The 115,343-nt window shown below is 32.5% G+C and carries 85 protein-coding genes, 2 tRNA genes and 1 pseudogene (1 of these 88 running past the window's edge); 50 read left to right on the forward strand and 38 right to left on the reverse strand.

The window, feature by feature from the left end; translation table 11 throughout:
- The 4 genes and pseudogenes from TD18_RS17185 to rlmF all read left to right on the forward strand — a co-directional run.
- A pseudogene (locus TD18_RS17185) lies at positions 1–563 on the forward strand (hypothetical protein); the annotation flags it as partial.
- A gap of 476 nt (positions 564–1,039) precedes the next feature.
- A complete protein-coding gene (locus TD18_RS06225) occupies positions 1,040–5,689 on the forward strand; it encodes a LamG-like jellyroll fold domain-containing protein (protein WP_040250075.1) in 4,650 nt (1,549 codons plus the stop codon).
- A gap of 90 nt (positions 5,690–5,779) precedes the next feature.
- Positions 5,780–6,946 (forward strand): trans-sulfuration enzyme family protein, encoded by a 1,167-nt coding sequence (locus tag TD18_RS06230; RefSeq protein WP_040250078.1) that lies wholly within the window; start codon positions 5,780–5,782, stop codon positions 6,944–6,946.
- The gene (gene rlmF / locus TD18_RS06235; protein ID WP_084205862.1) at positions 6,939–7,829 is read left to right on the forward strand and encodes a 23S rRNA (adenine(1618)-N(6))-methyltransferase RlmF; all 891 of its coding nucleotides are present in this window, start codon (positions 6,939–6,941) and stop codon (positions 7,827–7,829) included. Before TD18_RS06230 ends, rlmF begins: the two co-directional genes overlap by 8 nt.
- Here rlmF and TD18_RS06240 read toward each other — a convergent pair.
- The 3 genes from TD18_RS06240 to TD18_RS06250 all read right to left on the reverse strand — a co-directional run bounded on the left by TD18_RS06240 (position 7,826) and on the right by TD18_RS06250 (position 12,109).
- Entirely contained in the window at positions 7,826–8,506 is a 681-nt protein-coding gene (locus tag TD18_RS06240) for a DUF2490 domain-containing protein (protein ID WP_084205863.1), read from the reverse strand. The two genes, rlmF and TD18_RS06240, sit on opposite strands and share 4 nt — an antisense overlap.
- 116 nt (positions 8,507–8,622) lie before the next feature.
- A complete protein-coding gene (gene pckA, locus TD18_RS06245; protein WP_040250082.1) occupies positions 8,623–10,233 on the reverse strand; it encodes a phosphoenolpyruvate carboxykinase (ATP) in 1,611 nt (536 codons plus the stop codon).
- A 37-nt stretch (positions 10,234–10,270) separates the two neighbouring features.
- Complete coding sequence (locus tag TD18_RS06250) at positions 10,271–12,109, reverse strand: SLC13 family permease (protein WP_241480650.1); 1,839 nt, start codon at positions 12,107–12,109, stop codon at positions 10,271–10,273.
- A gap of 289 nt (positions 12,110–12,398) precedes the next feature.
- Here TD18_RS06250 and bshB1 point away from each other — a divergent pair, with 289 nt between their 5' ends.
- Positions 12,399–13,115 (forward strand): bacillithiol biosynthesis deacetylase BshB1, encoded by a 717-nt coding sequence (gene bshB1, locus TD18_RS06255; protein ID WP_174435320.1) that lies wholly within the window; start codon positions 12,399–12,401, stop codon positions 13,113–13,115.
- Between the two features lie 204 nt (positions 13,116–13,319).
- A tRNA-His gene (locus TD18_RS06260) sits at positions 13,320–13,395 on the forward strand.
- A 227-nt stretch (positions 13,396–13,622) separates the two neighbouring features.
- Here the strand turns inward: TD18_RS06260 and TD18_RS06265 are convergent.
- From TD18_RS06265 to TD18_RS06280, 4 genes are all read right to left on the reverse strand, one after another.
- On the reverse strand, positions 13,623–15,164 hold the full coding sequence (locus TD18_RS06265) for a M28 family peptidase (RefSeq protein WP_040250086.1): 1,542 nt from the start codon (positions 15,162–15,164) through the stop codon (positions 13,623–13,625).
- A gap of 90 nt (positions 15,165–15,254) precedes the next feature.
- A complete protein-coding gene (locus TD18_RS06270; protein ID WP_040250089.1) occupies positions 15,255–16,292 on the reverse strand; it encodes a M28 family peptidase in 1,038 nt (345 codons plus the stop codon).
- Positions 16,293–16,412: 120 nt separating this feature from the next.
- A complete protein-coding gene (locus tag TD18_RS06275) occupies positions 16,413–16,754 on the reverse strand; it encodes a hypothetical protein (protein WP_040250092.1) in 342 nt (113 codons plus the stop codon).
- Between the two features lie 6 nt (positions 16,755–16,760).
- On the reverse strand, positions 16,761–17,540 hold the full coding sequence (locus tag TD18_RS06280; protein ID WP_040250575.1) for a DUF3108 domain-containing protein: 780 nt from the start codon (positions 17,538–17,540) through the stop codon (positions 16,761–16,763).
- A 182-nt stretch (positions 17,541–17,722) separates the two neighbouring features.
- On the opposite strand from TD18_RS06280, the gene TD18_RS06285 reads away from it, so the two are divergent.
- Entirely contained in the window at positions 17,723–17,908 is a 186-nt protein-coding gene (locus TD18_RS06285) for a hypothetical protein (protein WP_040250094.1), read from the forward strand.
- Positions 17,909–18,015: 107 nt separating this feature from the next.
- Here the strand turns inward: TD18_RS06285 and TD18_RS06290 are convergent, their stop codons facing one another.
- The 15 genes from TD18_RS06290 to TD18_RS06360 form a co-directional block, all read right to left on the reverse strand.
- Entirely contained in the window at positions 18,016–18,438 is a 423-nt protein-coding gene (locus TD18_RS06290; RefSeq protein WP_040250095.1) for a hypothetical protein, read from the reverse strand.
- A 3-nt stretch (positions 18,439–18,441) separates the two neighbouring features.
- Positions 18,442–18,849, reverse strand: a complete 408-nt coding sequence (locus tag TD18_RS06295) for a DUF2452 domain-containing protein (RefSeq protein ID WP_040250097.1) — start codon at positions 18,847–18,849, stop codon at positions 18,442–18,444.
- 96 nt (positions 18,850–18,945) lie between these two features.
- Entirely contained in the window at positions 18,946–19,608 is a 663-nt protein-coding gene (locus tag TD18_RS06300; RefSeq protein ID WP_040250100.1) for a hypothetical protein, read from the reverse strand.
- A gap of 15 nt (positions 19,609–19,623) precedes the next feature.
- Entirely contained in the window at positions 19,624–20,073 is a 450-nt protein-coding gene (locus TD18_RS06305) for a hypothetical protein (RefSeq protein ID WP_040250103.1), read from the reverse strand.
- Between the two features lie 65 nt (positions 20,074–20,138).
- Positions 20,139–20,591, reverse strand: coding sequence for an Hsp20/alpha crystallin family protein (locus TD18_RS06310; RefSeq protein WP_040250106.1), 453 nt, complete (start codon positions 20,589–20,591; stop codon positions 20,139–20,141).
- Between the two features lie 103 nt (positions 20,592–20,694).
- Complete coding sequence (locus TD18_RS06315) at positions 20,695–22,068, reverse strand: MBL fold metallo-hydrolase RNA specificity domain-containing protein (protein ID WP_040250576.1); 1,374 nt, start codon at positions 22,066–22,068, stop codon at positions 20,695–20,697.
- A 13-nt stretch (positions 22,069–22,081) separates the two neighbouring features.
- On the reverse strand, positions 22,082–22,921 hold the full coding sequence (locus TD18_RS06320) for an ATP cone domain-containing protein (protein WP_040250109.1): 840 nt from the start codon (positions 22,919–22,921) through the stop codon (positions 22,082–22,084).
- A gap of 166 nt (positions 22,922–23,087) precedes the next feature.
- A complete protein-coding gene (locus TD18_RS06325) occupies positions 23,088–23,942 on the reverse strand; it encodes a universal stress protein (protein ID WP_040250112.1) in 855 nt (284 codons plus the stop codon).
- A gap of 65 nt (positions 23,943–24,007) precedes the next feature.
- The gene (locus tag TD18_RS06330) at positions 24,008–24,841 is read right to left on the reverse strand and encodes a universal stress protein (protein WP_040250114.1); all 834 of its coding nucleotides are present in this window, start codon (positions 24,839–24,841) and stop codon (positions 24,008–24,010) included.
- 60 nt (positions 24,842–24,901) lie between these two features.
- Entirely contained in the window at positions 24,902–25,759 is an 858-nt protein-coding gene (locus tag TD18_RS06335) for a universal stress protein (RefSeq protein WP_040250116.1), read from the reverse strand.
- A 27-nt stretch (positions 25,760–25,786) separates the two neighbouring features.
- Complete coding sequence (locus tag TD18_RS06340) at positions 25,787–26,632, reverse strand: universal stress protein (RefSeq protein ID WP_040250118.1); 846 nt, start codon at positions 26,630–26,632, stop codon at positions 25,787–25,789.
- Between the two features lie 330 nt (positions 26,633–26,962).
- Positions 26,963–27,349 carry a hypothetical protein gene (locus tag TD18_RS06345; RefSeq protein ID WP_040250120.1) on the reverse strand — a complete coding sequence of 129 codons (387 nt, stop codon included), beginning with the start codon at positions 27,347–27,349 and terminating at the stop codon, positions 26,963–26,965.
- Entirely contained in the window at positions 27,342–28,202 is an 861-nt protein-coding gene (locus tag TD18_RS06350; RefSeq protein ID WP_040250122.1) for a universal stress protein, read from the reverse strand. Before TD18_RS06350 ends, TD18_RS06345 begins: the two co-directional genes overlap by 8 nt.
- A gap of 67 nt (positions 28,203–28,269) precedes the next feature.
- Positions 28,270–29,325 (reverse strand): response regulator, encoded by a 1,056-nt coding sequence (locus tag TD18_RS06355; protein ID WP_040250125.1) that lies wholly within the window; start codon positions 29,323–29,325, stop codon positions 28,270–28,272.
- Positions 29,322–31,202 (reverse strand): sensor histidine kinase, encoded by a 1,881-nt coding sequence (locus TD18_RS06360; protein WP_040250577.1) that lies wholly within the window; start codon positions 31,200–31,202, stop codon positions 29,322–29,324. The genes TD18_RS06355 and TD18_RS06360 overlap by 4 nt, the downstream gene beginning before the upstream one ends.
- Positions 31,203–31,367: 165 nt before the next feature.
- On the opposite strand from TD18_RS06360, the gene TD18_RS06365 reads away from it, so the two are divergent.
- The 11 genes from TD18_RS06365 (at position 31,368) to TD18_RS06415 (ending at position 42,691) form a co-directional block, all read left to right on the forward strand.
- A complete protein-coding gene (locus tag TD18_RS06365) occupies positions 31,368–31,778 on the forward strand; it encodes a hypothetical protein (RefSeq protein WP_241480651.1) in 411 nt (136 codons plus the stop codon).
- A 189-nt stretch (positions 31,779–31,967) separates the two neighbouring features.
- Positions 31,968–33,053, forward strand: coding sequence for a site-2 protease family protein (locus TD18_RS06370; protein WP_040250128.1), 1,086 nt, complete (start codon positions 31,968–31,970; stop codon positions 33,051–33,053).
- A gap of 2 nt (positions 33,054–33,055) precedes the next feature.
- Complete coding sequence (locus tag TD18_RS06375; RefSeq protein WP_040250132.1) at positions 33,056–34,135, forward strand: efflux RND transporter periplasmic adaptor subunit; 1,080 nt, start codon at positions 33,056–33,058, stop codon at positions 34,133–34,135.
- Entirely contained in the window at positions 34,135–35,397 is a 1,263-nt protein-coding gene (locus TD18_RS06380) for an ABC transporter permease (RefSeq protein ID WP_040250135.1), read from the forward strand. The genes TD18_RS06375 and TD18_RS06380 overlap by 1 nt, the downstream gene beginning before the upstream one ends.
- Before the next feature lies 1 nt (position 35,398).
- Positions 35,399–36,073 carry an ABC transporter ATP-binding protein gene (locus tag TD18_RS06385; protein WP_040250138.1) on the forward strand — a complete coding sequence of 225 codons (675 nt, stop codon included), beginning with the start codon at positions 35,399–35,401 and terminating at the stop codon, positions 36,071–36,073.
- Between the two features lie 80 nt (positions 36,074–36,153).
- The gene (locus TD18_RS06390) at positions 36,154–37,038 is read left to right on the forward strand and encodes a DnaJ C-terminal domain-containing protein (protein WP_040250141.1); all 885 of its coding nucleotides are present in this window, start codon (positions 36,154–36,156) and stop codon (positions 37,036–37,038) included.
- 1 nt (position 37,039) lies between these two features.
- On the forward strand, positions 37,040–37,336 hold the full coding sequence (locus tag TD18_RS06395) for a chaperone modulator CbpM (RefSeq protein ID WP_040250144.1): 297 nt from the start codon (positions 37,040–37,042) through the stop codon (positions 37,334–37,336).
- 125 nt (positions 37,337–37,461) lie between these two features.
- Positions 37,462–39,429, forward strand: a complete 1,968-nt coding sequence (locus tag TD18_RS06400; RefSeq protein ID WP_040250147.1) for a heavy metal translocating P-type ATPase — start codon at positions 37,462–37,464, stop codon at positions 39,427–39,429.
- Positions 39,430–39,697: 268 nt separating this feature from the next.
- Complete coding sequence (locus TD18_RS06405) at positions 39,698–40,576, forward strand: DUF3298 domain-containing protein (RefSeq protein ID WP_152611320.1); 879 nt, start codon at positions 39,698–39,700, stop codon at positions 40,574–40,576.
- An 80-nt stretch (positions 40,577–40,656) separates the two neighbouring features.
- Positions 40,657–41,424 (forward strand): GNAT family N-acetyltransferase, encoded by a 768-nt coding sequence (locus TD18_RS06410; protein ID WP_160289455.1) that lies wholly within the window; start codon positions 40,657–40,659, stop codon positions 41,422–41,424.
- Between the two features lie 166 nt (positions 41,425–41,590).
- Positions 41,591–42,691, forward strand: a complete 1,101-nt coding sequence (locus tag TD18_RS06415) for a DUF6920 family protein (RefSeq protein WP_040250156.1) — start codon at positions 41,591–41,593, stop codon at positions 42,689–42,691.
- Here TD18_RS06415 and TD18_RS06420 read toward each other — a convergent pair.
- From TD18_RS06420 to TD18_RS06435, 4 genes are read right to left on the reverse strand one after another with little or no spacing between them, the layout of a single operon-like run.
- Positions 42,685–43,173, reverse strand: coding sequence for a hypothetical protein (locus tag TD18_RS06420; RefSeq protein ID WP_040250159.1), 489 nt, complete (start codon positions 43,171–43,173; stop codon positions 42,685–42,687). The genes TD18_RS06415 and TD18_RS06420 overlap by 7 nt on opposite strands.
- The gene (locus TD18_RS06425; protein ID WP_040250578.1) at positions 43,170–44,159 is read right to left on the reverse strand and encodes an MlaD family protein; all 990 of its coding nucleotides are present in this window, start codon (positions 44,157–44,159) and stop codon (positions 43,170–43,172) included. The genes TD18_RS06420 and TD18_RS06425 overlap by 4 nt, the downstream gene beginning before the upstream one ends.
- Positions 44,160–44,163: 4 nt before the next feature.
- Complete coding sequence (locus TD18_RS06430; protein WP_040250162.1) at positions 44,164–44,925, reverse strand: ABC transporter ATP-binding protein; 762 nt, start codon at positions 44,923–44,925, stop codon at positions 44,164–44,166.
- On the reverse strand, positions 44,922–45,704 hold the full coding sequence (locus TD18_RS06435; protein ID WP_040250165.1) for an MlaE family ABC transporter permease: 783 nt from the start codon (positions 45,702–45,704) through the stop codon (positions 44,922–44,924). Before TD18_RS06435 ends, TD18_RS06430 begins: the two co-directional genes overlap by 4 nt.
- A gap of 216 nt (positions 45,705–45,920) precedes the next feature.
- On the opposite strand from TD18_RS06435, the gene TD18_RS06440 reads away from it, so the two are divergent.
- Positions 45,921–46,526 carry a hypothetical protein gene (locus TD18_RS06440; protein WP_040250168.1) on the forward strand — a complete coding sequence of 202 codons (606 nt, stop codon included), beginning with the start codon at positions 45,921–45,923 and terminating at the stop codon, positions 46,524–46,526.
- Positions 46,527–46,593: 67 nt separating this feature from the next.
- Here the strand turns inward: TD18_RS06440 and TD18_RS06445 are convergent, their stop codons facing one another.
- Together TD18_RS06445 and TD18_RS06450 are read right to left on the reverse strand one after the other, a co-directional pair.
- Positions 46,594–48,297, reverse strand: coding sequence for an ABC1 kinase family protein (locus tag TD18_RS06445; protein ID WP_040250171.1), 1,704 nt, complete (start codon positions 48,295–48,297; stop codon positions 46,594–46,596).
- 4 nt (positions 48,298–48,301) lie between these two features.
- The gene (locus TD18_RS06450; protein ID WP_040250174.1) at positions 48,302–48,670 is read right to left on the reverse strand and encodes a hypothetical protein; all 369 of its coding nucleotides are present in this window, start codon (positions 48,668–48,670) and stop codon (positions 48,302–48,304) included.
- Positions 48,671–48,800: 130 nt separating this feature from the next.
- Between TD18_RS06450 and TD18_RS06455 the strand changes: the two genes are divergently transcribed.
- Both TD18_RS06455 and TD18_RS06460 read left to right on the forward strand, forming a co-directional pair.
- Positions 48,801–49,205: a CBS domain-containing protein gene (locus tag TD18_RS06455; RefSeq protein ID WP_040250178.1), complete on the forward strand. Its 405-nt coding sequence runs from the start codon at positions 48,801–48,803 to the stop codon at positions 49,203–49,205.
- Positions 49,205–50,128 carry a L,D-transpeptidase gene (locus tag TD18_RS06460; protein WP_040250181.1) on the forward strand — a complete coding sequence of 308 codons (924 nt, stop codon included), beginning with the start codon at positions 49,205–49,207 and terminating at the stop codon, positions 50,126–50,128. The genes TD18_RS06455 and TD18_RS06460 overlap by 1 nt, the downstream gene beginning before the upstream one ends.
- 8 nt (positions 50,129–50,136) lie before the next feature.
- On the opposite strand, the gene TD18_RS06465 is transcribed toward TD18_RS06460, so the two are convergent.
- Positions 50,137–51,135, reverse strand: coding sequence for a 2-hydroxyacid dehydrogenase (locus TD18_RS06465; RefSeq protein WP_040250183.1), 999 nt, complete (start codon positions 51,133–51,135; stop codon positions 50,137–50,139).
- Positions 51,136–51,898: 763 nt separating this feature from the next.
- On the opposite strand from TD18_RS06465, the gene TD18_RS06470 reads away from it, so the two are divergent.
- From TD18_RS06470 to TD18_RS06525, 12 genes are all read left to right on the forward strand, one after another.
- On the forward strand, positions 51,899–54,286 hold the full coding sequence (locus TD18_RS06470; protein WP_040250185.1) for a type I restriction-modification system subunit M: 2,388 nt from the start codon (positions 51,899–51,901) through the stop codon (positions 54,284–54,286).
- Positions 54,286–55,536 (forward strand): restriction endonuclease subunit S, encoded by a 1,251-nt coding sequence (locus tag TD18_RS17450; RefSeq protein ID WP_052461066.1) that lies wholly within the window; start codon positions 54,286–54,288, stop codon positions 55,534–55,536. The genes TD18_RS06470 and TD18_RS17450 overlap by 1 nt, the downstream gene beginning before the upstream one ends.
- Positions 55,537–55,539: 3 nt before the next feature.
- Positions 55,540–56,874: a RelA/SpoT domain-containing protein gene (locus TD18_RS06480; protein WP_040250188.1), complete on the forward strand. Its 1,335-nt coding sequence runs from the start codon at positions 55,540–55,542 to the stop codon at positions 56,872–56,874.
- Positions 56,875–57,006: 132 nt separating this feature from the next.
- Positions 57,007–57,879 (forward strand): hypothetical protein, encoded by an 873-nt coding sequence (locus TD18_RS06485; protein ID WP_040250191.1) that lies wholly within the window; start codon positions 57,007–57,009, stop codon positions 57,877–57,879.
- A gap of 5 nt (positions 57,880–57,884) precedes the next feature.
- Positions 57,885–58,913 (forward strand): toll/interleukin-1 receptor domain-containing protein, encoded by a 1,029-nt coding sequence (locus TD18_RS16630; RefSeq protein WP_052461067.1) that lies wholly within the window; start codon positions 57,885–57,887, stop codon positions 58,911–58,913.
- Entirely contained in the window at positions 58,913–60,130 is a 1,218-nt protein-coding gene (locus tag TD18_RS06495) for a phospholipase D-like domain-containing protein (protein ID WP_040250194.1), read from the forward strand. The genes TD18_RS16630 and TD18_RS06495 overlap by 1 nt, the downstream gene beginning before the upstream one ends.
- A gap of 5 nt (positions 60,131–60,135) precedes the next feature.
- Positions 60,136–63,219, forward strand: a complete 3,084-nt coding sequence (locus tag TD18_RS06500; protein ID WP_040250197.1) for a sacsin N-terminal ATP-binding-like domain-containing protein — start codon at positions 60,136–60,138, stop codon at positions 63,217–63,219.
- Complete coding sequence (locus tag TD18_RS06505) at positions 63,212–66,274, forward strand: type I restriction endonuclease subunit R (protein WP_040250200.1); 3,063 nt, start codon at positions 63,212–63,214, stop codon at positions 66,272–66,274. Before TD18_RS06500 ends, TD18_RS06505 begins: the two co-directional genes overlap by 8 nt.
- Positions 66,275–66,543: 269 nt before the next feature.
- Positions 66,544–67,245, forward strand: coding sequence for a ribonuclease HI (rnhA, locus tag TD18_RS16965; RefSeq protein WP_206540210.1), 702 nt, complete (start codon positions 66,544–66,546; stop codon positions 67,243–67,245).
- 22 nt (positions 67,246–67,267) lie between these two features.
- Entirely contained in the window at positions 67,268–69,664 is a 2,397-nt protein-coding gene (locus tag TD18_RS06515) for a UvrD-helicase domain-containing protein (RefSeq protein WP_052461068.1), read from the forward strand.
- A gap of 5 nt (positions 69,665–69,669) precedes the next feature.
- On the forward strand, positions 69,670–72,753 hold the full coding sequence (locus TD18_RS16635) for an EVE domain-containing protein (RefSeq protein WP_052461069.1): 3,084 nt from the start codon (positions 69,670–69,672) through the stop codon (positions 72,751–72,753).
- A complete protein-coding gene (locus tag TD18_RS06525) occupies positions 72,754–74,007 on the forward strand; it encodes an McrC family protein (RefSeq protein WP_040250202.1) in 1,254 nt (417 codons plus the stop codon). It abuts the gene before it with no gap.
- Between the two features lie 494 nt (positions 74,008–74,501).
- Here TD18_RS06525 and TD18_RS06530 read toward each other — a convergent pair whose 3' ends face one another.
- The gene (locus tag TD18_RS06530; protein ID WP_040250205.1) at positions 74,502–75,833 is read right to left on the reverse strand and encodes an exonuclease domain-containing protein; all 1,332 of its coding nucleotides are present in this window, start codon (positions 75,831–75,833) and stop codon (positions 74,502–74,504) included.
- On the reverse strand, positions 75,830–76,603 hold the full coding sequence (locus TD18_RS06535; protein WP_040250597.1) for an XRE family transcriptional regulator: 774 nt from the start codon (positions 76,601–76,603) through the stop codon (positions 75,830–75,832). Before TD18_RS06535 ends, TD18_RS06530 begins: the two co-directional genes overlap by 4 nt.
- A gap of 52 nt (positions 76,604–76,655) precedes the next feature.
- Here TD18_RS06535 and TD18_RS06540 point away from each other — a divergent pair, with 52 nt between their 5' ends.
- The 4 genes from TD18_RS06540 to TD18_RS06555 all read left to right on the forward strand — a co-directional run bounded on the left by TD18_RS06540 (position 76,656) and on the right by TD18_RS06555 (position 85,500).
- Complete coding sequence (locus tag TD18_RS06540) at positions 76,656–77,870, forward strand: DNA polymerase Y family protein (RefSeq protein WP_040250208.1); 1,215 nt, start codon at positions 76,656–76,658, stop codon at positions 77,868–77,870.
- Entirely contained in the window at positions 77,870–80,827 is a 2,958-nt protein-coding gene (locus tag TD18_RS06545; protein ID WP_040250211.1) for a DNA polymerase III subunit alpha, read from the forward strand. Before TD18_RS06540 ends, TD18_RS06545 begins: the two co-directional genes overlap by 1 nt.
- Positions 80,828–80,860: 33 nt before the next feature.
- Positions 80,861–81,598 carry an SOS response-associated peptidase gene (locus TD18_RS06550; RefSeq protein ID WP_040250214.1) on the forward strand — a complete coding sequence of 246 codons (738 nt, stop codon included), beginning with the start codon at positions 80,861–80,863 and terminating at the stop codon, positions 81,596–81,598.
- A 242-nt stretch (positions 81,599–81,840) separates the two neighbouring features.
- Entirely contained in the window at positions 81,841–85,500 is a 3,660-nt protein-coding gene (locus tag TD18_RS06555) for a T9SS type B sorting domain-containing protein (RefSeq protein WP_084205864.1), read from the forward strand.
- A 190-nt stretch (positions 85,501–85,690) separates the two neighbouring features.
- Here TD18_RS06555 and TD18_RS06560 read toward each other — a convergent pair.
- A tRNA-Ser gene (locus TD18_RS06560) sits at positions 85,691–85,775 on the reverse strand.
- A 178-nt stretch (positions 85,776–85,953) separates the two neighbouring features.
- Between TD18_RS06560 and TD18_RS06565 the strand changes: the two genes are divergently transcribed.
- The 4 genes from TD18_RS06565 (at position 85,954) to TD18_RS06580 (ending at position 89,937) form a co-directional block, all read left to right on the forward strand.
- Positions 85,954–86,583: an NAD(P)H-dependent oxidoreductase gene (locus TD18_RS06565; protein WP_040250221.1), complete on the forward strand. Its 630-nt coding sequence runs from the start codon at positions 85,954–85,956 to the stop codon at positions 86,581–86,583.
- A 71-nt stretch (positions 86,584–86,654) separates the two neighbouring features.
- A complete protein-coding gene (locus TD18_RS06570) occupies positions 86,655–87,077 on the forward strand; it encodes a thioredoxin family protein (protein WP_152611321.1) in 423 nt (140 codons plus the stop codon).
- Position 87,078: 1 nt separating this feature from the next.
- Positions 87,079–88,278 carry a DegT/DnrJ/EryC1/StrS family aminotransferase gene (locus TD18_RS06575; RefSeq protein ID WP_040250227.1) on the forward strand — a complete coding sequence of 400 codons (1,200 nt, stop codon included), beginning with the start codon at positions 87,079–87,081 and terminating at the stop codon, positions 88,276–88,278.
- A 99-nt stretch (positions 88,279–88,377) separates the two neighbouring features.
- Complete coding sequence (locus TD18_RS06580; RefSeq protein ID WP_040250230.1) at positions 88,378–89,937, forward strand: family 16 glycosylhydrolase; 1,560 nt, start codon at positions 88,378–88,380, stop codon at positions 89,935–89,937.
- A gap of 7 nt (positions 89,938–89,944) precedes the next feature.
- On the opposite strand, the gene TD18_RS17480 is transcribed toward TD18_RS06580, so the two are convergent.
- Entirely contained in the window at positions 89,945–91,441 is a 1,497-nt protein-coding gene (locus tag TD18_RS17480) for a 7TM diverse intracellular signaling domain-containing protein (protein WP_084205865.1), read from the reverse strand.
- 6 nt (positions 91,442–91,447) lie between these two features.
- A complete protein-coding gene (locus TD18_RS06590; protein ID WP_040250233.1) occupies positions 91,448–92,188 on the reverse strand; it encodes a LytR/AlgR family response regulator transcription factor in 741 nt (246 codons plus the stop codon).
- A 379-nt stretch (positions 92,189–92,567) separates the two neighbouring features.
- Between TD18_RS06590 and TD18_RS06595 the strand changes: the two genes are divergently transcribed.
- The 9 genes from TD18_RS06595 to TD18_RS06645 all read left to right on the forward strand — a co-directional run bounded on the left by TD18_RS06595 (position 92,568) and on the right by TD18_RS06645 (position 108,811).
- The gene (locus TD18_RS06595) at positions 92,568–94,259 is read left to right on the forward strand and encodes a DUF4412 domain-containing protein (protein ID WP_040250237.1); all 1,692 of its coding nucleotides are present in this window, start codon (positions 92,568–92,570) and stop codon (positions 94,257–94,259) included.
- A gap of 14 nt (positions 94,260–94,273) precedes the next feature.
- The gene (locus TD18_RS06605) at positions 94,274–94,975 is read left to right on the forward strand and encodes a hypothetical protein (protein ID WP_152611322.1); all 702 of its coding nucleotides are present in this window, start codon (positions 94,274–94,276) and stop codon (positions 94,973–94,975) included.
- Positions 94,976–95,062: 87 nt separating this feature from the next.
- Positions 95,063–97,669: a choice-of-anchor tandem repeat GloVer-containing protein gene (locus tag TD18_RS06610; protein ID WP_040250247.1), complete on the forward strand. Its 2,607-nt coding sequence runs from the start codon at positions 95,063–95,065 to the stop codon at positions 97,667–97,669.
- Between the two features lie 29 nt (positions 97,670–97,698).
- Positions 97,699–98,667, forward strand: a complete 969-nt coding sequence (locus TD18_RS06615) for a hypothetical protein (protein ID WP_040250250.1) — start codon at positions 97,699–97,701, stop codon at positions 98,665–98,667.
- Between the two features lie 320 nt (positions 98,668–98,987).
- Positions 98,988–101,933, forward strand: coding sequence for a response regulator (locus TD18_RS16640; protein WP_084205866.1), 2,946 nt, complete (start codon positions 98,988–98,990; stop codon positions 101,931–101,933).
- A 511-nt stretch (positions 101,934–102,444) separates the two neighbouring features.
- Positions 102,445–102,867: a lipocalin-like domain-containing protein gene (locus TD18_RS06625; RefSeq protein WP_040250252.1), complete on the forward strand. Its 423-nt coding sequence runs from the start codon at positions 102,445–102,447 to the stop codon at positions 102,865–102,867.
- Positions 102,868–102,878: 11 nt separating this feature from the next.
- Positions 102,879–105,944, forward strand: coding sequence for a tail fiber domain-containing protein (locus TD18_RS16645; RefSeq protein WP_052461072.1), 3,066 nt, complete (start codon positions 102,879–102,881; stop codon positions 105,942–105,944).
- Between the two features lie 3 nt (positions 105,945–105,947).
- Positions 105,948–108,248 (forward strand): TolB family protein, encoded by a 2,301-nt coding sequence (locus TD18_RS06640; protein WP_084205867.1) that lies wholly within the window; start codon positions 105,948–105,950, stop codon positions 108,246–108,248.
- Between the two features lie 20 nt (positions 108,249–108,268).
- Entirely contained in the window at positions 108,269–108,811 is a 543-nt protein-coding gene (locus TD18_RS06645; RefSeq protein WP_152611323.1) for a hypothetical protein, read from the forward strand.
- Between the two features lie 40 nt (positions 108,812–108,851).
- Here TD18_RS06645 and ribB read toward each other — a convergent pair whose 3' ends face one another.
- The 4 genes in view from ribB to TD18_RS06665 are tightly spaced (at most 42 nt apart) and all read right to left on the reverse strand, a layout consistent with a single transcriptional unit that may run on beyond the window.
- The gene (gene ribB / locus TD18_RS06650; RefSeq protein WP_040250611.1) at positions 108,852–110,000 is read right to left on the reverse strand and encodes a 3,4-dihydroxy-2-butanone-4-phosphate synthase; all 1,149 of its coding nucleotides are present in this window, start codon (positions 109,998–110,000) and stop codon (positions 108,852–108,854) included.
- A gap of 42 nt (positions 110,001–110,042) precedes the next feature.
- On the reverse strand, positions 110,043–112,415 hold the full coding sequence (locus tag TD18_RS16975) for an LptF/LptG family permease (RefSeq protein WP_084205868.1): 2,373 nt from the start codon (positions 112,413–112,415) through the stop codon (positions 110,043–110,045).
- A 12-nt stretch (positions 112,416–112,427) separates the two neighbouring features.
- Positions 112,428–113,060 (reverse strand): LolA family protein, encoded by a 633-nt coding sequence (locus TD18_RS06660; protein WP_040250259.1) that lies wholly within the window; start codon positions 113,058–113,060, stop codon positions 112,428–112,430.
- A gap of 38 nt (positions 113,061–113,098) precedes the next feature.
- Positions 113,099–115,343, reverse strand: partial view of an FtsK/SpoIIIE family DNA translocase gene (locus TD18_RS06665; protein ID WP_040250261.1) — the 3' portion only. It continues 170 nt past the right edge of the window; 2,245 of the gene's 2,415 nt are visible here — the last part of the coding sequence; its start codon lies off the right edge, out of view; the stop codon is at positions 113,099–113,101.

The following is a 115,343-nucleotide window of genomic DNA, read 5'->3' on the forward strand; positions in this document are numbered from 1 at the left end:
TTACAGATAATAACGGAAACGTTTCCACATGCACAGCAACATTAGATGTTCAGGATAATACAAATCCAACAGCGATTTGTCAGAATACAACCGTTGTATTAGATGCATCAGGACATGGAAGTATCACCACAGCAGATATCGATAATGGTTCAAATGATGCCTGCGGAATTCAATCGTTAACATTAGATCAGACGAGCTTCGATTGTAACGATATCGGAAACAACACAGTGACTTTAACGGTTACAGATAATAACGGAAACGTATCCACATGCACAGCAATTGTAGATGTTCAGGATAATACAAATCCGACAGCGATTTGTCAGAATACAACCGTAGTACTAGACGCTTCAGGACATGGAAGTATCACCACAGCAGATATCGATAATGGTTCAAATGATGCCTGCGGAATTCAATCGTTATCCTTAGATCAGACGAGCTTCGATTGTAACGATATCGGAAACAACACAGTGACTTTAACGGTTACCGATAATAACGGAAACGTATCCACATGCACAGCAATTGTAGATGTTCAGGATAATACGATATTGGAAACAACACTGTAACGTTAACGGTTACAGACAACAACGGAAATTCTTCAACTTGCACAGCAACAGTAGATGTTCAGGATAATACGAATCCGACAGCGATTTGTCAGAATACAACCGTTGTACTAGACGCTTCAGGACATGGAAGTATCACCACAGCAGATATCGATAATGGTTCAAATGATGCCTGCGGAATTCAATCGTTATCCTTAGATCAGACGAGCTTCGATTGTAACGATATTGGAAACAACACAGTAACGTTAACGGTTACAGATAATAACGGAAACGTATCCACATGCACAGCAATTGTAGATGTTCAGGATAATACAAATCCAACAGCGATTTGTCAGAATACAACCCTTGTACTAGACGCTTCAGGACATGGAAGTATCACCACAGCAGATATCGATAATGGTTCAAATGATGCCTGCGGAATTCAATCGTTATCCTTAGACCAAACGAGCTTCGATTGTAACGATATCGGAAACAACACAGTGACTTTAACGGTTACAGACAACAACGGAAATTCTTCAACTTGTACAGCAACTGTAGATGTTCAGGATAATACGAATCCGACAGTTCCTTCATTGCCAATTATTACAGGACAATGTTCTGCAACAGTTTCTGTACCAACAATTTCAGATACATGTTCAGGAACAATCACAGGAACAACATCAGATCCTTTAGTGTATAATACTCAAGGTTCTTATGCAATCACTTGGAATTTTGATGATGGTAATGGAAACTCAGTCAATGCTGTACAAAATGTTGTTATCAATGATACAGTAAATCCTATTGCATTGTGTCAGGATATTACAATTCAATTAGATGATACTACAGGAACAGCGACAATTACAGGTGCTCAAATTGACAATGGTTCTACGGATAACTGTGGAACTGTAAATTTCACTTTATCTCAAAGCACCTTCGATTGTACAAATATTGGAGCAAATGTAGTAGCACTAACCGTTGATGATGGTAATGGTAATAGTGTTTTATGTACTTCAACAGTTACAGTGACAAGTCCAAATATTTCTGGAGGAACAGCACTTGGTTTCTTAAACAATAATCAAACTATTACAGATGAGGATAATTTGGTAGAGGTAACTGCTTGTCCGGATGAACCTCAAAATGCAACAATTAACTTAACTGGACATTCTGGAAATGTATCGCATTGGGAATATTCATTAAATGGTGGTTTAACATGGACAACCGTTGCAAATACGACAACAACATATTATTATCCGAACGTTCTACAAACTACGTTGGTAAGAGCAGTTGTTCAAATAGGATCTTGTCAGGCAAATTCTACATTAGTGCAGGTCGTAGTTATCCCACCAGACGTACCACCGACGATTATTGGTCCAGATCAATTTACAACATGTATTGGTGAAGATATTACTGTTGAAGCTCAAAGTTCATTTGGTGTTAATCCTGATTTTAATAATGGAGGTATGTTTAATGAAGCAAATCTTAATAATTTAGGATGGACAGTTGATGGTGCTGCTGAAATGTCTGCAGGAGGAAATAATACAAATAACACTTATTGGAAATTAACTAATGGACCGAAAAAGTTTAATGGGAGATGTTTTGATTCTCCAGATGGAAACAAATTTGCTGTTGTCAGTGGAATACCTCCATTTATTAATCCTGATCATACAATATCACCATTATCAACTCTTGAAACGTCTATATTCAATACCTTAGGCTTATCTACAGCAACATTAGAGTTTGACCAAGCTTACTTTTTAGAAGCTGGAGCGTGGCTTTCTATTGAATTGTCTTTAGATGGAGGTGCGACTTATCCAATAGTATTAGATCCAGGTGCAGCTTATGATTATACTGGTCCGAGTGATACTGGATTTGTCAATGGACAGAGCATAGGATTTACTGGACAGTGTAGAAATTCTCAAGGTTCACTTGTTGATAATCATGTTATTATTGATTTACAGAACTATATTGGTTTAGTTGGACTGAGAGTCAAGTTCACATACTCTGGTACTGCTAATAGTGTTTGGGCACTTGAAAATATAACCATTCCTCAAGCACCTGTAGATGAAATTATTGAATGGGAAGATGAAACAGGAACAGTTGTAACTACAGGATCAACTACGACCATAAGTCCACAGACACCTGGAGTACAAACCTATGGCGTGACATCGTTAATTAATGGCTGTAGAGCTGATGGAAATGAAGGTACGGTATTTATTTCTGTAGATGCCAGTTTAGCTTATGCAGGAGAAGATATAACTCAGGTTATTGGAGAATGTGGAGAAGAAATAAGTTTAAATGCTTATGATAACGATTTAACAGCTGCTCAAAACATTAGTAATGGAGTAAGTAATTCATCGGTATTTATTACTGGAACCTATCCTGGAACTCGTGAAGCTGGAGTTTGGTCTGCGCAAGTTATTTCAGGCTGCGGAAGTAATTATAGATTTTCAGATATTTCAAGTCCTAGGTCTAAATTTTCAGCAGAACCTGGAACATACGAATTGACTTGGACTATACCTTCAGTAGGTTGTTCAGATACTATTGAGGTAACTATTGAAAGTTGCCCAACTATTAATTTTGATGGAACTAACGATTATATCACTTTTGAGGATAACTATAACCTTTCTAATCAGTTTAGTCTTGAAGCTTGGATTAAGCCGGAATCCGTTTCAGGACATCAAAGTATTTTTTCTAAAAGGAATACAAATGATTTATCTACTGGATATGATTTAAGTTTACAAGGAAGTACACTTCAGTTTAGATGGAATTCTAATGGAATTATTCAATCTTCTTATCCACTAACTACAAACAGATGGTATCATATAGCTGTAACAAATTCAAACGGTACGTATAGATTGTATATTGATGGTATAGAAGTAAGTAATCCTATAGGTGGAACTGCGCCTTCAACCAATACAATGAAAAGTTTAATTGGTGCTGCGGATCAATTAGGTAATGCTTCTGAAAGACCAGTAAATTATTTTAATGGCTGGATTGATGAACTCAGAATTTGGAATATTGGCTTAACAAATGATCAGATTCGTCAAATGATGAATCAACAAATTATGAATAATACAACAGTTAGAGGAGAGGTCGTACCACTAGATATTGCTGGTTTGGTTTGGTCAAATTTAGATGGTTATTATCAGATGGATGTTAATTGTGGCTACCTCATACCAAATGCAGGAAGTGTTAGAGGGCAATTAAGAAATATGAATTCTAGTCAACCTGATACCGCACCTTTGCCATATACATCAAGAATTGACGGACAAGATTGGGCTGATGATAATACATGGACACACTTTAATGTTTGGGATGCGCCTAATAGCTTAGGAATTGATGGTAACACGTATATAGACTGGAATATTGTTCAAATTTCTCACAACATAAGTTCTGGAGATAAAAATATTACAGTTCTTGGATTAATATCTGATTCAGGCAATAAGATATTGCAAATGTCTGATCCATCTACAAATCAGGATGAAACAAATAATGGACAATCACTACGAGTGACCCACTATTTAAAGTTAGATGGTATTATTGATTTAGTTGGAGAATCTCAATTGCTTCAGAATGAAGGAAGTGTCCTTGATACGTCTAGTTCAGGTAAGCTAGAACGTGATCAACAAGGTACTTCTAACTTATATAATTATAATTACTGGAGTTCTCCAGTTAGTGCGATTAACATAAATTCAAATAATACACCATATAGTATTGATGATGTATTAAAAGATGGAACAAATTCTTCAAGTCCTCAAGACTTGCAGTGGACTAATGCACATAATGCAATTGGCACTACTGTGCCGATAACGATGTCGAATCGTTGGCTATATGCTTATGAAAATTACCCTGAAGATTCCTATGCATCATGGAGAGCTTTAACTGAAGAAGACAATTTAAGTACAGGTCTAGGATTTACAATGAAGGGAAGCGGAGCAGGAGATCCTGTCGATGATGTTCAAAATTACGTATTTGTTGGAAAACCTAACAATGGAACAATTATAACACCAGTAACCATTGGGAATCAAGCTTTAGTAGGTAACCCTTATGCTTCTGCAATAGATGCTGAGCAATTTATTAAAGATAATCTTCCAGGTGTAGCAGCAAATTCTGGTTCAACTCAAAGTATTGATGGTACTTTATATTTTTGGGAACATTATACTTCAAACTTTACACATGTATTAGAAGATTATGAAGGTGGTTATGCTACTTATAATTTATCAGGTGGTAATCCTGCAGTTTCTCCTCCTTTAGTGAGTGAAAATGGGGTGCCTACTAAATTACCAGGTCAATATATTCCAGTTGGACAAGGTTTCTTTGTGACTTCGAGTAATACTGGAGGTTCAATTCAATTTAAGAATAGTCAGCGTCAATTTGTTAGAGAAAATGTATCAAATTCTCAGTTTATCAGATCTGCAGGAACTACTACTTATCAAGAAAATTCTATCTCCGAAATTCAGCGTGTTCGTATAGATTTTAAAACCCCAGAAGGTGCGAAACGTCCGTTGTTACTTGCGTTTACAGCTGATAATCAAGCTAGTGATGGTTTTGATTTTGGATATGATGCTGAAAATGCAGACGCTAGTTTTGCAAATGATATGTTCTGGGAAATTGAAAACAAAGATTTCTCAACTCAAGGCGTTGGTGAATTTAATGAAAGCAGTCAATATCCGTTGAACGTATATATTTCGACAACTGGAACATATGAAATAGCACTTAACTCTATTGAAAACTTTGAAAATCAAATAGACGTATTTGTATTCGATAGTATTACTAATAACTATTTTAATATCAGTAATGACGTATTCCAAATTACTCTTGATGCAAACAATTACCTGAATCGATTTTATGTTACCTTTTCAGAAGAAAACACCTTGTCAAATACTGATTTTACCCAAAATCAATTTATTATAAATTTCTTGGAAACTTCTCAGGAAATTTACGTTAAGTCAATGAATATTTCGAATGTAAAACGTGTTCGTTTAATTAATTTATTAGGTCAAGAAATCCATAGTTGGAAAAACATTAAGGATTTTTTCTTTGATTCTGCAATTAAAATTCCGGTTAAAAATCTTTCATCGGGAACTTATATTGTTAAAGTAGAGACACTTAATTTCACACATAATAAAAAAATCATAATAAAGAATTGATTGGTATATATGGATGATTCATTTTGATCTTTGTATTTAAAGTTCATCATATTCTTTTTTGTAATTTTAGTTTCTATAAACATTACTATTATGTCCAAAAAAAAATTAGGTGTAAATACCATATGTACACATGTTGGTGAAATTAAAGATAAGCAGTTTAAAGGTGCTATTTCACCCATTTATTTATCAACATCATATGAGTTTGATGGTGTAGATATTAAACGATATCCACGCTATTTTAATACGCCTAATCAGGAGTATTTAGTAAAAAAAATTGCTGCCTTAGAACATTCAGAAGATGCGCTTATTTTCGGTAGTGGAATGGCTGCTATTAGCCACATGTTTTTGGCGTTTCTTCAAAAGGGAGATCATCTTGTGGTTCAAAACACATTATATGGTGGTACAAGTAATTTTATCAAGGAAGAATTTCCTAAGTACGGAATTGAATATACGTTTACTAAAGGGTATCAGGTTTCAGATTTTGAAGCTGCTATTCAACCGAACACTAAATTGATTCACATCGAAACACCTTCAAATCCCTTATTAACTATAACAGATATTAAAGCTGTTGCGCATTTGGCTAAGGCAAAAGGAATTGTATCCTCAATAGATAACACATTCGCTAGTCCAATCAACCAAAATCCAATAGACTTCGGAATTGATTTAGTCATGCATTCAGCAACAAAATATCTTGGTGGTCACAGTGATATTCTGGCTGGAGCAGTAGCAGGCTCAAAAGAACATATTGAACGTATTTGGAATGTCGGAAAAAATCTAGGTGGAAGCTTAAGCGATTTTACGGTTTGGATGTTAGAGCGTAGTATGAAAACGCTTGCTCTACGAGTCAAAGCACAAACAAACAACGCAAAAAAAATGGCTAAATTTTTAGATAGACATACAGCAATTGCCAAAGTAAATTATCCTGGTTTAAAAAACCATCCTCAATATAAATTAGCCAAATCTCAAATGCATGATTTTGGAGCAATGTTGTCGTTTGAATTAGTTGAAGGGATTGATGCTATGGCATTTCAAATGCAACTTAAGTTAATAAAATCTTCAATGAGTTTAGCAGGTGTTGAAAGTACCATGTTATTGCCTTCTGAAACATCTCATGCACTCTTAACTCAAGATGAACGCGACGCCGTAGGAATCAGTAATCAATTGATTCGGTTTTCAATTGGTATTGAGACATTTAGAGATTTAAAACACGATATTGAACAAGCCTTAATTGCAACTAAAACCAAGACATTTGCATAAACATAATAAACATTCTAAAGACTATAATTTTAAAGTTCTTATTAAAGATTCACCGCAATTAGCTGAGTTTGTTTTTGAAAGTCAATATGGAAAAGATACCATTGACTTTGCTAATCCCAAAGCTGTTAAAAGTTTGAATTCGGCTTTACTAAAAACCCATTACGGAATTCAATATTGGGATTTTCCTGATGATAATTTATGTCCGCCAATTCCAGGACGCGTGGAGTATATTCACATATTGAATGATTTATTGAAAACTTCAGGTCTAAAAAATGAAATTACAGTTTTTGATATTGGTACTGGAGCCACATGTGTATATCCACTTCTCGGTCATACAGAGTATAATTGGAACTTTATAGCTTCTGAAGTTGATGCATCTGCTTATAATAACGCAAAGCAAATTGTAGAAAAGAACAATTTAAGCAATCATATTGAATGTCGATTTCAAGACAATCCACAATCTATTTTGAATGGTGTTTTGCATTCTTCGGAAAAAATCACAGCATCACTTTGTAATCCGCCTTTCTATAAAAATGAAGTTGAAGCTAATGAAAATTCAAAACGTAAACTTAAAGGGCTCGGAAACTCAACCAATGACCTAAAAAGAAACTTTAGTGGAAAAGCTAACGAACTATGGTATCCAGGTGGAGAGAAAGCATTTTTACATAATTATTTATATCAAAGCTCTTTGTTTAAAACCAATTGTTTTTGGTACACAAGTTTAGTTTCAAAAAAGGAACTTGTAAAATCAATGCAATCCTCACTAAAAAAATTGGGAGCAGCAGATGTTAAAGTCCTACAAATGTCTCTTGGAAATAAAATTAGTAGAATAGTAGCTTGGACTTTTTTAACAAAAGAAGAACAGAAGGATTGGAAGGTTTAATCCGGTTTTTTAATTCTAAAATCGGTTGTAATATATAATCCAAACTGTAAACGATCTAAGTCTAAATTGTTGATATGCTGATTCATATAGCCTATTTCAAGCTTTATGTTTTTGTTTATTATTATTCCAAAAGCTGTATATAATCTATTTTCTCTGAAAGTTTCACCTTCAAGGTTTAAAAAGAACTCGTTGTTTGCGGTGATATAAAATTGTGTATTCAATTTAACCGATGTTCCCAAGCGATAGCGTATCCGATTCTGATTTTCATTTTCAAAGACATCGTGTAAAAATCGATGTTCAAGTCTAAATCTGTGTCGTATAGGTAACTTTAAAAGATCATGCTTGTACGTGATTTGTTCATAAAAACGATGCTCTATAGTATTCGTAACGTCGGTAAATTCGATGCTGCGATCAATATCCAGATAGCCATAATTAAAGGTTAAATTTACTTTTGGATTAATTGCATAGCTAAGACCAGTATAGAAGAAGTCCAGGTTGTAATTTGATATTAATTCGTAGTATCTCAATTGCATGCCAGCATTAATACTTAATTTATCTGAAACCTGATGGGTTGTGAAAAGCATATACCATGTACCAGTTCTTTTTTCCGGATTTATCTGACCAAAGGACAAAAGTGATGCAATACAAAACACTATACTAAGGAAATAGCATTTCATTTATTAGAATTAAAGTGAATACAAATAGAAAAACAGAAAGTGAGGTTGGCTAATTTAAGAGTTATGCATTACCCTTGTGTTAGGTAGCTGCCAACCTCATTTTCTTTATAAATTGATTAGACGTGGTCATTTAGATGATGATGTTCATCAATTAACGGACCACCTTCAATAATTTGAGTTGAAGCCTGATTAACAAACTTTTCAAAGTTTAAATGGAAGGAGTGTGCTAACTGTATCGCTTTACTTACATAAGCCCCTTTCTGTAGCCACGTATTCATTGGATCTAATAACTCTGTTGGAACTCCATCACAAGCTTTAGGCATGAACAATCCGAAAATTGGATGTTGTTCAAAATCGGCATTTTCAAGTTTTCCTTCTAAAATAGACGTAATCATAGCTCTAGTATATTTTAGTTTAATTCGAGAACCAACACCATAAGGTCCGCCGCTCCAACCTGTGTTGATTAGCCAAACATTTACACCAGCATCTTGCATTTTTTTACTAAGCATTTCAGCGTACACAGTTGGATGTAGTGGCATAAATGGTTCTCCAAAACAAGCAGAGAATGAAGGCACAGGTTCAGTAATACCTGCTTCTGTACCTGCAACTTTAGCTGTATATCCTGAAATGAAATGATAAGCCGCTTGTCCAGGTGTTAACTTTGACACAGGAGGAAGTACACCAAAGGCATCACATGTTAAAAAGAAAATATTAGTAGGATTACCAGCAAATGAAGGTTCTTGAATATTATCAATGTGGTAAATAGGATAACTCACACGTGTATTTTGAGTAATGCTACTATCCATATAATCTACCTCACCATTATCTTTAAAAATCACATTTTCTAAAATTGCACCAGGTTTAATCGCTCTGTAGATATCCGGTTCTTTTTCTTCAGTTAAATCAATCACTTTAGCGTAACAACCACCTTCAAAATTGAAGATATTATTATCAGCAGTCCAACCATGTTCATCATCTCCAATAAGTTTTCGATCAGGATCAGCTGAAAGTGTTGTCTTACCTGTTCCAGATAACCCAAAGAAAATTGCAGTATCTCCATCTTCACCTACATTAGCAGAGCAGTGCATTGGTAAAACATTTTTTTCTATAGGTAAGATGAAATTAAGAGCAGAAAATATCCCTTTTTTCATTTCGCCTGTATATGCAGAGCCTCCTACCAGAGCAATTTTTTTTGTGAAATTTAGAATTGAAAAATTGCCTTGTCTTAAGCCATGTTTTGCTGGTTCAGGACAAACATATCCAGGTGCACAAAGAACTAACCATTCTTCTTTAAAGTCTTCAAGTTCTGAAGGCTCAGGTCTCAAAAACATATTGTAGATAAACATATTAGACCAAGGGTATTCTGTAATGGTTCTTACATTCATTCGGTAATCTGGATCAGCACATACATAACCATCTCTAACATAGATTTCTTTGCCGCTTAGATACGTTTCAATCTCACTTTGAAGGGTATCAAAGTTTTCAGGTGAAATAGGTTTGTTGGTTTTTCCCCACCATACTTTATCTGCTGTATAACTATCTTTAACTAGAAAGCGATCTTGAGGTGAACGCCCTGTGAATTTGCCAGTGTTTATAGCTAATGTTCCGTTTTTAGTTTCTTTTCCCATGCCTTTTTCAACAGTTATTCGCTGAAGTTTTTCAGGAGAAAGATTCCAATGTGCATTAGCGTCTTGTATTCCGTATTTACTAAGATCTCGAGTTTTCATAATGTTTGGTTTTATTAGTGTTTCTATATATAATTATTTAAATGTTATAAAAAGGCCAGATTAATGGCACTAAGATTAATGTGGTTGTTAAAAAGAGTAATAATAAAGGAAAGCCAACCTTAAGATAATCTGAAAATTTATAGCCTCCTGCTGTCATCACCATAGCGTTAGTTGTTGTGCCTACGGGAGTTAAAAAAGCAGTAGAAGCACTTATCGCTACAGCTATCATAAAAGGTGCTGCAGAGATTTGAAGTGTACTGGCAGAAATGATGACAATTGGTGCCATAAGTACAGCAGTAGCCGAATTATTAATCACCTGACTAAAACTTGTAGTTAGCAGAAAAACTCCACCAAGTAAAACGATTGGGTGATAACTTCCCAGTAAATTTACTAAGCCATTAGCTATTACATCTGCTGTACCTGTTTTTTGAAGAGCTATTCCCATGGGAATCATAGCAGCAATCATAATAACACTTATCCAACTAATTCCTTTATAAGCTTTTGAAATTGGAACACATCCAAATAGTATTACGATACCTGCAGAGATTAGTGCTGCGATTGCTCCGGGAACTAGTTTAAAGACTAGCAATACTATCATAAGTATTAGTGCAAATAAAGCGACATATGATTTGAAGGTTATGTTTGTGATTGTTTTCGCAATACCTTCAGGGCTGCCAATGATGACTAAATTTTCATGATGTTCTTTTAATTGTTCAATATCACTCCAAATACCTCTAATTAAAAAAGCATCACCTGCTTTTATAGTGATTTCCCGTTCGGTAAACGGAATGTTATTACGTGAGGCTGCCATAAGCTGTACTCCGAATCTTTTAAAGAAATTACCTAAACGGATTTTTCTTCCCACTAAGACTGATTTCGGAGTTACAATAACTTCAGACATACCAACCTCTTGATTAATAAGATTATTACGTAATTCATCGGCAATAGGTTCTAAGGGTAATAATCCCAATCTGAATTTAATCATTAAAGCATTTATAGCTTCGGTATCACCTTTAACGGTAATAATATCATGATATTTGAATTCTGTGCTATTCGTAGGAAATTCAATAAATGGATCATTTCCTTTCAATAGATTTGGGTGCCTTCTCTTAATTCTTATTATCGATACATGGTGTTCGGTTTCAAAATTCCAATCGCCTAATTTTGTATTTAGTAGAGGAGACACAGACCTTACTCTGAGTCTGTAGTAATCATCATCAACTTGATATGCTTCAATCCATTTGTGCAATGTTGTGCTGATATCTACAGGTTTATTATTGGTTTTGTTATTTGGCAAAAGTTTATATCCAATAAATTTAAAATAGAGTAGCGTGATTATTAGTAAAGGCAAGCCAATAAGTGCAAATTCAAAAAACGAGAATCCTTCTAATCCTTTTTCAATCATTGTATTATTTACAATAATATTTGGAGGAGTACCAGTAAGTGTGAGTAAACCACCAGTGTTAGAACCGAATGCAACAGGCATCAATAGCTTAGAAGGCATAGTTCCAATACTCCAGGCTGAAGCGATAGTTACAGGCATTAAGGTTGCAACTGTGCCAGTGTTACTTACCACGCCTGACAATACTCCAGATCCAAGAGTGGTAATTAATAACAACCTCGTAGAACTTCTACCTGCAAGTTTCATTATTTTTTCTCCAGCAATGGCAGTCCAACCTGTCTGAGACAATCCTTCACCTATAATGAATAATGCAGCAATCATAATAACTGTCGGATTACTAAAACCACTTAGTGTTTCATTGAGATCGAGAATTCCAAACAAGAATAAACTAATCATAGATAATAATGCTATGATATCTGGTGTGAATTTTCCCCAAACAAAAAGAGCAATAGTGATTGTTAAAATGATGAACATAAGATACATAAAGGAGTGTCTTGATTTTAAAGTATAAAGTTATTGGTATTATGGTCGAATTAATATGACATATATCATGGATTAGGGATGTGTTCTACTTTTATCAAATTGATTGATTTTAGTGAGATTTATTGAGGAAAAATTTTACGAAAACGAGTGAGTAGTATTGACTTATAAATAGTAGCTTTGTTTCATAAGTTTATTTTGAATGCTCTGCAATGCTCAGTTGCTTTTTAAATATTCTTATATTAAAAAATAACCAGTATTGTAGTTTTAAATGTTTTTGAAAATGAAATTAGATATACTAGCTTTTGGAGCACATCCAGATGACGTTGAATTAGGTTGTGGTGCAACAATAGCCAAAGAAGTTAACAATGGTAAAAATATTGGAATAGTTGATTTAACTCGCGGCGAATTAGGAACACGTGGAACAGCTGACACTCGAGATCAAGAAGCAAGTGATGCCGCTAAAATTTTAGGTGTTACTGTAAGAGAAAATCTGGCATTTGCTGATGGATTTTTTATAAATGATAAAGCGCATCAGATTGAGGTTATCAAAATGATTCGTAAGTATCAACCGGAGATTGTATTATGTAATGCTATTGATGACAGACATATCGATCATGCAAAGGGAAGTAAGTTAGTTAGTGACGCATGTTTTTTGAGTGGCTTACTGAAAATAGAGACAGAACTTGATGGGAAACGGCAACAGCAATGGCGACCAAAACATGTATATCATTATATTCAATGGAAACACATAGAACCTGAAATAACAGTAGATGTTACAGATTTCATAGATATCAAAATGAATTCGGTCTTAGCTTATAAAACGCAGTTTTATAATCCTGATAGCAAAGAACCACAAACACCTATTTCAAGCAAAAACTTTACAGATAGCATAAAATATAGAGCGAGAGATTTAGGACGTATAATTGGAGTAGAGTATGCTGAAGGCTTTACAGTGGAACGATATGTGGCTGTTGAAAGTTTGTTTGATTTGAAGTAATAATTTTTAAAAAACGCTTTGTTGTATCTATGAAATAATTTACATTTGCAATCCAATTTAAACGGTGGCTCTATTTTCAGCTGATTAGAGCATTCCTATTGGAAAGCTTTTCGAAGTTTAAATAAAATGCATATGGTGGTTCTTTCATTTGGTTAGAGCGTTCCTTTTATAAAGTTTTTCAAAAACTTGATAATAAATTTATATGGTGGTTGTAGCTCAGCTGGTTAGAGCGTCGGTTTGTGGTACCGAAAGTCGCCGGTTCGAACCCGGTCTTCCACCCAAAAGCAGAAGTCTTCAATGAATATTGAAGACTTTTTTTGTGTCTTTAATTAAGCTAAATCTACTTTGGGTGAGAGGTTTATGCAAAGCGTAGTCGGAGTGAATCCGGTCTTTCATCCAAAATCCAAAAGCTTCTCCAAAATGGAGGAGTTTTTTTGTGCGATAAATTGAAATAAAAAACGTTACTCATATAAGTAACGTTTTATAAGATTATTTATAAATGCCATTTTAGTTTGTTTGATCAGCTTTGTCAACTACTATTCTATGATCTCTATTAACGAGTTCCCAAGCTGTATAGAATACAAGACGTGTTCTTTTCTCAAGTAAGTCATATTCAATTTTATCTGGTGTATCGGTTACTTTGTGATAATCATCATGTGTGCCGTTAAAATAAAACGCCACCGGAATATTATTTTTAGCAAAGTTATAATGATCAGATCTGTAATAGTAACGATTAGGATCTGTTTCATTGTTATATCGGTAATCGAGATTAATATTGGTGTACTTTTTGTTTACAGTTTCATTGATGTTATATAATTCTGTGCTTAGCATATCTGCTCCAATGACATAAATATAGTTTCTATCGTTTTCATGAAATTTATCAATACGGCCAATCATATCAATATTGAGATTTGCTACAGTATTTTCTAATGGAAAAATCGGATTAATATCTGTATAATATTTAGATCCTTGTAGTCCTTTTTCTTCAGCAGTTAAATGTAAAAATAAAATAGATCGTTTGGGTCTAAAACCATCTTTGATGGCAGTTTTGAATGCTTGAGCAATTTCTAGCATAGCTACTGTTCCCGAACCATCATCATCTGCTCCATTACTTACTTCTCCATCCTCAATTCCTATGTGATCAAGGTGAGCAGAAATGACAACAATTTCATCAGGGTTTTTCTCTCCTTCTATAAATGCTACAACATTATGAGAATTAAAGCTACTAACATTTTTTTTAAGTGATAACTCGATGTTGACATCCACAATCTTAGGTGCGTCATTGGTATCAATATCATTAACCAATTGCTTAGCGAACGCTTGATTGATAATAAAACTAAATGTTTCATCATCACTGCTAACGGATGAAATACGACCTTCATAATCAGATTCTAGTAACCTATTATAATAATTTGAATAATACTTTTGAGCAGAATCATCCATTATAAGTACAGCTCTTGCACCAAGATTGGAAGCAGTCTCAATCTTTAAATTTCTAGCTCTTCTACCTGAAGTCCATTGTGTTTTTTCTTTTGTACCTGAGGTGACATAAGTGCTATCGGCATTTTGTGGTTCGCCAGATTTAATAAGAACAACTTTACCTTTAACATCTAAGTTGTTATAATCTGAATAAATATCAGTGTGAATGCCATATCCAGCATAGACGATTTGATTAATATTAAGTGAAGGAACATTTACATTTCGTGGAGGAATGAAGTCATCTAAAACGGTTGCTTTTTTACCGTTGACAATTAAAGATACTTCTGGCAATTTTTGGCGTTCTAGTGGAACTTCTTGTAAATAATCATCTTTAAGGAGTGGTGATGCAATACCCATACTGATGTATTTCTCTTGAAGATATTTTGTCGCCATGTCGTGGCCTGGTTCGCCTGTTTCACGACCTTCAAATTCATCTGAAGCATATGTGTAAAGCAAGTCTTTAAGATCATCTGAAGTAATTGTGTTTCCATAAACGGTAGGGTCAGCAGGTTCTTTGGCACAAGTCATTGCCAAGATGCCCAGAGCACCTAGGAGTAGATTCTTTTTCATAGTTGTTTTAGTGTTTTAAAATACGATATTACAAAAATCTCAGATGTTAGAATTTCATATTAATCTATCTTTAACAAACTTTAACAGCAGTTAAGAATCCTGATCTACTTCAATACGTTTTTCGTTATTTGCAATATACCATGCAGTTGCGAAAATTAGTACTGTTCGTTTACGTAAAAGGGGGTAATTTATTTTTTCGGCAGTATCAGTAGGTTCATGATAATCATCATGTGTACCACTAAAATAAAAAATGACAGGAATACCCTGTTGTGCAAAATTATAGTGGTCTGATCGACTGTAATATTGGTTGGGATCGCTGTCACTATTTAAACGATAATCTAATTCAAGTTTTGCGAAATTTTTGTTAGCAGATTCTGAAATATAATGCAGTTCAGTGCTCAACCGCTCCGAACCAATCAGATAAATATAATTAGGATTATCTTCATGGGTATCATCAACACGACCAATCATATCGATGTTAAGATTTGCAATGGTATTGTGCAATGGAAATATAGGGTATTTTGTGTAATATCTTGAACCAGTTAAATCAACTTCTTCTCCTGTAAAATGAAGAAAAACGATACTGCGTTTAGGAGGGAATCCATCGTTTTCAGCCTTTTTAAATGCCTGAGCCATTTCGAGCATTGCTGCTGTACCAGAACCATTGTCGTCGGCTCCATTATAAATGTCATTCTCGGTAAAACCTTCATGGTCCGAATGTCCAGAAATAATTAAAACTTCATCAGGATATACAGATCCCTCAATGTAAGCAATAACGTTTGGCGAACTTTTTATATCATCTGAAAAAAAGGATTCAGGTACTATTTGATAATAGTTATTACTACCTAAAGGCGAGGTAATGCCTTCTTTTACATAGTAATCTTTAATGTAATTGGCAGCTTTATGATGTCCTGGTTCACCAGCTCTTCGACCTTGAAATTCATCGGAAGAAAATTTATATACATGTGTGTTTAGTTCAGCCGAGGTAATGGTTTGAGCATAGTTGTTAATGATGTTTGCATCTGTGAAAACTATATTATCTTTAATTTTTTGTAGTTTTTCGGTATGACTTAAGGTAGCGCAAGATCCAACGAGAGTTAATGCTGATGCGACTATGAGGGCTTTCATGTATTGAATTTCAGTTATTAGAGAGCAATATCCTTTTGATATAGCTCTAATTTTCAGTCAAATAAAATAAAAAAAAAGATAATATTGAAGTTTTAAACGGCTTTAATTTTGAAACATATTTTATTCTAAATCTGCCTCATCTATTTCAAGTTCTTCAAGTTCTTCTATGGCATTTTCTTCAGATTCATTTTCTTTTTCTAATAATTCTTCAGTGTTACCTACTTCAACTGTATTATATACTGATTTGTACGTTGTAACTACCAATGCTATAATTGTCATTAAAAAAATGAGTTGAATGGATTTTTTTGAGTCTTGTTTTCCTTTAAATAAGTAAGTGGCGATACTTCCAAAAACTAAAGCTGCTACTGCTGGAAGATAAGCAATTTTAGAAAGAGGTGTGACCGAAAGAACAACAGCTAAAATAGCAGCAATAAATCCTAAAATAACAAGGAACTTTTTCATAGATAATTAATTTTTTAAACCTGTTGCAGACACAATTTTAAGCTCACCATTACCAACCGGTATTTTAAATTTAGCTAATACTGGAATTTTATTAGCATCAGCTGTTAGCCATAGCAGATTGTCATTATTACCCTTGAGAACAGAGCTGTTTTTGATTGAAATAGCCAATTTATAACATTCTTTTTTTCCAATACTGGTGTTGATGGTTTCTTTGCTAAGGTATTTAACGTTAATTAAAAACTCTTCATTATCAAAAACTACTTTGAAAACTTGATTATCACCAGGAGTGGCTTTGTGAATATCGAGATTTCTAATATTATATATTGTAGATACTAAATCTTTGGTGGTTGCACTAATATTGAATTTCTTTTTCTCTTCCCAAGTGCTGCCATCACCTCGTTTCTTTCTTTTTATGCTTTCTATACTGTTTGTTTTATGCTTGAATTTGTATTGCATAAATTTTTCATAACCACCTTCACTAATGTCTCTTTTATACAGATAAGGTGTTAACGTTTTCGGACTTACGTAACTCTCATACAAATCTCTTATCTTAAAAAAGCTATCCCATTTACTGTACGTGGCAGCAGTACATTTCAATTTTAATAACGTGGATGTTGAGGTTTTTACTTCACTAGTTTCCATAGTGACTTGAGCAAGCTCTGTAAGTAACCCAGACATGTTATACGAAGCACTGAATGTGAGCTTTTCATTAGTGCCAATAGCCGTATTTTGTGCATTAATAATTACAGAAACAAAAAGCAATAGAAGAAGCAGATAATATCTCATGGGTTTGGTTTTATTTGACATCACATTGTCAAACATTAATTGTGCCAAATGTAATACTGAAATTTTAGATATGGAAATTTGAAACTGATAGTAATTTCAATTTTTTTTTACATTAATATTTAGGATAGCAATTGTTATCGATTAATTTTTATTAACTTAGTTTTTAAACTAACCCTCACGTAATGAATATTTTTAAAAAAATAGGAGCTTCAAATGCATTTATGCTGTTCCTTTGTGCCTTGATTATTATAGTTGCAGAATATTTATTTCTTACAGGTGATCAAATTCATGCAATTTTTATCGGTCTTTGGGCTCCAACACTGTTGGCTGTGGTCATTTTTATAAAGCAAATTACGAATGGACGCTAACGATATTGTTTTATGGTTTTCGGTCGCTATATCACTTTGTGTTGTGATTTGGGCAATTTTTGTGATTCGTGCATATAATAAAACGGATCAAGATAGGTAGATTCTTGCTAGTAAGTATTGTAAATAAACTCAAGCAAACTTAAGATAAATAACACGGTCCAAAGCCCAGTTCTGTCCCAATTTTTGCGTACAAGATTCTCTAAAGTTTTATTCGAATATGTAGTATTCAGTATCGCATTATGTAGTGGTACAAACGTCGAAAATGTGATTAACCATAGCGCTACCACTATGATAAGTCCGAGTATATGATAAGCTGTTTGGATTTTAACTACCTGGAACCCATAAATAACTAATTGTAAGACCATTAAAGGAATAACAATACAAGCTATGCGAAAGGTGTATTTTTTGTGCCATTTCAGAAGTTCTTCTTTAGGAAGGTACTTAAAACTAGGATACACTATAAGTTGAATCATCCAGATTAGAATAACTAAACCAAAATCTATGAGTAGTCTTGCAATTGTTAAACCCATAAGTTAATTCTGAGTTTTCTTCCAGAGTTGTTCACTATTTAAATAAAAACTACCAACATAATTAAAATTACAATCTTTAGGTGCAATTATAGATAAGAATGGTTCATCATTTTTGTCTTTATATAAATGATAGGTTTCACCAATAATAGGTTCAAAATTAAAACGCGCATTATAAACCAAATTATTATACGCTAACTCATCCATCATTTTATCATACTCAGCTTTTAGTTCAAGATATTTGGCTTGAATTTGTTTGTTAGCTTTATAGATGTTTTTGTTTTTCCAAGTTGTCGCATCTGTTACTTCAATAGCCGGAGCGCCTACATTAGTTGCATAGGGTTTTAAAGCAGCATCATAATTTTGAGTAGCTTCATTAAATACAACTTGGTCGGGTTTTTTTTGTTTAGACATAGCTAGTCTTTTTTTCAAAGATACTAGAACTAAGTTTTAGTTAAAAAACTAGGTTGTTTATTTAAGGAAATTTTATGTAAATAACGATGTATTTTCTTAATTGATAAGGTTCGTTGATTCCTGATTGTTTATCGGCAACGATTTAATTAATTGCTCTTCTTCTAAGACCAAAATAGCTAATTTTACATAGTCATTAACTGTCTTTTCTATAGATTGAGCTTGAGGATCTGTAATATTGATATAGCCTTTCCAAATAAGTTCTCTATCTTTAGTTGGACAAATGCAATAAACTGAGGTCTCTGCTTTATATATTTGGTAGGCATTATAATAATTCGGACTGTAATATATATCTTGATGTTTCAGAAATTCATCTTTGAATTTGCGATAGGTTTCATTATAGCTTTTATAACTTTCACTATATGTAATTTTTTCTTCAACACCAATAATTTTAGTAAGTAAGATGGTATCAAAGCCAGACTTTATAAGTTGACTTTCTAAACTATCTAATTCTGCTGTATTCATTTTTTCTGTTTTAAAAAGATCAAAACTCATTACAACTTCATAACCTCTTAATTCTAATTCCTGTTTAAGTTTTTCTTCAAATTGGAGTCTTGCAGTTTCATCTGAAGTCAGACCTACAACAAGTACTTTGTAAGGCTCATAACTATCAATATCTGGGTTTTTCCAACTTTCAACTAATTGAGTAGAAGAACAACTTAAAAGTAAAAGCATCAGTAGAATTGAGATCCGTGATTTCATAGCAGAATATAGGTGTTATTTTTTATCAATTAAGTGTCTTTGTTTTTCTTCTTTTTTGATGGTTTTTATGATATCGAAGAGTTGTGATTTCAAAGATTTGTAGTGTTTTAAGAAGTCAGAAATTGTATGGATTAAATCTCTATGTTCTTTAGCGTATGCCTTTTCTCTATCTAATTGATTGATGCCATCAACCATAATTTGAAGTTCATTTTCATGTGTTTTCACAGCTTCAATGAGCGTGTTATTTTGTTTATGAGATCGATTGATAGCGTCGATAATTTCTTTATTGTCTGAAAATGTGTCCAATGCGATTAATTGCGATGTGAACGTTGTGATAAGATCTTCGAAAAAGCGATGTTCATCTCTTACAAACTGTAATTCAGACAGCCATTCTTTTGATGCTTCATGCATCTGGTCTACACTTAACCATTCGGTATAGTGTGCGTATGTTTTTCCTGTTTTCATGATTTCATAGTTTATAGTTGAAAGCAGAAAGTAAACCCTCAAATTACCTTCTGCTTTCTCAACTCTTAAAGAACTTCGATTACTTTTTTAGGCACTTCTTTTTTACCTTCTTTCTTTTGAAGATTTAATTTTAAAATACCATTTTTATAGGTGGCTTTGATATCTTGATCAATATTCACCGATTTAGGTAGATTTAGTGATCGTTTGAAAGAATTGTAACTAAATTCTTTTCGAGTATAGTCGTCATTTTTACTTTCTTTTTCTTGTTTTTTCTCACCACAAACATTTAAAATATTATCATTTATGGTTACTTCAAAATCCATTTTAGAGAATCCTGGTGCAGCAAATTCGATTTCAAAATCCTGATCATGTTCTTTAATGTTCATAGCAGGCATTAAGCTATCTTCTTCAAAGAAGTCGTTGTTAAAAAAATCATCTGTACTCAAAAATGATTTTAAGCTTTCATTGTTCCAAGATGGGAACAATCTATTTCTGTTATTAAATTTGATAAGTGACATAATGTTATATTTTTAAAATTAAACTTATTTAATGCTGTTAAGTTACTGATGAAGATGAAGTTATGAAATGATATTAATCAGTTTGATCAATCTATTTAAGGTTTTAAATGAGTAGTTTATCAACATCTGTTAATTTAGGAACACAAACATTCCAACCATAAGTGTCTTTTATTTTTACTCTAAAGACATCTAAAGCTGCTGGTTCGCCGTGAATTAAATATACTTTTTCAGGAACATTTTTAATGCTTTTCATCCAGTTGAGCAAGCCTTCTTGGTCAGCATGAGCAGATAAACTCTCTATATTTTTAATAGTTGCATTGACAGGATAATATTTTCCGAAAAACTTAATCTCATGAGCACCATCTTGCAGTTGTCTGCCTCGCGTTCCTTCAGCTTGATATCCAACAAGTAATACGGTTGTTGAAGGTTCGTCTATGAGCTGCTGTAAGTAAGTGAGCACACGACCACCTGTAACCATACCACTTCCAGCGATAACAATTTTAGAGCGTTTATCATCAATAGTTTCCCAGGTTTCCTTATAAGACTCTACGATATTTACATGATTACACATAGCGTTGTAATCTTGTCTAGATAATTTATGCCATTGCGGAAAGCGATTAAAAACCTCCAAGACATTATTTCCCATAGGGCTATCAATAAATATGGGAATATTCGGAATTTTATTGTTTTTATATAATTTCCATAAAACATACATTAATGTTTGTAGTCGTTCTACTGCAAAACTTGGAATGATAAGATTTCCTTTTTTGTGAATCGTATCAGTAATAATTGAAGTTAAAATAGTTTCTACATGCTCTTGTGGATGCAATTTATTGCCATAAGTGCTTTCAATGAATAAATAGTCTGCCCATTCAGGTGTTTTTGGATCCTTCAACAGATAATCATTGTTTCTCCCAATGTCTCCCGAAAAAACAAAACGTTTCCCATTGATATCTATTTCTATAAATGTGGCACCAATAATATGACCATTATATTGAAAGCGGCAGGCAATGTGTTCAGATAATGTCATCCATTTATCAGCCTCCTCAGGCTTAAATAATACGATTGTGTTTTCAGCATCTTTAATAGTGTAAAAGGGTAGGGCAGGTGTATGTTTGGTGTAGTGTTCCTTGTTTGCTTTTTCGGCTTCCTCCTCATGTATTTTAGCACTGTCTTTAAGAATAATTTCAGCAATTGCTAGCGTAGGAGCAGTTCCGATTATGCTTCCTCTAAACCCTTGTTTGTATAATCGAGGAAGATATCCAACATGATCTAAATGCCCATGAGTAAGTAAAACTACATCAATTTCACTAACATCTAGTGGAAGGTCATTCCAGTTCAATTCTCGAAGTTCTTTTAGACCTTGGAACATACCACAATCAATAAGAATATTTTTTTCTGAAGTTTCTATGAGAAACTTTGAACCTGTGACAACTCCTGATGCGCCTAAAAAATTAATTTTTACAAATTTTTCCATTTTAATGAGATGTTTAATGACACAATTGAGAAATTTCATTTAAAATTTTCTCTTTTCTGACTTCAGAAATTCCAAGATGATCCAAATAGAAAACATCTCCTATTAATTCTCTACACAACACGATATCTCTACTTAATAAAAATTGTTTTTCTCTATTCGTGAGCAATGTAGAAACAGTTATGGGATATAATCCTAACCTATCGATTCGGTCTTTCAATCCGTCATCTTTTGGGTAATCCCAACTCAACAAGTACAGTCCGCAGCATTTACCATATTGCAATGCATCTTCCGTAAATCTGGTATTGGTTGCCAGCCAACCTTTAGTAAGTTTAGAATCGTTTTTAGGATTAGTATCCCAATAGGTTTTTATATCTAGATATCTCGAGTTGATATAAAGAGGAATTTTCACATTGCAGTTGAGACCTTGTTCGCCATGAAACTTACACTCTATAATAGTTGTTTCATGGTTTTTGTTAGCAATTACATCGACTTCATGGGCTACGCATTTGCCTTGTAAAATTTTGCCAACTTCAGTTTTGTAACCAGAGAATTTTAAAACAGCACTCACAAAACGTTCAAAGGGAAAACCAGTTGGTCCTAATTCGTAGATGGCTTTTTTTAGTTTGTATTTAGAGGCTAAATAACTTTTCTTTTTTTTAAGAAGCGCAAAGGCTCTATTATAAATTTCTTTGGTTGAGATGCCTTGGTAGAGCTCATCACGAACATGATCTATTATTTGATCTATAGTGTCTTTTTCAGCTCCAGTACGTTTTAGAGATGATCGTAACTTATCTATTGAAAACCTTACTTTTTCTCCAGATGATTTTGTGATTTCAAAGTCTGTATTATTCATGTTTAAATTTTTAAAAAACTGCCAAAATTAAAAGCAATAATGGCAGTTTCGCTTCACTAACTACGTAAATTGTTGAAATTTAATTCAACTTAAAGAAGTCTCTTTCCAAAGGTTTTACATAGATTTTTCATGACACTATGAGCTTTATTTTTATCGATTTTAGCTTTCAATTTCTTAAATCGTGCATTGTTAAAATGGGTACATTTAAATGAAAGGAAATGTTTTTTACCAATGCATTTGTTAGAACACTTCCAAAAAAAGCATGTTTTTTATTTATAAAAGCGACCATGTCACTCGAGCGGCTCTCAACAAACAGGTTTACGGCGACCATTACAGAATGGTGTGACATATTATGAAACTTATAATTAGTGCCTTCTAAAATATCTTCTAGCAATTGTTTGTTGTCGATTTGAGTTTGATTCAATGCATCATCTTCCTTTACGTGAAGAATGGCTATGGTTGCATCACTTTTTTTTGCAATAGATGTAAGATAGTTCAGTTCTCTTCTTTTGTAATGGGTTTTAAAGCTTGTTGGGAATACGATTTCATTAGGTAATTCTATTTTTGAATTTTCAGGAACGACAATAACTGGGCAATTGCGTACTTTTTCCATTACATAAATGGCAGTACTACCAAAGGCTGTTGCTTTTGAATGGGTTTGTCCTTTAGTACCCATAACTATCATTTCAATATCTTTTTGTTCAACGATTTGTTTAATAGCATCGATAACATTATTAAACCTTGAGATTACCTCAAAATGATGTTTTGGATTCTCATCATTACTAAATGTAATCATATCATAAACCCTTGCTAAACCTTCTTCAGAGTTGTACTTTGCTTGTTCGTACAATTTGCTGCCAGGTTCCAAATTGAGTAAGCTATCTAAAATATTACTAGTAGCTGAAAAGACATTAAGAATGTAAAAATCACAGGTATCATTTTTATGTAATTCCCTAGCATAACTCAAAGCCTTCAATGAGTTTTTTGAAAAATCGGTAGGAATTAAAATGTTGTGTTTCATGACTGTAATCGTTAATGTCTAAGTCTAAAATTAGCACATTCATAGTGTAATAGGAATGATATTCATCAGTTTGAACAAGGGACAACCAGAAAAGGTATTGTGGGATGGAATCCGATTTTCTTTATAATAGGCTCCTTAATAATACTCTCAATAAAACTGTGTTTGTAATTAATCATTACTAGCATATTGATGTCCAGTTCTTCAATAAATTCGTTGATCTGTTTTGACTTTTTTGTGTAGTCAAGCATCCAGTGAAAAGTATGTGGATGGTCTTCCAGATAGGCTTTGAGCATGGCGAGATTGTAATCTTGAGCACTCGTTAGATGATCTTCGTTACTTATGTGAACAATTCTAATTTTAGAGTTATGCAAATCTGTCAGCCGTTTCAGAGGACGCAATTCTTCACCGTAAAACCGATTAAAATCTGTAGGAAAAGCAAATTGTTTGGGTTCAACATAATCAAATTCATCAGGAACAACAAGAATAGGGCACAGTTTCATTTTTTTAATGATGTTCACGGTGTTACTTCCGAAGAAAATTTCTTTTGCTTTTGTCGTTCCTTTTGTACCCATGATAACGAAATCAATAGCGTACTTTTTTACGACAATTTCAATGGCTTCATGAAGATCTTCTGAACTTAAAATAACTTCAAAATCATGATTTGCATTGGCATTGGTATGTGTTGCCATTTCTTTGAGATCTGCTAGTTCTTTCATGTCATTTTCTTTCATCATATTTAATAATTTATTAGATAGATTAGACATTACTGAAACTTTCATTTTAGTCGCATGTAAAAAGTAAAACGTGCACTCTTCTTCAGCAAATAATTTTAAACCATATACAGCTGCACTCCACGCATTATCAGAAAAATCTGTGGGTAAAAGGATATTGAATTTCATAGCTATTAGTCTTAAATTAAAACTGTAATTTAATGCTTATACTCACCTTTTGAAATGATATTAATCAGTAGATCCTTGTTTCGTTGGAATTACTAAAAACGGAACATTTAAATGGAACCCAATTTGATTAATGGTGTTTTTGAAAAACAAATTTTCAAAAAATGAATGTTTATTGTTGACCATGACCAAGAGGTTGATTTTATGCTTAATCTGAAATGTATTTATGGCTTCAACTAAATTCATGGTCTTGACATCATGAAATAAATAGGCTGTGTTTTCAAATACGGATTCCAGTTCTAATTTATTTTGCTTCTGAAGATCTGTCAATTCATTACCAGTTCTAACGTACATGGCATTAATTCTGGAATGATTGTGCTCTGCTAATTCTTTTACGATCTGAATTTCAATTGTATTATAATTTACTTCAAGATCAGTTGGGAATAAGATTTCATGAGGATGTTCAAACTCAAAATCGGATGGAATGGCTACAATAGGGCATTTAATATCATTAAACACATGTACTGTATTTGACCCAAATAACACTTCTTTTGCGCCTGTGGCTCCTTTAGTTCCCATGACGATTAAATCAATAGGATGCTTGATAATAAATTCTTTTATACCTGAAACCAGAGTGTTAAAACGAGCTGAAGTTTCAAAACAATGATTTGGATTACTACCAAATTTTGATGTAATTTTTGAAACTAAATCTGCTAGGTTTTTTTGCGATGTATCTCTTACGGCATCGCCTAATCCAAATTGAGCAGGATAGCCAAGAACATATTCAACGTGATAAATAACAGGTGTGTATGTGTTTAGTAAATAGAATGTACATATTTCTTTTTTGAAAAGCTTGATAGCATATGTAATAGCATTCCATGAATTTTCGGAAAAATCTGTTGGTAAAAGGATATGTTTCATTGCTTAAAATTTAATAGGTTTGAATCATTAACGGGCTGTATTTTGCATCGCTAGTAATGGTATTTCCAATCCAAGACTAACTTTGTCTATAGTTGACGGAAAAAGTAAATCTTCTAAAAATGAATGCTGTGTATTAATCATCGTTATGAGATCTATTTTTTTGTCTTCAATACAGCTTTTAATCGTGTCTGCTATTTTTTTACTTTCTTCATGACAAAAATGGACTGTATTGTTTGACAGTGTTTCTTTAATGAATGTTTTATTGTCTTCTTGTCTGATGGATAACTTATTGCTTGTTGATACGTACAACACATGAATATTGCTTCTGTATGATTTTGCTAAAACAGATAGCAGTTTTAATTCGCGACGTTTATATGGTATTAAGTAATTGGTTGGAAATAAAATATCCTTGGGTTGAGTGTTTTTATAATTTGATGGTATAGCAAGTACAGGACACTTTACATATTTTAATACCTGAAAGGTGTGACTTCCAAACACAATGTGACGTTCGTTAGATTTACCCTTAGTTCCCATAACAATTAAGTCGATGTTATGTTTATCTGCAATAGCGTTAGCCTCTTCTACAAGCGTGTTGTTGGCAGATATAATATGATATGTGAATCTGGGATTTGGAGCTAATTCATGAACTGTATCCAGAAGATTTTTAAGGTTGTTTTGAGATTCATTTTTGACCTTATTCAAGACCTCATCAAAAACATCCCGTGAAACCAATTCTTCATGATCATAAAACTCATTTCTATAAGCATGCATAAAATAGAATTCTGTTTTTTGGTATTTGAAAAACTCTAATGCGTATTTAATAGCATTCATAGAATTTTCAGAAAAATCAGTCGGTAAAAGTATAGACAGCATAATTGTGAATTTTAATGGTGTTTAACAAAATTATGATGTAGTCATGAAATAGGCTATGATATATATCAGATTAGTAATTTTATCTCGTTTATCTCGTTTACCTCTGTTAAAGTAATCGCGAGTTTATGTAAGCAACCGAAGTTTAGAGCGTGCTTAATACATCAAAATTTGAGGTGATAAAAAGAAGTCAGACTAATGTCTGACTTCTTTCGAACTTAATTGCAAGTCTTATGAAAATCCCCATTTTCAATAACCAAAATTATTTGGTACTGTAAATATAATCTGATTCGGTTAGACTAACAATGATATAAATCAGTTCACCATTTTATTTTAAATTAGGACGATGTTGTAAGATATGTTTAGCAAATATAGGCCTACAAAGAAAAGTAATAGATAAATAATTTGCACCAATTTAATATTGATTAATATTAAACTATTTACCGTTGGTTTAGGGAATATGAACAGTGCTAATCCAATGATTATAGACAACCAGCCAATACCAGTAATAATGAGCTTATAGCTCAATTCCCAAATATTGTGAAGTAGAATATTAATTAGTCCAAAAATTATAGCCATAAAGGCGAAGAGAATAAGAAATTTTTCATCTTTGAGGTCGTTAAATATTTGTTTAATTCTTTTAGGATTAAGACTTAATACAAAAAAGAATATCAGGAGATACCATCCCCAAAACTTAGCTAATACTAATGAATTATCCATAATACGTGTTTTTTTCGTGTAATACCAAAAATGGAATATCGGTGTGATAGCTTAATTTTTCCACTTTTGAATGAAATAAAATTTGTTGAAAGTAATTGAGATTTTTAGCTACCATGCAAATCATGTTTATATCTCTACTTTCAACAAAACATTGAACGGCATCTTCTACTTTTTTATTTGTTAGATAATGAAAACTAAATTGCTGATTATTAAAAAAATCTTCCAGAAGATCTTTGTTTTTTTCTTCATCTTTAGTTAATTCGACTTTATTTTTATTGATGTGAACAATTCGTAATGATGATTTAAAACGTGTAATGATATCTGAAATAGGTTGCAATACCTGAAGGTCGTGAGATAGTGAGAAGTCGGTAGGAAATGCAATTTCTTTCGGTATGTGAAAATTTGAATTTTCAGGAATTGCTAAGGTGTTACATTTGACTTTAGTGATGACATCTGCAGTATTGGTGCCTAATATAATTTTTTCTAATCCAGATGCGCCTTTTGTGCCCATTACTATATAATCTATGCGTTTTTCTTCAACAGTTTTACGAATAGATTCTATAAAAAAACCATAATCGGTAAGCGTATAAAATTTATGATGTTCCTGATTAGGTGATAGTTTGGAAATACGCTTTAAGATTGAAATTAATTTTTGCTTAGTTGGCTTTGTATAAAGGTCATCTATTACCTTATGGTCTAGCAAATATGGTGTGTCATTTGCAACAATTGAATTTAATCTTATCACATGAAATAAATAAAAGTTGCATTTTATATGTTCAAAAAATTGAATAGCATATTGAATAGCATTCCATGAATTTTCTGAAAAGTCAGTGGGTAATAATACATTTTTCATCGAACAATATCTTTACGATAACAAATGTATTGTCAAGGTGTCAATTAGGAAATGATATTAATCACTTTTAACTGATGCGTTTTAATTTTTCTAAGTCCATTACCTTAATATTTCTACCATCAGCTTTAATAATGCCTTGTTTCTTGAAATTTGTGAGTGTTCTAATCAAAGTTTCGGTTGCTATTCCTGCAACACTTGCCAAGTCACTTCTTGAAATATTAATTGGATCTTCTGGTTTTCGATTAATTTTTTCAGCAAATTTTAAAATCGTTGTCGCTGTTTTTTTATTGACAGAAGCGTAAGCCATTTCTAATAATTGACTTTTTATGCCTAAAATATCATCAGAAAGCATTTGTATAATTTCTAAAGCTAACTTTGGATTCTCATTAAGAATCTCATAAAATTCTTGTGTTGAAACGCCTACAATTTCAGTATTTTCAATTGATGTCGCTGTATCTTTGTGGGGTTGATTATTGATGAATGAGCTGTAGCCAAATAAATCGTCTTCCTTATAAAGTGCCGTTACCAGTTCTTTACCTTGTTCATCAATTTGATGACATTTTACAGCGCCTTTACATACGAGGTAAATATAATTTGAATGGTCTCCTTCACGATAAATAATGGTGTCTTTTTCAAAATTAAAAGAGGTACCATTATCATCGAAGAAATTTTTCAATTCGTTAAGGGTTTTTATTTCTGACGTGTTGTTTTCTTTAATTTCATGATTAGAATGCTCTCTAAAATCTTTTAAAATTAAAGCCTTTGCCAAACGACTTTCAATGGCATTTATTAATTCTGATTCATTAAACGGTTTTGTGATATAATCATCGGCTCCCAAATTCATACCTTTTCTCACGTCTTTGTGTTCGGTTTTGGCAGATAAAAATATAAAAGGAATATATTTTGTGCTCTCGTTTTGAGATAACGATTGCAATACACCATAACCATCAAGTTCAGGCATCATAATGTCGCAAACAATTATATCTGGAAGGTGTTTTTTCGCCATTTTGACACCAATTTTACCGTTTGATGCAGTAATCACTGAGTAGTTAGAAAGCATCAAAAGTTCTGCAGTATTCTCCCTGAGTACAGTATCGTCTTCGATAAGTAAAATAGTGGTCATTTTTTTGCTGTATTTGGTATTGTTATTGTGAACGTAGTTCCTTTTCCTTCCTCACTTTCAAAACAAATCGTACCATCTAAATTTTCTAAATGATTTTTAGTAATGTTTAATCCAATTCCTGTACCTTGAGTATTGCTTACATTTTCAGCCCTGAAATATCGTTCAAAAATATTTTTTTGATCTTTCAATGGGATTCCAATACCATTGTCTTTGACTTGAATAGTAGTCTTTTCTTTGTTTTGTTGCACATTAATGATTATTTCAGATTGTTCAGGAGAATACATAATAGCATTGTTTATTAAATTTGAAAGTATGAGTACAATCGTTTTTTCATCCTGATATAGCGATAAGTCATCTATGTTATCTGGATACTTAATATACTGACCTTCTTTTAATAGCATATTTGCGTTGTAAATGACCTCATCTATAACTTTAGACAATTTAAAATTGCTAAAGCGATAGTTTAATTTACCGGTTTCAAGTTTTTCAAGAGACAGAAAATCATTTAATATATTGTTTAAATAATGTACTTTATCGGCAATGGTTTTAATATGTTTATCGCGTTTATCCTGATCTTCGGTTAATTGGTATTTGCTCAGTAATACGGAAGACGTCAAAATACCGCTTAAGGGTGTTTTAAACTCATGAGAGACTAAAGACAAAAATTGGGTTTTAAGTTTATTGAGCTCTTTTTCTTTTGATAAGGCAACCTTAAGCTGTTCTGTTCGTTCTTCAACTTTCTTTTCAAGTTTCTCTGTATAATTTTTACGTTCTGTAATATCTAAAATAATTGCCACAAAAACCTCTTCATCTCCCAAATTTGAGAGTTGCAAATGCACTTCTACAGGGTAGGTTGTGCCATCTTTACGTTCATGAATCGACTCAAATTCTAATTTTTCAACTTTTTTTTGGAATAACACGTCTATAGATTCCCTAAATTTAGTTTCATTTTCTTGAGTTTTTATATTTAAAGGCGTCATGTTTTTTAATTCCTCAAGACTATATCCAATATTTTTTTGTGCACCATAATTGACGTTTATAAACTTTAGTGTTTTAGCATCAAAAACATAGATTTCGTTTAGTGATTCATCGAAAATGGTTGCCAAATGATTGCGTTCAGATTCAGCTTCTTTTCTTTTGGTAACATCATTTTGAATCCCAATAAAATTAGTGACGATGCCTTTTTTATCAATTATTGGCATGATGTATAAATCATTCCAAAATAACGAACCGTCCTTTTTATAATTTCTGAGAGTTATTTGGCAGCTTTCCCCTTTTTTTATAGCCATTCGCAATTCTTTTAATGGCTCTTGATCTCTATCCTTACCTTGTAGAAACCGACAATTATGATTGAGTATTTCTTGACTTGAATAACCTGTTAAATTTTGAAAAGCTGAATTGAAATAGATAATAGGATTATCATGCTGTAACGCATCAGTAATTACAATACCATTGCTGGCAGACTGGAGTGCGCTGCTTTTTAACATTAAGTTTTTTTCGATTTCTTTTTGTTCAGAAACATCTCTAACCAATGCCATGACATAGGTTTTGTTATAAATTTTAAAAGGATTGAGTTCTACTTCAACAGCTATGGTATTTCCATCTTTTCTTAAACCGAATAAATCTTTGGAAGCTCCCATACGCCTCGGTTTCCCTTTTTTGATGAAAGTTTCGAAATGTCTTGAATGATCGTTGTGGTAATTTGATGGAAGTAATAGATTTAAATTTCTATGAATAAGTTCATTTTTTTTATAACCAAAAATAGCCTCAGTAGTCTTATTAACTTCCATGATATGTTGCTGATTATCAACAATAATAATGCCTTCTGAAACGGCCTCTAACAGGATATTAAATATTTCTTGATCTTGCTTAAGCATGGATGGGAATGGTTGGGATTTGATACCAATCAATTAACCTTAAATTTAATGAATTTCTACAAATTTACCTAACTCAAGCTGTTAATATTTAAGGATGATCAGTAACTGATTTATATCATTGTGCCAGTTTTGAAATTATGTAATTTTATATCAAATTAGATGATTTTGGAAGCGATACAACAAACCAATCCTGAATTTTACCAACAACTTGGTAAGCTTTTTTTTGCCATTGCAAATGCCGATAATTCTATTAGAAATGAAGAGTTGAAAAGACTTGAAGAAGTTCTCAAAACAGAATGGACTGATCTAAATCAAGTCGATACTGTAGCTAAGAATACAATTATAGAAACTTTTAAATGGTTAGAAAGTGATCATGAATATGACTCTGATACCTGTTATACTAGTTTTGTAAACTATAAAAGAGCCCACGAATCTATTTTTGATAACGATATTAAATCACTTATTATGAAAACTGCAGCAAAAATTGCATCTAGTTACAATAGTCAAAATAAGTCAGAGCTCATTATGCTTGCCAATTTGGATCTTGAATTTAAACGTCATACTTCTGATTCTTGATACCAGAAATTCATAAAACGATTGTGACGTGTGCATTGAAAAACCTAGTTAATACATAACGGTGTTCAAAATAGTGCGTTACGACTTATGAAGTCTGACCAATATCATTTTACAGGACTCATTTCAACTGTATTTTTACAATATTCAGCAAGTAAGAGATGGCATCACTCATAAAAATTAATGCATATCATGAAATCAAACTTAGGTTTAGGGCGTCTTTTTGGAATTAAAATTAGAATTCATTGGACATTTTCATTTTTAATTGTTTGGATTATTTTTGATGAATTACAAAGCGGAGGTAATATTCAAAGTATCATGTTTAATCTGGCTCTTGTAGTTGCTGTTTTTTTATGTGTAGTTTTACATGAATTAGGACATGCATTAACGGCTAAGCAATTCGGAATTCAAACTAGTAAAATAACATTACTACCAATAGGTGGATTAGCTAGTTTAGATAAACTGCCTGAGTCGCCAAAACAGGAACTTTTAGTAGTTGTTGCAGGTCCTTTAGTTAATTTGGTAATCGCTCTTGCATTGTATGTTGCCATTCCTGTTCAAAATTACATCCATTTAAATTTTACAGAAATTATGACCTCTTTGATGAGTTTCACACTACAAAACTTTCTGTTCTATTTGTTTATCGTTAATGTAGGTTTGGTTTTGTTCAATTGTATTCCAGCTTTTCCACTGGATGGTGGTCGTGTTTTAAGAGCCTTGTTAGCCTTAAAAATGAATCGGTTAAAAGCAACTCAAATAGCTGCTACCATTGGGCAAATCATTGCTGTATTTTTATTGTTGGTTGGGCTGCTATTTAATCCATTTCTGATTTTTATTGCTTTGTTCATTTTTTTAGGCGCTTATGGTGAAAATCAAATGGTTCAACATCTAAATTTTATTAAGGGACATTCAGTTGAAGAAGCTATGCTCATTAATATTTCAGTGTTTAAACCAAGTGATTCTATAGATCTCGTCATTAACAAAATAATTTCAGGAACTGAGACTAATTTTGTAGTTGTAGATGAAGGAACGGTTAAAGGAATTTTATATCACAAGCGCATTGTTGAAAATTCAAATAAAAATGTTTTGGTTGAAGCCATTATGGAACGGGATTTTAAATGTGTTGACAGCTCTGATAGCTTAAAAAAAATATATCATCTTATTTACAATGAAACACAAGAATTTTATCCTGTTTTAAGCCAAAGAAAATTAGTAGGAGCTATTGATACTGTCAATTTAAATGAATATATAGCATTACAATCTAAACTAGCATATTAGACATGAAAACAGGGTTTTACATTAGTTTTTTAATACTTTTAGGTTCTTGTTCTGGTCAACAAGAACGAATTCTACCACAAGAGCGTACACTGGTCGAATCTGTTTATGCTTCAGTAACGATTCAACCAGATAGTCTTTATCAGGTTTATGCGACAGTTTCAGGCTTATTAGATGTGAATTTGGTTGAAGAAGGTGATTTGGTTTATAAAAATGATCCCTTATTTCAGATAATTAATAACACACCAAAACTTAATACTCAAAATGCAAAGTTTACCTTAGATTTAGCCAAGGAAAATTATAATGGTAGAGCTGCTATTTTAAGTAGCATTGAAGATGAAATAGCGGCTTCAATGTTGAAATATAAAAATGATTCGGTTAACTACTTCAGACAAAAGAATCTTTGGGATCAAAATATTGGTTCGAAATTACAGTTTGATACTCAAAAACTGAATTATGAGTTAGCTTCCAACCAATTAAAACTTCTACAGAATAAATATCACAGAACAAAAAATGAATTGCTTACAAGTTTAAAGCAAGCACAGAACAATTACCAATCAGCATCAATTGCGACAAAAGATTTTAGAGTAGAAAGTAAGATTAATGGTAAGGTATACGCGCTTTACAAAGAGCCAGGAGAAATTGTAACTAGCATGGAACCATTGGCTGCAATTGGCAGTGCTGATAGATTTATAATTGAAATGCTAGTAGATGAAGTGGATATTGTAAGAATTGCGATAAGGCAAGACGTTGTAATTCATCTTGATGCTTATGCAGATACCATTTTTAAAGCTAAGGTGTCTAAAATATATCCTAAAAAAGATGAAAGAAACCAAACGTTTAAAGTCGAGGCTGTTTTTGAAAATCCACCAAAGGTGTTATATCCAGGTCTATCAGGAGAAGGGAATATCATTATTTCAACAAAAGAAAATGTTTTAACCATTCCTAAAACCTATCTCAATCAAGTTCATCAAGTTAAAACAGACCAAGGGTTAATAACAGTCACAACAGGCTTGGAAAATATGGAATATATCGAAATACAATCAGGACTCACAAGTGATACCTATCTCTATAAACACAACTAATGACAAACTGGAAAGTCATACTGAACATTGCCAAAACACACTTGCTTACTAAAATAAAGCAAACTTCTACAGCTGCATTAGGTGTAACGTTTGGTATTGGTTCATACATTACACTGGTTTGTTTTATGACAGGATTAAATGCCATGTTAGATGATTTAATTTTGAATCAAACACCACACATTCATGTGTATAATGAAATAGAGCCTTCAAAACAACAACCTGTTTCCCTTTTTGATGATGTAAACAGTAGTTTTAATGTAGTGCATTCAATTAAGCCTAAATTGAGTCAAAAGAAAATTCATAATGCCGTACCGATAATTGACTTTTTAGAAGGTAATAAAAATGTTCGAGGAGCGCTTCCTCAAGTAAAAACGCAAATCTTTTATGTCGCAGGATCTATAGAAATAGGAGGGAATTTAACAGGTATTAACTCAGTAGAAGAGACCAAGCTTTTCAATATGAGTGATTATATTGTTGAAGGTTCGGCCGAAGCCTTAGAGCAAACCGATAATGGCATTCTTTTAGGAATAGGAATCGCTAAAAAAATGTCATTAAAAGTTGGCGATCGAGTACAGGTGAGTCCGATAAATGGTGGGATTTTTCCATTAAAAATTGTCGGGTTCTATCAAAGTGGAATTGCCGATTTGGATGCCATTCAAAGCTTTACTAGTATTAAAACAATACAGCGTATATTGGGCAAAGCGAATAACTACATTACAGATATTAATATAAAGTTATTTGATATAGAGCAAGCGCCTTCATTGGCAAAAATGATTGAGCAACAATTTAAATTAAAAGCCATCGATATCAAAACGGCCAATGCACAGTTTGAAACAGGAACTTCTATACGTAATCTGATTACCTATGCTGTATCAATTACTCTTCTTATCGTTGCTGGATTTGGAATTTATAATATACTAAACATGCTCATTTATGAAAAAATGAATGACATCGCTATCTTAAAAGCTACTGGGTTTTCGGGCAAAGACGTGCAGCTTATTTTTATGAGTCAAGCTATGATTATAGGTTTTGTTGGTGGTATTTTAGGGTTGCTTATAGGTTTTGGTCTGGCCAGTTTAATTGATACCATTCCATTTCAAACAGAAGCATTACCAACGGTTGAGACCTATCCAATCAATATGAATCCGTTATTTTTTATAATTGGATTTTCATTTGCTATGCTTTCAACATTTCTAGCTGGCTATTTGCCATCAAAAAAAGCAAGAAAAATAGATCCCGTAAAAATCATTAGAGGACAATAATATGAGTGTTGTATTACAAGCGAAACATATCAATAAATACTTTAGGAAGCCTGTGTTGTTTCATGTGCTAAAGGATATCAATTTTCAAATTGAAAAAGGAGAGTTTGTATCGATTATGGGTAAATCGGGTTGTGGAAAATCAACATTGCTATATATTCTTTCCACGATGGATACCGATTATGAAGGTGAATTATTTTTGAGTGATCAATTGGTGACAGGGCAATCCAGAGCACATTTGTCATATTTACGCAATAAGCATATAGGTTTTGTGTTTCAATTTCATTACCTGTTATCTGAGTTTTCAGTTCTAGAAAATGTCATGCTTCCCGCCAAAAAACTAGCTGAGAAATCGCATCAGGAAATAGAACACGATGCCATGCAAAAACTAAAAATTCTTAATATAGATCACTTGGCTAAAAAACGAGCCTCTCAAGTTTCAGGAGGCGAAAAACAACGAGTAGCTATTGCCAGAGCACTAATCAATAATCCGTCTATAATTATGGGAGATGAGCCAACAGGAAATTTAGATAGTCATAATGCTGAAAACGTTTTCAACATCTTTAAACAGCTCAGTGAAGAACAAAATTTGTCATTGCTCATTGTAACTCATGATGAAGATTTTGCGAATAAGACCGATAGAATCATACAAATGGGAGATGGTAAAATCATTATATAATCTAAAGACCATAATGTGTGATTTTTATCATTTTATGTTATGATTATATTTACTAAATTGCTAACTAAATCCTAGAATGTATGGCATTTATAGACTACTATAAAATCCTTGGCATTTCAAAAGAAGCCACAGAAAATGATATTAAAAAAGCATATCGAAAATTGGCTCGTAAATACCATCCGGATTTAAATCCTAACGATACAGTTGCTGAGCAAAAGTTTAAGGAAATTAATGAAGCTAACGAAGTTTTGGGTAACCCAGAAAATCGTAAAAAATATGATGCTTATGGAGAGCATTGGCAACATGCTGAAGAATACGAGAAAGCAAAACAACAAGAGCAGTATCAAAAAACGAATAGTGATCCTTATGGTGGTTATTCTGAAGAAGATTTTTCAGATTTTTTCGGATCAATGTTCGGTGATAATTTCAATAAATCTCAAGGAAGGCAGGTGAAATTTCGAGGTCAGGATTATAATGCTGAACTACAACTCAACCTCAAAGATGTATATGCGTACCATAAACGAACACTTACGGTAAATAATAAAAATATTCGCCTAACAATTCCAGCTGGAGTTGAAAATGGTCAAGTTATTAAAATTAAAGGTCATGGAGGAAAAGGTATAAATGGAGGCCCAAATGGCGATTTGTATATTAAATTTTCAATACTCAATACGTCTGAATTCAAAAGAGATGCTCACAATTTATATCTCACAGTTGATTTAGATTTGTATAAGGCCTTGCTAGGAGGTGACTTAACTGTAAATACGTTCGATGGAAAAGTGAAGCTCAACGTAAAGCCAGGAACGCAAAACGGCACCAAAGTGAAATTGAAAGGGAAAGGGTTTCCAAAGTATAAAAAACAGGGAGAATTTGGAGATTTATATATCACTTATGCTATTAAATTACCAACAAATCTTTCAGCAAAAGAAAAAGAACTTTTTACCGAACTCTCAAAATTGCGATAACATGGACACAACACACTTCATATCAATTCAACAGTTTTGCACACATTATAACGTTCCTTCAAGTTTTATCAATGCACTTTACGACTACGAGCTCATTGAAATAACAGTGCGTGATAATACCAATTATTTAAAAGTGAATCAGCTCAATGAAGTTGAAAAAATGATGCGACTCCATTACGAATTAGATATTAATATTGAAGGAATTGATGTAATTTATAATCTACTAAAGCAATTAGAGCAGCTTCAATCTGAAATTAGAACCTTAAAAAACAGATTAAATGTTTATGAGGATGTATAATTCTCTTATTTTTTTATAATTAGATATACATTAAATTCACTATTTACACCGAAAGTGAAAGTATCTAATTACATTGCTATTGTAAAAATAAAAATCTGATTTAAAACCTTTATGGAACATTTGTAATGAAGCACACTAAGTCAGAGCCACACGATCATAATCAAATATTAGGAAAAAAAACAGAACTTTACTTTGCCATTTTTTGTGGTGTTTTTCTACTTGCAGGTTTCTTAATTGAAAAACTAACGGACTATAACCAATGGTTTGCTTTGTCAAGCTATATTACGGCATATTTTTTCGGTGGGTATTTTATAAGCATCGAGGCATATAAGAAAATTAAAAAAGGCGGTTTTGATATTGATTTTTTAATGATTGCTGCGGCTGTAGGAGCGGCTTATATAGGAAGTTGGGCAGAAGGCGCATTGTTACTTTTTCTTTTTAGTTTGGGCCATGCCTTAGAGCATTACGCCATGAATAAAGCTAAGAAATCTATCGAAGCTTTAAATTCATTATCTCCAAAAATAGCAATCGTCAAAAGGCATGGTCGACTTGAAGAAATTTCAATTGATGACTTAAAAATTAACGATATTATAGTTGTAAAACCGCACACAAAAATTGCAGCAGATGGTATTATAATTAGCGGAAGCAGCAGTGTGAACCAAGCGCCAATTACAGGTGAAAGTATGCCTGTTGACAAAACCTTTATCGAAACTACAGATAATTTACCAGCGTTTGATAGTCTAGATAAGAAACATGTTGTCTTTACAGGAACGATTAATGGAGATCATGTTTTAGAAGTTCTCGTTTTAAAATTAAGTAAAGATTCAACGGTTTCTCGATTAATAAAAATGGTTAAAGATGTTGAAACTCAAAAATCACCAACCCAAAGATTAACCAAAAAATTTGAAAAGTGGTATGTGCCAATTGTGATCCTCGTTGTTTTCCTATTATGCTTTGCTTATTTGATTGTAGACGAGAATTTTGATACGAGTTTGTACAGAGCTATAACAGTTTTAGTAGCTGCAAGTCCTTGTGCTTTAGCAATTTCAACACCTAGTGCGGTGTTGAGTGGTATTGCAAGAGCAGCACAAAAAGGGGTATTAATCAAAGGAGGAAAAGCATTAGAAGATTTAGGAGGGATTTCGACCATTGCGTTTGATAAAACTGGAACGTTAACAGAAGGAAAACCCAAACTCACTCATGTTATTCCGCTTCATGATTTAAGTGAAATTGCACTTAGTCAACTTGTATTGGATGTCGAAAGCTTAAGCAATCATCCACTGGCTAAAGCCATTTCAACAGATATTAAAATTCAATATAATTTAGAAGTACAAAACAAGGCTTCTAACGTAAATGCCATACAAGGCAAGGGAATTAGTGCCATATATTCCGGTAATGAAGTTTTTATTGGAAATTTAAAGTTGATGGAAGATTCAGGTATCAAAACAGATCGTGAAGTCAAATCTAGTATCGTCAACTTATCAGAAAATGGTCATACGGTAATGATTGTGGCTTATCAAAATGTGATTGTAGGGCTTATTGGTGTTATGGACATACCTCGAAAAACGGCAGCAGCTACATTAATCAAGTTGAAACAAATTGGTATTAAACACATGATAATGCTTACAGGTGATCATCAAAATGTAGGAAACGCAATTGCCAGGCAAATAGGTCTTACTGATGCAAGAGGCGATTTATTACCTGAAGATAAAGTGTCTGCTGTAAGAGAATTAATTGAGAGAGATAAAAAAATTGCGATGGTAGGTGATGGTGTTAATGATGCACCAGCAATGGCATTAAGCACTGTGAGTATAGCAATGGGAGCAGCCGGAAGTGATGTAGCTTTAGAAACAGCAGATGTCGCGTTAATGTCTGATAAAATTGAAAACTTACCATTTGTCATCGGTTTGAGCCGAGAATCTAAACGGATTATTAAGCAAAATATCATGATTAGTTTAGGTGTTGTATTTCTGTTAGTTCCAGTAACTATTTTAGGTCTTACCAATATTGGATTGGCTGTAGCTTTTCATGAAGGTTCTACAATAGTGGTGGTATTGAACGCTTTGCGATTATTGCGTTACAAAATGGATTAAATTTATCCTAATTTAAAATTTAAATGATCACTCTTAGACGTAACTATTGACTTACAAAAGAACGGTACTTATAATAGCTTTTTTTAGTATAAAACACTAGTATAGAGCATAATGTTGTAGGTCACACATCTTTTAAGACTGTTGAAGGATTTTAGTAATTTACAGTAAGTATGGTTAACTGATTAAAATCATAGTTGAATTTGATTTTTTTACATAATTTAATCCTTTATCTGAAAATAATTTCAGTATTCACTTAAGTTCACAACCAATGAAATATTTATATATTCTATTTCTAATTCTATTGTTATCAAATTGTAAAAACGATTCCAATAAAGAAAATTTTGATAATATTGAAGACATCGAAGTTGTAGCACTTCCTGTAAAAGATACTTCACAAACAAATCATACTAATATTGAATCTCTGGATAAGTCCATTACGATAGAAATGAAACAAAAAACACTCATTAAAAAAAGTGACGAACGTGAAGAGCTTCAAAAATTGATTCTTGATAAAAGATATGTTATTGAAAAGGAAGACTATAATCTTAATTTTAAATATCCGCTTCTCAATGAGTCGTTTAAACCAACACATAGAAACTTTAATGAGTTTATAAACGAGTATTATATAAATGTGTCCCAAATTGAAAAAGACATCTTAGAAAGTAAGTTATTATGCGATAGTATAGAAGCGCAAAATTTCAGAGAAGAACGTTTTATAGACTACAAAATCTATAATGTCAATGATCAACTTGTAAGTATTTTGTTTTACAAGGAAAATTTTTATTCGGGAGCGATGCATCCAAGTTTTTCTTTTGACTGCTTTAATTTCGATTTAAATAGAGGTGTATTTATGACTTATGATGACTTTTTTATTGAAGGATCAGAAGGCGAATTGTTAATGGTACTCAATGAAAAACTCAATGAAAAAATTAAAAGTGGAGGTCTGTATTATGATTGCTGGGAATTATCGTTAACAGATTTTATAGGCAGTAAAAACAATTTTGTTCTTAATGAAACTTACGTAGAATTTTACTTTGATGATTGCACGATATGTCCTTCTTATACTGGGACGTATTCTATTGAACTTCAACTAATAGATTTGTTATCCGTTTTAAAGAAATATGATTTAAATCCTTTAGTGTTTTAATTTTAAACCCATTAATTACAAGTTTATGTAAGCTTTTTGTTTGACTTGTTAATCGATATATGCATATAAACGTATTTCTTATGAATGCTACGAAAATCATAGAAGTAACTCCTCAAAATGTTCACGAACACTCCTTTTTTTGTATTAGAAATATAAAAAGTCCCGGTTTTGAAAGTAAGAGACGATGGTTTGAAAAACGATTCAAAGAAGGGTTACAACTGAAAATTTTGAAATCGGAAGATGATAAAATGCTCGGATTTATAGAATTTACGCCAGCTGAAAAAGCATGGAGACCTGTTGATGCTGGTAATTATATGTTTATTCATTGTATTGCAGTCTCTTCAAAAAAAGACCGAGAACAGGGTTTTGGTTCGATGTTAATTAATGAAGCCGAACGCGAAGCCAAAAAACGTCATATGGATGGTCTATGTGTGATGACCAGTAAAGGCGCTTGGATGGCTAATAAAACAGTTTTTGAAAAAAATGGATTTAAAGAAGTTGACCGTCGAGGTCGATTTGAATTGCTATCCAAATCTTGGACTATTAATGCTTCAATCCCTAAATTATACGATTGGACTTTGCAGCAAAAAAAGTATTCCGGTTGGAATTTAGTCTATGCAGATCAATGTCCTTGGCATGAGAAATCGGCTTTCGATTTATTGAATACTGCAATGGATTTTGGTATTGATTTAAAAGTAACTAAAATGACTTCTGTAGAAGATGCCAAACAAGCGCCTTCAGGTTTTGGAGTGTTCAATCTGCTTTACAACGGCAAACTCATTGAGGACCACTATATCAGTGCCACACGTTTTAAAAACATTTTGAGAAATATTAGTAAGAGTGTATAAACTGACCACTATCATTTCATAAGGCATCATCATTTCTTAAATTAATGGTTCTACAAAATAATGTGCTATTATGAAAATTCAATTAAGACTAAAACTTGTATTTGCAGTTTTAATATTACTATTAACGACCTTGCTATTTGTTTAAACTATGATATCATAGAAAGTCATGAAGTATGCCTTTGCCATATTACTATGTATTCACGGTATAATCCATCTTATGGGTTTTGCAAAGGCATTTTATCTTACCGACATACAACAGCAGATCTTAGGTATCTCAAAACCTATTGGTTTCCTATGGTTGGTCACTTTTATTTTGTTTATCGTTACTGCGATACAATTTCTAACTTATAAAAAGTGGTTTTATTTAGCACATATAGTTGTTGCTGTATCGCAAATCTTAATCATAATGGCTTGGAAAGATGCTAGGTTTGGTACCATCCTAAATTTTATCATTCTTGTAGTAAGTATAGCATCGCTCAGCACTTACAGATTTCATGCTATGATTGATAATGAATCAACTCAGATTTTATATAATGCCACACGCTCAACGCATAATAACATTTCTAAGAAAAATTTTAAAGACCTTCCGGAAATTGTAAAAAAATGGATGCAGAATTCTGGTGGAACAGATCATATAAAAGTGTCATCGGTACGTTTAAAACAACAAGGAGAAATGCGAATGAAACCAACTAGCAAATGGATGTCGTTTAAAGCAGATCAATATTTTGATGTGACTCATGCATCATTTGTATGGAAAACCCATGTTCATGAAAATCATGTAGTCAATATGGTTGGTCGCGATAAATTGGTAAATGGAGAAGGAGCGATGCTCATTAAATTATTCGGAATGTTCCCAGTGATTAATGCATCAAAAAACTACCAAATCAATTCAGGAGCCATGATTAGATATTTGGCGGAAACGTGCTGGTTTCCTTCGGCAACTTTACACGATTATATCACTTGGGAAGGCATAGACGATACTTCAGCAAGAGCAACCTTTAAGCAGAATAATCTTTCAGTTTCTGGAGTGTTTTCATTTAATACTGAAGGCGATTTAGTTTCATTTAAAGCAGAGCGCTATTATGGTGGAAGTGAAGATGCCAAATTAGAAAACTGGTATGTTGAAATGGTGTCTTACAAAACATTTCATGGGATTAGAATTCCGAATAAAAGTAAAGTGACTTGGCAATTAGAAAACACCGATTTTCATTGGCTTACTATTGAGATTACAGATTTAGACTATAACCCAATACAGTTATTTCAATAGCCTAATTTGTTTTTGGTAGTTGGAACTTCCCATTTTATCATTTCCTTTAAAAACTCATCTACCTGCTCAATGATTAATTTTTCAGTAATGATTTTTGGGTCATAGGTTTCCAGCTCGATGCTGCTGTTTTCTACAGGAATCTGTTCTAAATAAGGAAATAATATAAACGTATGAACGTCTCCACTGTAGGATTGTGAAAATACTAAAGCACCGCCAATAATGAATTGATAAGCAGGAATTTGATTGGTACAATCTATGAGCTCCTTTGGGAACGAATCAAACGTAATATTAATCGCTTCGTTGGTTCCTATCCATGTTAGTTCTTGTACCTTCCATCCAATGTCATATTCTTTGCAAATGGATTTCAAAGTGTTACTTATTAAAGCTTTGGTTTTTGTTTCCCAAAGGATTTTTTTGTCAACCACAGTTTTAATGGAATCTTTGTAGTCGCTAACACGTTCTTTTAAATGTTGTATGTTCATTGTGTATCTTTTTCAGTCTTTTTTTCTTGACGCTCTAATTTTCTGAAATAGCCTCTAAACAAGAAATTATGTTTTAAAGCCTCCATGTTTTGATTGAATTTATCTGTGCCTTGATTGATGTTATCGAGTGTAGATTTTAAACTATTCACTAAGGTCGTATCCTTGACTATATAATTGTAAGCACCTTCACCAGAATGAAACTCATCGACAACAGTATTAATATCAACAAGCATTCGTTCAATTTCTTGACTGGATAATTCGAGATTACTAATTACCGATTTTAGTTTATGGCCAGAGATAGAATCATTTAAAAGCATGCCCAAAACAGTATCATCATTAGTTTTTATAGATGTAATGACGTCGTTTAGCTCATTAATGGTGTACGAAGCGCCTTTACTTGCCAATTTAAGATTGTTTACCGATTGTTTAAGATCTTGTGCCATAATGGTGTCGTTTAGTAATAAGCCGACAGTCCCTTTGCCTTCTAACATGGCTGTTGTTATTTTAAGTAAATCGGAAGTTAGAATTGCTGCGTTTTCAGATCCAACACTTAAGGTGCTAAGGATATCATCTGCACCAATTTTACTGTAAGATACAATAACATCGCCATTACTGATTAATTCTGAATCACCTTGTCCAGGAACAATATTCACAATCATATTACCAACTAAACCATCAGAACCAATGGTTGCAATAGCATTTTTTTTAAGATGAGTGATGATTTTTTCCTGAATATTCATGGTAACCTGAATAGAAGAATCATTCACCATAATAATATCATTAACGGTTCCTATATCAATCCCAGAGTAACGAACATTATTGCCACGTTGTAAGCCATTTACATTCTGGAAATAGGCACTTATGACAAAAGTTTTATTGAACATGTTTTGTCGCTGTCCGATGAAGTATATAGCTGTAATGAATAACATTGTACCAATAATAACAAAGAGTCCTAATCTCAATTTTTGTGGTTTAGTCTGTTTCATTGTTTTAGTGTTTAAAAAATGCTCTAATTTTTGGATCATCACTCGATGATAATTCTGCATAGGTACCTTCTGCATAATCGATACCATCAATTAACAAAATCATTCGGTCAGAAATCACTCGAGCACAATCCACATCATGCGTTATTATTAAGGACGAGGTGCCATATTTATCCTGAATCTCCTGCATTAAAAGAATTATCTCTTTCGCCGTTATGGGATCAAGTCCACTTGTGGGTTCATCGTAAAGAATAATTTTAGGTTGCAGTATTAAGGTTCTAGCTAAGGCGATTCGTCGTTTCATACCTCCTGAAAGTTCGGCTGGCATCAGATCAATGGCACTTAATAAACCTACGCTATCCAAGGCTTCGTTTACCAAGGTTTCGGTATCAATATCTTTATTAAATTTTTTGGTATGACGTCTTAGTGGAAATTCTAAGTTTTCTCTAACCGTCATAGAATCATATAATGCGCTTCCTTGAAATAGAAAACCAATATCAGCTCTAAGGATGTCTAAAGCTTTTTGGTCTAAGGTAGTAATATCGTTATTCATAACGCGAATAAATCCGCTATCGGCTTCCATCAATCCAACTAAACATTTAATCATTACGGATTTTCCTGAACCCGATTTTCCCATAATCACTAAATTTTCACCTTGATAAAGTTTCATATTAAAACCATTAAGCACATGGTTGTCACCAAAACTTTTCCGAAGATCTCTAATTTCGAGAACGATATTGTCTGTTGATATGTCAGATGGCGAGATCATAAATCGTAGAAAATATCAGTTACAAAAACGGCAATAAAATCAATAACAAACAATAATAGCGACGACAGTACAACAGCTGTATTTGCAGCTTTACCAACACCTTCAGTTCCTTTACTACAATTAAAACCTTTAAAGCAACCTACAACTCCAATAGCTAAGCCAAAAAAGAATGTTTTGATAGTTGCAGGAATAATGTCACCAAATTCTAAGGCATCAAATACCTTATTAAAATAAAGCATAAAAGACACATTACCTTTGATATTCTCCACCAAATAGGAACCAAATAAAGCAATAGCATCTCCAAATAGAACCAATAAAGGAAGCATAAGTGTGATGGCGAGAACACGTGTAACTACTAAGTATTTAAAGGGATTGGTTCCCGAAACTTCCATAGCATCAATCTGTTCGGTGACTCGCATAGATCCTAATTCGGCACCAATACCAGAACCAATTCTACCAGCGCAAACTAAAGCGGTGATTATTGGTCCGACTTCACGAACTATGGATATACTAACCATTGAAGGCATCCAAGAGACTGCGCCAAATTCCATTAGCGTTGGTCTGGTTTGAAGTGTCAAAACCAAACCTATAATAAACCCTGTGATACCAACAAGCAATAATGAACGGTTACCCATTTGATAACACTGACGAAGAAATTCTTTCATCTCGAATGGACGCTTCACTACTTCAACAAAAAAACGCTTTGTGAACAATGAAATTTCTCCAACTTCAATAAAGAAAGACGTTAATTGGTTTTTTATTTGATATAATCCAATCATTTTCAGCTGTGATTCAATCAAATGTATGATAATTATGAAGCTCATAAAATGATAATGGTCAATTCAAGAATTTATTCCGAATTAAGATTAAATAACGGATTTCAGCATGAATATATCGATCTGTAATTTTCTTTAATGTTACTTTGAACTGATTTTTATCATTGTGTTTAACGGGATTTATTAAGACATTTAATATCATCATAAAATATCATACTCATGAAAACTAAACAAGACAGTAACTTTGTAGACAAGGTTATTGGTGCACTCAGAAAAACAGCTGTTGAGCTAGAAGAGTTTCAAGTTCAAGCAGCTTTGGGTAAGGCAGAAGCCCAAGATACATATGAAGACGTGAAAAAGAAGTTTAATATATTTCTTCATGAAAGCGAATTCAAAATTTCAGGCCTCAAAGATAAAATTGAAGACCTTAATACTAAGTTTGACGAATTGCGTGTACAATTAGCATTAGGTAAGGCTGAAACAAAGGAGATTTTTAAAAAGCAGAAAAAGGAATTGCTTTTAACCTTGCACGATATTGAAGTAAAAATTAAAACAAACGAAGCTTTAACCAGAATGTATGCTTTAACGTTAATTGAAATTGAACAATTTAAAATTCAGTTAGAAATTTTAGAACATCGCTTCAATAAAGAAAAGAGTAAAGCTAAAGATACGTTTGAAAAAGGCAAACAAGAATTTAACTCGTTTATAGACAAGTTTAAAGGAAAATATGGTAAGAAGAAAGTAGAGGAAACAAAGTTAGAGCATTTTCAACATGAGATAACAGAAGCTTTTGATCATTTTAAGAAAGCCTTTTCTAAGCCATAATCTTCTGTTCTAGTCATTAAAAAAGTACAATTTTCATTGTACTTTTTTTTAGTTTTAGTATTTATTATCATAAATCGTAATCACCTTTTTTGAGGTTCATAACCATTCCGAAGCCTAGGATTACTGCTAGCGAAAAGCTAATCATGCCCAGTAACGATATATCATTCCATGTAGGATTTATTTTGAAGACAATAAACAGGGATGCTCCAACAATTAAGGCAACCATGATGAAAGCTGTTATCAGTTGTTTTGTAATGCGTTGAAGCGTATGAACCATGGGATCTATACCTTTATGTGTTAAATCGACTTTAACTTCACCTGAGTTAATCTTTCTTATAGCATTTTTTAAATCGGTTGGGAATTCTTCCATATAATTTGTGAGTTCCACAACAGAATTGGCAACTTTTTTACCAATGAGAATCGGATTATATTTTTTGGTAGCACTTTTTCTGAGATAAGGTTTTGCAATATCAAATTGTTCTAACTCTGGATGAAGTTTTTTCAGCACGCCTTCAAGCGTAACTAATGATCTTGCAAATAGAAAAAAGTAGGTTGGTACTTTAAGTCCGTGAGCTATAATGATGTCTTTAAGTTCTAATAGAATGGTACTCATTTCATTGTCATTAATATCTCGCACATAATATTTTTCTACAAATTCATTAATATCAAACTCTAAATCTCTCATGTTTTTAATTGGAGCATTGTTTGATAAACGTTGTAGGGATTGGATAATACCTTTGACATCTTTTTCACTAATAGCAATAAATAGTTTTCCAAAAATCGAAATATCTCTGGGAAGCATACTGCCCATCATACCAAAATCTAAATAACAGATATGACCATTAGGCAATACAAATAAATTACCTGGATGTGGATCGGCATGGAAAAAGCCATATTCAAATATTTGCTTAAAAAAACTTGTAGCCAATCGACTTGCAATAATTTTGGTATCAAAGTCTTTACTTTTTAAGACTTCTATTTGATCGATTTTTATTCCTGAAATATACTCTAAGGCTAGTACTTTGTTGGTTGTAAATTCTGGATATACTTTGGGTGCTTGAGCAAATTGATCTAAGGAATCATCGGCTTTTAAATTATTGTAAAAGCGTTGCACATTAATGGATTCATTGATAAAATCAATTTCTTTTAGGATAGAAGCTTCAAAATTTTTAACAAGTCCGACAGGATCAAAACTCTTTAGTGATGGCATTCTACGCTCTAAAATTTCGGCGATATTATACATAGCCTTAATGTCTTCTGCTATAATGTCATGAATTCCAGCACGCTGAATTTTAAGTGCGATACGTTTTCCGGAGTGCAAAGTAACCTTATGAACTTGAGCAATTGAGGCTGAAGCAAAAGGTTTTGGTTCAAACCAGGCAAATAATTTTTTCACAGAACCTTTGAGTTCGGTTTCTACAAGGTTTTTGGCCACGTCTTCAGGCATAGGAGGTACATTATCGTGAAGTTTTTCTAATTCAAGAGCCAGTTCTAAAGGAATTAAATCTGGTCTATTACTTAAAATTTGTCCGAATTTCACAAAAGTAGGACCTAACTCTTCGCAAACCAATCGCATCTTTGCCCATCTGCTAAACTCCATAGCATGCGATCGAGATTTACTTGGGACTAGCTTTTTAATGAAGGCATATTTTTTCTTTTCATCTAAATAATACACAAAATCTTCAAAGCCATATTTTATTAGGACTCTAAGGATTTGATTATATCTTGAAATCGATTTAAAATTTTTCCCTATACCAGATAAGATTCCCATGATATTATGATTCCAAATGATTGATTCGAGCTTCTAGAAGAGCAACTGTTGCATCTAATTTTTCAAGTTTTTCGTTTAAAGCTTTGATCTCGTCTAAATGAGCAATATTAATTTTTTTATAGAAGTTAACGACCTGCTGTTCAATTTTTTCATTTAGTTCTTCTTTCAATTGATGTGTTTTCCCTACAATGCGATCAATAAATTCCAATTCATTTCCGTTTTCATCAAATTCAGGATTAGACATAAACGCATTCATATTGTCTTTTCCTTTTTCAGTGTATTCCTTAATTCTATCCAGAATTTCGGTGTCTTTTGCCATAAAATAGAGGCTTGAACTTAAGGTTAGTAACTCTAACATTGTTTTAGTTTTCATAAGTGTAATTTTAACTTAAACTATCCTAAATTTAGTATTAAAAGGATTGCTTTGAAATGATTAAAATCATTTATAGTGAATTAATAATACTTTAACTTTAGTAGTATTAATAACCCTAAATAATAGTGTGATGAAAACGAATTCAATTACCAAAATTATGACCAAAAATGTCGTATGTGTTTCACCAGATCAGAACCTTTTGGATGTTAAGCATATTTATGAAAAAGACGAATTTCATCATCATATTCCAGTTGTTGAAAATGATAAATTAGTAGGCATGGTAAGTTTACTTGATTTTATGTATCATATTGCTGGAGCAGGTTTAAGCGATGATAATGAAGTCTATAAAAAATTAAGCGTGAAAGATATTTTTACGCCTAATCCATTTTATATGACCTCAGAATCAAGTATAGAAGAAGTTGCAGAGGTATTAACTCAAGGACGATATCGTGCAGTGCCAATAACAAACAACAGTAAACTTGTTGGTATTGTATCAACTGCAGATGTCATTAAATACTTTTTGAAAAAAGACTGATGCTACTGATTAATCGACATATCATTCTTATCATATTTGTACTTTTTATTGTGAAGTTAGACTTCAATAAGGAGGACAGCTTAGAACAAAATTCTACTATTGTAAAATCAGAAAACTATTTTACTTCTGATACGCTTTTGGTAAACGAGAATATATTGATAGAGGATTACTTTCAGTATATAGATTCTGTAGTCAAGGCCTATGATTCTTTAACTCCATATAAGTTTAGTGAACACCTTTTGGTGAGTGCGAATTCTTGGATAATAGACACGCTTCAGAATACAGATTACTATAGAATGATGGCTCGCGATACTTTTGTTTATGATCAGAAAAAGATGATAGCTATTCCCAAAGGAAGTTTTATTATCATTCCTGATTCAATCCAGGCTCATAAGCTATCAGAACAATTTCTAAAAACCAGATTGGATATTAACATTCCAGAATTTAAACTACGTATCTATGAGGATTCTACAATGCTTTACGAATTTCCTATTAGAGTAGGACGGGATGAAAAAAAGTATCTAGAAATGTCTGGCAGAATTCAAAACTTAAAAACTAAAACAGGAGTTGGTATTATTGTTAATCATGTTCGTAACCCTAGATACGTTAACCCAGTTGATAATCAGCAGTATTTTGTGACAAGACGAGATGATAACAAAGTGACTAAATTACCTCAGATACCTTTTATTGAAACAGAGCTTAATGGGATTAGATACGGACAATTAATTCATCCAACAACGAATCCAATGACATTAATGAAAGCATATTCTAATGGCTGTATAGGGACCAGAGAAGCTGATGCTTGGGTGATTTATTATTATGCTCCAATTGGAACTCCTATAACCATCAGGTATGATTTAGACATTATCACTCCAGATGGCATTCATATAGTGTTGGACGATATTTATAAAAAACAGAGATAAAAAGAATTTTAATTTATATCTGTTAGTTCGTTTTCAGTTTCCTTTCCTGCCTTCCAGCAATCTAAGTTATGCATCGTAGTTTCTGCGATATTTGTTAAAGCCTCTTCGGTTAAAAAGGCATGATGACCAGTGATTAAAACATTCGGAAAGGCATTCAGAGTTATTAATAAATCATCATCAGGAATTAGACTAGAATGATCTCTAAAGAAAACCCCTTTTTCATTTTCATACACATCAATTCCTAAAGCACCTATCTTTCCACTTTTGAGTCCGATGATAACTTCTTCTGTATTAATCACAGCACCTCTGGCAGTGTTAATAATAATGACGCCGTATTTCATTTTAGAAATTAAGTCTTCATTGATGAGGTAGTGTGTTTCCATATTCAATGGAACATGTAGAGAAATAATATCTGATTGTTCACATAAATGTTCTAATGTTGTGTAGCTTATATCATATTGATGAATCAGATCTTTGTTTTCTTCAATATCACAACCTAGTAATTTACAGCCAAAACCATGCATTATTTTTGTCATAACAGAACCAATATTACCTGTACCGATAATGCCTACTGTTTTATCATTTAAATCAAAACCTACGAGATTATTGAGGTCAAAATTATAGTTCTTTATTCGTTGATTGGATGTTATTAACTTTCTATTTAGTGATAATAATAAACTTACAGCATGTTCAGCAATAGCATGAGGTGAGTAGGCAGGTACATTTGCGACTCTAAGATTTAGTCTTGAGGCAGCTCTTAGGTTGACATTATCGTACCCAACAGATCTTAATGAGATGTACTTTACCCCAAAACTTTTCAATTTTTCTATGGTGATAATACAAGCTTCATCTGCCGAAAATATGGATATAGCATCATAACCTACCGTTTTCATAGCTGTATGAGATGATAAGCTTTCTTTAATAAAGGTTAGCTTATGCTTACCATGATTAGCTTTCTCTAAATATGGAATCTCAAAATCTTTGGCACTATAAATAAGCACTTTCATAATTAACACTTTAACGGATTAATTTTTAAAGCTATTGAGAAAATGGTACCCGTGAAATGATATATATCAATTTTGTTTCAAATAATGATAAAATAAGAAAGGAATTTAAAAAAAACCTTTACCATCATTTGATTGTAAAGGTTTTTGCGGAGAAAGAGGCTCCGCAACCCATTGATTTATCCTAGTGTTTTCAAGGTGTCCCGTTTTTTAAAACCCAATAGGGCAACTCATAGGTCAACTCGAAATGTTTTTAATATTATAACTATAATGTAAAGATAAGCAATAAATCTTTTCTTTCTCTAAATATATTATTTTTAATATAAAGAGAAGAAAGAAATACTTTGTTCTTATTTAAAGTGATACTTCAATATTATGGTAAAATTATTAAGATTATAAATTTCAAAATTCTGGGACTAGAAATATTAGCAAATTAATACGCATTGTATATGCTTTAGTAGATATTGAAGTTGTATTAGATGTGTGCCATTTGTGTTCATACGTGTTCCATATGATTTAATTCGGAAAAATTCTTCAATTACAAAATAATGATGTATTTAACGTTTACGACTTCCCGTAAAATAACCCACAGAAAATACTCTATTTTTCCTTTTGAATAGTGAGGGCTTTTTTTATCTTTAAACTCTCCCTATATGATTAATTAAACATTTGACATTATAATAATATGTAAGTGATTTATGAAAAAAAGTATCATCAAATCTCAACATAGTGATGTGAATAATAAAAAAAAGTTTAAAAGCAGATAATGAATAAAACCTCACATAATAAATTAGTATCCTTCATTTGGTCTATTGCAGACGATTGCCTCAGAGATGTTTACGTACGTGGTAAGTATAGAGATGTTATCTTGCCAATGATTGTTTTACGTCGTTTAGACGCTCTTTTAGAACCAACCAAAGATGCAGTACTTGAAGAATTAGCTTTTCAACGTGATGAAGCAAAATTCACAGAATGGGACGAAACAGGATTACGCGAAGCATCAGGCTTTGTTTTTTATAACGTAAGCACATGGACGCTTCAAAAATTAAAAGATACAGCAACCAACAGCCAACAAATATTACAAGCCAATTTTGAAGATTACCTTAATGGTTTCAGTCCTAATGTGAAGGAAATCATCGATAAATTCAAACTACGTAGCCAAATACGCCACATGGCCACTAAAGATGTGTTGTTAGATGTTTTGGAAAAATTCACTTCACCCCACATTAACCTCACTCCTTTTGAAAAAGAAGATCCAGAAGGTCGCAAACTACCAGCATTGTCTAATTTAGGAATGGGGTATGTATTTGAAGAACTCATTAGAAAATTTAACGAAGAAAATAACGAAGAAGCAGGAGAGCACTTTACACCTCGTGAAGTGATTGATTTAATGACCCACATTATTTTTGATTCTATTAAAGACAACCTACCACCAGTAATGACCATTTACGATCCTGCCTGTGGTTCTGGAGGAATGCTTACCGAAAGCCAAAACTTTATCAAAGACGAAGAAGGTGCTATTAAAGCCATGGGAGATGTATATCTCTACGGAAAAGAAATAAACGACGAAACTTACGCCATTTGTAAGTCTGACATGATGATTAAAGGTAACAATCCGGAAAACATCCGCGTTGGTTCTACATTATCTACAGATGAGTTTGCTGGCATGTCTTTCGATTTTATGCTATCTAATCCACCTTATGGAAAGTCTTGGAGCAGTGAACAAAAATATATCAAGGATGGTAAGGATGTCATTGACCCTCGCTTTAAAATCACTTTAAAAAACTATTGGAACGTGGAAGAAGAAGCAGATGCCATTCCAAGATCGTCTGACGGACAATTACTGTTTTTAATGGAAATGGTAGATAAAATGAAATCCTTATCGCAAAGCAAAACAGGTACACGTATTGCGTCTGTACATAACGGAAGTAGCCTATTTACAGGAGATGCAGGAGGAGGCGAAAGCAACATTCGCAGACACATTATAGAAAACGATTGGTTAGAAGCTATTGTACAATTACCAAACAACCTATTTTACAATACAGGCATTACTACTTATATCTGGATTTTAAGCAACAACAAAGCTGCCAACCGTAAAGGCAAAGTGCAATTAATAGATGCAGGACAACTGTACCGTAAACTGCGTAAAAATTTAGGAAACAAAAACTGTGAGTTTGCACCAAAACACATTACCAAAATCGTAAACACCTATACCAACATGAGTGTTGCCGAACGTGAAGGCGAACAAGGTATTGCTGCACAGGTATTCGATAATGCCGATTTTGGCTATTTCAAAGCAACTATAGAACGCCCAAAACGTTTAAAAGCACAATTTACCAACGAGCGAATAGAAACCTTACGTTACGATAGAGTGTTGCAAGAACCAATGCAATATGCTTTTGAAACTTTTGGAGACATCATACACACTAACACCAAACAACACGAAAAAGAATTATTAGAATGGTGCGAAAAAGAAGAACTCAACTTATCATCTGCCAATAAATCAAAACTCACCAAAGCTGCCACTTGGCAAAAGCACTTAAACTTGGTAAAAGCAGGAACTGTGTTGTTAAAAGCCATTGGTGAAGATGAATATAATGATTTTAATGATTTTAAAAAACTAGTTGATGCTGAGATTAAAAAGCAAAAACTAAATATTAGCGCAAGCGATAAAAAAGCCATTTTAAATGCCGTAAGTTGGTACGATGCCGAAGCTGAAAAAGTCATTAAAAAAGTAGAAAAACTCTCAAGTGATAAACTAAACAAACTTTTAGCGCATTTAGATTGCGAAGAAAAAGACCTTCCAGACTTTGGCTATTATCCATACGTTTCCGTCATTGCGAGCGAGGCACAAGCGAAGCAATCTCACGAAAAAAACCTCTACATCACCTACGAAACCGAAAGCGACCTACGCGACACCGAAAACGTACCCTTAAAAGACAACATACACAGTTACTTTAAACGCGAAGTACAACCACACGTGCCAGAAGCGTGGATAAACCTAGACGCCACCAAAATTGGTTACGAAATTAGCTTTAACAAAAATTTTTACAAGCATACACCTTTGCGCAGTATAGAAGAGGTAACCAAAGATATTCTAGACCTAGAACAACAAAGCGATGGTTTAATTGCAGAGATTTTAAACTTGGTGTAATGGTAGAGACTATAACTAAAATACAACGTTACGAAATCTATAAAGAGTCTGGAGTGGAATGGTTAGGAGAAATTCCTGAGCATTGGGAATTGAAAAGGTTAAAATATGTCTTTACAATTTTGAAAAGAATTTCAGGTGAACTTGGTCATGATGTATTATCTATTACTCAATCGGGAATAAAAATCAAAGATATTGATAGTGGTTCAGGACAGCTATCTATGGATTATTCAAAATATCAGTTAGTATTTCAAGGAGATTTTGCTATGAACCATATGGATTTACTTACAGGTTATGTTGATTTGTCCAAATATGATGGAGTAATTAGTCCTGATTATAGGGTGTTCAATATTTTAGATACTAATTGTGATAAAGATTATCTTTTAATTTTGCTACAATTAGGCTATCAAAGTAAAGTCTTCTATGCTCATGGTCAAGGTGTTTCTATGTTAGGTAGATGGCGATTTCCTGCTGAGAATTTTAATAATTTCATCTTTCCTATTCCACCACTTACAGAACAAATCAAAATAGCCCAATTTTTAGACGATAAAACCACTAAAATAGAGGATGCTATTGCTATTAATGAGCAACAAATAAGCCTACTCAAAGAACGCAAACAAATTTTAATACACAAAGCAGTAACACGTGGTTTAGATGATAGTGTGACGTTGAAAGATTCTGGTGTGGAGTGGATTGGTGAGATTCCTGAGCATTGGGAGGTGAAGCGGTTTAAGTTTTTATGCGATATTACTACAGGTTCAAAAAACACTCAAGATAAAGTTGAAAATGGACTTTATCCTTTTTATGTAAGATCACAAATACCTGAGAAAATTAATACTTATACTTTTGATGGAGAAGCTATACTTACAGCTGGAGATGGAGCTGGAGTTGGGAAAGTTTTTCATTATTTAAATGAAAAATTTGACTTTCATCAAAGAGTATATAAGTTTAGCAACTTTAGAAATATAGAAGGTAAACTGTTATTCTATTACTTAAGAAGTAATTTCCACAGTATAGCATTAAATGGTGAAGCAAAGTCAACTGTTGATAGTTTGCGTTTACCATTGATTCAAAATTTCATGGTTACAATTCCACCTAAAAGAGAACAAATAGAAATTATCAATAGAATAGAAACTGCTTCACAAAAAATAGAAACTGCTATTGGATTAAAACAGCAAGAAATTGAGAAGTTAAAAGAGTATAAGAGTAGTTTAATAAATGGGGTTGTAACGGGAAAGGTAAAGGTTTGTTAGGGGATGCAGTATACAGGAGGAGATATAAATAGATTAGGTGAGCGTCTAAGAAATATAAAGGGTAAACATATTTCTGATGAGGATTTAGATTTATTACAAGCACACAGGCTCTCTTTTACGGAACCATTGTTTAAAATTTTTAAGGAGCTTACCCAGTATAAATCTACAGTTCAAAGATCTGCAATAATCGCATTTAGATTAAAAAGAATATCCACAATAATAAATAAGGTTATTCGTAAACCAAAAATGCAATTAAATAGAATGTGGGATGTTGCTGGTATTAGGATAATTTTTGATGACGAGGTATCAGCTCGAAGAATGGTAAACCTTATCTTGGAAAAATATGAAGTAAGAGGTCAGGTAAGGAACTATTTTGAAAACCCAAAAAAAATAGGATATCAAGCTTTTCATATATACATAACAGAACCAGAAAGCGGAAAAGTTGTAGAAGTACAAATTAGAACAAGAAATACCCATAATTGGGCTATTCTTGTTGAAATTACGGATGTATTGTACAGTACTAGATTAAAAGAAGAAGGTTACGAAAGTAATCTGGAATGGGGACGCTTTCACCAAATAGTTTCAAGTCGTGAGGAACTAGCTCAGGATGAAGCGAATTTTTTATATAAAACATTAGATAAACATGATTTTATTTCAAAGTTAGCTGATACATTTAGAACAAATTCAAGTGTTGTAAAAAAACAATGGCAGAATGTTGGACATAGAGATAAGTATTTCTTAATAGAACTTTCATCTGATAGCGTTCCTAAGCTTTCTAGTTATAACGATTATGAAAAAGCTGAAGCGGATTATTTTGAAGCTTATAAAAAAGATGAAGGAGCATTAATTGTGTTAACATCAATTCATAAACCTTCTTTTGAACAAATTAGTATAGCCTATGCAAATTATATTCTTTCATATCATGAGTTTATTAAGGATGTCCAAGAGATTCTTAAAGTACTTGCAGTAGAAAAATTAGAGGATAAAGAATTTAGCGAGTTTAGAAAAATTTTTAGGCTATATGAAGATATTCAAGCCAATAACCTAGTTAATATACTTGTTGAACGTGATGATGTCATTGTGAGTTTTGAAGACGAGTCTCTTCGTTTAGAAAGTAAATCTAAGATTAGTACTAAAAAAAGGAAAGAAATTAGAAAGCAGATAAATTTTGGTATTCGAGACTTAGTTAATAAGCATAGGTTATTTATGATAGAAATTAAAGGTGTTACTGAAAATTTGCCTTTATGGGCTTGGCGTACTAAATCTTTTCTTAATAAACACGAAAAAAGAGTGAGTAAGCGATTGAAGTCAATTGAATTAAAGTTTGATAAGAATTAAAAACAATAAGCAAAAAACAGAAACCACCATCAGTTCAAAACATTAACAAATAACTTAAAAGAGTATAAGAGTTGTTTAGTAAATGGGTTTGTAACTGGCAAGTTTTGAGTTTGTTAGAAAAAAGATATAGTTATGACAGAAACAGAACAAAATTTAATCGATTCAGGAAGATGTAACCTATTTCAAAATATAGCAACAGAAGTTTGGAAAAGAATTATTAGAGCCCATGATGTAGGAGTTAATTTAAGAGAAGAAGGAATTACCTATGATATTCTGGTTGATATTTTACAATTCAGTAAATATTACAGTGGGAATTTTGATGTCTTTGCAAAATCGGGCTATGATGAAAATGTTTATGGTAGCGATATGGATGTTTTTGTTGAAACTTCAAAAAATCAATATCGTTGGTTTGCATTACAAGCTAAAATTTTAAAATCTAATAATAGATACGATACATTAAGAGATGGTTATAGTGCTAATAACCGAAGTTATCAATGGGATAAATTAAAATTGTTAGAAGGGGTAAGTGGATGCAAAGCTTTTTATCTTCTGTACAATGGTAAAGAAAGAGCACAAGATTTTGATTTTACAGAAACAGATAATTGCAATAGGCCATATACAGAAGACCAGTTGGGTTGTTCATTAGTTTCTGTATCAATTATTGAAAAATTAGGTTTAAGACGTAATCCGGGTAATACTCAATTTAAAAATCCTACTTACGAAGATATCCATCCTCACAATAGTGAACCTTGGAGAACTTTAGTTTGTTGCATGCTAGATAAAGCAAAAGAGACACTTTATGCTAGAGAAGAAGTAGAGAGCTATAATTCTAAATTTATACCAATAGAAGTAGTTTCTAAAGAAATACTAGGCGAAGGCTTACAGATTGATATAGATTTTAAAAGTGATAGTGAGAATAGTAACAATTCAATATCAATTGCATCTAAAGAAGCAGGTTGGAATCCGACTTTTAAATTAGTTATAAATAGATCAGATAAACTATAAATAAAATGAAAGAAAGATTAACAGTTTTTATATCCTATTCTTGGGATAGTGATGAGCATAAAGAATGGGTTTTAAAGCTCGCAAATTATTTAATTGAAAAAGCTGGTTGTAATGTCATATTGGATCAATTTGATTTGGCTGCTGGTAAAGAGTTGACTCATTTCATGGAAAATGGTTTAGAAAAAGCTGATAAAGTAATAATTATATTAACTAAAGATTATAAAAAAAGAGCCGAGAATAGACAAGGAGGAACTGGTTTTGAATATTCACTTATTTCTCAAGGATTGTATGATTTACAATCAAAAAACGACAAGTTTATTCCCATCTTACGGCAAGGTACAAAAAGCACAAGTGCACCAGCTTATTTAGGAACAAAAATTTATCATTCAATGAAGGATGATACTAAGTTTGAAAATGATGCTTTTAACTTAAGTAGGTTAGTTTATGAAAAACCTGAAATAGTTAGACCAGAACTTGGAGAAATACCTGATTTTAATAACCCATATTATGACCCAATAATCTCTGTTGCAAACGAAGTAAGTGCCAAAGAAAAATTAAATAAGGAGTTAGATAGAATAATAGATTCAGAAGAGGGTGTTCAACACGCAAACCAAGCAGTAAAACTATTGTTTGATGAAATTACAGAGAAGGCTTATGAGTATAATGAAAAAACGGACTTTACTTTTAAAGTAGAATCTGGTCCCAGAGAAAAAAGCTTGTTAATAATGTCTTTAGGTTACACCGTAACAATTGTTTGGTATATCGTAGCTTGGAATTCTGCTAGAGGTGCAAAATTGAGTGTAAAGAAATGGAATGGTTATATGCCATTAAACGATAATGGTATTTATTATGATGATGAACGACCTAAACTTAAAGAACATAAGGAATATGCAATTGACTTAAATGACTCAAAGCAGATTATTTGGAGATTGAATGAAAATGACACAGTAGATTCAAATGATTTAATTAAGGAAACATTTGTTTTCATTATGCAATCTATCCAAAAAGAAAAAGAGAAGAACTTTCGTAAATAATGGCAAAAACAAAATTACTTTCTAACAATAGTAAAAATAATCATCTAGATTACATAATCGCATGCTTTAAAGAAGCAGACGAGATTTGGTTAGCAACTGCATTTTTTAAGATGTCTGGTTTAAAATTACTGTTACCTGCTATTAAAAAATATATTGAAGCAAACAAACCCATAAACATTATTGTTGGGCAAAATTTTGGTTTGACAGAACCAGAAGCTTTGAGAATCATTTTTAAACTTTTTGAGAAAAAAGCACATGCAAATCTGTTTCTAGACAAAGCACAAGAAAAAACGAACGTATTTCACCCTAAATTATTTCTCTTTAAAAATAATGACAAAGGCATTATAATTTCTGGTTCAGCTAATATTACCAAAGGAGGTTTAACAACTAACCAAGAAGTGTCTTTGGTTAGTCATACCAAATCGTCTAGTAAAGATTGGAAAGCTTCTATTAAATACTTTAAAAGTATAACTTCTAAAGATAACGCTAGCTTATTAAATTTAATGCTTATCAACCGTTATGAAGATTATTACAAAAAACAACTTAAAGCAAGAAAAAACCAAAAAGCAACACCAGAGAAAAGGGATTCTGAATATAGTTTTGATTATAAAAAACTGAAAAAGCGTTTAAAAAAATATAGAACTACTAAAAGTAAAGCAGATTTTAAACAAAGAGAAAAGGATTATAAAGAAGCAAAAAAACTACTTAACGAAATTGCAGACAGCAATAGATTAACTCAAAATAGATTTGAAGAAATTATTGATTCTTTGGTTGGAGCTGCTGGACAAAAAGCTTTTTGGAAAAGTGGAAGTTTGTATAGAAACCGCAGATTCGTTTATAATAGTAAAAACGAATTTAGAGGACTTGTGCAGTTTATTAAAGAACACCAAAATAACTTGCCAAATGATGTGTTTACAGAAGCAAAAGACTTAGTAGAAAATGTCCATGGAGCAAGAGTAAATTATATAACCGAAATAATGATGACTTTTCAACCAAATCATTTTGCTAATTTAAATTCTAATCCTATTACCGTATTAAAAAAAGAAGCAGGAGTTTATTTTAAAGCACATAGTGACTCTTTTAGTGGTCAAAACTATCAAGATTATTGCTTCTTAATTGAAGAAATACGTAATGAATTAGATTTAAAAAACATGCTAGAAGTGGATAGCTTTTTTAATGAAATTTATTGGTTGTTGAAACAAGAAAGTAAAAATTAAATTTTATGTGCGCTACATACAGAGATAAACAAAAACGTGCCCATTTTGAATCCTTTGCCAACAAAATATTCACTGGTATTAGAGAGATAAAACCTGACTATGCAGAAAAAAGAGCGATTTGGGAGCTTTTTCAAAATGCTTTGGATACTGTAGAAGAAAATGGCATTATTGAAATTTTCAAAACTGAAAAAGGATTATTATTTAAACATGATGGTAGACCTTTTAAAGATGATGAATTTGGTGGTCTTATAAAGCAGTTTAGTGTAGGTAAATCATATGGAGACAATAAGGATAAACTTGGTCAATATGGTACTGGTTTTATTAGCACACATGTATACGGTAAAGTCATTGAAATTAATGGTTCTATTAAATTAGATGATGGCACTTTTAGGGTGCTCGAAAATTTTAAATTAGATAGAATTGCGACAAGTATTGATGAACTGACAGATAAGTTACTTGCACAAGATGAGCTAATAGAAGATTTATGCGATGATACCGAAGCAACTAAAGCATTACCATTACCTTTTACAACGTTTGAATATCATGCAAATAGTAATGAGAAAAGTCATATAACTAGGATGCTAGATTATATTGAATCAATTATCCCGTATATATTCTGTTTTAACAATAAATTAAGTGAAGTAAATATATTAAAAGAAAACTTTGAAAATAAATACCGTAGAGTTGGAGAGTCAAAAGGTGTGGTTACGATTACTAAAAATAATGTACCAATTGAAATTCCAATTCTTGAAAATAGGGAATATAACGTTAAAGTTATTATTGGAGATAGTAACAATCTACTTCATGATATTCCAAAACAATTTTTGTTCTACCCATTGATGGAAACGGTTGAAGCAGGCTATAATTTCATCATTCATGCAAATAATTTCAAGCCAAATAAAGAACGAGACTATTTGTATCAAGACAGCGGTAATGATGAGTTGAAGTTAGATGTAGAAAATAATCATAGACTATTAGAGCTAGGCTTTGATTTGGTATTGAAAAAAATAAAAAATGATTTACATATTTCAATTCTAGATGTCGCAAAGATTGAATTTAAAGACGACGATAATCAATTCAATATAACCCTCAAATCAAAGTATATAAATGAAATAAGGAATTTAGAAAAGATAGTTGTTAATAAAGAAAATTATTCTCTAAACTCATTCGATTACTTTGATGACTCAATTTTAACTTTAGATATAGATTTAATAAAATCATGTTATGCTTTACTTGAGCAATTTTACAATCTTCCATCATTTGATGTATTTTGTGAGTTAAGTAAAAATGTAAACAATTGGAATAAAAATATTGATGAAAAGTTTGATGTATTAACTTTAGAAAGTATAGCTGAAATTATAGTTAAAGAAAGTGGAGGAAACTATTATTATATAAATGAAAAAATATCTTATCAAAAATTTATTAAACAAATATCAGAAGATGTTTCACTACTGAACCGATTAAAATTAATACCAAATATTCACGGTGATTTTAAATCATTTGAATGTCTTGTTAATTGGGATGTGAAAGAAGTTTCTTTAATTCGAATAGTAGATAATATTAATGTTTTAATTAGTGAAAGATATGTTCATGAAGAGTTTGAATTTCTTGAAAATATAAATACATATAACCGAGAGGAGTTTAAAGACAATTTTAGTAAATATTGTAATGAACTAATTGATGATATTTTAAAAGAAAGAGATTCTTCTAACTTCAGTAAAATAAGATTTGCTATGTTGATAGAGTCGCTCACAAGATTTGTTGATTTGAATAAGAAAACGCAGCTTAACATTGATGTTGCAAGTTTTTATAAAAGAGTATTTGCAATAGAAGATAGCCCTAACGTATTATCAGACCCTACAGTTAATATTAATTACCAACCTGCTATTAAATTATTAGCACATTTATATTTAAAGTATCTGTCAGATAAAGAAATATCTGAGCATATATTAGACTTAAAAAACATTGTTTCGATTATGTTCAAAAACACTAACCTTAAAGAGGAACTTTTACATAAGTTGGTGTGTTTTCCTAATCAAAATTTCATTTTAAAATCACAAAATGAATTAAAACGAGATAATGTTAAAGATGATGAATTCAAAAACAAATTTGATGAAATCACAAATAGTAATGTGCGTAATGAATTAATAATAGAAGGTTTTGAAGAATTTCTGCAACATTCAGGTTTTGTAAGTGGTTCAATTTTAGGGGAAGAAATCGAAACCTCACTTAATAGTGATAAAAGATTTATACCTGTGCAATTAGGTACTATTGATACGTTATTAAGTTTAATTGAGAAGATTTCAGAAAAGCCAAATACTTGGGGAGAATGGCTACGGAATATAAATGTAGTGAAAGAAGAAATTCTGATGTACAAATTTAAAAACGCGAAGATAAGGTCAAGCTTATTTTCTATTCTTACTAAAAATGAAGAAACTATCGAGCTTTTGGGAGATTTGGCAAAAATAGATGACTTACAAAGTTTAATTGAAGATGGAAAGGAGAAAGGAAGAGAGAAAGCAAGAAAAAATAATCATTTACAATACATAAATGAAATCGGTCTAAATATTCAAAATCTTGTTCAGAATAAATTAGATAAGGATCTGGCTGATACTATTAAGATTATTCAATCTGATTCAGATGAAAAATTAGAAACTATAGAGGAACAAAATGGTCAAGATTTTATTATTTATAAATCTGGTATTCCAATTTATTATATAGAAGTAAAATCTAGATGGGCTTCAGATGGTATTGTTGCATTAAGCAAAAGGCAAGTAGAATGCTGCGCAAAAAATAAAGATAAATATGCTGTGATTACAGTAAATGTTGCTGATTATAAGGCAAGAAATAAAATTATAGAAGAGAATATATCATTTGATGAATTATCAAATGATATATATGTTAATGTTGATTTAGGTGACAATTTTGAAAAGTTAATAAAAGAGAATCAACAGTTTGAAGTAATAAAAGAGAATGCAAAATTAATTGAATTTCGAGGACATATTCCACAAGAAAGGATTAGGAAACAAGAAAATAATTTTGAAGCTTTTATAGAAAATTTAAAAACCACACTAATAAATCATGCATAGCCAAACCAACGAACAAGCTCTAGAAGAAGCGATAGAGAAACACCTAACAGGGACTTTTTTAAAGGAACTGAAAAGTCAGGGTTTTACTATAGATTCAGTAAATGAAAATGCAGAAATTTACCGAACAGGTAAAGGCTATTATATTGGTCAGCCATCTTATTTTAACGCACAGTTTGCCATAGACGAGCTATTCTTCTGGGACTTTTTACAAAGCACCCAAAAAGAAGAATTGGAAAAACTACAAAAGCAAAGCGACTGGAAATTAAAAATCCTAAATCGTTATGACCGTTTGGTTAAAAAGTATGGAATTCTATATCTGCTAAAAAAAGGTTTACAAGTCGATGATGCTCATTTTACCTTGTTCTACCAGTTACCATTAGCTAGTAGTAGTAAAACCATAAAGGATAGGTTTCAGCAAAACCGTTTTAGTGTAACACGTCAATTGCGATATAGTGTTGACAACCCAAGAGAAGAAATAGACCTTGTTTTGTTTAATAATGGTTTGCCTATCGTAACCATGGAATTAAAAAACCATTGGACAGGGCAAAATGCACGCGTACATGGACAACATCAATACAAGCATAAGCGCGATACCAAACAGCCCTTACTCAACTTTGCACGTTGCATTGTTCATTTTGCGGTAGATACCGATGAAGCTTATATGACTACCAAATTAGATGGCAAAAACACTTTTTTCTTACCCTTCAATAAAGGGAACAAACATGGCAAAGGCAATCCGGAATTACCAAAAGGAGACGTAGGACACAGAACCAATTATTTATGGAATGAAGTGTTTACACGACAGAGTTTAGCTAATATTATTCAGCATTTTGTGCGTTTAGATGGTAAAAAGAAAGATGCATTACAAACCAAGACTTTGTTTTTTCCACGCTATCACCAAATGGATGTCGTGCGTAAAATTATTGACGATGCTAGCAAAAAAGGTGTAGGGCAAACTTACTTAGTACAACATTCGGCAGGTTCTGGTAAATCTAATTCCATTACTTGGGCTGCGTATCAGTTAATTGAAACCTATCCAGAAAATGAAAATGTTCCAGGAAGTCGAGGAGTGGAACATCCGTTGTTTGACTCGGTTATTGTGGTCACCGACAGACGTTTGCTGGACAAGCAAATACGAGAAAATATTGCCGATTTCTCGGAAGTCAAAAACATCATTGCACCAGCATATTCGTCAAGAGAATTAAGGGACAGTTTAGAGCAAGGCAAAAAAATAATTATTACCACCATTCAAAAATTCCCATTTATCATTGACGGTATTGCCGATTTAAGCGATAAACGTTTTGCGGTTATTATTGACGAAGCACACTCTAGTCAAAGTGGTTCTGCTCACGATAGTATGAACACGGCTATGGGCCAGCAAATAAATGAAGATGACGCGTTAGATGCACAAGATAAAATTGTACTAGCAATGCAATCACGTAAAATGCGAGGAAATGCCTCGTATTTAGCATTCACAGCAACACCAAAGCCAATTACATTAGAAAAGTTTGGTGTACAAGATGAAGATGGTAAGTTTAAACCTTTTCATCTATACTCAATGAAACAAGCCATTGAGGAAGGTTTTATCCTAGATGTATTAGCCAACTATACGACCTTAAAAAGTTATTATGAAATAGAAAAGTCTGTAGAAGACAATCCGTTGTTCGATTCTACTAAAGCTCAAAAAAAGTTGCGTGCCTATGTAGAACAGCATCAACAGACTATTGACACCAAAGCTGAAATTATATTGGAACATTTTATTCCTAACATAGTTAATAAGAAAAAACTTAAAGGAAAAGCAAAAGCAATGGTCATTACGCAGAGTATTGAATCTGCTATTCGGTATTACAAAGCGTTACAACGTGTTTTAAATCATAAGGGTAATCCGTTTAAAATTGCCATTGCCTTCTCTGGTCCTAAAAAAGTAGATGGTATAGAATATACAGAAGCAGAAATGAATGGTTTTTCAGAAAAAGATACTAAAGATAAGTTTGATGAAGATGAGTATAGAATCTTAGTGGTGGCAAATAAATATCTAACAGGTTTTGACCAGCCTAAGCTTTGTGCTATGTATGTTGATAAAAAACTACAAGGTGTTTTGGCTGTACAAGCTTTATCGCGGTTGAATAGAGCAGCAAACAAACTAGGAAAGAAAACAGAAGATTTATTTGTATTAGACTTCTTTAATTCTACCACTGACATAAAAGCTTCGTTCGACCCCTTCTATACAGCAACATCATTAAGTGAAGCAACTGATGTTAATGTATTACATGAGTTGAAAGAAGTATTAGATGATGTTGGCGTCTATGAATGGAGCGAGGTTGAAGATTTCAATGAGAAGTTCTTTAATAAAGAAGATGCCCAAGTTTTAAGTCCTATTATAGAGCACGCTTCTGAACGCTTTATTCATGAGTTAGAGTTAGAAGACGACGAGAAAGCAGACTTTAAAATTAAAGCCAAACAATTCGTGAAAATCTATGGTCAAATGGCAGCGATTATGCCTTTTGAAGTCTTGAATTGGGAAAAATTATTTTGGTTTTTAAAATTCTTAATTCCGAAGTTACCAGTTAAAACTACTGATATAGATGGATTGGATGAATTATTAGAAGCGATAGATTTATCTACTTATGGTTTAGAACGCGTTCGATTAAATGAAGCAATTGAATTGGACGCTTCAGAAAGTGAAGTGAACCCACAAAACCCCAATCCAAGAGGTGCTCATGGCAGTGAAGAGGAAAGGGATCCTTTAGATTTAATTATTCAAAGCTTCAACGAACGTTGGTTTCAAGGTTGGGAAGCCACACCAGAGGATCAACGCGTCAAATTTATCAGTTTAACAAAATCCATACAAGCACATCCCGATTTTCAAACTAAAGTCGTTGAGAATACCGATGAACAAAATAAAGATTTAGCCTTCAAAAAAATCTTAGACGATGTGATGTCAAAACAACGAAAACAAGAATTAGATCTTTATAGACTTTATGCAAAAGATGATGCTTTTAAGATTGCATTTTTTGATACTATGAAGCGAATGTCAGAAACTACGAAGCTTTAATTATTGTTAGTAATTAAGATTTTATGCCGAGTATATGATTAACAAAACTGATATTATTAAAATAGAGTAGGAATTAATTAGCGATTTTTGAGCAAGAAGAAAATATTAAAAATTATAATACCTAGTCTTTAAACCTAATTATGAGTACATTTTTAACAGGAAAAGAATTGGAAAGCAAGCCAAGGAAAAATGAAAAAAGCTTATTATCGAGCTAAGAATGAAATGATTAAAAAATCCTATTCTGTAAGTACATTGATAAAATATAGAAATTGGAAACCAAAGAAATCCCAGAAATAGAATTGTTTACCGATGGTGGTGCAGAGCCCAATCCAGGGAAAGGCGGCTTTGGTGTGATTCTTAGTTATAAAGGAAGACAAAAAGAATTTTTTGAAGGATTTGAGTTGACAACGAACAACAGAATGGAGCTAATGGCTGTAATTTTTGGTTTAGAGAGAATAAAAACACCAGCAAAAGTAACAGTTTATTCAGATTCCAAGTATGTTGTGGATGGCATAGAAAAAGGTTGGGCAAAGAAATGGAGACAAAATAATTGGATACGAAAGAAAAATGCGTTTGCCCTCAATAAAGACCTTTGGAAAAGATTATTAGAGCTTACAGAGAAGCATGAGGTAAAGTTAAATTGGGTAAAAGGACATGCAGGTCACTTAGAGAATGAACGCTGCGATTATTTGGCAAAATTAGGTGTTAATTCAGATAATAAAGTGAAGGATGAAGGGTATCTAGATTACTTAGAAAATATTGAAGATTATCAAGAAAATAATATTAAAGAAGTAGGAGATATCTGTAAAAAATGTAAGGTTAAGGTCATAAAAAAACATGCTAATATTCCAAAAAATAAAACAGATCAGAAATATTATTATCTATACTATCTTTACTGTCCTAGCTGCAGAGCTATTTATAGAACTGAAGATGCAAAAAGGGAAATTCCTGATAATAACACCTTGTTTTAATTACAAAAAAATGAATTAATTAATGAAAAATCTATCAACCAAAACAGATTTATCAACATTAAACAAGCAGCAATTAAAGGCTGTGCTTTCAGAAAGTAATCGCCTTCTTGTTTTAGCGGGTGCTGGTTCTGGAAAAACAAAAACTTTGCTTCATAAAATTAATTACTTAATAGATGACAAGCTTGTTGATGCTAAAAACATTCTTGCAGTAACGTTTACTAAAAATGCTGCTAATGAAATGTTGGATAGAATGATCACCTCTGCTGATAAAACTGGCTATTATGAAAAGTTTTTAAAGACCAAAGGGATTAGCTTAGTCGATAGAAATAAAGAGCGACAAAATTATTTAAATAAGTTCCCTTGGTTAAGTAGGTTAACTATAAAAACTATACATAGTCTTTGCTACCAAATAATAAAAACAGATGGTGTCCATGTATTCGACAATAGGTTCAAAATAGTATCAGATAATAAAGGGAATAACGAATTTATTGGTAACTCTGCAGAGGAAACAGTAAACGATATAATTGAAAAGGTAACAATAGGCCTTTCAAAAAATAAGGAGTTTCTTTTAAAATTAAAGCGTTACATTTTAGACTATTTTGTAGACTTTATTCATGATACCAAAGCAAAGGAAGAATTTAGACCAGAAGGAAAATATTTTACTTGCCTAAAAGGAGATAAAGTACGCTCCAAATCAGAACAATTTATTGCAGATTGGTTATATCGTAATAGTATAGACTATGTTTACGAACCAGAGGTAAAGGTTGGTAGTTCAACTTTTCATCCAGATTTTTTTATTCCACAAGCTAATGTCTATTTAGAGCATATTAGTAATAAAAGCCATCCTTCGTTCTGGAAAGAAGGAAAAATGAAAATAGCTGGTAATACCTGTATTAAAACTTTTGATGAGGCTACTCATAACTCAGCTATTTTTAATAAGGTGTTAGACCGTGTTATTAAAGGAAGAATCAGTGATGACTTAAGTTCAGCAACGGTTTTACATTACGATGAAGAGTTTTCAAACTTTAGAAAGGAAATTAGACGATTCTTTAGGGAGGTAAATGAGGTAAGAAACAAAATTATTAATTCTGAAAAACCAGTAGAGCAAATTGTAAATGAGGCTTCAAAAAGTGAATTTGAAAGAGTACGAATGTTCTATAAACTGGCAATTCCAATTATAAATGCTTTTAATGAATATTGTATCAATAGATCATATTTAGATTTTGACGGTTTATTAACAAAGAGTATTCAGTTATTAGAGGAGTATCCGAACATTCGAGAAAGATATCAGGATAAGTATAAATTTATTTTAGTAGATGAGTTTCAAGACGTCAATAATTTGCAGGTTAAATTGCTTAACCTGCTCACTAAAAAAGAAACGCAACTGTTTTGTGTTGGTGATGATTGGCAAAGTATTTATGGATTTAGAGGCTCTGAAATTGGATACATTGTTCACTTTAAAAAGCATTTTACAAACTCTCAAGTACTAACACTTAATCTAAATTACAGAAGCACAGATTCTATTGTAAGTGCATCAACAGAGGCTATCATGAAAAATAAATTTCAGATACCAAAAGATATCAAAGCGGTTAAACGTGGTGGACAAAAAATAAAAATTTTTTATGAAGAACAAGAAGGTCAATCCAATTCCTTCATTTGGGAAACCATTGAAAAACATATTGCAGACGGCATAAGTCCAGAAGAAATATTAGTACTTTATAGAAGGTCTGCTATGGCTTCAGATTTAAAGCAAGCACTTACTGGTAGTGGTCATAAAATACAATTTAAAACCATTCACAGTGCAAAAGGATTAGAAGCTAAAGTAGTATTTATTCTAGGTTTACACTCCAATAAAGGCGGATTTCCAGATCCATGGTTACAAGACAAAATATATCAAGTTATAAAACCAACAGATTACGATCTCTTGCTGGAAGAAGAACGCAGATTGTTTTATGTGGCTTTGACTAGGGCAGAAGATTATTTGTATCTAATATCTCAAAAAGGTGCAGTTTCAGATTTTATAAGAGATATACCTAACAAATTTGTTTATCAAGATAAGCCTCAAATAAACGAAACGGAAAATAGGATAACCCTCTGTTCTAAATGTGAGTCGAAACTAGAAGATCATTATAATTTCTGTCCTGAATGTGGACAAACATTGCAAATCGATATTCATGAAGGTAATGAAGATGCTTCTATTAATAAAATCAAAACTAAGAGTAAAAGTGAAAAAATAATAGGTTATTGTATAAGAACTGGAGAAGAAATTCCTTTTAATCCAGATCGCCCTATGAGTTATAATGCATATCGTACTTGGGCATTATTTGAAAACCCTGATTACCCAGAAAGTTATTGTCATAAAACTGGTAAACCTTCAAATGGAAAAACCAGTTTATCACACCCTATTTTAGAAGAATAATATTTATGCTATTTAACAAAGTAACTAAAGAACATATAATACAAGGCATTAAAGACTTTGAAGAAAAAGGCTATCCAAATGGATTTGGACCTTCATCTACATATGATGTCATGTATGAAGGAAAGGCTTATCCTCCTAAAGCCATTATGGCATATGCAAATTATCATGCCGAAGGTAGAATTATAGAAAGGTATTTCAAGGGAGGGTTAAATACAGATTGTTTTAATGCTTTTGAGCGTAATGGAATATCTGTGATACAAAAAACCGATCCAATTAAAACTATTATTAGTAATTACAAAAAGCATATTATAAAAACACAGTTAAAAAATGAACGTTACAAGTGGGAATTATTAAGTGACTACAAAGGAAGGCCAAATCTCAATGTTCAAAATTTGTGGGAAGAATTAAAGTCAGTAGACTATAGCAATTTACTTTATGCAATGAGTAAACCGGTTCTAAAGCATTTAGCTATTGAAAAGCCTGAAGAAGTAAGATCTCTCTTTAAAATGCTATTTGATGAAAGTATTGAATTAAATACTAGGGTTAAACGATTTAATGAAGAATCCTTAGCCCTTTACAGGAGCTTAGGTGAAACATTACAGCACCACCAAGATGAGCGAACTATTGCAACTTATTTGACATTTCAAAATCCTGAAAAATACACATTTTATAAATATTCATTTTATAAAAAATACTGTAAAATATTAGGCATAAAGCAAGCTAAAAAGAATGAAAAATATGCTCACTATTTAACGTTAATTAATGATTTGGTTGAAAACTATATCAAAACAGATCAAGAATTAATTAATCAGGTTAAGGAGTATATTCCAGAATATTATGATGGTAGTAATCATCTACTTTTAGCACAGGACATCTTGTATCAAATGTTAGAAAAAGAAGTTGAGGTCAATTTTTGGCTTTTTCAAGGTTCTCCCGATATTTATAATTTAACAGAAGCTCTTAAAGCTGGTCATGTTAACAGTTGGAAAGTAGCTGCACATAAGAATAGAATCAAAATTGGAGATAAGGTGATACTTTGGCAAACTGGAATGGAGTCAGGTTGCTATGCCTTGGCAGAAGTAGTTTCTGATGTAGAAGTGTTTGACTTGCAAGATGTTGAAAAACAATACTATGTTAGTCCTCAAGATGCTGTAATTACAGATCGGGTAAAAATTAAGATAATTAAACATTTTGCTGATGACCCAATTTTGAAGGATGAGGTAATAGGTAATCCTGTGTTCTTAAATTTTAACGGAGGTAATCAGGGGACAAACTTTAGTGCTACAGAAGAAGAGTATAACACCCTTTTAAACTGGAATGAATTTGATGAAGGAAATTCTTTTGCAAAAACAAAAGCAAAATTAGATCCTGCTATTTTTGATGAGTATATAACTTTTGTGAGATCAGTTATCAAATCAATGGATTTAAAACCAAATGATCCAAGAGTAGTTTACAGTGTAAGAGGGTACAGTCTAAATTTTATTGTAGGACAAAAATATTGTGCAAATGTATATGCTTCCAAAAACAAAGAGAATTTTGGATTGATTTCAACAAAGAAACTGTTTAAAAATAGTGAAGAATATGCTGGTAAGTCACCCAAAACGTATTATAGTTATTTAGATGAACTTGTTCTTGATGTTGAAGAATGGAGAACAGTGATTGATGCCATAGGAGCAGTATTAGATAAAACAAAAAAATCAGGTTATTCTAAATCAAATGATTCTGAATTTGAAAATTACCTTTTTGGAATTGATTCATCAAGTAAAACAGAAAACACAATGATTGATGCAACAAATCAAATTTTTTATGGTCCACCAGGAACAGGTAAAACTTTCTATTTAAAAGAGCATTTATTTGATAAGTATACCATAAAAGAAACTTCGATTTCAAAAGAGAAGTATTTTGAAGATACTGTTTCTAGTTTAACCTGGTGGCAAGTTACAGCGATAGCTTTGATAGAAATGGGGACTTCCAGAGTCAATACAATATTAGAAAATAGGTGGGTTTCAAAAAAGGCAAGCTTATCAGAATCTAAGAATGTTCGTGCAACACTTTGGGGAACATTACAAATGCATACAATTGCCGAATCTATAACAGTGGCTTATGCCCAGAGGCAAGTGCCTCTTATTTTTGATAAAAATGAGGATAAATCATGGCAATTAATAGAATCAGAATTAAAAGAGCAAGCACCAGAATTGTATGAGACCTTAGATGCTGTAAATAATTTTAAAGCAAATCCAAACACTATAATTAAGCATTATGATTTTGTAACCTTCCATCAGTCTTTTGCGTACGAAGATTTTATTGAAGGAATCAAACCTATATTACCAGAAGTTGATGTTGATGATAGTAAAGATTTAGGCTATACTATTGAAGATGGCGTATTTAAAAACTTATGCTCTAAAGCTGAAAAGGATCCTGAAAATAGATATGCCATTTTTATTGATGAAATAAATAGAGGTAACGTCTCTGCAATCTTTGGAGAACTGATTACGCTAATTGAACCCGACAAACGGCTTGGTGCCAAAAACGAATTGAAAATTAAATTACCTTATTCTAAAAAAGAATTTGGTGTGCCTTCCAATTTAGATATTTATGGTACAATGAATACAGCAGACCGAAGCGTTGAAGCATTAGACACGGCATTACGTCGTCGTTTCGAATTTAGAGAGATGATGCCAAATTTGGATGTTATAGAAGATGAAGAGGTAGACGGTATTTTGCTTTCTGATATTTTAAAAAAAATAAATCAACGTATCGAGTTACTAATAGATCGAGATCACACTATTGGTCATTCGTATTTTGTGGGAGTAGATACAAAAGAAAAATTAGTAAATACGTTTAAAAATAAAATTGTGCCTTTATTACAAGAGTATTTTTATGGAGATTATGGAAAAATAGGGTTGGTTCTTGGTAAAGGGTTCGTGGAGAAAATTAAAAATGACATTATAGATTTTGCCAGTTTCGATTACGAGAATGCTAATGATTTTAAAACCCCAACTTTTGTTTTAAAGCAACTGTCTACTAGCACAATTATGGAAGCTGTCAAGCTTTTACTAGGCCGAATAGAAGACACAGAAAACGACTAATTGCGATCTCAAAAGACCATATCCGTTTTTGAACATCAACGTTTGTATGTTGGTGAACAGAGTTTTAAGCAAACTCATTTGGACGCGCTTTTAAAACTTAACGAATACCATGATGGTAATTACTTTGAGCCCATTGCAAAAGGAATTAAATTCAATCAATATGTTGGTGTCATACAAGTTGATGGTTTAACCATTGAAATACATCCTAAAGCAGATAAAGATGATGATGACAGGAAGTGGAAGGGTGTACTTCTAAAAATGCTACAGGCTTGTGGTAAGCTTAAAGCAGAGTCTTCAGGAGCAGCAAATGTAAAACGACAACACCTTAATTTATTAGAAGTCTATTTTGAATTGTATTTACACCATGTGGAAAGTTTAGTAAGAAAAGGCCTTATTAAAAAATATAGAAAACAAACTCACAACACTAAAGCTTTAAAAGGTAAGCTAGAATTTGCTGGACACATCAAACATAACTCCGTGCATAAAGAGCGTTTTTATACGACACATCAAGTCTACGATAGTAATCACATGTTACATCAGATTTTGTACAAAGCGCTAACTATTGTAGATCAATTCACTAAGGGTACACGTTTACATGATTTAAACAATAGAGTGCTTATAAATTTTCCAAAAATAGATAATAAAACAATTACATCTAAACAGTTAAATAATATTTCTTTAGATCGCAAATCGAGTAGTTATAGTGATGCCTTAGAATTAGCACGACTAATAATTTTAAACTATTCACCAGATATCAGTAGTGGTAAAGAGAAAATGTTATCGCTTCTTTTTGATATGAATGAGTTATGGGAAACTTATATTTTAAAGCAATTGCAAAAGGCTTGTAATGGAACTAAAATAAAAGTATCTGGTCAAGAGTCAAAATCATTTTGGGGCAGCAATAGTTTAAGACCAGATGTGGTTTTAAGAAAAGATAATCAAACTTTTATTATTGATACAAAATGGAAGCGCCCGAATAAGAGCTCAGCTTCTGTTGGTGATTTGCGACAGATGTATGCGTATTGTCGTTTTTGGGATGCGGAAAGAGCACTGTTATTATATCCTGGTCAAGCCAAAGAAAATAAGTTTAAATCTTATAAAACAGATGATTATTTAAAGCGTTGGGATGAAGAATTAGAACAACACAATCATAATAGAATTGATCATCAGTGTAAAATGGGTTTTGTTGAGGTTATGAAGGGAAGTGAATTAAACCAAGATTTAGGCTTGCAAATCCTCGATTTACTTAAATAGTAAATTAGAATACAAAGTTCAAACAACACCAAAAGCCGAACCTAAATCTTAAACCTCAATATATTAAAATTAATAAAATGCTAATTTTACAAAAATTAAGATATTTCAAAAATCACGGATTTTGGTTCGGCTCATTGTATTATTTTAGAATCATAATTAATTAAATTTTGAGGATTAATGACGAATAAATTAGATACTAAATTGTGGAATTTAATAGGTATTATTTTAATACATTTTTTAATTAAAAAATGCAGTTAGTTTAATTAATATTAGTACCTATTAATTAGATACTAATTTTAATACTAAATTAAAATTAATAATAGTGCTGAGTAGCTAGTAAAACCGGTTAGTTGGATTAATATTAGTAGGTATTAATTTTAATCCAGGATTTAATCGTTTTAATGAACTAAATAATCTACTAATTAGTATATTAATTAATAGATTAAATAACATACTATTATTATACGATGATAATATACTAACCAACCAATTAATTAATTTAAAATGTTATATAAAATCCTTTGAACATCCAAGCTATCTTTTTGAGGAATCAAAAAGTTTTCTAACTCATCCTCAGAACTAATTTGTTCAGCTTGATCAATAAATCCATAACCTAAATAAGTCCCATTTTTAATAAGTACAAAAGCAGCTTCTTCTTTAGTTCTGCCTCTTTCTTTGATGACTTTAGATTGTGTATTATTTTGAATGGTATTAATAGCTTCAATAACACGCTTGTTGTAAGCTTCAAACGACTCTAAATCATCACAAACACCTTTACAGGTTTTTATTTTATAATGAGAACATTGTGAAACACCTTCTTGTAAATGACAATACTTAGGGCATAAATCATATTGTAAACACAGAGTTTCTAAAAACGACCTGCATTCTCTCAAACTTTGAAGAATTTTAATGGGATTCGGACAAGATTTTAGAGTATTAAAAGCTAAATGCATAATCCCATTTCTATCTTCATAACTAAATATTCCATAGTTTTTTGGTGTGCGTTTAGCTTGTTGGTTGAATTTAGGAAAATGATGTTTAATGGCGGCATCTTCCATGAGTAATGCGATAAGTTCACTTCCAGATAATTCAAAGTCTATATCTCTTGTTTCTCGGCACATATCAAGCGACTTCTTTGTCTTAGAATAGAAGTGACTAAGAACTCTTTTCTTTAAGTCTTTAGCTTTACCAACATATATGATTTTACCTTTTTTATCTTTAAAATAATAGATGCCTGGACTATTAGGTATCGCATTAAAAACAGATGTTGGAAGATGTGAAGGCAAGGTGGCTTCTTTGGATGATTTCTTTAAAAAACTACTGAATACAGCTTCAGAGTCCTTTTGATTTAATAACATTTCAAACAAAACAACTGTAGCTTCAGCATCGCCTTTTGCTCTATGCCTATCTGTAATCTCTATTCCTAAATCATTACATAATTTTCCTAAGCTATACGATCGATGTCCTTGTAACAATTTTCTTGAAAGTCTTACAGTACATAACTTTCTTCTTCTAAAATCAATATCTACTAACTTAAATTCATTACGTATCACATTATAATCAAAGTTGACATTGTGTGCAACAAAAATAGTGTCTTGAGTAATTGCTAATATGTCTTCTGCAATCTCCTTAAAAGTGGGTGCATTCGCTACCATTAAATTGTCAATTCCTGTTAGCGCTGTGATATAATCGGGAATAAGCATTTCAGGATTTACCAAGCTCGTAAATTCATCTATGATTTGCTTTCCATCATATTTAAAAATAGAAATTTCAGTAATTCTATTACTGTGACCTGTGGTTTCAACATCAATAATGGTGTAGATCATCTTAAATGTTTTTCTAAGGCTTTAAGTTCTACTCCTAAATCATTGAACATGGTTAAAATGCTACTAATTTTCAGTTCTTCTTCACTGTATTCTTGGGTGTTGATGCTACACGTGAATTCCCAAACTTCTAAGACTTCACTGATAGGAACACTATATCCATTGTAAATTTTATTGTCAGAAATCAACAGTAATGAATTATTCAAATCAATATTATTAATAACACGCTTATACACCATCCCATCATTTAAAGTCACAAGCACATAGGTTTTTCCAGTTTTGATGTCTTTGATATCTTCAACAAAACGACCTATGACAAATGAACCATCTTTCATTGGGAGCATAGAATCGCCTTTAATTGGAAATGCACGATGTTTTCCAGTTGGTAAGAAGGGTAATTTGATTTTTTGCAACTGTTCAATGTATTCAGGATCATCATATCCTGCTAAATATCCAGCTGAAGCTTTTACAGGTACAACTTCTATTAAATTTTCATTGTCTTCATCAACCAGAATAGGAAAAAGGACTCTCTGATTGCCAACTTCAATGAATGAGGTGGAATTGGATTTCCTCAAATCATTACGAACTAAAATGTCCACAGGAATTTTACTGTAATCTGATAAACCAATTAGTTTTTCAATGGAAGGCGAAGCTCTCCCTTCTTCATAAGAACCAACATTTGATTTTGTCCAGTTAAGCTCATCTGCAAACTGTTCCTGAGATAATCCTTTGCGTTCTCTGATGAACTTTATGTTATTTTGAATATTTGACATGAAACTAAATTTTTGAGTCATTAAAACTACAAATTTGAGTTAATTTTACCAAATGGAAAAGCAAATATTACATCTTGACTTAGATACGTTTTTTGTGTCTTGTGAACGACTGATAGACAGTCGGTTGCAAAACAGACCATTATTGGTTGGTGGTACAGGAGATAGAGGTGTAGTTGCTGCATGTAGTTATGAAACACGACCTTTTGGAGTACATTCTGGAATGTCAATGAAAGTTGCAAGACGTTTGTGTCCTGAAGCTGTAGTGATACGTGGTAATTCTTCAATTTATACGAAGTATTCACATTTAGTGACTGAAATTGTCAAAGAAAAAGTCCCAGTTTTTGAAAAGGCAAGTGTCGATGAGTTTTATGCTGATTTATCTGGAATGGATAAGTTTTATGGCTGTTATAAATATGCTTCGGAAATGAGACAGAAGATCATTAAGGAATGTGGTTTACCTATTTCTTTTGGTTTATCAGCTAATAAAATTGTGTCTAAAGTCGCAACTGGTGAAGCAAAACCAAACAACCAATTAAAAATAGATTCAGGGTTTGAAAAAGATTTTTTAGCACCTTTATCTATTCGGAAAATACCATCCGTAGGCGAAAAAACATATCAGGTTTTACGCAATTTAGGTGTTGATAAGGTAAGCGTTGTTCAACAAATGCCATTAGAAATGATGGTGAGTGCTTTGGGAGTGAATGGCAGAACCATTTGGAAACGAGCTAATGGAATTGATAATCCTCCTTTAGTTCCATTTCATGAGCGTAAATCCATTTCAACAGAACGAACATTCAATAAAGACACTATTGATATGACTAAACTACGGACAACCATATTCGCCATGGCTGAAAATTTAGCCTTTCAACTGCGTCGAGGAAACAAATTAGCTGGAACTATTAGTGTAAAGATTCGTTATTCAGATTTCAATACGTATAACAAGCAAGTCAAAATTCCGTATTCAAGTGCTGACCATGTCATTATTCCTAAAGTTTTAGAACTGTTTGAAAAACTATATGAACGTCGATTGTTGATTCGATTAGTAGGAGTGAAAATTAGTGATATTGTAAGTGGCAATTATCAAATCAATATGTTTGATGATACTGAAGAAATGCTAAGTCTGTATAACGCAATGGATACAATAAGAGGTCGTTATGGAGAATTGAGTATCATGCGAGCATCTTCAATGGGAGCAAAAACGATTGGACGATTTCAAAATCCTTTTAGTGGAGAACCACCAATTTTATTAGCACATAGAAAACACTAATGTACCTCAATTGTCATACATATTATTCACTTAGATACGGAACATTTTCTGAAATAGCGCTTTTAGAACTTGCTAAGGAAAACAATGTTGAATGTCTTGCCTTAACTGATATTAATAATACGTCTGCTTGTCTAAATTTTATTAGAAAAGCTAAGGACTTAGATATAAAACCCATCATTGGCATTGACTTCAGAAATGGCTCAAATCAGTTATATGTTGGACTTGCAAAAAACAATGAAGGTTTTAAAGAGCTAAATGTGTTTTTATCACACCATTCTGAACAAAAAAAAGCGTTACCAGAATTAGCTCCAGCATTTGATAATTGTTATGTGATCTATCCTTTTGAAAATATATTACAATTAGAAAAGACTACCTTCTCTGAAAATGAATTTATTGGTGTTTCCATTGAAGAATTAAGAAAATTACGGTTTTCAAAACTGAAGACGTATTCAGATAAATTAGTAGTGCTTCAAACGGTTACTGTAAGAACTAAAAAGGATTTTAATGCACATCGATTATTAAGAGCAATTGATAAAAATACGCTGCTTAGTAAACTCGATAAATCTGAAGAGTGTAAAATTTCAGATCAGATGTTTTCGATGGAAGAACTTAAATTAGCTTTTCAAGACTTCCCTAATATTTTGGAGAATACATCTCGAATTTTAGAAGAATGCCATATAGATTTTAGTTTCGGAAATAAAAGGAAATCTCAAAACTTAAAATTATATACAGACTCTTTTGAAAATGATTACAAGCTCTTAGAGAAGTTGTGTTATGATAATCTGAACAAAAGATATTCAGAGCCAAATGAAAAAGTTATAAATCGTTTAAAAACGGAACTAAAAACAATTAAGGAGTTAGACTTTGTGTCCTTTTTTTTGATCAATTACGACATCGTTTCTTATGCAAAAAGCAAAGGTTATTTCCATGTTGGTCGTGGTAGTGGCGCAAACAGTATAGTTGCTTATATTATTGGAATCACTGATGTTGATCCTATTGAATTGGACTTGTATTTTGAACGCTTTATAAATCCGTTTAGAGCATCACCACCTGATTTTGATATTGATTTTTCTTGGAAAGATAGAGATGATGTAACCTCGTATATTTTTAAACGGTTTCCATATACAGCTTTATTGGCAACTTACAATACGTTTAAGTGTAGAGCAGTAGTGCGAGAATTAGGTAAAGTGTTTGGCTTACCAAAAGAAGAAATAGATAAACTCAGTAAAGGGAATTTTACAGTATCTCAATTAGATGATATTTCAAAGTTAGTTTTACGCTATGGTAAGTTAATTGAAGGATTTCCAAATCATTTGAGTGTGCATTCAGCAGGTATTTTAATATTAGATAAGCCTGTTCATTATTATTCAGCAACCGATTTGCCACCAAAGGGATTTTCAACAGTTCAGTTTGATATGATCATCGCTGAAGATGTTGGAATATTTAAGTTTGACATTTTAGGTCAGCGAGGTTTGGCTAAAATTAAAGATGCCTTAGAAATCATTAAAGAAAATAGACCTGAACAGCCACCAATTGATATTACAAATGTGGAAGCTTTCAAAAAAGATAAGAAGATAAACAACCTTTTAAAGTCAGGTGGAGCAATTGGAGCATATTATGTTGAATCACCAGCAATGCGAGGTTTGATGCAACAATTACAAACACAAGATTATATTGGATTAGTAGCTGCGAGTTCAATCATAAGACCAGGTGTATCAGGATCAGGAATGAAAGATGAATTTATAAAACGCCATCGTTTTCCTGAAAAGCGTAAAAATGCACACCCTATTTTAATGAAAATAATGCCAGACACCTATGGAGTGATGGTCTATCAAGAAGATGTTTTAAAGGTTGCTAATCAGTTTGCTGATTTAACACTTGGTGAAGCTGATGTGTTAAGACGTGGCATGAGTGGTAAATTCCGTTCCAGACAAGAGTTTGTTTCAGTAGAACAGAAATTCATTTCTAATTGCAGAGCCAAAGGCTATGAAGATGATTTAATATTTGAGGTATGGAATCAGATAAAAAGCTTTGCAGGCTACGCTTTTGCTAAAGGACATTCAGCGTCTTATGCTGTGGAGAGTTATCAAAGTTTATTTTTGAAATGCTATTATCCATTGGAATTTATGACTGCTGTACTTAACAATGGTGGCGGGTTTTATAGCGTAGAGCATTATTTACATGAAGCAAAAAAACAAGGCGCAAATATTTGTTTGCCTTGTATCAATAGGAGTGACCATCCAAATTGGTTGCTAGGTAAATCCATTTATTTAGGTTTTGGTTATCTTAAGAATTTAGAGTCATATACCATTCAAAGACTGCTAACTGAACGTCAGCTGCATGGGAAGTATAAATCTTTAAATGATTTTATTGATAGAGTCTTAATCAGTATTGAACAGCTGACAATCTTAATTAGAGTAGATGCCTTCCGATTTACCAAACAGACTAAAACTGAATTACTATGGCAAGCGATTTTTAAACTTAATGCTAATGGCATAAAAAGTAATCAGTCGAAGCTTTTCAAAATTCAACATAAAGAATTCAAGTTACCAAAGCTCGATAATAACTGGATTGAAAATGCTTATGATGAAATGGAATTATTAGGATTTCCTTTATGTGATTATTTTCATTTGGTAAATGTTGAAATGAAAAATGGAGTTTTAGCTTTGGACATGAAAAATCACGTAAACAAAAATGTACTAATTTATGGTAGTTTAGTAACTACTCGATACAATAAAACTTATAAAGGTGATTTAATGAGGTTAAGCACTTTTATTGATAAAAATGGCTGCTATTTTGATGCAGTTCATTTTACGGATGTTGTAGAGAAGTATCCTATTAATGGTTTAGGAGTATATGCGTGTTACGGTAAAATCACAGATAGATATGATTTTTACAGTATGAGTGTCGTTTGGAGTAAGAAGCTCTCAATTATTCCTGATCCGAGAAATAATTAATTCATTTTTCCTATTTTTAATGAAAGCAAAATTATGTGTTTTCATACCAGTACGACAAATAAAGTAAAACGATTGGAGAAGCATTTTGATGTGTCTCTTAGTGATCCTAAGTTAGAGCCTTATTTTGATAAACCTACATACCATCATAATGGATTTTCTCACCCTAATATGTTAGTGATTCCTCAAGAAAAAAATGAGTTTTTAGCACCAGCTGTATGGGGAATTGTACCCTCTAATAAAACAGCAGATGACATAAAACCTTATTTTAAAGAATCAGTACGTTATGGAGGAGGTTTAAATGCTAGGTCAGAAAAAGTTTTCGATCATTTTGTTTATAGAGATTCAATTATGGAAAGAAGATGTATAATTCCAGTAAGTGGCTTTTTTGAACCTCATGACCACAAAAAAAAGAAATACCCTTTTTATTTTAAAAGTGCCGATGATTCACCAATAGGTTTGGCAGGCTTATATACTGTTATTGATACTTATATAACATTTACAATACTTACTAAAAAAGCATCACCACTATTTGAGAAAGTACATAATTTAAAAAAACGACAACCCGTAATTATGTCATTGGAAGATTCTAAAAATTGGCTAGATAATTCTTTGGAAACGAACCAAATCAACGAATTACTAAACATTGAATTTCCTGATTCCAATCTTGAAACATATACTGTGAGTAAAGATTTGTTTAATACTAAGATTGATAGTAATGTTGAAAGTATTATTGATAAAGTTGATTATCCTGAGTTGCCAAAGGTTAGGTAATTATATGTTTTGATGAAAATTTTATTTGAATCTATATTGCAAAAAACACCGTCCATTATTTTAAATAGATTTATAAACCCACTAATACCTGTCTTTTAGATATAATAAATACACATTAGCATTGGAAAAACATACTTTTTTATTCTAATATGATTAGCGTACTATTTCATTTTTGAGTTACCTTAATATATTTAAATAATAAATTATCAGTATTTTAGCACAACCCATATTTATCATAATTTATGAAAAAAATTTTGCTGTTATGTTTTTATCCATTTTTTATGTTTGGTCAAATCCAAATTGGTCAAGATATTAATGGAGAAGCAGCACAAGATATATCTGGAGAACTTATAAGTTTATCAGGTGATGGCAATACAGTTGCAGTAGCTGCTGTCGCTAATGATGCTAATGGAAGTAATTCCGGTCATGTGCGTGTTTATACTTACCAAAATGATTTATGGACACAATTAGGAAATGATATCGATGGACAAGCGACGGATAATTTATTAGGATCTTCTGTAAGTTTATCTAATGATGGTCGCATAGTTGCTATTGGTGCTTCTGGAACTTCTGGAATTGGTACTTTTGCTGGGCAAGTACGTATATATGAATATCAAGGTGGTTCATGGACACAAATAGGAAGTGATATTAATGGTGAACAATTTAATGATCAACTTGGTACACGTTATGTTAGTCTATCAAGTGATGGGAGCGTTTTAGCTATAGGAGCACATGGAGTTGATTCAAATGGAGCATCATCAGGACAAGTGCGCATATATGAATACCAGAGTGGTTCATGGAGTCAAGTTGGCAACTCCATTGATGGTGAAGCTGGAGGTGATCAATCGGGATTTTCAGTTAGTTTATCAAACAATGGCGATATAGTAGCTATAGGAGCAAATTCAAATGACGGCATTAATGGAAATCTTTCAGGTCATGTACGTGTATATGAGAATTTAGGTGGTTCATGGACACAAATAGGTAGTGACATTGATGGTGAAGCTGCAATAGACTCTTCTGGATATTCAGTCAGCTTATCTGGTGATGGTACTACAGTAGCAATTGGGGCACCTTCAAATGACGGTAATGGAAATGGTTCTGGTCACGTACGTGTGTATGAGAACCAAGGAGGGTCTTGGAATCAGATAGGTAGTGATATAGATGGAGAAGCTGCAGGAAGTCAATTAGGACTTTCTGTAAGTTTATCGGGAGATGGTGATATTTTGGCTCTGGGATCACCAGGGAATAATAATTATTTAGGACAAGCACGTATTTATGAAAATCAAGGGGGTTTGTGGACTCAAGTATTTGATTACATTGATGGTGAATCAGAAGGAGATCGTTTTGGATATTCAGTTAGCTTGTCAGGTGATGGTAGTCGGGTAGCTGTAGGAGCACCTTATAGGGATGATAACGGAGTAAACTCGGGTCAAGTAAAAGTTTTTAGTACAGCTTCAACTTCAATTCCTATTGCAACTCAGCCACAAAATCTCCTAGAATGTGATAATGACAATGATGGATTTTTTGAATTTGATTTAACAACCCAAGATATAATTATTTTAGACGGACAGTCTACTGTTTCTTTTGAGGTTTTGTATTTCGCTTCTAATGCTGACTTTATAGCGAATACGCCAATTACTAATCCTGAAGCTTATACAAATACCGAAGCTTATGCCTCTGAAAATATAATAGTTAGTGTTAGAAATATAAACAATGCTAATTCTGAAGCTATTACTAATTTCAACATTCAGGTTTATGATAATCCAACACCAAATTTAAATGTACCCTCAATAATAAGTTGTGATAACACTAGTTTTGGAACAGAGACAGATGGCATAATCGTTTTTGATTTAACCCAAAACGAAACTACAATACTAAATGGTCAATCTTCTTCAGACTTTCAAGTTTTTTATTACAATGACGCTGAATTAAATAATCAAATTACGACTCCAGCCAATTATCAAAATACAAATTTTTCTGAAACAATTTATGTTGAAGTTGTAAATAACAACAATATAAATTGTGTGGCAGAAACAATATTTAATATAGAGGTTTATGAATTGCCATCAGTGATGCCATCAGTAACTTTAAGTCAATGTGATGATGATTTAGATGGTTATAGTACTTTTAATTTAACCGAAGTAGTTGATGAAATCACTACAAATTCATTAAACGAAACTATTACATTTTATGAGTCACAAATGGATGCTGAAAATGAAAATAACCCTATAACTAATACGTCATCTTATATTAATGAGATTGTAAGTGCAGATTCTGTTTGGGCTAGAATTGAAAATAATTATGGCTGTTTTAAAACATCAGAAGTGAATCTTATTGTATCAACCACTCAGATTCCATTAACATTTTCGAGAAATTTTTATGAATGTGATGATAGTGTAGATGGAAACAATTCTAATGGTATTTCTTCTTTTGATTTCAGTTCTGTTACAGCAGAAATTGAAAACTTATTTCCATTGGGTCAACAATTAGTAATTACTTACTACACTAATTTGACTAATGCATTAACAGAGACAAATGCAATTACAGATATTACAGATCACAGGAATGTTGGATCACCAAATATGCAAGACATTTATATTCGTGTTGAGAGTGTTGATAATGATTGCTTAAGTTTAGGACAACATATTACATTACATGTTGAATCCGTTCCAATTGCTTATCCAGTATCTGTCCCTGTAGTTTGTGATGCCGATGGAGATGGTATATATGCTTTTGATACTTCCGCTTTAGAATCTGATATAATTGGTGATCAAACTAATATAACTGTTAGCTATACAGATGGAAATGGTAATCCATTGCCAAGTCCATTACCAAACCCTTTCAATACATCTACAGTAACAATTACTGTAAGAGTTACCAACTCTTTATCTCAAAATTCTAATGAGGCATGTTTTGATGAAGTTACCATTGATTTTGTTGTTGAGAATGTTGCTATTGCTTATCCCATCGAAGATGTGGTAGTATGTGATGATAATAATGATGGGCTTTATTCTTTTGATACTTCAGCTTTTGAAGATATCATATTAAACGGGCAGACCGGAATGAATGTTTCATATTTTGATGATATGGGTAATCAATTACTAAGCCCGCTTCCAAATCCATTTATTACGAGCACCATTGAGATAACCGCTAAGGTTGAGAATTTATCAAATGCATCATGCTATGACGAAACTATAATTAATTTAATTGTAATTGAGCAACCTGTTTTAGCAATGGATGATTTATGGTCTATCTGTGAAGGAGAAGCAATTGAATTAATTGCAGATACTGGTTATGATGAATACCTCTGGTCAACTGGAGAAATCACACAGTCTATTATTGTAGATTCAATAGGAGCTTATGAAGTAATTGCTACAAATGTATATAATAATATTAGATGTGAAGATTCACTAATTGTTAACGTAGTTAATTCTGAAGAGCCATCTATTACTGGTATTGAAACAATAGACTGGTCTCTCAGTAACAATGAAATAATTGTGACTGTCGCAGGTAATGCAGATTACGAATACTCTATTGATGGAATCAATTTTCAAAACTCAAATCATTTTACAAATTTATATGCAGGTGAGTATATCGTTCATGTCAGAAGCGCATGTGGCGAAGTAATGCAGGATGTATATTTATTATATTACCCAAAATTCTTTACACCTAATAATGATCGCTATCATGATTATTGGCAACTATACGGAGCAAATAATGAACCAAATAATATAGTCTATATCTATGATAGATACGGAAAATTATTGAAACAGATGAGCCCAAAAGGTCTAGGCTGGGATGGAACTTTTAATGGAAGTGAAATGCCTTCAAATGATTACTGGTTTGTTTTAGAACGTCAAAACGGCAAAACTTATCATGGGCATTTTACGTTAAAGAGATAATCTTGGAACATATCCAGAGAGTAAAGGGTTGTTTAGTCCAAAGGTTGATAGTAATGTAGAGAGTATTATTGAGAAAGTTGATTATCCCGAATTAAAGCCTTTAATGAAAATAATCGTACAATAATCGTACAATTCACAAAACAAAAAATCCGTAAACACTTGTATTTGAGCGATTTACGGATTTATAAAGCGGAGAAAGAGGGATTCGAACCCCCGGAGGTGTGACCCTCAACAGTTTTCAAGACTGCCGCATTCGACCACTCTGCCATTTCTCCAGTAGTGTCTCATTAGGTATTTCCTAAATGCGAGTGCAAATATAGAACCCTTTTTTATTTCTTTCAAATAAAACCTAATATTTTTAATGCAATTTATGATGATATTGATTTAATTAATGATGTAGGTGATTTAATTAATATCATCAAAGCTTATTTTTGCAGGTATAATTAGAACACTATGGATATAATAGATCACTTAAAATGGCGCTATGCTACAAAAAAGTTTAATCCTTTAAAAGTAATTCCAGATGAGAAATTACAAACTATAAAGGAGGCTTTTAATCTTACTGCCACTTCTTTTGGCTTACAAACAGTGAGCTTACTGGTTGTTTCAGATAAAGATATAAGAGAACAACTAGTGTCACATTCATACCAACAAAGACAGGTGTTAGAAGCTTCACATTTATTGATTATTTGTATTCAAGATGATATTTCAGATTCTGATGTTGATAAATTGTTTGATACTGTATCAAGTTTGAGACAAACCCCTTCAGAAGTTTTAGAACCCTACAGAAAGGATTTAAAACATATGATGCAAAAAATGTCTAAAACACAACGCCAGGAATGGTCTGTAAAACAAGCCTATATTGCCTTAGGTAATTTGATGACTGTGTGTGCTATTGAACGTATTGATGCTTGTCCGATGGAAGGCTTTATTCCTCAAGAATATGATACTGTATTGAAGCTTAAGGAACGAAACTTAAAATCAGTATTATTGCTTCCGATTGGCTATCGAGCTGAAGATGATAAGTTTGCTAGGTTTGAAAAAGTTAGAAAAACGCTTGATGAGGCAGTTATTACTTTATAATTTTCACAATTGTTTTGAACCACTTCACTATTGTACTATATTTGTTTCATTCACTTTTTAATATTGAAGCTATGAAAAATTTAACCATAATATTCCTACTAATAGTTAGTGTAAACCTTTCAGCACAAACTAAAACACAAAACTGGTTAACAGATTACCAAGAAGCGACTAAAACTTCAGAAACACGTAACAATCCGATTTTAGTATTTGTTACTGATAACACCAATAGTGAGAAGTTCAATTTATTGCAAGATGAAGTTTTCAACTCAGAAATTTTTAAGAGATACGCATCCAGCTTTGTTTTGTTAAAATTAGATGTAACCTCTGATTCTTATCACAAACGTTTAGCGTCTCATTATACTAAAAGTAATAATGTTCCAGCACTAGTTTTAATAGACGACAAAGGGAATTCGATTGAAAAAGCATTGACTGAAATAAATTCTAAAAATATTTCAGAGTTTATGGCGTTTTTGAAAACTAAGACGAAATATTAAGATGCCAGGATTTGAATTATTTGGCGATTTAGAACGCAAAGAAGTTAATGATGTATTAGATAACGGCGTTTTAATGCGTTATGGTTTTGATGGCATGCGCAAAGGGCATTGGAAAGCTAAAGCATTAGAGACAGAACTTAAACATACATTTAAAATAAATCATGTTCAACTAGTTTCTAGTGGAACTGCAGCAGTTTCAGTTGCTCTTGCTTCTGCTGGAGTTGGAGCAGGAGATGAGGTTATTATGCCAACATTTACATTTGTAGCTAGTTTTGAAGCCATAATGATGCTAGGAGCTATTCCTGTTCTTGTAGATATTGACGACACGCTGACTTTAGATCCAAAAGCTGTTGAAGAGGCTATTACCGAAAAAACTAAAGCGGTCATGATTGTTCAAATGTGTGGAAGTATGGGTGATATGAATGCACTTCGAAATATCTGTACAAAACATAATCTTCTTTTTGTTGAAGATGCCTGTCAGGCGATTGGTGGAACTTATGAAGGAAAACCATTAGGAAGTATTGCTGATTTAGGTTGTTTTTCATTCGATTTTGTAAAAACAATTACCTGTGGAGAAGGCGGAGCTGTGATAACAAATAAGGCAGAATATTATAAGAATGCTGACCATTACAGCGATCATGGTCATGATCATGTTGGTCAGGATAGAGGTGCAGAAACGCATCCGTTTTTAGGTTATAATTTCAGATTGTCAGAATTACATGCTGCTGTCGGTTTAGCTCAGGTAAAACGATTGCCAGAATTTTTAGCTATTCAAAAAAGGAATTATACCATCTTGCGTGATGCTCTAAGTCAGGTGCCTGGTGTCACGTTTAGAAGAGTTCCTGAAGGCGGTGAAGAGAGTTATGCATTTCTGAATTTCTTTTTACCAGACTTAGAAACTGCACGAGAAGTGTCTACTGCGTTTAAAAATAATGGTATAGATGCTTGTTTTCACTACTATGATAATAATTGGCACTACATACGGAAATGGGATCATTTAAAAAACGTGAAATCACTATACCCAATTTCTAAAGAAGTTAAACAAGGATTAGAAACTCTTCAGAATAGAAAATTCGAACAATCTGATCACTTCATTGCTAGAAATATATCTTGTTTAATTAAACTGTCATGGTCTGAAGAAGAAGTTAGTAAACGAGCTACTAACATGGTTTCTTGTGTTCAAAAAGCTTTAAATAACTAATTATTCTCAATATAGTTCCTTTTTTAAGGTTGTAGTGTTTTTGTATGGGTTAATTGTTTTCATCTTCTAGATGTTACCAATATCTTTCAAAAAAACTCTATGAAGCAATGTTATACGCTTACGGCTATTTTACTATTTATAATTGAATTTGGATTCGCACAACAAATGCCTATTGATTTTAGTGGAAATTCTGATGGATTTACAGCTTTTGCTAATAGTGGATTTTCATTTAATGTAGATCCTGAAAATGCTACAAATGAAGTCGGACAATTCTTTAATGATGGTTCAGAGCCTTGGCAAGGATTTTATATTGATTTAACAATACCAGTAGATTTAGCTCAAGAACAACAAATTACATTATCTTTTTATCAGTTCGATCCAAACGCTCATAATATATATTTGAAGTTTGAAAATGGAAATGGTCCAGATGTAGAAGTAGTTCAAAACACTTCTGGTTCAGGTTGGACTAATAATTTAGTTTTTGATTTCTCGAACGCTATAATTAGTGGTACAAATGACTCTTTTAACGCAACAGGATCATATAACAGGTTAGTAATTTTTATAGATGGTGGAGTAAACATATCTGGAACGTATTTGGTCGATGATATCGATAATGGTCTTGAACCTTACAATCCTAATGAATTAGATGTAGTTTATACTGATTTAGTTTGGGCAGACGAATTTAATGCTAATGGGGCAGTGGATGCTAATAATTGGTTTCATCAAACACAGTTACCTGCCGGAGGAAGTTGGTTTAATGGAGAACAACAACATTATACTAATCGTATACAAAATTCTTTTGTTGAAAACGGATTTTTAAACATAGTAGCTATCAACGAAAGCTTTACAGATCAAGGCGAAACAAAGAATTACACTTCAGCAAAATTGAACTCAAAATTTGCGTTCACCTATGGTCGAATTGATGTAAGAGCAAAGCTTCCATTTGGAGATGGTACCTGGCCCGCAATATGGATGTTGGGAAAAAATATAAATGAAGATGGTGCTTATTGGGATAATCAAGGTTTTGGAACAACGAGTTGGCCAGCATGTGGTGAAATAGATGTTATGGAACACGGACTGGGACCTACAAATCATGTAAGTAGTGCCATTCATGCGCCTTGTGAGGGATGCTTTGGAAATACAATGCATTATCAAGCCTATGTATTAAATGATGTAGCAAATGATTTTCACGTGTATTCTGTAAATTGGTCTCCAAATCAAATTACATTTTTAATTGATGATGTTGGATTTTATACCTATAATCCTGCTGTTAAAGACAATTCTACATGGCCATTTTATGAAGATCAGTATATACTTCTCAACATAGCGATGGGAGGAATTGCAGGACCAATAGATGCAAATTTCAATCAGAGTAGCATGATTATTGATTACGTTAGAATTTTTCAAAATGTACTTAGTAATGATGACATTTTTACAGATAATTTTAAAATAGCACCAAATCCGACATCAGATGTCTTTAAAATCATAACTGAAAAAATAATTGATTCTATAGAACTGTATACAATTTTAGGACAATTGGTGTTAAAAGAAGAAGGACATGTCAATCAAGTGAATGTTCAAAACCTAAAACCCGGAATGTACATATTAAAGTTGTATTCAGAAGAAATCATTGTATCTAAAAGAATAATCGTGGATTAGAACTTTATTATTTTAAAGGAATCAATAATGTTACTTTGGTTCCTGACGGAAGATTATTTTCATGTAAATCTTCAAAAATAATACTACTATCAGCACTAAAATTTTCGCTGAAATGTTTTAGGCGTTCTTCAGAAAGTTTGACACCAAATGAAGTCCTTTTAAGGAGTTTTTTCTTTTTTATTGCTGCCGATTTCTGTCTGCCTATTCCGTTGTCTATTATGTCTATTTTTAACTGATTTCCACTTAGTTTTTGAACGCTTAAATGTAATTTTCTATTGGTTTCTTTTAAAGAAAGTCCGTGCCATATTGCATTTTCAATAAAGGGTTGCAGAATTAATGAAGGGAGTTTAACAGCAGATAAGTTTAGTGTGTCATCAATCTCAATTTTAAAGTCTATGCTATTGTTAAATCTAATATTTTCTATATTGACATAAAGCTGAATAGTTTCTAACTCTTCATCTAATGATGTTTCTTTTTCCATCGTAGAGGCAAGTATTTTTCGTATAAGTTTCGAAAATTTATTCAAATAAAATACAGCATTTTCTTTCTCATTTTCAATAATATACCGTTTGATAGCATTTAATGAATTGAATATAAAGTGCGGATTCATTTGACTTCGTAATGCTGAGACTTTCAATTCGGCTAATTCTTTATCATATTTCATTTTAATTGCCTCTAACTTTTCAATTTCAGCTTGTTTACTTAGCTGTTCAACGTCTTGTTCTAACTGCTTCTGTATTTTTTTTCGGAGTTTCTCATTTTCTTTAAGCTGATGTATAAGTTGATTTTTTGATGAATTTCTATCATCTAAAATTAGCTTTTGTTTGTGTCCTAAGCCCAAAGAGAATAAGACGTTTTCGAGAATAAATCCTATATATAAAATGCTATACGCTGGCTCTACAGATAAATTATTATGTCTTAAATTATCATACATTAATAAAGAGATAATTGAAGTAGATGTTAGGATAAATGAACCTATAATTATGTAGTATTTGAGAGGGGTTTTAATCTTAAAAAACGGAATGTAAACGATACATGCATAAAGTATCATGGGAACAGTAAATATAAAATAACCCTTCAATAAAATGTTATATTCACCAGAGATTAGATAGATGAGTAGTATTATTAGGCAATATAACCCAATCCCAACTAATACGTAGTTGTTTATTTTGTGCCACTTTGGTAGTTTGCTTTTTATGTCTAAAAATTCAAAAGTAAATAAAGCATAGAAAATAAAATAAATTTCTGTTGCTACTGTTGGAAATTTAACCACCCAATGAACATCTAAAAACAACTCATAGAGGAAGCCATCTTTAAAATGATGTATTTGTGAAAATATGATGAAAAAGGTGTAGCAACTGTAGTATAAATACACTTTATCCTTATGCTGAAAATAAAGCAAGAAGTGAAATACAGATAATATAAACAATATACCGATGGTAAATGTTAGAAACCCATTTTGAAAAGGATAGTCAAAAAAGTAAGATGTCAGATCTTGTCCCAAAGTTCATCAACTGTTTAATAATTGAAGCAACTCTGTTTTTTTTGATCTTGAAACTGGAATAGAACTCCCATTTTGTAGCACAAGATAAAGCCCTTCACTTTTTACAAATTCTTTAATAAAATTAATATTGACTAAATATGAATTATGTGCTCTAAAAAATGAATCACTAGTTTGTTTTTCAACCTCTTTTAACTTCTTTGACAGCATTTGTTTTTCATTATTTATTAAATGTATTTCTGTATAATTCCCATCAGATTTACAATATATGATGTCTTCCATGTCAACATAAATGGTTTTTCCTACTAGTGGTAATGCTAATCGCTTAGGTTTTTCAATAGGTTTTAAACTTTCTATAATTTTTTTCACTTCTTCACCCAAAGAATTTTGTTTTTGATTGTTTCTAACACGAGTTATGGTTTCTAACAAATCATCAGAATCGATTGGTTTCATAAGATAATCAATAGCATGTGCTTTAAAGGCCTTAATGGCATAGTTGTCATAAGCGGTTGTGATTATTAAATCAAAATCTCTAAAACTTAATTCACTTAATAGTTGAAATCCATCCATTTCAGGCATTTCGATATCTAAAAAAACACAATCTGGTTTTAAGTAGTTGATAGCAGAAATAGCTTCAATAGGATTTGTAAACGTATCACAAACTATGATATCATCACCAAAATTTTCAATTTCCCATTTCAAATTTTTGATTGCGTTTAGTTCATCATCTACTATTATCGCTTTTATCATAGTTTATAGAGTTTCTATTCCAAATATATGTACAACAAAATTAAATCGGTATTAAAACCATTTGTATGATATGAATAAATACATATTTGGTATCAAATAATATACGAATGGTAAAAATCGAATGGTGTTTGTATAAATACAAATTACAACTTTAATCTGGTTAAACACACATTATTTAATTCCATCCATAAAGTATTCATCTGAGTTTTAAAATTAAAAACTAAATTTAAAGTGTTGTTTGTTAGTTAGTTAAATAAATTATGGTATATGTTTTTTCAAATTAATTGAATATGACTTAAGTGACAATTCTCTTTTAATTTATTAAATCATTTACTCATAAAATAAAAATGAATATAGAAGATATAAAATCGAGTACATTATGAAAACAAAAGGTATCCTAATACTATTACTCTGTTTCTTTATAACAGCTAATTCAGAAGCGCAATTACTCAAAAAATTAAAGAAGAAAGCTGAACAAGCTGCCGAACGTACCATTTTAAATAGAACAGATAAAGAGGTTTCTAAAAAGACAGATAAAACAATAGATGGTGCCATAAACAAAAAAGAAAATAAAGAGGCCGATGAACAACATTCTAACACAGAAGTAGAAAACTCAGCTTTAAGCAAAAATACTAAAGCAAAAAATGAATTTTTTAAAGCTGACTTGGAAATCAAGATAATGGAAAATGGCACACTTAACCAAACCCAGTATTTTGATGCTAATGAAGTTGCTGTTAGAAGCATTCAAGATGATATGCCTAAACCAAGCTATATAGATAGTGAAGGCTTTATCTATACATTTAGAGATGGCGAATACACTAAAACATCTATCGTTGCGCTTCAAAGTCAGGGAATGATGGTGCCAACCATGATGTTAGAAGCTTATAAATTACCTCCTGAGCCTTTTATGGCACAACTACAAAAACAAAATGATTTGGGTATGACAGCTAACCCTTTTAATGGGATTGTAGAATTTGCATTTATATATAAGCCAGACGATTTTAGATATGCAGATTATAAAGAGTCGACGCAAATTATTAGAGGAGAGACTTACACAAAGTTTGAACTTATAAACGAACCAGGTTTTCACGGAAATTATGTGTTGTTTGATTCCAAAAGTAGGTTAACCGAAGTGTATTCAAACAAACTTGAGAGTGCACCTTTAACAGATGATATGTACAGTATGAGTATGGTTCCTCCAGGTAAAAGCCTTTTGGTATATAATTATACTCCAGTAGAGGTGCACCTCCCTCAAGCTAGAGAAGTAAGAGGGCAAGGTCAAGGCCTTATGGAAGGCGTGATGGATCATATTGTTAAAGATGGAGACCAACCTAAAAAAGACATTGACGAGGATGATTACGATACTAGCGATTCTAAAGGACAAGTAAAATCGGTAAAAAACGCTTTAAAAAATCACAAAGTAACAGCAAATGATTTGCCACAATCTTATGATTTTGACTGGCAATTAAAAACTGAAATGGTGTTAAATACTAGAAAAAAGGAGGTGATGGATATGACTTTTTTAATTAAAGACGGAGCTATGTATCAGGCCACTCAAATAGCTCAAAATGGATCAAAAGATATGGGTAATTCTACGATGCTTTTCGATTCTAATCTAAATACCATGATCATGTTTATGGAAGGGCAAGGTCAAAAATTCATGCAATTGCATCCCATTCCAGAAGTACGAAAAACTAATGATAAAACAGATTTTAAAACCACTGAATTAGGACTAAAAACCATTTTAGGATTTAATTGTAAAGGGTTGCAAATAGAGGATGATAAATATATTATTAAAGTATATCATACTTCTGAAGCACCCATTAAACTCAGTAATTTTATGAGTTTTAGCGGTAATAAAAATATGGAGTTGCCAGATATAGATCCAAAAATTTCAGCTCAGTTTTCTAATGGACTTATTTTAAAAATGGAGATGATAGATAAAAAGAAATCTAAAAATAATGTCATCATCGTAGCCAAGTCATTGAAAAATAAAAAAACATCAATTGAAACAGCAAATTATCAAACCATGGATTTTTATTCTGGTACACAAATGCTTAAAAAAAACTAAAAACTTGAATTAAAATGAAAACACAATCAATTTTAAAATCGTTTAATACAATAACAGTATGTATGATGCTATCAATGTTTATCTCATGCTCAAGTAGTGATGACGAAAATCCTGATAACAATAACCCTTCTAGTGGTATTTCAAATATTACATATTCATTAAACGGAACAGGTGTTGTAAATGGCACTAACATAATGATAAGCCGAGAGCAAGATACTGAAGACAACTTTATATTCATATCAGGTCACGTTTATTTTGAAGACACTGATTTGGGTAGTGAAAAACTGGTCACTTTAATCTATGGCTATATTGGATCAAATGGCGAAGTAGAAAGAAGTGTCGAGATGACTTTTTCTGCAGGTACAGGCTCTAAAGTCCTAGGAGAATTCCAAACAGGATCTACAGGATTAATTACGTTTCAACCCACTCAATATCTGATTGTATCGGTAGATGATGAGGATATTTTTTACGATCATGATAATGATTTGGATAATGATGCGTCAACTAATTTATTATCTAAAAATATCGTAGTTAGTATTACAGAATATGAAGAAACAACAAACGAGTTAGGTATTCTTACGCTGAAGCATATTAAAGGAACTATTGGAGCTTCAGGAAATCAACTATTTAGCAATTATTTCACTAGTCCTACTACACCTCCTGGGGAGTTGTTATATAACATTACTGCAAACTTTGAATACAACATTTCAGAATAATATAAGTAGATATAAACCAACAAAAGTAAAACTTAGAAATTACCAGTTCTGGCTGGTTTGAGTTCTACAGTAATTTGAATACATAATATGAAAGCAAAAATTTACAATAAAATACTGGCATTAATTATAATGTTGTTACCTAACACGATTCTATCGCAAGAAGATTTTGAATTATGGGGAATGACTTTTAGAGGCGGAAAATCTGATATGGGAACCATCTTTAAAACCGATGAAAATGCCGAAAATCTAGAGGTCCAGTACGATTTTTTTAAAACGGATGGCTATGACATTGAAAGCGGAGTAATACAAGCCTCAAATGGTAAATTTTATGGTTTGTCTCCGTATTCTGGATTTTATTTAAATGGTGTTTACTATGATAGTGATAGCACAAGTGGTGTTTTATATGAGTACGATTCTACAACCAATGTATTTGAAACCAAATTTAGGTTTGGTGTAGATGAGTATGGTACAATAATTTCTACAAATGGAAATCGGCCACAAGGATCACTCATTGAAGTTAATAATAAGCTTTATGGTTTGACTAGAGAAGGAGGAAATCATGGTGATGGCGTTATTTTTGAATATGACTATGTACAAAATGTCTTTACTAAACTACATGATTTTGATGCCCCAAGTGGTGGAGCTCCTGAAGCTGATCTCATCTATGCTTCTAATGGAAAATTATACGGTATGACCTCTGTTGGAGGAAATTTTGACAATGGTGTTATTTTTGAATTCGATATTAACACCAACACTTATACAAAAAAAATAGATTTTGATGACAATGCATTAAATCCAGGAGCAATACCATACGGATCTCTGTTTGAAGCCAGTGATGCAAAGTTATATGGTCTCACTAGCGGAGGTGGGAATTATGGCTTTGGCGTATTATTTCAATATGATTTTGTTACCAACACACTAACAAGTTTATACAATTTTGGATCTACTGAAACCTCAGGAAAATATCCTTTAGGCACATTAATTGAAGGTCCCAACAATTCTCTAGAACTCTTTGGTACAACTGATGAAGGAGGTTTGTATGATTATGGGATCCTTTTTAAATACAATATTACAACGAGCACATATACAACTTTGGTCGATTTTGGAGATTCCAATAATTTAGGTTATGGGCCTGGTTCTAATCTTACATTAGCATCAAATAACAAGCTTTATGGTGTAACTAGATATGGTGGTGCTAGTGAGATTGGCTCTTTATTCGAATATGATCCTTTGAGCAATATATCTAGTTTGCTTTATGGTTTTAATTACAATTCAGGTCATTATCCTTATGGAAGCCTTTTGGAAGCATCAGATGGTAAACTATATGGTATTACTAACAAAACTGTATATGGCAATGTTGATAGCTTTAATAGCATGTTTTATAGTTTCGACATAACGACAAACATCTACAGTCCAATTTTCAAGTTTAATAGTTCAAAAGATGGAGCAGGGCCTGATGGAAGTTTAACGTATTCTGAGAATCATCAAAAATTTTACGGATTAACGTTTCGTGGTGGAGTTAACGATACAGGAGCAATTTTTGAATTCAATCCAGTAAATAACCTTTATGCAAGATTGCATAGCTTTGATGAGGTTAATAATAATGAACTTGGTATTGCTCCAAGAGCCAGCTTATTGGAAGCTTCTAACGGAAAATTATATGGTACAGCATATCGTGGCGGAAATAATAATTTAGGTGTGTTTTTTGAGTTTGATTTATCGTCAAATACATATTCTAAAAAGCATGACTTTAGTGATGAGTTAGGAGGTACGCCTTTGGGAGATTTATTGCAAGCTTCTAATAATAAAATTTACGGAATGACCTCTGTTGGTGGTGAAGGTGTCTTTATGGAAATCAATGCACCTGCAGGGACTATTTTTGAATATGATATAAATTCTAACCAATATGCTAAAATTCATGATTTTAATTTAGAAAGCGGTGCATTTCCAAATGGAGGTTTAATTGAAGCCTTAAATGGAAAACTCTATGGAATGACTTCTGATGGCGGACTGCAAGGAGGAGGTGTAATTTTTGAATACGATCTTACAACAGGTTTTAACAAGCTACATGAATTGGAATATGATGGAGTAAATGGTTCTCGACCTTATGGTAATTTGCTTCAGTTTGATCTTAATACGCTTTACGGAATGACTTCTGAAGGTGGAGCAAATGGTGATGGTGTCATTTTTCAGTTTAATATTCAAACGAATACATATACTAAAGTTTTCGACTTCAATGATGCGCTAACAGGTGCTAATCCGCTTGGGAGTCTAACACTTCTCAATAATAAACTTTACGGAGTGACTTCTAAAGGTGGTGTACACAATTTGGGAACTGTATTCGAGTTCAATCCACAAAACTCAACATTTACTAAAACTGTTGATTTTGATTCTCAAAACGGTAGATTACCTGTAACCACTTCTTTAGTGGTTTTAAACAGAAATACATTATCTACTAACAATTTTGAAGAAAACAAGTTAATAGTTTATCCAAACCCAGTTTCAGAGACTTTACATATTTCAACAGCAAATGCGCTGAGAAGTGTTATTATATATGATCTTTTTGGAAAAGAATTGTATGCTTCTGAACAAAGTAGTAATCAAATTGATGTTAGTGCTTATCAAGCAGGAATATATATACTCAAAGTAAAAACTAATCGAGGAGATTTTACTCAAAAAATAATCATCAACTAATCTTAAATCAATAATTTAAAATATAAATTATGAAAACTATTAACCAGCCCATATTTATAACACTACTGGTGTTATGTATGTTTTTTAATTGTAAAACTGAAAAAAAATCAGAATCTACTAACGAAACAATTGTTGAGATCGAAGAGTTAGTAAAAGAGCCATCAAATGTGATACGTGTGAAAACACGAAGTATGGATTTTCAATCTGTGGACACGATTCCATCAGGTTGGAATACGTTTAAATATGAAAACCTTTCAAACGAAACGCATTTCTTTTTACTAGATAAATATCCTGAAGGAAAAACTGTTGAAAACACGTTAACTGATGTGGCTCCTGTTTTTGCAAATGGAATGGATTTGATTAATAAAGGAAAATCTGAAGAAGGTTTTTCCGAATTCAATAAGCTTCCAAAATGGTATTTCGATATCGTGTTTTCTGGAGGAACTGGCCTTATTGCACCTAAGCATACAGCTACTACAACAATCAAATTAGATCCTGGTTATTACATTATGGAATGCTATGTGAAAATGCCCAATGGGATGTTTCATACCTTAATGGGAATGGCTAAACCTATTATCGTAACAGAAGTCGATAGTGGCAATTCACCACCTGATGCTACCATTAATATTACACTTTCAGCTGAAGAAGGCATCTCTTATGACAAAGACATAACAAAAGGGAAACATGTTTTTTCGGTATTTGTAAAAGATCAAAAGCCGCACGAGAATTTTATATGGCATGATGTGAATTTGGTTAAACTTGAAGATTATGCTAACGAAGAGGAGTTGGAAGCCTGGATGGATTGGTCTGATCCTAAAGGATTAATTACACCTGTTCCAAATGGTGTCACATTTTTGGGTGGTGTCAATGATATGCCTGCAGGAAGCACTGGTTATTTTTATGCCGATTTAAAGCCTGGTAAATACGCTTTGATTTCTGAGGTGCCAAAAACTAAATCCAAAAACATGTTTAAAATATTTCATGTTATTAATGAATAACCAATCAACTTTAAAATCTATTAAATTAGCGAATTGAGATTACTAAAAATATTTAATTGATTTGGTTAAAAGAATACGCTATTAATCCAACGAATTTTATATGTTATGAATATTGTAACACGAAATTGTTACATACAAACCAATACAGTTATTATAATTTTTATATCATTGTTAAATTGGAAACCATTAATTTTTACGATCTAAAATTGATTCAGGGACTTTGTTTAACACTACTGAACTACAAATTCTATAGAATTGTAAAACACTGTATGTCAATTAGTAAATAAAAATGATTAAATTAATAGTCTTAATCCATTTTTATGTCGAATAAAAGTTTCTCAATTATTTTCTTTTTGATAACGATATCTTTTGCTCAAAATAAAAAGGTAAATGTTGACTCTTTAAAATTAGTACTTACAAAAACTCAAATTGCAGACAGCTCAATATGTAAAAGTTACCTTGCTTTAATTAGGCATTACAAGAAAAAGGATGTCGATAGCTGCAAAATATATTTTGAAAATTTTGCTGCTTATGCAAAAACTAATAATTCTGATTTAGCAAACTGCCATTATTTCAAACAGAAAGCTGGTTACTTCGGTTTATTTTTAGAGCCTGGTCAGAATGCTGCCCAATTTATAAATGAAAACATGTTGAAAGCTCTGGATTATTCTAAACGGATGAATGACCCAAAACTTTCTTTCGAAGTGTATTCTAGATTGGCTCAAGAAAATGCACGATTAGGACATGGTGAAGATGCCTTGGAATATGCAAAAGAAGCCGAATCTATTGCCTTAGAACATGATATGTGGGAAGAAGGCGCTTATATCTACGGACAATTTGGTAAAATATATAATCTCGTTTTTGATAAGACAGAATTGGCTTTAAAGTATCTTTTGAAATCGGATAGTATTTACGAATCCCATAATTTTAAAGGCTATAAACGTGGATTTACACTGTCATTTATTGGAGATGTTTATCAATCATTTGACGATTTTGATAAAGCCTTTGCCTATCAAGAACAAGCTTTTTCTATATTCGAAATGGCAGAAAGTGAATTCCAGCAAAAATTCATTCTAAGTAAAATGGCAATTGTTGAGAATTCTAGAGAAAACTATGAGAACGCTATCGTTTACGCTACAGATGCAAGATCATATTATAATCGTTATAAACATCCAATCCAAGAAGCAATGCTCAATGTCATTTTAAGTGATATATATTATAATAACGGTCAATTGGATGAGGCCATTGAGGCGGGAGAAAATGGCATTGATTTAAACAGATCGAATAAACACGATGCTGGCTTAATGGTCGCTTTGCTCAGACAATCTAGTATACTACGTGAAAGCAAAAATTATATAAAGAGTAATCAATTGGCTCTTGAAGCCGAAGAATTGGCTTTGAACATGGAAGGTTTTGAAGAATTAGCGGATATCTACAAGGTATTGTATCAAAATTCTGAAAGTTTAGGAGATTTCAAAAGGGCTTACCATTATTCAAACGAATATACACGAATGAAAGATTCGTTGTACAAAAGTGAGAATATTGTAAAAGCGAAGGAAATTGAAGCGAAATATCAGGCAGAAAAAAAAGAACAAGAAATAGCTTTACTCAAGACCGAAAAGGACTTAATCGCTCAAAAGCAAAAAAGTGAAAGGAATTTGCTTCTTAGTGGATTAGCTATAACTACAATAGCTGGGCTGTCATTATTTTTTCTTTATAGAAATAGAAAACGTACCAACAATAAGCTTAAGGAGCTAGACCATTTTAAAAGTAAATTATTTGCGAACATTTCACATGAGTTTAGAACTCCGTTAACGCTTATTTCTGGTTATGCTCAGAAACAACTGGAAAACAGGGATTTAAAACCAGATGAAAAGCAAGAATTGGAAACTATTAATAGGAACTCAAATAGGCTGGAAGGTCTTGTAAATCAAATGTTAGATTTAGCAAAGCTAGAATCTGGGCATTTGAAATTGCGAATTAAGCAAGATAACCTATCGGTCTTATTAAATTCATTAGTGTCTTCTTTTGAATTGACGGCCTCCAAAAAATTAATTGATTTTACAAATAACATAAATGGTTTAGAAAATGTATGGTTTGATGCCGACATTATTCAAAAAATATCAACGAATATTTTATCAAATGCATTTAAATATTGTGAGCATAATGGTAAGGTGTCATTTAAAGCGCTACAAGATAACAAATCAATGGTTTTAGAGGTGTCAAATACCACAAAAGAACTTACAGAAACTCAAGTAAAGAATATTTTTAATAGATTTTATCAAGCCGACGAAAACAAGGATGGTGTTGGTGTCGGATTATCATTGGTAAAAGAACTCGTGGATTTATACAGAGGGACTATAAACGTACATCAGAGTGAAGGAATCATTACGTTTTCTGTGTCTTTGCCAATTGCTAAAGAACTATTTAGAATTCATGAAATTCTTATGCCAGAAGTTAATTTTAAAGGAATACATTCTTCTGAAAGCATCGGTCTGGAAATTTCTCCAGAAGACAATATTATGCTTGTTGTTGATGATAATTTTGAGATAAGAGAGCTAGTGAAACATATGTTTCAGAATGATTTTACAATTATTGAAGCAAAAGATGGTGAAGAAGGATGTGCTAAAGCTATTGAATTTGTGCCTGATGTCATCATTTCAGATTTAATGATGCCTAACATGGACGGATTTGAACTTACTGAAATTTTGAAGCAGGATGAACGAACAAGTCACATTCCTATTGTGTTGCTAACAGCAAAGTCTGAAGAGGAAGACAAGTACAAAGGATTAGAAATTGGAGCCGATGACTATGTAATGAAACCTTTCAAAACCAAGATGCTTAAAACCAGAGTGAACAATTTAATAAAATCCAGACTAAAACTTCAAGAGCGATATAGTCAGGAAATCATTCTTAAACCAAAAGATATTGCTATCTCAAGTACCGATGAACTGTTTTTAGAAAAACTTCAAGGCGTTATGGATTCAAACCTCACAGAATCTTCATTTAATGTTCAGGAGTTTAGTAGTGCACTTGCGCTTAGTCGTATGCAATTACATCGAAAATTAAAAGGACTCACAGGTTTGTCGGCAACAGAGTTTATTCGATCTCAACGATTAAAATTAGCCGTTGAACTTTTGAAAAAATCTGATGTGAATATCTCAGAAATTGGGTATTCAGTTGGTTTTAATGATCACTCTTATTTTACAAAGTGTTTTAAAGAGCAATATGGTTGCTCGCCTTCAGATTACCTTAAAAAACTGTAATTAATACTATTTTTCTTCGTCATTTATTCAAATGTTACATATCTCATAGCAATTGTTACACTTGTTCTAAGTAGCTAAAATACTTCTATTTAGTTTTGAATTGAATTCTTTGTAAAAGATTTAAATCATAATGTTTTATGAAAAAAAAGACATTACTTGGAACCGTACAAACTTTACCAAAAACTAATATCTACATCAATGTAAATCATCTGGAAGAAGGAAATTATAAATTAAGTATAGTTTACAATAGTAAGATAATAAAGAGTACCCATTTCACTAAAGAAAAATAAATCATCTGTCGAATATAATCTTATTGCCTCAGCAAATCAAAATTGAAGTATAGAAATTAAATACAGAAACTTTGTTCAGGTTTATGTGGTAATAAATAAAGTCAAAAAACGCTTTTAATAAGCGATTATAATGAAGCTATTAATCAGTTGAGAGAGGAAATCAACTAAATCATAATGTGAGTTAAAGCATTGGTTACCCTTTCTTTTAAAAACAAAACAGTATGAAAACAGTAATGAAATTAAGTGGAATTTGTCTAATTGCATTGGTATTTAATTGCAGTAACAATGATGATAGTAACGATGGTCAGCCGAATCAGTTAACAGTTCAAGAACTATTAGTGTCTGGAAAATGGTATCAAGAGTCAAGAACACCAGGAACAAATTTTACCGATTGCGAAAAAAATGGCTACATCGAATTTAAAGCTAATGGTGTTTTTTATTTAGAGTCTTTTGATGATAATTCTGGTCCATGCGAATCTTTAGGCTTAAATGAAGCAATTTATACCTTATCTAATAATCGTGATATTTTGATTGTTGCTGATTCAGAAGAAATTACTGTAAGCATTAGCTCTATTTCTCAACAAGTACTTACAATTACTTCAAGCGATGGCGAAACGCTAACTTTTGACAAAACTCAAGGCTAAATCGAGATGCTATGAAAAAAATAATTTCGATATTAGTACTCCTTTGTTTTACAGGTTATTCCTATTCTCAAGTAGGAATCAATACGACTACACCAAATGCACAATTGGATATAAAATCATCTAATCAAGCATCTCCTGTTGCTAGTGATGGAATCCTCGTGCCAAAAGTAGATGTGTTTCCAACAGGAGTAGGTGTAAATCAGGACGCCATGCTTGTATATTTAACAACTACTATTGGGACTGATTTACCAGGTTTTTATTATTACAATCATGCAACTACTAGTTGGCTACCAATTGGAAATTCGGGCTCTGAAAAAATTGATGACTTGTTAGATGGAAAGTCAGATAATGATGGAACCAATAATGGATCTTCTATTTATTTTGGTATTGGTGCAGGTATTGTAGATGACGGTTCCGATAACAGAAATATTGGAATCGGTTTAAATACGTTGTCAAGTTCAACTACAGGAGCAGCAAATGTTGCTGTAGGTTTTAACACGATGCAAAATACCACTATCGGACTCTACAATACGGCAATAGGATATTTGTCTTTATTCAGTAATGTCAATGGTTCAGCAAATATTGCTGTAGGATCGGGTTCATTATTTGAAAATTTATCTGGAAATAATAATGTTGCAGTTGGTAATGATGCCATGCGTGAAACCACAGTAGCATATAGAAATACTGCAGTAGGAGATAATAGTTTACGATTAAATCTTGTAGGTAACAATAATACATCAATAGGTTACCAGGCTTTATATAATAATACGGCGAACGAAAATACTGCAACAGGAAGCTTGTCGTTACTAAATAATACTACAGGAACTCGTAATACAGCAATAGGGTTTGCTTCATTGTTTTCAAATAGTACAGGATCTAATAACACTGGAGTAGGAAGGCAGGCTCTAGAAAACAACACATTAGGATATGATAATATTGGAGTGGGAGCACTGTCATTGAGAAATAATACCGAAGGAATACAAAATGTAGCAATCGGAAATAGTGCACTAGCAAACAATACTATGGCTAGTAATAATACAGCAATAGGAAATAATGCATTAAGATTAAATACAACTGGCGCGCAAAACACGGCTATTGGTAGTGAGGCATTATACAGTAATACAATTGGTGCTTGGAATCTTGCTGTTGGTTATGGTGCATTACGAAATAGCAATTCTGGAAATCAAAATACAGCTTTGGGTTATATTTCACTCTACAATAATACATCAGGATCTAATAATTCTGCTGTAGGTTTTAATGCCTTGTCAAGTAATATTGATGGAAATGATAACGTTGCTAATGGTCATTCTGCTTTGATTTCTAATATAAATGGTAATGATAATACAGGAATAGGAAAAGATGCTATGAGAAACAATTCTACAGGCTCAAGAAATGTAGCTATTGGTTCAGAAGCATTATTTTTAAATATTTCAGGAGAACAGAATACAGCTGTAGGTTATCAAGCGCTTCAGAATAATACAGGAAATTTTAACAGTGCATTGGGGTCTGGCGCTTTACTGAGTAATACTTCTGGAACAGAAAATACCGCAATTGGGATTAATGCATTATCATCTAATACCACAAGTTCATACAATACTGCCATCGGAAATTATTCTTTGGGCTCAAATACAGATGGAACTTTTAATACTTCAGTAGGAGCTTGGTCTATGAATAGTACTACTACTGGTTTTGGTAACACCGCATTAGGAACATTTGCTATGAGTGCAAATGAGACTGGAATCGGGAATGTAGCTATAGGTAGTGAAGCACTTTTTTCAAATACTTTAGGCCACTCCAATATAGCTATTGGTCACTCAGCTTTATATAATAGCTTTGGCGGTGATAGTAATGTGGCCATTGGGTTTGAAGCTTTATATTCAAATTTAAATAACGGTAGTAATATAGCTATAGGTAGTCAGTCTCTTAGAAATAATTCTGGTGTTCATAACACTGTTATTGGTCACAATGCTGGCTTAAATAGTGGTGTAGGAAGTTTTAATGTATTTGTAGGTAATGAAGCAGGATTAAATGAAATAGGAAATAATAAGCTTTACATATCAAATTCTAGTGCTGATGCTAACAATGCTCTTGTATATGGCGAATTTGATAATAATCTTTTAAGAATAAATGGGAGGATAGAAATTACAGGAACTACAGATGCTTCAGTAACCTCAGGTTCAGGTGTTCTTGAAATAGCAAATTCGCTAAGGATAGATGGTGATGAGATTATTACCAATACCAATGCCAATTTGTTTCTTCAAAATGATAATAATGGTGATGTCATTGTTGATGGAGGGACGCTCAGAGTTGACTCAAGCACAAATAGAGTAGGAGTTAATACCAATACTCCAGATTATCCACTGTCAGTTGGAGGACAAACAAACTTAAATGAAGGACTTACTGGTGTCGCCTTAAGAGTTAATGGCGATGAAGCTTTGTGGTATAATGGCACGTATTTTAGTTATGGTTTCGGTGGAAATGCTAATTATTTTGCAGATAATGTTGGATTAGGCATAACTGCTCCAAGCACTAAATTACATATCGTTGGTGGAACAGATGTTTCGCCTTCGGGTGGAGGTTATATTACTTTCGGAAATCTAAATGGCTGGAATATTGCCATTGATGATAATGAAATAATGGCAAGAGATAATGGTGCAGTTTCAGATTTAAACCTTCAAGCAGAAGGAGGAAATGTACGAGTAGGAGGTGCTATTGTGCATGCCAGTGATCGACGCCTAAAAAAAGATATTGAAGAATTACACTATGGTTTAAAAGAATTGTTATTGCTCCAACCTAAGCAGTACCATTGGAAATATAGGCATGCTTCAAACAATAAAAGCTTTGGTCTAATAGCTCAAGACGTTCAAAAAATAATGCCTGAATTAGTTGTAGTTGGTGATGATGTAGAGAAAACATTAAGTGTTAATTACACGGAGCTCATTCCTATACTATTGAATGCTTTAAAAGAGCAAGAACAAATCATTAATGGTTACAAAAAAGAGCTTTCAGTTTTGGCTTTAGAAGTACAACAAATTAAAAATAGTATGAAAGCATTAACAGCGCAATCAAATCAATAATTTATGAGACATATTTTTGCAATTATAAGTCTATTTGCTATCGGTTTGGGATATAGCCAAAGTTCAGATCAAATATTCTATTCGTCGTTTAGACCTCAAGGTTGGGATATTCATATGTCAAAAGATAATGGAAAAAGTTTTAGTCCATTGACAACAAATGAGAGCTTAGATTACGATGCTAAAATAAGTCCTGATGGGAATTGGGTAGTGTTTACGTCAGAGCGTTTAGGGAAACCTCAATTGTTTTTAAAACATGTTAAAGGTGATACGTTACCGAGATTGTTAATTAAAAGTAAATCCATGCAAGACCAGGTTGATTTTTCTCCAGATGGTAAATGGATTGTATTTGTGTCTTCTCACGAAGGAAATGCAGAGATATTTAAATTGCCTTTCAAGCCTAATGAAACACTATCTATTAATGAGGCTGAAAACTTAAGTAATAATAAGGCTGGTGATTTTAGACCACGGTTTTCAAACGACGGAAATTCTATAGCATTTTCTAGTGACAGAGCGCACCTTATAAAACCACATAAGTTTCTGGTGTTTGCCATGCAACGTACAGGAGATATTTTTACTATGTCTTCAGATGGAACTAATGTAAAACGACTCACAGATTCAGAAGGATGGGATGGAAGTCCTAACTGGAGTAAAGATGATTCTAAAATCATTTTTTATAGTAACAGATTCGATAATAAGCCGCACTTGTTCCAAATTGATGTGAATGGAAATAATGAAAGTATAATTACTCCAGAGACCATATCTGGAGCAATATCTCCATTAGTGATAAATGATGACAGAATTTTATTCACTAATGAAAACCTGTCTAATGGCACGTTAAGAATTTTGGAGTTAAATCCTGTTACCAAAAAGATAGATTCATCAAGGATAAATGAAATACATATGATGAATATTGATTATCATAATTCAGGAATTATGGTAATTCATGGTGGAAAAAAATTAAAAGAAACAGAAGCTAATAAAGGTGATTTTTTTGGTGACATCTTAGTAAAAAATCATCCTGTTAAAGACACCATAGAGAACATTAACTTATCTCACTTTGGTATACGTCGATCTTTTGCTTCACCACCTACATTAAATGAATCAAAAGTAATCTATAGCTATAATCCTGCCAGAGGTTTTGGTGATTTTATAACACTCTATTTTTATCCACTCATTTTGCTTCCATGTCTTGCATTATATTGGTTTGTAACTGGTGTTTTCAGAAGTGTTAAAAAACGAAAAGACATTGCTTTTTGGAAACACATTGTATTTTCAATGTTATCGGTATTAGTAATGGTGCTTTTAGTTTATTTACTAGATAAGTGGGTTGGTTTTCAAGCTCTCTCAATGAATACAGTTAGATTAAAAATGATTAGTGTTTTGGTTGTTGTTTTGATTTGTCTGGGACTATCCTATTGGTTTTATAAAAAACGTAAATCGAATGCTAATCCAATAGCATCACTATATAAATTGTATACCCTGATGCTTTTTGGTGTCGCATTAGGAATAATTTATATCGTGCTGTTTACGGGTTCGTTTCTACAAAGTACGACGTCATTCTTTACGGTTGATTATAATTCTAATAAAGCGCAAAAACTATTCGACTTTAGAGCGGATAAAAATTTTAATCCACAATCTACATCTGTAATTGATACAAAATTTACGCCTGATGGCACCGCTTTATTGTTTTCAGTTGGTAGTTTCAGAGGACACCCAAATGCCCAAGGTGCTGTATATAAATATAACCTAGAAAGCAAAATAATTGAGCGAATAACGCCTATGGATAGCAATCATGGTTTTGCTGATGTTTCAGCCGACCATAGGACCATGGTCTTTAGGAGTGGCGAAACAGGTAATATGGATATATATGTAAATGAGAATGGAGCAGTTACCAACTTAACCAACAGTAAAGCCAAAGAGAATTTCCCTGCGATTTCGCATGATGGGAATAAAATTATGTATTGTTCAGATGTTAATGGAAAGGATATACAAGGCCTTGTTAAAACAATGGATGTGTTCTTAATCGAGCGGCAATCTGATAATTCATGGTCTTCTCCAAAACAAATCACATCGTACTCGGGTCAGGAAGGTCATCCACATTTTTCGCCAGATGGGAATTGGATGATATATACTACAGAAGAATTCGGAATCAATGATGAACAGCCAATTGTGCAATCAGTCATTTTCGCACCTCAAATGTATGGAGAAATTGTGGCAGAACGTATTTCAGACGGTAAGAAAATACGATTAACTCACAACAAATGGGAGGAAGGTGTACCACTATGGATTTCAACTAAATACTAACATAACAAAAACTATATTGTATGAAAATAAGAAGCTCAATCGTAATGATTTTTGTAATGTATGTTATATCATCTTGTGAAACTCGAATACCTGATGTAGATACAACACCGCCAACATTGTCGTTTGAAATAAGAGGTGATGGATTCAGCCGAACCTTTACGCAAGACGATGATTTCTCTAGAATGCAACTCAATTTAAGAGCTGAAACTGAATATAATTTTATCTATTCTGGTGCAGATCAAGGTGGTGTTGGTGCGATACAATGGCAATTAGGAGGTGATGATCAAATTGATTTTATTAGACCAGATTTTCCATTTGATTCATGGTCAATTCGAGATATTAGTGCTAGTAATAGAATGATTGAATGGAATGGAAATCGATCAGATCCAAAAACGGGAGCTATTTTATCTGGTCGATTTAGAACAGGAAATCTTCAAAATGATTCTGGATCCTTAAGTTTATTTGTAAGAGATTTTGGAGGTCAGTCGGGAACTCCAAACAGTGTGAGAGGTAATCTTAATATTTTGATTGGTGATTTTCCAACTGAATTGAGTGAGTTTTGAAAAAAGCGCTAAAGAAACATATAAAATATATAATCACTACTTAGTAGCTTACATACTCTACAATCTCTAAGCCGTAACCAATCATCCCAACACGTTTGGTTTGTTGACTATTAGAGATTAATTTTAGTTTGTGAATATTTAAATCATGAAGAATTTGAGCGCCAATTCCGAAGTCTTTAGCATCCATTTCAATACTTGGAGCTTTAACCACTTTGCCTTCAATTTGAGACTCTTTTAATATGCTTAATCGCTTTAAAAGATTCATAGATTGAGATTGCTGATTAATAAATACGATAGCACCTTTGCCTTCCGTGTTTATAACCCTAAACATATCATCTAATTTTTCGTCAGCATTGTTTGTAAGTGTACCTAATATGTCGTTATTAACCAAGGTTGCATTAACTCGGGTTAGGACGTGTTCATTTTTAGTCCATTTCCCTTTTGTTAAAGCGATATGTATTTGATTGTTAGTGGTTTGTTTGTAAGCTCTTAAACGAAAGCTTCCAAATCGAGTTTCGATTTCAAAATCTTCTTTTTTCTCTATTAGAGAATCATGTTCCATACGATAGGCTACTAAATCTTCAATAGAAACAATTTTCAAATCAAACTTTTTAGCAACTTCCATAAGTTGAGGTAATCTAGCCATCGTACCATCTTCATTCATGATTTCAACAATCACACCAGCAGGTTCTAGACCAGCAAGTTTTGCAAAATCAATAGCAGCTTCTGTGTGTCCTGTGCGTCTCAACACGCCTCCTTCTCTTGCTACGAGTGGAAAAATATGACCAGGTCTAGCGAGCTCAAAGGGTTTGATGTTTGGGTCAATGAGTGCTTGTATAGTTTTTGCTCTATCACTAGCAGATATGCCAGTGGTTACGCCATTTCCTCTTAAATCTACAGAAACTGTAAAAGCAGTTTCCATAGGATCAGTATTATTGTTAACCATCATATGGAGCTCAAGTTCTTTACATCTGCTCTCAGTTAAAGGAGCACAAATGAGTCCTCTACCATGAGTCGCCATAAAATTGATGGTTTCTGGTGTTATCTTACTTGATGCTGCAACAAAATCACCTTCATTTTCTCTGTTTTCGTCATCTACAACAATAATGACCTTGCCTTTTTTGATATCTTCAATAGCTTCAGAAATGGTGTTAAGTTCTATTGTTGCTGATGTTTTGGAGTTTGACATTGTTGTAAACATAACGATAAATTAGAGTAGCAAAGATATGGCTTATTTTTTCTTTGCTGAAAAGTCTTCAGTTATTTTATTTCGCCTTTTTAAATATACAATAGGATATATGAACAACCCCAGAACAGACCATAAAAAGTTGAGGTTTGTTGCTTGATCTGTAATTTGATATATTTTTTTAAAACTTATACTTGACAGTACAGAATATATCAAAAACAGTACTCCAGAAATAGCAGATAGTTCTATGGAAGCACTTTCAGCTGCTGGCAACTTATTATTTTTAAAAATAAAATATAATAGCAATAATAAAATACCTAGTATATAGAAAATGTAAGTAAATCTTGAATAAATACTGTAGTCTTTAATTGCATTGTCAAGACCTTCAATATCTGAAGGATCTAACGTCTCTTTACGACGATCTGAGGTTTTGTGTTTTGTTTTACTGATTTTTAAATCTTCACTAATTTTTTTCTTTTGAAAAAAGTAGAAAATAAAATAAAATGGCAGTCCAAAAAGAATGAAGATTAACGCATTTGAAATGTTGTTTTTGCCTAAATGTTTGTTCAGATTTGAACTATCCATTAACGACTTTACAAGTGCAAATAAGTATAGAATACCAACTAGAATACCACAAATAAGTAAGGCCTGCCCAAGCGAAGGGAAGCCGTTATTTCTTAATACAGCGCCAGGTAAGACAAATAATAGAGTTAGAGCATAAAGTACAAATGCTAGTTTAGAATTATCTTCATACAAATACTTTAGTCGTATAGATTCTTCATAACCATAATCGACAAGGTTACCACCAAATTTTAATTCTTGTTGCGTGATGCCACGTGATTCTAATACAGCTAAAGAGGAATTTTTGTATTCAATCCCATAATTATACTGTCTGTAATGCTTAACGATATCAATTAATTTCTTGTTATCATAATTGGTAAGTGTTTTATAATCTTCAGAATCCGTATTTAAAACATTGGTATTATAAATGAGCGTTTTACTCTTTATACCGAATAATTTTTTTAGTGGATTAAGAAGTCCTCCAGATTCAAACAATTGTCTGTCCTTGGTAGCTCTCTTTGTAAGATATATGCTCAACGGAAGCATGATTAGTGTGGATAGCCAAGTCGCCAATACAGGATTTAATGTACCATCAAGCGAACTGTTTTTCGCAAATATTCCAATGAAATGATAGGTTAAAAACAATAATATTGCTATAACTAAAGGCAAACCAATACCTCCTTTACGAATCAAGGCACCTAGAGGTGCTCCGACAAAAAAGAGAATGATACAAGCTAGACCTAAAATGTATTTTTCATGAAGGGAAATAACGTGTTTACTTAACCATTTTGTAGATCCTGATACATTTTTCTTATTGGCAATAATAATTTGTTTGGTACTAGATGCCGTGTTTCCAGCGAGGCTAAGGAGTTGAATTTTAGTTTTATCTTTAAATAAACTGAAAATATCTCCGTTAAAAACTGAATCTTTTTTTACCGTAATATTTTGATTCAAATTCTCAAAAGTTGAACGCGCGTAAAGTGTTTTCGAAAAATCCTTTAACTGATTTGATTGTTTTTCATATAAACTATCTATGGTGTAATTAAGGCTGCTAACATCAAGCATATTATAACGACTGTCATAACTCTTATCATCAATATCAACATCATTTAAACCTTCTATGTCAACATTGATTATGTACTCTTCAAAATAGCTTTTGGCATATGGTTTTTTCGCACGTTGCTTAGCATCTTTATTAAATATTTCTTCATAATAATGACCGTTAAATAAAACTAGTTGAAGAATATTTGAGTTTGGATTACTTTTTAATTCACCAGAATCAGAGATAATGACGGTTGTATTTCCAGCGTGACGAACACCTTTTTTATGAATGACCACTGTCTTTAAAAATTGCCCTTTATCTCCGCTTTTCTTATCAACTTTTATATTGTACTCACCAACGTCATTGAACTGACCTTCGGCAATAGCCATTGCTGGTTGTACTTTAGCAATATTCTTTCTTAAGTTGTAAAAGCTATAATTAGCAGAAGGAATGACATTATTCGAAAAAATAAAAGCACCTATACCAAGAATTACAATAAAAACACTTACACTTCGCATAGCACGCTGTAACGAAATACCTGTAGATTTCATGGCTGCGAATTCATAATTTTCGGCAAATTGTCCGAAAACCATTATTGAAGCCAGTAATACAGTAAGTGGTAATATTAATGGAATTAGAGTAGGAGTTACATATAACAAGAATTTTAAAATGACACCTACGGCTAAATCCTTACCAGCTAATTCGCTTATGTAGAGCCAAATCGATTGTAAAACAAAAATGAGCATGAGTATAATAAACACGCTCAAAAAAGTTTTTAAGTAGGTCGTTAGTATGTACCTATCCAGTATTTTCATTGATGGTTTGGCCTAGTCGAGTCTATTTATGTAGTAGTCTCCATATTTACTTTTGTCAAATGTAAACAAGGTTTTTGAGATCGGCTCATTCGTTTTAAAAGAATTAACAGTTAAGGTGGTTTTTGTTCCATTTTTACCGATTTCAATAAGGTTGTAGATGTGTTTTGTGTTTGCATCAATACCTAATAAGACCTCTTTAATCTCAGAGTTTGTATCGATAGGGTTTAGTTTCACATACTGAATTTTTCTACCTTTTACACTCTGAACAATATCGAGTTTGTAAGTATATCCTTCTTTGTAAAATGATAACATTTTACTAGGCGTTATAGTTGTTTCTTCCTCTGTGTTTTCTGAAGAAATAGTGACTTCTTCGTCTTCTGGACTAATGGTGTAAAGCGTTTTACCGTCGTAAATTCTTGTGATACCTAAAATGTTTAAAACATATTTGTCGCCTTCCATAACAACATCTCCGCGGGTCTCCTGATTGATGTTTTCGCTGGTATTCTGAAGTACATATTTAAAATCTATAGATATGTTGTCATAAGATTTTGTTTTATTGTAAACGTCGTTGAGTAAGGCTTCTGCGTCTTGTGCAAAACCAAATGAACTTATTAAAACTAGTACTACTATTGCAATCTGTTTCATTTTCAAAATAACTATTAATTATAATTTATAAAGTTTAATTACGATTCGTTTTCTAATAACTGATCTAGAGCAACTAAATCAGGAACTAACACTTGTCTCGCTTTACTACCTTCAAAGCCTCCAACAATACCAGCAGCTTCCAATTGATCTATCAGTCGACCAGCTCTATTGTATCCCAATTTTAGTTTTCGTTGTAACAGGGAAGCAGAACCTTGTTGTGCAGTAACAATAATTTCAGCAGCTTCTCTAAACAATTTGTCTCTATCTTCTATGTTGTTATCAAGACTTGTGCCACTTTCTTCGCCAACATATTCTGGTAATTGATAAGCTTCAGGATATGCTTTTTGAGATCCAATAAAATCGGTGATTTTTTCGACTTCTGGTGTGTCAACAAAAGCACATTGGATACGAATAATATCATTCCCTTGTGTGTACAGCATATCTCCACGACCAATTAACTGGTCAGCACCAGAGCCATCTAAAATAGTCCTTGAATCAATCTTAGACGTCACCCTAAACGCAATACGTGCAGGGAAATTAGCTTTAATAATTCCTGTAATGACATTAACTGAAGGCCGTTGTGTAGCAATAATTAAATGAATACCAATAGCACGAGCTAATTGAGCCAAACGAGCTATGGGAGTTTCAACTTCTTTTCCAGCTGTCATGATTAAATCAGCAAACTCATCGACCACTAAAACGATGTAAGGTAAAAATTGATGACCATCGTTAGGATTAAGTTTACGCGCTTTAAATTTGGTATTGTATTCTTTGATATTACGACACATGGCGTTTTTCAACATTTCGTAACGGTTATCCATTTCAATACATAATGAATTTAATGTATTGATCACTTTAGTGTTGTCAGTAATAATCGCATCTTCACTGTCTGGAAGTTTTGCCAAGTAATGGCGTTCTATTTTATTAAATAATGTAAGCTCAACTTTTTTAGGATCGACTAAAACAAATTTAACTTCAGCAGGATGTTTTTTATAAAGTAATGATGTTAAAACTGCATTTAAGCCAACAGATTTACCTTGTCCTGTGGCACCTGCCATAAGTAAGTGAGGCATTTTTGCTAAATCGACAACCATGGTTTCATTACTGATGGTTTTTCCAAAAGCAATAGGGAGTTCCATGTCAGATTTTTGAAACTTTTGCGATGCAATAACAGAGCGCATCGATACAATAGTTGCATTTTTGTTTGGCACCTCTATACCAATGGTTCCTTTGCCTGGAATAGGTGCGATAATACGAATTCCTAAAGCCGAAAGCGATAAGGCAATATCATCTTCTAAGTTTTTAATTTTTGAAATACGAACACCAGCTTCTGGCACAATTTCGTAAAGTGTGACTGTAGGACCGATGGTAGCTTTGATACTGGCTATACCAATTTTGTAATTGTTTAAGGTCTCAACAATTCGGTTTTTATTCTCTTCAAGCTCTTCTTGATTTATGGTAATCCCTTCAGTATCGTATTTTTTTAATAAATCTAATGGTGGAAATTCAAACTTACTAAGATCTAATGTTGGGTCAAATTGTCCAAAATCTTCAACCAGTTTATTTGAAAGATTATCCGTTTCGGAAACCTCTTCTTCAAATGTTTTTATTTCAATATTTAACTCCGATTCTAGTTCTGGTTCTGGTTCTGGTTCAATTTTTTTAATATCAACTTTCGGGGTTTCAACTTTAGTTTCTGGTTTTGAATGTTTTTCAATCGTAGGCTTGGATTCTTCAATATTTAATTCAAAAGCAGATTTTATATCTTCAGCTTCAGCAGATAAATCATTATCTAAAGGAACAATAACATCCTCGTTTGAGGATCGTGTGGAATTAAGATCCTCTTTAAGTTCTTTATTAGCGTTTTTAAAAAGTGCCACAATTGATTCTCCAGTGACTTTAAAACGAATCGCTAAATAGACTATTAATACAAAGACGAGTAGAAGTACAGTTCCTATTTTTCCTATATAATCTTGAAAAAAACTATTCATTTCAAAACCTATAGTGCCACCAAGTGAATCGTATTTGTGAGCAAAAAATCCAAAGAATATAGATAACCAAATGGCAATAAGCGTTCCCCAAATCCAATGTCTCCTTAGTTTAGATTTATTGATATCTAAGGTCACATAAACTCCTGAAAGAAATACCAATCCAGAAAATATAAATGACGAAATACCGAATGCCTGATTGATAAATAAATCACTAACCCAGGCACCAAGTTTGTTGAGCCAGTTTTTTGCTTCAACATCTCTCGTTCCTAGTTCAGAAAGTGTACTTTGGTCT

Source organism: Psychroserpens mesophilus, from assembly GCF_000826645.1.
In the GTDB taxonomy this organism is placed as follows: domain Bacteria; phylum Bacteroidota; class Bacteroidia; order Flavobacteriales; family Flavobacteriaceae; genus Psychroserpens; species Psychroserpens mesophilus.

Coding starts and splice junctions, on each gene's coding strand:
- TD18_RS06570 (WP_152611321.1), top strand. CDS start 86,655: ATGAAAAATTTAACCATAATATTCCTACTAATAGTTAGTGTAAACCTT.
- TD18_RS06405 (WP_152611320.1), top strand. CDS start 39,698: ATGAAATATTTATATATTCTATTTCTAATTCTATTGTTATCAAATTGT.
- TD18_RS06440 (WP_040250168.1), top strand. CDS start 45,921: ATGAAAACTAAACAAGACAGTAACTTTGTAGACAAGGTTATTGGTGCA.
- TD18_RS06385 (WP_040250138.1), top strand. CDS start 35,399: ATGAGTGTTGTATTACAAGCGAAACATATCAATAAATACTTTAGGAAG.
- TD18_RS06575 (WP_040250227.1), top strand. CDS start 87,079: ATGCCAGGATTTGAATTATTTGGCGATTTAGAACGCAAAGAAGTTAAT.
- TD18_RS06535 (WP_040250597.1), bottom strand. CDS start 76,603: ATGTCAAATATTCAAAATAACATAAAGTTCATCAGAGAACGCAAAGGA.
- TD18_RS06565 (WP_040250221.1), top strand. CDS start 85,954: ATGGATATAATAGATCACTTAAAATGGCGCTATGCTACAAAAAAGTTT.
- TD18_RS06315 (WP_040250576.1), bottom strand. CDS start 22,068: ATGGAAAAATTTGTAAAAATTAATTTTTTAGGCGCATCAGGAGTTGTC.
- TD18_RS06300 (WP_040250100.1), bottom strand. CDS start 19,608: ATGAAATCACGGATCTCAATTCTACTGATGCTTTTACTTTTAAGTTGT.
- TD18_RS06595 (WP_040250237.1), top strand. CDS start 92,568: ATGAAAACAAAAGGTATCCTAATACTATTACTCTGTTTCTTTATAACA.
- TD18_RS06515 (WP_052461068.1), top strand. CDS start 67,268: ATGAAAAATCTATCAACCAAAACAGATTTATCAACATTAAACAAGCAG.
- TD18_RS06305 (WP_040250103.1), bottom strand. CDS start 20,073: ATGAAAACAGGAAAAACATACGCACACTATACCGAATGGTTAAGTGTA.
- TD18_RS06400 (WP_040250147.1), top strand. CDS start 37,462: ATGAAGCACACTAAGTCAGAGCCACACGATCATAATCAAATATTAGGA.
- TD18_RS06330 (WP_040250114.1), bottom strand. CDS start 24,841: ATGAAATTCAATATCCTTTTACCCACAGATTTTTCTGATAATGCGTGG.
- TD18_RS06320 (WP_040250109.1), bottom strand. CDS start 22,921: ATGAATAATACAGACTTTGAAATCACAAAATCATCTGGAGAAAAAGTA.
- TD18_RS06285 (WP_040250094.1), top strand. CDS start 17,723: ATGAATATTTTTAAAAAAATAGGAGCTTCAAATGCATTTATGCTGTTC.
- TD18_RS06230 (WP_040250078.1), top strand. CDS start 5,780: ATGTCCAAAAAAAAATTAGGTGTAAATACCATATGTACACATGTTGGT.
- TD18_RS06455 (WP_040250178.1), top strand. CDS start 48,801: ATGAAAACGAATTCAATTACCAAAATTATGACCAAAAATGTCGTATGT.
- TD18_RS06605 (WP_152611322.1), top strand. CDS start 94,274: ATGAAAACACAATCAATTTTAAAATCGTTTAATACAATAACAGTATGT.
- TD18_RS06460 (WP_040250181.1), top strand. CDS start 49,205: ATGCTACTGATTAATCGACATATCATTCTTATCATATTTGTACTTTTT.
- TD18_RS06540 (WP_040250208.1), top strand. CDS start 76,656: ATGGAAAAGCAAATATTACATCTTGACTTAGATACGTTTTTTGTGTCT.
- TD18_RS06390 (WP_040250141.1), top strand. CDS start 36,154: ATGGCATTTATAGACTACTATAAAATCCTTGGCATTTCAAAAGAAGCC.
- TD18_RS06425 (WP_040250578.1), bottom strand. CDS start 44,159: ATGAAACAGACTAAACCACAAAAATTGAGATTAGGACTCTTTGTTATT.
- TD18_RS06275 (WP_040250092.1), bottom strand. CDS start 16,754: ATGAAAAAGTTCCTTGTTATTTTAGGATTTATTGCTGCTATTTTAGCT.
- TD18_RS06470 (WP_040250185.1), top strand. CDS start 51,899: ATGAATAAAACCTCACATAATAAATTAGTATCCTTCATTTGGTCTATT.
- TD18_RS06580 (WP_040250230.1), top strand. CDS start 88,378: ATGAAGCAATGTTATACGCTTACGGCTATTTTACTATTTATAATTGAA.
- TD18_RS06465 (WP_040250183.1), bottom strand. CDS start 51,135: ATGAAAGTGCTTATTTATAGTGCCAAAGATTTTGAGATTCCATATTTA.
- TD18_RS06485 (WP_040250191.1), top strand. CDS start 57,007: ATGACAGAAACAGAACAAAATTTAATCGATTCAGGAAGATGTAACCTA.
- TD18_RS06450 (WP_040250174.1), bottom strand. CDS start 48,670: ATGAAAACTAAAACAATGTTAGAGTTACTAACCTTAAGTTCAAGCCTC.
- TD18_RS06500 (WP_040250197.1), top strand. CDS start 60,136: ATGTGCGCTACATACAGAGATAAACAAAAACGTGCCCATTTTGAATCC.
- TD18_RS06340 (WP_040250118.1), bottom strand. CDS start 26,632: ATGCTGTCTATACTTTTACCGACTGATTTTTCTGAAAATTCTATGAAT.
- TD18_RS06280 (WP_040250575.1), bottom strand. CDS start 17,540: ATGAGATATTATCTGCTTCTTCTATTGCTTTTTGTTTCTGTAATTATT.
- TD18_RS06415 (WP_040250156.1), top strand. CDS start 41,591: ATGAAGTATGCCTTTGCCATATTACTATGTATTCACGGTATAATCCAT.
- TD18_RS06360 (WP_040250577.1), bottom strand. CDS start 31,202: ATGCTTAAGCAAGATCAAGAAATATTTAATATCCTGTTAGAGGCCGTT.
- TD18_RS06295 (WP_040250097.1), bottom strand. CDS start 18,849: ATGTCTAAACAAAAAAAACCCGACCAAGTTGTATTTAATGAAGCTACT.
- TD18_RS16630 (WP_052461067.1), top strand. CDS start 57,885: ATGAAAGAAAGATTAACAGTTTTTATATCCTATTCTTGGGATAGTGAT.
- TD18_RS06640 (WP_084205867.1), top strand. CDS start 105,948: ATGAGACATATTTTTGCAATTATAAGTCTATTTGCTATCGGTTTGGGA.
- TD18_RS16640 (WP_084205866.1), top strand. CDS start 98,988: ATGTCGAATAAAAGTTTCTCAATTATTTTCTTTTTGATAACGATATCT.
- TD18_RS06435 (WP_040250165.1), bottom strand. CDS start 45,704: ATGATTGGATTATATCAAATAAAAAACCAATTAACGTCTTTCTTTATT.
- TD18_RS06410 (WP_160289455.1), top strand. CDS start 40,657: ATGAATGCTACGAAAATCATAGAAGTAACTCCTCAAAATGTTCACGAA.
- TD18_RS06615 (WP_040250250.1), top strand. CDS start 97,699: ATGAAAACTATTAACCAGCCCATATTTATAACACTACTGGTGTTATGT.
- TD18_RS06555 (WP_084205864.1), top strand. CDS start 81,841: ATGAAAAAAATTTTGCTGTTATGTTTTTATCCATTTTTTATGTTTGGT.
- TD18_RS06505 (WP_040250200.1), top strand. CDS start 63,212: ATGCATAGCCAAACCAACGAACAAGCTCTAGAAGAAGCGATAGAGAAA.
- TD18_RS06530 (WP_040250205.1), bottom strand. CDS start 75,833: ATGATCTACACCATTATTGATGTTGAAACCACAGGTCACAGTAATAGA.
- TD18_RS06495 (WP_040250194.1), top strand. CDS start 58,913: ATGGCAAAAACAAAATTACTTTCTAACAATAGTAAAAATAATCATCTA.
- TD18_RS16635 (WP_052461069.1), top strand. CDS start 69,670: ATGCTATTTAACAAAGTAACTAAAGAACATATAATACAAGGCATTAAA.
- TD18_RS17450 (WP_052461066.1), top strand. CDS start 54,286: ATGGTAGAGACTATAACTAAAATACAACGTTACGAAATCTATAAAGAG.
- TD18_RS06445 (WP_040250171.1), bottom strand. CDS start 48,297: ATGGGAATCTTATCTGGTATAGGGAAAAATTTTAAATCGATTTCAAGA.
- TD18_RS06380 (WP_040250135.1), top strand. CDS start 34,135: ATGACAAACTGGAAAGTCATACTGAACATTGCCAAAACACACTTGCTT.
- TD18_RS06265 (WP_040250086.1), bottom strand. CDS start 15,164: ATGAAAAAGAATCTACTCCTAGGTGCTCTGGGCATCTTGGCAATGACT.
- TD18_RS06550 (WP_040250214.1), top strand. CDS start 80,861: ATGTGTTTTCATACCAGTACGACAAATAAAGTAAAACGATTGGAGAAG.
- TD18_RS06345 (WP_040250120.1), bottom strand. CDS start 27,349: ATGGATAATTCATTAGTATTAGCTAAGTTTTGGGGATGGTATCTCCTG.
- TD18_RS06375 (WP_040250132.1), top strand. CDS start 33,056: ATGAAAACAGGGTTTTACATTAGTTTTTTAATACTTTTAGGTTCTTGT.
- TD18_RS06350 (WP_040250122.1), bottom strand. CDS start 28,202: ATGAAAAATGTATTATTACCCACTGACTTTTCAGAAAATTCATGGAAT.
- TD18_RS06430 (WP_040250162.1), bottom strand. CDS start 44,925: ATGATCTCGCCATCTGACATATCAACAGACAATATCGTTCTCGAAATT.
- TD18_RS16975 (WP_084205868.1), bottom strand. CDS start 112,415: ATGAAAATACTGGATAGGTACATACTAACGACCTACTTAAAAACTTTT.
- TD18_RS06270 (WP_040250089.1), bottom strand. CDS start 16,292: ATGAAAGCCCTCATAGTCGCATCAGCATTAACTCTCGTTGGATCTTGC.
- TD18_RS06310 (WP_040250106.1), bottom strand. CDS start 20,591: ATGTCACTTATCAAATTTAATAACAGAAATAGATTGTTCCCATCTTGG.
- TD18_RS16645 (WP_052461072.1), top strand. CDS start 102,879: ATGAAAAAAATAATTTCGATATTAGTACTCCTTTGTTTTACAGGTTAT.
- TD18_RS06645 (WP_152611323.1), top strand. CDS start 108,269: ATGAAAATAAGAAGCTCAATCGTAATGATTTTTGTAATGTATGTTATA.
- TD18_RS06545 (WP_040250211.1), top strand. CDS start 77,870: ATGTACCTCAATTGTCATACATATTATTCACTTAGATACGGAACATTT.
- TD18_RS06660 (WP_040250259.1), bottom strand. CDS start 113,060: ATGAAACAGATTGCAATAGTAGTACTAGTTTTAATAAGTTCATTTGGT.
- bshB1 (WP_174435320.1), top strand. CDS start 12,399: ATGAAATTAGATATACTAGCTTTTGGAGCACATCCAGATGACGTTGAA.
- TD18_RS06590 (WP_040250233.1), bottom strand. CDS start 92,188: ATGATAAAAGCGATAATAGTAGATGATGAACTAAACGCAATCAAAAAT.
- TD18_RS06370 (WP_040250128.1), top strand. CDS start 31,968: ATGAAATCAAACTTAGGTTTAGGGCGTCTTTTTGGAATTAAAATTAGA.
- TD18_RS06355 (WP_040250125.1), bottom strand. CDS start 29,325: ATGACCACTATTTTACTTATCGAAGACGATACTGTACTCAGGGAGAAT.
- TD18_RS06480 (WP_040250188.1), top strand. CDS start 55,540: ATGCAGTATACAGGAGGAGATATAAATAGATTAGGTGAGCGTCTAAGA.
- TD18_RS06290 (WP_040250095.1), bottom strand. CDS start 18,438: ATGGGTTTAACAATTGCAAGACTACTCATAGATTTTGGTTTAGTTATT.
- TD18_RS06250 (WP_241480650.1), bottom strand. CDS start 12,109: ATGTTCATCATTTTAACAATCACTATTGCTCTTTTTGTTTGGGGAAAA.
- TD18_RS06395 (WP_040250144.1), top strand. CDS start 37,040: ATGGACACAACACACTTCATATCAATTCAACAGTTTTGCACACATTAT.
- TD18_RS06625 (WP_040250252.1), top strand. CDS start 102,445: ATGAAAACAGTAATGAAATTAAGTGGAATTTGTCTAATTGCATTGGTA.
- TD18_RS06610 (WP_040250247.1), top strand. CDS start 95,063: ATGAAAGCAAAAATTTACAATAAAATACTGGCATTAATTATAATGTTG.
- TD18_RS06335 (WP_040250116.1), bottom strand. CDS start 25,759: ATGAAACATATCCTTTTACCAACAGATTTTTCCGAAAATTCATGGAAT.
- ribB (WP_040250611.1), bottom strand. CDS start 110,000: ATGTCAAACTCCAAAACATCAGCAACAATAGAACTTAACACCATTTCT.
- pckA (WP_040250082.1), bottom strand. CDS start 10,233: ATGAAAACTCGAGATCTTAGTAAATACGGAATACAAGACGCTAATGCA.
- TD18_RS06240 (WP_084205863.1), bottom strand. CDS start 8,506: ATGAAATGCTATTTCCTTAGTATAGTGTTTTGTATTGCATCACTTTTG.
- TD18_RS06420 (WP_040250159.1), bottom strand. CDS start 43,173: ATGAACATACAACATTTAAAAGAACGTGTTAGCGACTACAAAGATTCC.
- TD18_RS06325 (WP_040250112.1), bottom strand. CDS start 23,942: ATGAAACACAACATTTTAATTCCTACCGATTTTTCAAAAAACTCATTG.